The 115343-nt window shown below is 36.1% G+C and carries 101 protein-coding genes, 1 tRNA gene and 1 CRISPR repeat array (2 of these 103 cut by a window edge); of the genes, 58 read left to right on the top strand and 44 right to left on the bottom strand.

Annotated features, from left to right (window positions below; translation table 11 throughout):
• The 3 genes in view from LC418_RS18095 to folK are tightly spaced (at most 59 nt apart) and all read right to left on the bottom strand, a layout consistent with a single transcriptional unit that may run on beyond the window.
• A protein-coding gene (locus tag LC418_RS18095) for an OmpA family protein (RefSeq protein ID WP_111960533.1) crosses the window boundary here: on the bottom strand, positions 1–601 show its 5' end (the start). 836 nt of this gene lie to the left of the window's left edge; only the first 601 of its 1437 coding nucleotides appear in the window; its start codon is at positions 599–601; its stop codon lies off the left edge, out of view.
• A gap of 59 nt (positions 602–660) precedes the next feature.
• A complete protein-coding gene (locus tag LC418_RS18090) occupies positions 661–1770 on the bottom strand; it encodes an OmpA family protein (protein WP_223560159.1) in 1110 nt (369 codons plus the stop codon).
• A 21-nt stretch (positions 1771–1791) separates the two neighbouring features.
• The gene (gene folK / locus LC418_RS18085; RefSeq protein WP_111960537.1) at positions 1792–2208 is read right to left on the bottom strand and encodes a 2-amino-4-hydroxy-6-hydroxymethyldihydropteridine diphosphokinase; all 417 of its coding nucleotides are present in this window, start codon (positions 2206–2208) and stop codon (positions 1792–1794) included.
• A 21-nt stretch (positions 2209–2229) separates the two neighbouring features.
• Here folK and sppA point away from each other — a divergent pair, with 21 nt between their 5' ends.
• A complete protein-coding gene (gene sppA, locus LC418_RS18080) occupies positions 2230–3984 on the top strand; it encodes a signal peptide peptidase SppA (protein WP_223560204.1) in 1755 nt (584 codons plus the stop codon).
• 72 nt (positions 3985–4056) lie between these two features.
• Here sppA and LC418_RS18075 read toward each other — a convergent pair whose 3' ends face one another.
• The 6 genes from LC418_RS18075 to rpmB all read right to left on the bottom strand — a co-directional run bounded on the left by LC418_RS18075 (position 4057) and on the right by rpmB (position 6510).
• A complete protein-coding gene (locus LC418_RS18075) occupies positions 4057–4311 on the bottom strand; it encodes a GlsB/YeaQ/YmgE family stress response membrane protein (RefSeq protein ID WP_111960539.1) in 255 nt (84 codons plus the stop codon).
• Positions 4312–4379: 68 nt separating this feature from the next.
• Positions 4380–5333: a signal recognition particle-docking protein FtsY gene (gene ftsY, locus LC418_RS18070; protein ID WP_223560158.1), complete on the bottom strand. Its 954-nt coding sequence runs from the start codon at positions 5331–5333 to the stop codon at positions 4380–4382.
• Positions 5330–5809 (bottom strand): RidA family protein, encoded by a 480-nt coding sequence (locus LC418_RS18065; protein ID WP_111960543.1) that lies wholly within the window; start codon positions 5807–5809, stop codon positions 5330–5332. Before LC418_RS18065 ends, ftsY begins: the two co-directional genes overlap by 4 nt.
• A 97-nt stretch (positions 5810–5906) precedes the next feature.
• The gene (locus LC418_RS18060; protein WP_002976755.1) at positions 5907–6059 is read right to left on the bottom strand and encodes a DUF4295 domain-containing protein; all 153 of its coding nucleotides are present in this window, start codon (positions 6057–6059) and stop codon (positions 5907–5909) included.
• A 19-nt stretch (positions 6060–6078) separates the two neighbouring features.
• On the bottom strand, positions 6079–6261 hold the full coding sequence (rpmG, locus tag LC418_RS18055; RefSeq protein ID WP_007841812.1) for a 50S ribosomal protein L33: 183 nt from the start codon (positions 6259–6261) through the stop codon (positions 6079–6081).
• 6 nt (positions 6262–6267) lie between these two features.
• Entirely contained in the window at positions 6268–6510 is a 243-nt protein-coding gene (rpmB, locus tag LC418_RS18050) for a 50S ribosomal protein L28 (protein WP_002976757.1), read from the bottom strand.
• Between the two features lie 240 nt (positions 6511–6750).
• On the opposite strand from rpmB, the gene LC418_RS18045 reads away from it, so the two are divergent.
• Positions 6751–8463 (top strand): T9SS type A sorting domain-containing protein, encoded by a 1713-nt coding sequence (locus tag LC418_RS18045; protein WP_223560157.1) that lies wholly within the window; start codon positions 6751–6753, stop codon positions 8461–8463.
• Positions 8464–8730: 267 nt separating this feature from the next.
• On the opposite strand, the gene lnt is transcribed toward LC418_RS18045, so the two are convergent.
• Positions 8731–10365: an apolipoprotein N-acyltransferase gene (lnt, locus tag LC418_RS18040; RefSeq protein WP_223560156.1), complete on the bottom strand. Its 1635-nt coding sequence runs from the start codon at positions 10363–10365 to the stop codon at positions 8731–8733.
• A gap of 55 nt (positions 10366–10420) precedes the next feature.
• Here lnt and LC418_RS18035 point away from each other — a divergent pair, with 55 nt between their 5' ends.
• The gene (locus LC418_RS18035) at positions 10421–10843 is read left to right on the top strand and encodes a VanZ family protein (RefSeq protein ID WP_223560155.1); all 423 of its coding nucleotides are present in this window, start codon (positions 10421–10423) and stop codon (positions 10841–10843) included.
• Here LC418_RS18035 and proC read toward each other — a convergent pair.
• The 4 genes from proC to LC418_RS18015 all read right to left on the bottom strand — a co-directional run bounded on the left by proC (position 10824) and on the right by LC418_RS18015 (position 14452).
• The gene (gene proC / locus LC418_RS18030) at positions 10824–11627 is read right to left on the bottom strand and encodes a pyrroline-5-carboxylate reductase (protein ID WP_111960551.1); all 804 of its coding nucleotides are present in this window, start codon (positions 11625–11627) and stop codon (positions 10824–10826) included. The genes LC418_RS18035 and proC overlap by 20 nt on opposite strands.
• Before the next feature lie 102 nt (positions 11628–11729).
• On the bottom strand, positions 11730–12743 hold the full coding sequence (gene murB / locus LC418_RS18025) for a UDP-N-acetylmuramate dehydrogenase (RefSeq protein WP_223560154.1): 1014 nt from the start codon (positions 12741–12743) through the stop codon (positions 11730–11732).
• 4 nt (positions 12744–12747) lie between these two features.
• Complete coding sequence (locus LC418_RS18020; protein ID WP_223560153.1) at positions 12748–13236, bottom strand: hypothetical protein; 489 nt, start codon at positions 13234–13236, stop codon at positions 12748–12750.
• 10 nt (positions 13237–13246) lie between these two features.
• Positions 13247–14452: a pyridoxal phosphate-dependent aminotransferase gene (locus tag LC418_RS18015; RefSeq protein ID WP_111960557.1), complete on the bottom strand. Its 1206-nt coding sequence runs from the start codon at positions 14450–14452 to the stop codon at positions 13247–13249.
• A gap of 401 nt (positions 14453–14853) precedes the next feature.
• On the opposite strand from LC418_RS18015, the gene LC418_RS18010 reads away from it, so the two are divergent.
• The 6 genes from LC418_RS18010 (at position 14854) to LC418_RS17985 (ending at position 21136) form a co-directional block, all read left to right on the top strand.
• Entirely contained in the window at positions 14854–16650 is a 1797-nt protein-coding gene (locus LC418_RS18010; RefSeq protein WP_223560152.1) for a T9SS type A sorting domain-containing protein, read from the top strand.
• Between the two features lie 125 nt (positions 16651–16775).
• On the top strand, positions 16776–17258 hold the full coding sequence (locus LC418_RS18005; RefSeq protein WP_223560151.1) for a DUF1801 domain-containing protein: 483 nt from the start codon (positions 16776–16778) through the stop codon (positions 17256–17258).
• A 46-nt stretch (positions 17259–17304) separates the two neighbouring features.
• A complete protein-coding gene (locus LC418_RS18000; protein WP_223560150.1) occupies positions 17305–17976 on the top strand; it encodes a YiiX/YebB-like N1pC/P60 family cysteine hydrolase in 672 nt (223 codons plus the stop codon).
• Positions 17977–18199: 223 nt separating this feature from the next.
• Positions 18200–18511: an NIL domain-containing protein gene (locus LC418_RS17995; RefSeq protein WP_223560149.1), complete on the top strand. Its 312-nt coding sequence runs from the start codon at positions 18200–18202 to the stop codon at positions 18509–18511.
• Positions 18512–18655: 144 nt separating this feature from the next.
• Positions 18656–19207 (top strand): LemA family protein, encoded by a 552-nt coding sequence (locus LC418_RS17990; RefSeq protein ID WP_223560148.1) that lies wholly within the window; start codon positions 18656–18658, stop codon positions 19205–19207.
• Positions 19208–19210: 3 nt separating this feature from the next.
• Positions 19211–21136, top strand: coding sequence for a DUF2207 domain-containing protein (locus LC418_RS17985; RefSeq protein ID WP_223560147.1), 1926 nt, complete (start codon positions 19211–19213; stop codon positions 21134–21136).
• A gap of 67 nt (positions 21137–21203) precedes the next feature.
• On the opposite strand, the gene murA is transcribed toward LC418_RS17985, so the two are convergent.
• Positions 21204–22511 (bottom strand): UDP-N-acetylglucosamine 1-carboxyvinyltransferase, encoded by a 1308-nt coding sequence (murA, locus tag LC418_RS17980; protein WP_111961038.1) that lies wholly within the window; start codon positions 22509–22511, stop codon positions 21204–21206.
• Complete coding sequence (locus LC418_RS17975) at positions 22511–23185, bottom strand: DUF4290 domain-containing protein (protein ID WP_111961037.1); 675 nt, start codon at positions 23183–23185, stop codon at positions 22511–22513. Before LC418_RS17975 ends, murA begins: the two co-directional genes overlap by 1 nt.
• A 188-nt stretch (positions 23186–23373) precedes the next feature.
• On the opposite strand from LC418_RS17975, the gene LC418_RS17970 reads away from it, so the two are divergent.
• Complete coding sequence (locus LC418_RS17970) at positions 23374–24807, top strand: alpha-amylase (protein WP_223560146.1); 1434 nt, start codon at positions 23374–23376, stop codon at positions 24805–24807.
• A gap of 107 nt (positions 24808–24914) precedes the next feature.
• Here the strand turns inward: LC418_RS17970 and LC418_RS17965 are convergent, their stop codons facing one another.
• Together LC418_RS17965 and LC418_RS17960 are read right to left on the bottom strand one after the other, a co-directional pair.
• On the bottom strand, positions 24915–25328 hold the full coding sequence (locus LC418_RS17965) for a thiol-disulfide oxidoreductase DCC family protein (protein ID WP_223560145.1): 414 nt from the start codon (positions 25326–25328) through the stop codon (positions 24915–24917).
• Positions 25329–25339: 11 nt separating this feature from the next.
• Positions 25340–25801, bottom strand: a complete 462-nt coding sequence (locus tag LC418_RS17960; RefSeq protein ID WP_111961034.1) for a heme-binding domain-containing protein — start codon at positions 25799–25801, stop codon at positions 25340–25342.
• Between the two features lie 324 nt (positions 25802–26125).
• On the opposite strand from LC418_RS17960, the gene katG reads away from it, so the two are divergent.
• From katG to LC418_RS17905, 11 genes are all read left to right on the top strand, one after another.
• Positions 26126–28405 carry a catalase/peroxidase HPI gene (gene katG / locus LC418_RS17955; RefSeq protein WP_223560144.1) on the top strand — a complete coding sequence of 760 codons (2280 nt, stop codon included), beginning with the start codon at positions 26126–26128 and terminating at the stop codon, positions 28403–28405.
• Between the two features lie 133 nt (positions 28406–28538).
• Positions 28539–29771 carry an autotransporter outer membrane beta-barrel domain-containing protein gene (locus tag LC418_RS17950; RefSeq protein ID WP_223560143.1) on the top strand — a complete coding sequence of 411 codons (1233 nt, stop codon included), beginning with the start codon at positions 28539–28541 and terminating at the stop codon, positions 29769–29771.
• Positions 29772–30279: 508 nt separating this feature from the next.
• Positions 30280–34566, top strand: a complete 4287-nt coding sequence (gene cas9, locus LC418_RS17945) for a type II CRISPR RNA-guided endonuclease Cas9 (RefSeq protein ID WP_223560142.1) — start codon at positions 30280–30282, stop codon at positions 34564–34566.
• Between the two features lie 3 nt (positions 34567–34569).
• Positions 34570–35463: a type II CRISPR-associated endonuclease Cas1 gene (gene cas1 / locus LC418_RS17940; RefSeq protein WP_223560141.1), complete on the top strand. Its 894-nt coding sequence runs from the start codon at positions 34570–34572 to the stop codon at positions 35461–35463.
• Positions 35460–35798: a CRISPR-associated endonuclease Cas2 gene (cas2, locus tag LC418_RS17935; protein WP_223560140.1), complete on the top strand. Its 339-nt coding sequence runs from the start codon at positions 35460–35462 to the stop codon at positions 35796–35798. Before cas1 ends, cas2 begins: the two co-directional genes overlap by 4 nt.
• A gap of 57 nt (positions 35799–35855) precedes the next feature.
• Positions 35856–38212: a CRISPR direct-repeat array (repeat unit 47 nt; unit sequence GCTGTGACTAATCACTAAGATAATAATTTTTGAAAGCAATTCACAAC).
• A 315-nt stretch (positions 38213–38527) separates the two neighbouring features.
• Complete coding sequence (locus LC418_RS17930) at positions 38528–39991, top strand: tyrosine-type recombinase/integrase (RefSeq protein WP_223560139.1); 1464 nt, start codon at positions 38528–38530, stop codon at positions 39989–39991.
• Positions 39991–40494 (top strand): hypothetical protein, encoded by a 504-nt coding sequence (locus LC418_RS17925; protein ID WP_223560138.1) that lies wholly within the window; start codon positions 39991–39993, stop codon positions 40492–40494. The genes LC418_RS17930 and LC418_RS17925 overlap by 1 nt, the downstream gene beginning before the upstream one ends.
• Before the next feature lie 270 nt (positions 40495–40764).
• Positions 40765–40944, top strand: a complete 180-nt coding sequence (locus LC418_RS17920; protein ID WP_223560137.1) for a helix-turn-helix domain-containing protein — start codon at positions 40765–40767, stop codon at positions 40942–40944.
• Between the two features lie 162 nt (positions 40945–41106).
• Positions 41107–42609 (top strand): hypothetical protein, encoded by a 1503-nt coding sequence (locus LC418_RS17915; RefSeq protein WP_223560136.1) that lies wholly within the window; start codon positions 41107–41109, stop codon positions 42607–42609.
• A gap of 178 nt (positions 42610–42787) precedes the next feature.
• Positions 42788–43696 carry a ParB/RepB/Spo0J family partition protein gene (locus LC418_RS17910; RefSeq protein ID WP_223560135.1) on the top strand — a complete coding sequence of 303 codons (909 nt, stop codon included), beginning with the start codon at positions 42788–42790 and terminating at the stop codon, positions 43694–43696.
• 3 nt (positions 43697–43699) lie between these two features.
• A complete protein-coding gene (locus LC418_RS17905; RefSeq protein ID WP_223560134.1) occupies positions 43700–45106 on the top strand; it encodes a recombinase family protein in 1407 nt (468 codons plus the stop codon).
• 136 nt (positions 45107–45242) lie between these two features.
• Here the strand turns inward: LC418_RS17905 and LC418_RS17900 are convergent, their stop codons facing one another.
• From LC418_RS17900 to LC418_RS17840, 13 genes are all read right to left on the bottom strand, one after another.
• Complete coding sequence (locus tag LC418_RS17900; protein ID WP_223560133.1) at positions 45243–45458, bottom strand: hypothetical protein; 216 nt, start codon at positions 45456–45458, stop codon at positions 45243–45245.
• Between the two features lie 4 nt (positions 45459–45462).
• Positions 45463–46137 (bottom strand): hypothetical protein, encoded by a 675-nt coding sequence (locus LC418_RS17895; protein ID WP_223560132.1) that lies wholly within the window; start codon positions 46135–46137, stop codon positions 45463–45465.
• Positions 46131–47057 (bottom strand): MvdC/MvdD family ATP grasp protein, encoded by a 927-nt coding sequence (locus tag LC418_RS17890; protein WP_223560131.1) that lies wholly within the window; start codon positions 47055–47057, stop codon positions 46131–46133. Before LC418_RS17890 ends, LC418_RS17895 begins: the two co-directional genes overlap by 7 nt.
• On the bottom strand, positions 47047–47391 hold the full coding sequence (locus LC418_RS17885) for a hypothetical protein (protein WP_223560130.1): 345 nt from the start codon (positions 47389–47391) through the stop codon (positions 47047–47049). Before LC418_RS17885 ends, LC418_RS17890 begins: the two co-directional genes overlap by 11 nt.
• A gap of 20 nt (positions 47392–47411) precedes the next feature.
• Positions 47412–48191, bottom strand: coding sequence for a hypothetical protein (locus LC418_RS17880; protein WP_223560129.1), 780 nt, complete (start codon positions 48189–48191; stop codon positions 47412–47414).
• Complete coding sequence (locus LC418_RS17875) at positions 48191–48886, bottom strand: competence protein CoiA family protein (protein ID WP_223560128.1); 696 nt, start codon at positions 48884–48886, stop codon at positions 48191–48193. Before LC418_RS17875 ends, LC418_RS17880 begins: the two co-directional genes overlap by 1 nt.
• Positions 48887–49024: 138 nt before the next feature.
• Positions 49025–50362 carry a beta-barrel domain-containing protein gene (locus LC418_RS17870; RefSeq protein WP_223560127.1) on the bottom strand — a complete coding sequence of 446 codons (1338 nt, stop codon included), beginning with the start codon at positions 50360–50362 and terminating at the stop codon, positions 49025–49027.
• On the bottom strand, positions 50355–52550 hold the full coding sequence (locus tag LC418_RS17865) for a peptidase domain-containing ABC transporter (RefSeq protein WP_223560126.1): 2196 nt from the start codon (positions 52548–52550) through the stop codon (positions 50355–50357). Before LC418_RS17865 ends, LC418_RS17870 begins: the two co-directional genes overlap by 8 nt.
• Entirely contained in the window at positions 52534–53970 is a 1437-nt protein-coding gene (locus LC418_RS17860) for a nucleotidyltransferase domain-containing protein (RefSeq protein ID WP_223560125.1), read from the bottom strand. Before LC418_RS17860 ends, LC418_RS17865 begins: the two co-directional genes overlap by 17 nt.
• Positions 53971–54037: 67 nt before the next feature.
• On the bottom strand, positions 54038–54586 hold the full coding sequence (locus LC418_RS17855) for a hypothetical protein (RefSeq protein WP_223560124.1): 549 nt from the start codon (positions 54584–54586) through the stop codon (positions 54038–54040).
• 2 nt (positions 54587–54588) lie between these two features.
• Positions 54589–55215, bottom strand: a complete 627-nt coding sequence (locus LC418_RS17850) for a DUF6973 domain-containing protein (RefSeq protein ID WP_223560123.1) — start codon at positions 55213–55215, stop codon at positions 54589–54591.
• Positions 55216–55221: 6 nt separating this feature from the next.
• Positions 55222–56631 carry a TolC family protein gene (locus tag LC418_RS17845; protein ID WP_223560122.1) on the bottom strand — a complete coding sequence of 470 codons (1410 nt, stop codon included), beginning with the start codon at positions 56629–56631 and terminating at the stop codon, positions 55222–55224.
• Between the two features lie 298 nt (positions 56632–56929).
• Entirely contained in the window at positions 56930–58108 is a 1179-nt protein-coding gene (locus tag LC418_RS17840; protein ID WP_223560121.1) for a T9SS type A sorting domain-containing protein, read from the bottom strand.
• Positions 58109–58208: 100 nt separating this feature from the next.
• Here LC418_RS17840 and LC418_RS17835 point away from each other — a divergent pair, with 100 nt between their 5' ends.
• The gene (locus LC418_RS17835) at positions 58209–58586 is read left to right on the top strand and encodes a helix-turn-helix domain-containing protein (RefSeq protein WP_079243031.1); all 378 of its coding nucleotides are present in this window, start codon (positions 58209–58211) and stop codon (positions 58584–58586) included.
• A 1426-nt stretch (positions 58587–60012) separates the two neighbouring features.
• Positions 60013–60537, top strand: a complete 525-nt coding sequence (locus LC418_RS17830; protein ID WP_223560120.1) for an antirestriction protein ArdA — start codon at positions 60013–60015, stop codon at positions 60535–60537.
• Between the two features lie 147 nt (positions 60538–60684).
• Here LC418_RS17830 and LC418_RS17825 read toward each other — a convergent pair.
• Positions 60685–60755: transfer RNA gene (locus LC418_RS17825), tRNA-Gln, on the bottom strand.
• A gap of 258 nt (positions 60756–61013) precedes the next feature.
• Between LC418_RS17825 and der the strand changes: the two genes are divergently transcribed.
• Together der and upp are read left to right on the top strand one after the other, a co-directional pair.
• The gene (gene der, locus LC418_RS17820; RefSeq protein WP_111961019.1) at positions 61014–62324 is read left to right on the top strand and encodes a ribosome biogenesis GTPase Der; all 1311 of its coding nucleotides are present in this window, start codon (positions 61014–61016) and stop codon (positions 62322–62324) included.
• Between the two features lie 81 nt (positions 62325–62405).
• Entirely contained in the window at positions 62406–63059 is a 654-nt protein-coding gene (upp, locus tag LC418_RS17815; RefSeq protein WP_223560119.1) for a uracil phosphoribosyltransferase, read from the top strand.
• Between the two features lie 3 nt (positions 63060–63062).
• Here the strand turns inward: upp and LC418_RS17810 are convergent, their stop codons facing one another.
• The 3 genes from LC418_RS17810 to LC418_RS17800 all read right to left on the bottom strand — a co-directional run bounded on the left by LC418_RS17810 (position 63063) and on the right by LC418_RS17800 (position 66214).
• Positions 63063–63752: an alpha/beta fold hydrolase gene (locus LC418_RS17810; protein WP_223560118.1), complete on the bottom strand. Its 690-nt coding sequence runs from the start codon at positions 63750–63752 to the stop codon at positions 63063–63065.
• 205 nt (positions 63753–63957) lie between these two features.
• Complete coding sequence (locus tag LC418_RS17805) at positions 63958–64611, bottom strand: ComF family protein (protein ID WP_223560117.1); 654 nt, start codon at positions 64609–64611, stop codon at positions 63958–63960.
• Between the two features lie 118 nt (positions 64612–64729).
• Entirely contained in the window at positions 64730–66214 is a 1485-nt protein-coding gene (locus tag LC418_RS17800; RefSeq protein ID WP_223560116.1) for a helix-turn-helix domain-containing protein, read from the bottom strand.
• A gap of 125 nt (positions 66215–66339) precedes the next feature.
• Between LC418_RS17800 and aceB the strand changes: the two genes are divergently transcribed.
• The 12 genes from aceB (at position 66340) to LC418_RS17740 (ending at position 82519) form a co-directional block, all read left to right on the top strand.
• Positions 66340–67917, top strand: coding sequence for a malate synthase A (gene aceB / locus LC418_RS17795; protein WP_223560115.1), 1578 nt, complete (start codon positions 66340–66342; stop codon positions 67915–67917).
• A 216-nt stretch (positions 67918–68133) separates the two neighbouring features.
• Positions 68134–69414, top strand: a complete 1281-nt coding sequence (gene aceA, locus LC418_RS17790; protein WP_223560114.1) for an isocitrate lyase — start codon at positions 68134–68136, stop codon at positions 69412–69414.
• Positions 69415–69537: 123 nt separating this feature from the next.
• Positions 69538–69924 (top strand): acyl-CoA thioesterase, encoded by a 387-nt coding sequence (locus LC418_RS17785; protein WP_223560113.1) that lies wholly within the window; start codon positions 69538–69540, stop codon positions 69922–69924.
• A 245-nt stretch (positions 69925–70169) separates the two neighbouring features.
• Entirely contained in the window at positions 70170–71738 is a 1569-nt protein-coding gene (locus LC418_RS17780; RefSeq protein WP_223560112.1) for a T9SS type A sorting domain-containing protein, read from the top strand.
• 5 nt (positions 71739–71743) lie between these two features.
• Complete coding sequence (locus tag LC418_RS17775; protein WP_223560111.1) at positions 71744–74578, top strand: RHS repeat domain-containing protein; 2835 nt, start codon at positions 71744–71746, stop codon at positions 74576–74578.
• A 4-nt stretch (positions 74579–74582) separates the two neighbouring features.
• Complete coding sequence (locus LC418_RS17770; RefSeq protein ID WP_223560110.1) at positions 74583–78164, top strand: DUF6443 domain-containing protein; 3582 nt, start codon at positions 74583–74585, stop codon at positions 78162–78164.
• Positions 78161–78601, top strand: coding sequence for a hypothetical protein (locus tag LC418_RS17765; RefSeq protein WP_223560109.1), 441 nt, complete (start codon positions 78161–78163; stop codon positions 78599–78601). Before LC418_RS17770 ends, LC418_RS17765 begins: the two co-directional genes overlap by 4 nt.
• A 392-nt stretch (positions 78602–78993) precedes the next feature.
• A complete protein-coding gene (locus LC418_RS17760) occupies positions 78994–79440 on the top strand; it encodes a 6-pyruvoyl trahydropterin synthase family protein (protein WP_111956308.1) in 447 nt (148 codons plus the stop codon).
• 29 nt (positions 79441–79469) lie between these two features.
• Complete coding sequence (locus tag LC418_RS17755; protein WP_223560108.1) at positions 79470–80261, top strand: UDP-2,3-diacylglucosamine diphosphatase; 792 nt, start codon at positions 79470–79472, stop codon at positions 80259–80261.
• A 178-nt stretch (positions 80262–80439) separates the two neighbouring features.
• Positions 80440–81423 carry a LuxE/PaaK family acyltransferase gene (locus LC418_RS17750; RefSeq protein WP_223560107.1) on the top strand — a complete coding sequence of 328 codons (984 nt, stop codon included), beginning with the start codon at positions 80440–80442 and terminating at the stop codon, positions 81421–81423.
• Between the two features lie 32 nt (positions 81424–81455).
• Positions 81456–81956, top strand: a complete 501-nt coding sequence (locus tag LC418_RS17745) for a phosphate ABC transporter permease (RefSeq protein ID WP_223560106.1) — start codon at positions 81456–81458, stop codon at positions 81954–81956.
• A gap of 20 nt (positions 81957–81976) precedes the next feature.
• Entirely contained in the window at positions 81977–82519 is a 543-nt protein-coding gene (locus tag LC418_RS17740; RefSeq protein ID WP_223560105.1) for a hypothetical protein, read from the top strand.
• Positions 82520–82573: 54 nt separating this feature from the next.
• Here LC418_RS17740 and LC418_RS17735 read toward each other — a convergent pair whose 3' ends face one another.
• A complete protein-coding gene (locus LC418_RS17735) occupies positions 82574–83305 on the bottom strand; it encodes a copper resistance protein CopC (protein WP_223560104.1) in 732 nt (243 codons plus the stop codon).
• A gap of 354 nt (positions 83306–83659) precedes the next feature.
• The gene (aqpZ, locus tag LC418_RS17730; protein WP_111956886.1) at positions 83660–84376 is read right to left on the bottom strand and encodes an aquaporin Z; all 717 of its coding nucleotides are present in this window, start codon (positions 84374–84376) and stop codon (positions 83660–83662) included.
• Positions 84377–84593: 217 nt separating this feature from the next.
• Here aqpZ and LC418_RS17725 point away from each other — a divergent pair, with 217 nt between their 5' ends.
• The 13 genes from LC418_RS17725 to LC418_RS17665 all read left to right on the top strand — a co-directional run bounded on the left by LC418_RS17725 (position 84594) and on the right by LC418_RS17665 (position 101122).
• Positions 84594–85214 (top strand): DUF5715 family protein, encoded by a 621-nt coding sequence (locus tag LC418_RS17725; RefSeq protein ID WP_111956318.1) that lies wholly within the window; start codon positions 84594–84596, stop codon positions 85212–85214.
• Positions 85215–85363: 149 nt separating this feature from the next.
• Entirely contained in the window at positions 85364–86101 is a 738-nt protein-coding gene (locus tag LC418_RS17720) for a hypothetical protein (RefSeq protein ID WP_223560103.1), read from the top strand.
• A gap of 18 nt (positions 86102–86119) precedes the next feature.
• The gene (locus LC418_RS17715; protein ID WP_223560102.1) at positions 86120–86743 is read left to right on the top strand and encodes a hypothetical protein; all 624 of its coding nucleotides are present in this window, start codon (positions 86120–86122) and stop codon (positions 86741–86743) included.
• A gap of 149 nt (positions 86744–86892) precedes the next feature.
• Positions 86893–87522, top strand: a complete 630-nt coding sequence (locus LC418_RS17710; protein ID WP_223560101.1) for a sensor histidine kinase — start codon at positions 86893–86895, stop codon at positions 87520–87522.
• Positions 87491–88168: a response regulator transcription factor gene (locus tag LC418_RS17705; protein WP_111956326.1), complete on the top strand. Its 678-nt coding sequence runs from the start codon at positions 87491–87493 to the stop codon at positions 88166–88168. The genes LC418_RS17710 and LC418_RS17705 overlap by 32 nt, the downstream gene beginning before the upstream one ends.
• A gap of 158 nt (positions 88169–88326) precedes the next feature.
• Positions 88327–89667 (top strand): T6SS phospholipase effector Tle1-like catalytic domain-containing protein, encoded by a 1341-nt coding sequence (locus LC418_RS17700; RefSeq protein WP_223560100.1) that lies wholly within the window; start codon positions 88327–88329, stop codon positions 89665–89667.
• A gap of 166 nt (positions 89668–89833) precedes the next feature.
• Positions 89834–91762 (top strand): ABC-F family ATP-binding cassette domain-containing protein, encoded by a 1929-nt coding sequence (locus LC418_RS17695; RefSeq protein ID WP_223560099.1) that lies wholly within the window; start codon positions 89834–89836, stop codon positions 91760–91762.
• Positions 91763–92003: 241 nt separating this feature from the next.
• Positions 92004–92360 (top strand): hypothetical protein, encoded by a 357-nt coding sequence (locus LC418_RS17690; RefSeq protein ID WP_111956332.1) that lies wholly within the window; start codon positions 92004–92006, stop codon positions 92358–92360.
• A gap of 311 nt (positions 92361–92671) precedes the next feature.
• Complete coding sequence (locus LC418_RS17685) at positions 92672–95065, top strand: TonB-dependent receptor (protein WP_223560098.1); 2394 nt, start codon at positions 92672–92674, stop codon at positions 95063–95065.
• A gap of 17 nt (positions 95066–95082) precedes the next feature.
• Positions 95083–95673 (top strand): hypothetical protein, encoded by a 591-nt coding sequence (locus tag LC418_RS17680; protein WP_223560097.1) that lies wholly within the window; start codon positions 95083–95085, stop codon positions 95671–95673.
• Between the two features lie 138 nt (positions 95674–95811).
• Positions 95812–97146 carry a trigger factor gene (locus LC418_RS17675; RefSeq protein ID WP_111956340.1) on the top strand — a complete coding sequence of 445 codons (1335 nt, stop codon included), beginning with the start codon at positions 95812–95814 and terminating at the stop codon, positions 97144–97146.
• Positions 97147–97425: 279 nt separating this feature from the next.
• On the top strand, positions 97426–98112 hold the full coding sequence (locus LC418_RS17670; RefSeq protein ID WP_223560096.1) for a hypothetical protein: 687 nt from the start codon (positions 97426–97428) through the stop codon (positions 98110–98112).
• A gap of 151 nt (positions 98113–98263) precedes the next feature.
• On the top strand, positions 98264–101122 hold the full coding sequence (locus tag LC418_RS17665; protein ID WP_223560095.1) for a M16 family metallopeptidase: 2859 nt from the start codon (positions 98264–98266) through the stop codon (positions 101120–101122).
• A gap of 56 nt (positions 101123–101178) precedes the next feature.
• Here the strand turns inward: LC418_RS17665 and LC418_RS17660 are convergent, their stop codons facing one another.
• On the bottom strand, positions 101179–101763 hold the full coding sequence (locus LC418_RS17660) for a DUF3109 family protein (protein WP_111956346.1): 585 nt from the start codon (positions 101761–101763) through the stop codon (positions 101179–101181).
• A 5-nt stretch (positions 101764–101768) separates the two neighbouring features.
• The gene (locus LC418_RS17655) at positions 101769–102674 is read right to left on the bottom strand and encodes a DUF6427 family protein (RefSeq protein ID WP_223560094.1); all 906 of its coding nucleotides are present in this window, start codon (positions 102672–102674) and stop codon (positions 101769–101771) included.
• A 42-nt stretch (positions 102675–102716) separates the two neighbouring features.
• Here LC418_RS17655 and LC418_RS17650 point away from each other — a divergent pair, with 42 nt between their 5' ends.
• Entirely contained in the window at positions 102717–102950 is a 234-nt protein-coding gene (locus LC418_RS17650; protein WP_111956350.1) for a DUF6341 family protein, read from the top strand.
• A 79-nt stretch (positions 102951–103029) separates the two neighbouring features.
• Here LC418_RS17650 and LC418_RS17645 read toward each other — a convergent pair whose 3' ends face one another.
• The 5 genes from LC418_RS17645 to LC418_RS17625 all read right to left on the bottom strand — a co-directional run bounded on the left by LC418_RS17645 (position 103030) and on the right by LC418_RS17625 (position 106192).
• Positions 103030–103467, bottom strand: coding sequence for a universal stress protein (locus tag LC418_RS17645; RefSeq protein ID WP_111956352.1), 438 nt, complete (start codon positions 103465–103467; stop codon positions 103030–103032).
• A 58-nt stretch (positions 103468–103525) separates the two neighbouring features.
• Positions 103526–104131 (bottom strand): fumarylacetoacetate hydrolase family protein, encoded by a 606-nt coding sequence (locus LC418_RS17640; protein ID WP_111956354.1) that lies wholly within the window; start codon positions 104129–104131, stop codon positions 103526–103528.
• A gap of 89 nt (positions 104132–104220) precedes the next feature.
• Entirely contained in the window at positions 104221–104619 is a 399-nt protein-coding gene (locus LC418_RS17635) for a putative signal transducing protein (protein ID WP_111956356.1), read from the bottom strand.
• A 3-nt stretch (positions 104620–104622) separates the two neighbouring features.
• A complete protein-coding gene (locus LC418_RS17630; protein WP_111956358.1) occupies positions 104623–105387 on the bottom strand; it encodes a 3'-5' exonuclease in 765 nt (254 codons plus the stop codon).
• Positions 105388–105478: 91 nt separating this feature from the next.
• The gene (locus tag LC418_RS17625) at positions 105479–106192 is read right to left on the bottom strand and encodes a CDP-alcohol phosphatidyltransferase family protein (RefSeq protein ID WP_111956360.1); all 714 of its coding nucleotides are present in this window, start codon (positions 106190–106192) and stop codon (positions 105479–105481) included.
• Positions 106193–106281: 89 nt separating this feature from the next.
• On the opposite strand from LC418_RS17625, the gene LC418_RS17620 reads away from it, so the two are divergent.
• From LC418_RS17620 to LC418_RS17590, 7 genes are all read left to right on the top strand, one after another.
• Positions 106282–108210 (top strand): LTA synthase family protein, encoded by a 1929-nt coding sequence (locus LC418_RS17620; RefSeq protein WP_223560093.1) that lies wholly within the window; start codon positions 106282–106284, stop codon positions 108208–108210.
• A gap of 300 nt (positions 108211–108510) precedes the next feature.
• Positions 108511–108930 (top strand): DUF2147 domain-containing protein, encoded by a 420-nt coding sequence (locus LC418_RS17615; RefSeq protein ID WP_111956364.1) that lies wholly within the window; start codon positions 108511–108513, stop codon positions 108928–108930.
• Positions 108931–109152: 222 nt separating this feature from the next.
• Positions 109153–110133, top strand: a complete 981-nt coding sequence (locus LC418_RS17610) for a pyruvate dehydrogenase complex E1 component subunit beta (protein WP_034709939.1) — start codon at positions 109153–109155, stop codon at positions 110131–110133.
• A 117-nt stretch (positions 110134–110250) separates the two neighbouring features.
• On the top strand, positions 110251–112242 hold the full coding sequence (locus tag LC418_RS17605) for a KUP/HAK/KT family potassium transporter (protein ID WP_223560092.1): 1992 nt from the start codon (positions 110251–110253) through the stop codon (positions 112240–112242).
• 68 nt (positions 112243–112310) lie between these two features.
• Positions 112311–112784, top strand: a complete 474-nt coding sequence (locus tag LC418_RS17600) for a Fur family transcriptional regulator (protein WP_034706517.1) — start codon at positions 112311–112313, stop codon at positions 112782–112784.
• Between the two features lie 3 nt (positions 112785–112787).
• The gene (locus LC418_RS17595; RefSeq protein ID WP_223560091.1) at positions 112788–114521 is read left to right on the top strand and encodes an OstA-like protein; all 1734 of its coding nucleotides are present in this window, start codon (positions 112788–112790) and stop codon (positions 114519–114521) included.
• Between the two features lie 260 nt (positions 114522–114781).
• Positions 114782–115343 carry the 5' portion of a hypothetical protein gene (locus tag LC418_RS17590; protein ID WP_223560090.1) on the top strand. 362 nt of this gene lie beyond the right edge of the window, so only the first 562 of its 924 coding nucleotides appear in the window; its start codon is at positions 114782–114784; its stop codon lies off the right edge, out of view.

Below are 115343 nucleotides of genomic sequence, written 5' to 3'. Positions count from 1 at the left end.
CAGCCTGCATGAACATTGAACCTAATTTGAAAGGTTTAACTTCAGTAGCAAGTCTTTGCCCGTTAATATCTTTCTGATAAGCTCTGTAAGCAATAGTACCTATACCTGCATACCCGTGAAGCGCCCATCTGAAAGGTGAATGATTATCAACTCTTCTCAATAGATTAGAGAAGTTGATGTCTCCCAATAAAGAGATCGCATCATACTGAGTTCTTGCACCTACAGCTGTTGCATCTGGAGCAGCATCTTTAGTGTTGAACCATCCTTGTCTTGTTTCACCTCTGTCATATTGTAATTTTAAACCGAACGCATGAGTGATCGCTTTATCAATACTTACATAAGCAGAGTAACCAAAAAGGTTTTTACCGTTACCATTCTTGATAGATGTTAAATCACCTGACTGTAACAGGGGTACACCTGCACCGGCTGAAATAGACCAGTCATTGAATCTTTTTGACTGATTGGTAAACGGAGAAACATTCGCAGAACCAGAAGAAAATGTGTTTGGATATTCTCCATTTGAAACTGCTGTTGAGTCTTGCGCATAGCTAGCGGCTGGAATTGCCATTGCTAATGCTACAATTGCTAAACTTAATTTCATAGTGTATTTTTTTATTTTAGTTAATTAAATGATTTTATTGTAATAAAAACAGTTGTTTCTTATTTTGTAGGACAACCGTTGTTTTCAACAGGGCCGGGAACTGTTACGCATTTATCATACAGATCAATCACTCCGTCAAGATCCATATCCAAAGCTACACCAGCGCCATCTACTCTTGCTCCTGCAGGAGTATCAAGCTGTCTGTCCCAGTCATCACATACACCGTCATTATCCGCGTCTCCTTTTTCGCATACTACAAGTTCTGTAGCTGCATTTTCTAAAACGCTTGTTCTGTAGTATGCTTCCTGAAGTGGGTCATGCCATGCCAAGTGTGATAATTTGTTTCCTAACTTGAAAGAAACTCCTAAAGTCACAGTCCAGGCATTATCAGATCTTGAATCACTGATCATATTATACTTTGAACCTGGAGTTGCCGGATCGTAGTCGTTGGGATCAGCCCATCCGCCTCCGTCGAATTCATCATCACCACTTACGATATACATTGTTCTTGCTTCAATGTCGATAAGTTTAGATACTTTGTATTTTAATCCTGCTCCAAACTGATAGTATAAAGAGTTAATGTCGAACTCCTTATTAATAAATAGAGGAATTCTCTTTGGATTTTCGCTCCATCTGAATTCATTCCCGTCATGCAAAGAAGTGTTGTAACCTTGGAACCCTATTCCTGCATAACCGTGTAGTGCCCATCTGTAAGGAGAATGATTATCAACTCTTCTCAATAAATTGGAAAAATTAACATCTCCCATTAAAGCAACCTGATCAAACTTGGTAGTTGCCGTACCTACTCCGGCTGCAACACCTGCTGAACCCGGTAACATTGCTTTCTGCTTTGTTTCACCTCTCTGATAGATAAGGCTTAATCCAAAAACATGAGTGATCTGCTTATCAATACTTACGTAAGCATTATACCCCCAGTTTACCTTTTTGTCATAAAAAGATCTAAGATCAGAATGCGCCATGAATGCAGCACCTCCACCAACGGAAATAGACCAGTCGTTGAAACGTCTGGCTTTGTTGTCAAAACGCTGTACATTAGCGGAACCTGAAGAGAAGGTATTAGGATACTCACTAGATGAGTTTACTGTGGTACTATCCTGGGCATAAGCCGCGATAGGTAGTGTGGCCAATAATAATAAACCTAATTTCATATATGTTTTTTATGTTTTATTTTAGATAAAATCTTTCAATAATATTTTAGAAAATTCCCTTTCATATAAATGCTTTTGATGGGGTATCTCTAATTTCTCTGATCTGAATTTCAGATCGTTATATTTAATGATATCAATATCTATTATTCTATCGCTATAACCGCCAGATGCAGATGAATCTTTAGTTCTTCCCATCTCAACTTCTATATTTTTAATAAAATCAAGCAGTTGTATTGGCGAGAAAGACGTGAATATTTCTGATGCAATATTACAAAAAATATTGGAACTAACAAATTCTACAGGTTCGGTTATTAAAAATTCGCTTGTTTGTGAAATGTAATTACCGCCCTCACTGATTTTTTTTAAAGCCAGTTCTAAATTTTTTTTTTGATCTCCCAGGTTACTTCCTAGTAACAAAACTACCTTATGCTGCGACATATTGGAAAATTGATTGATTTTATGAGAAGTTTCTTTAAAAACGTATTGGCAAATATAGTGGCTATTGTCCTATTATGTGCCTTATTTTTCGTCTTTTTCATTATGATGCTTGTGTTCAGTTCTATGGGGAATGACAAATCTGTTGTAGTGAAAAATAATTCTGTTCTTACGATTAATTTAAAGACTAATATAATAGACAGCCCTACTGAAGAGGAAATGGGCCTCTTCAATATCAGTGACAAAAGCAAGAGTGTAATGCTTTATGATGTGCTGGAAGCTATTAAAAAAGCTAAGACAGATGATCATATTAAAGGGATAAGTATTGAAGCTGATAACTTTCATGCAGGCATGACCCAGATTGATGATATAAGAAATGCTATTGAAGACTTTAAAAAGAGCGGAAAATTTGTATATGCCTATGGAAATGCTGTTTCCCAGGCCTCTTATTATTTAGGTTCTGTTGCCGACAAGTATTATCTTAACCCATCAGGAATGATAGAACTGAAAGGGCTGGCTACTGAGGTGACATTCTTTAAAGACTTTGCTGATAAATATGGAATTGGTATAGAGGTGATAAGACATGGGAAATTTAAATCAGCGGTTGAACCTTTTTTAAGAAATGATATTTCTCCTGAAAATAAAGAACAGCTGGGTACTCTTTTAAATGATATCTGGAAAAATACATCCACTAAAATGGCAGTTTCAAGAAAAATTGATACTGCACAGTTTAAAATGGTTGTCGACAGCTTATACGGGATGATCCCTGAGTTAGGATTAAAGTACAAGCTTGCCGACAAACTGATCCAGAAAACAGAGTATGATCAGATGATAAAATCAAAACTTAGCCTTAAAGAAAAGGAAAAGCTGAATAAAGTATCATTAGCGGGCTATATCAATTCTTATGCAGATGAAGATAAGTCCGGAGAGAAAGTAGCTGTATTGTATGCGTCAGGAGGAATTAACAATGGTGACGGTTATAACGAGATCTATTCTGAAAAATATATAAAATACATCAAAGATCTTCAGAATGATGATAAAGTAAAAGCGGTTGTTTTCAGAATTAATTCTCCGGGGGGAAGTGCTAATGCTTCAGATGAAATTTTATTTGAATTACAGCAGCTTAAAAAGAAAAAGCCATTGGTAGTTTCTTTTGGAGACTATGCAGCTTCAGGAGGATATTATATTGCGATGGCTGCAGATAAAATTTATTCAGAGCCTAATACGCTGACAGGGTCTATCGGAGTTTTCGGAGTGATACCTTATTATAAGGATATTGCAAACAAAAACGGTATCCGTTCTGATATTGTTGCTACCAATGCCAATTCTCAATATTATTCACCTTTGAACGGCGTTACCCCTTACGGAGTAAACCTGATCACCAGAAGTGTGGAAGGAACCTATAAAAGGTTTGTGCATTTCGTAACGCAGAACAGAAAGCAGACTTTCGAGCAGATTGACAATGTTGGTGGAGGAAGAGTATGGAGTGGGGTACGTGCTAAGGAGATCGGTCTTGTCGATGAGCTTGGAACTCTGAATGATGCGGTAAAGTTTGCAGCACAGAAAGCAGGATTGAAATCTTATCATGTGTCTTCTTATCCTAAAAGAATGTCTCCATTTGAGCAATTTTTCAAAGATCTGAATGAGGAAGATATTTCTGCAAGAATCATTAAAAATAAAATAGGTAAAGCCAACTATGAAATTCTTCAGCAGATTACAGATCAAAAACTGCAGTCTGAGGTGAAAATGGAAATGCCTTACCAGATCAAGATCAACTAAACTAAATTATATTGTACAAAAAATCCCGGGACTGAAATTCAGTCCCGGGATTTTATTTTTTATCTACTCGTATTAGCCTTTCCTAGTAGCCATTCCGTAAATCCAGAGAACGATAAGTGCTCCTCCTACGGCTAAAAGCATACTTCTGAAATCGAAACTGTCTGTAGTTCCCCATCCCAAAAGGCTGCCTATAAATCCTCCTACGAAAGCTCCAACAATTCCTAAAATAATCGTCATCAGCCAACCGCCACCTTGTGTTCCAGGCATAATAAGTTTTGCAATTGCACCTGCGATAAGACCAAATATGATCCAAGTTAAAATTCCCATAGTTCTAAATTTTTAATTGTTAATGTATAAAATTTGATATCTAAGTTAAAGATAAAATATGATAAATATCATCTTTTCTTAAAAAAAGAGTCTACAAATTCTGTACCATTAAACAATTGAAGGTCCTGCATCTTCTCGCCTACCCCTATATATTTTACCGGAATCTGGAACTGATCTGATATCCCTATAACAACACCGCCTTTAGCTGTGCCGTCAAGCTTTGTTACGGCCAATGCATTCACTTCTGTGGCTGCGGTAAACTGTTTTGCCTGTTCAAATGCATTCTGTCCTGTAGACCCGTCAAGAACCAGAAGGATCTCATGAGGAGCATCTGGAATTACTTTCTGCATGACTCTTTTGATCTTCGAAAGTTCATTCATCAGGTTGATTTTATTATGAAGTCTTCCCGCAGTATCAATAATCACTACATCTGCACGCTGTGCAACAGCGCTCTGTACCGTGTCAAAAGCCACAGAAGCCGGATCTGATCCCATATCCTGTTTTACGATAGGAACTCCCACTCTTTCGCTCCAGATGGTCAGCTGATCTACCGCTGCCGCCCTGAAGGTATCTGCGGCACCAAGGACAACCTTTTTTCCTTCAGACTTAAACTGGTGAGCAAGTTTTCCGATTGTAGTGGTTTTCCCAACTCCGTTCACACCAACTACCATGATGACGTACGGTTTTTTTGAACTGTCTATATTTCCTGTTCCTGCATGAGGGTTTTCAAGAAGCAGCCCGGAGATTTCTTCACGGAGAATATTGTCAAGTTCGCCTACACCCACATATTTATCGCGGGCAACGCGTTCTTCAATTCTTTCTATGATTTTGATGGTTGTAGATGCGCCTACGTCAGATGCAATCAGTATTTCCTCCAGGTTATCCAGTACTTCATCATCTACTTTGCTTTTACCGACTACGGCTTTCGTCATTTTTTCAAAGAAACCCTGGCTGGATTTTTCCAGACCTTTATCTAAAGTTTCTTTTTCTTCTTTTTTGAAAATATTTTTAAACCAACTCATAGTTCATTCTTATTTGTTTTTATAACTGCCGTAGCCTCTACTTCTATAAGGACGTCATCTCTGAAAAGACGGCTCACTTCCACAAGGCTGCTTACGGGAGGATTTTGAAGGTTGATATATAAGTCACGGATTTTTCTAAAGTCTGGTGTTTTGGAAATATCAGTAATGAAGATTCCCAGTTTTACAATATCCTTTCCTGTAGCTCCATATTCTTTCAGGATGAATTCGATGTTTTTAAAAACCTGTTGGGTCTGCTTCTCAACATCGTTTCCTACAAGATTACCCGAAGCATCCAGCGGTACCTGTCCTGAAAGTAAAATCATTGTAGAAGTTCCACAGTCTATACTTACCGATTGTGAAAGCCCTTTAATGGTAAAAACCTCCGGGGAGCCTTTGTATTCTACATTGTTCATTTTTTCCTGACCGAATGAAAATAGAAAAATTTCTGTGAAAACCAGAATGAAAATCTTTTTCATATGGATATATTTAATTGATTAATCATCTGGTGAACAAAGATAACAAAAAAACTACCCAAAATATGAGTAGTTTTTTATATTGTAAATAAAGTGGAGATTATTTCTTCAAATAACCATCTACTTCGTCTGCATTCATTACTTTTTCTTCGAAAACGTAAGCACCTGACTTAGATGACTTAACCATTTTCACAACTTTAGTCATTTTCTTTGACTGACCGCTTTGTAGGGTTGCTACTACTTTCTTTGCCATGGTAAATTATATTTATAAATTACTTGATTTCTTTGTGAACTGTAACTTTCTTAAGAACAGGATTGTACTTTTTCAATTCCAGTCTCTCAGTAGTGTTCTTTTTATTTTTAGTAGAAATGTATCTTGACATTCCCGCCATACCACTTTCTTTGTGCTCTGTACATTCAAGGATTACCTGAACTCTATTTCCTTTTTTTGCCATGATTTATTAATTCTTTTTAATCAATCCGTTTCTAGTAGCTCTTTCAATAGCTTCCTCGATTCCAATCTTGTTAATCACTCTCAATCCATGAGCTGATACTTTCAGTGTTACGTGCTTATCTTGCTCCGGAAGGTAAAACTTCTTCTCCAATAAGTTAATTTCAAAACGACGCTTCGTTTTGTTATTAGCGTGAGAAACGTTGTTACCAACCATTGCACGCTTTCCTGTTATTTGGCAAATTCTTGACATATCTCGATGTTCTTATTTGTATAATATTTGAGGTTGCAAAATAACGAAGAATTTTTTAGATAGACAAATCTTTTGAAAAATATTTACAAATAACTGACTGATTAATAATCATGAATTTTAAAATAAAATAATTCCCGAGGCACGCTGAGCCAAGTGACTGATATATTTCATGTAAACTTTCCGGGAAATGCAAATCCGAATGTTTTATCTTTGTTTTTAATTAATCTAAATAAAAATAGAATGAAGAAAATTTGTATTCTTTTATCTATGCTTCCCGTTGGACTTATGGCTCAGGATTATGCAGAGATCCAGACCGGTATGAAAAATTTTTATTACGGATCGGCTGCTACAGATGATATGGATGGTGATGGAAAGCAGGATGTAGTGATTAATGGAGCAATTGACAGTGATCAGGATGGTAATGTTGACACATCTTTTAACGAAGTATATAGGAATAACGGAACTTCGCTGGTGCCTTACGCCAGTCTGGGAGTAGATGCAACGCATCTGGGAGATATAAAATTCATGGATTTTAATAATGATGGTCTTCTGGATATTATTTCCACAGGATTAAGCTATAATGATGTTGTTAATTATAAGCATTACAGATTCCGGAACTCAGGAGCGGGCTTTATTAATGAAGCTGTGCTCGACGGAAAAATCTACGGATCTTTAGAGGCTTTTGATTTTAATAATGACGGTAAGGTAGATTATGCCATTAACGGAACGCAATATGTTGAAGGGGCGGGTTTTCTGAATAACCTCGATTTTTATAAGAATACCGGGACTGATTTCGAGATCTTTAAAGGCTGGCAGCCGGGAACACAGAATGGAAGCTTTAAGTTTGTAGATCTCAATAATGATAATCTTCTCGACCTTGTTATCCTGGGAATGGAGCAGGGTGACCAACCGGTCTGTAAAGTGTATCTGAATCAGGCAGGAATGCTGACGGCATCACAGGATCTTACTGCCCTGACGGGTGGAAAAATGGATTTCGCAGACTTCAATGCAGACGGCTATCAGGATATTGTTATTACAGGTCAGGATGACAGTTATTCCGGATTTCTTGCCGTACTGATGAATGATGGAACCGGGCATCTGAACACGAAGCAGATAAGCGTTGCTGAGATCTCGGATTCATCTGTAGCTACAGGTGATCTGAATAATGACGGGTACTATGACTTTATTGTTTCGGGAAATGATGAAAATAACAATGCTATAGTAAAAACTTTTCTATACAATCCTTCCACTCAAAGTTTTACTGAAAATATACCTACAGGACTGCATACTTTAGGAGGCCCGGGTTTTGTGAATTTATTTGACTTAGACAACAACAATCGTCTGGATATTTTATTGGCCGGATTTGATTGGGCAGATCCGGGTATGCCTTCACTGACTAAAATGTTCAAAAATACTTCTACGGAAATTAACCTGAAACCTTTACCTCCTTCAGTTCTTAATGTAACAAAGACCGGGAACCGCTTTAATTTCTCATGGAGTGGTGCATCTGATGATAAAACCCCAGCGAATGCCCTCCGTTATGAGATTAAAGTTGGATCTTCACCCGGAGCCGCTGATATTGCGAAATATATAGTAACAACACCATCCTGGTTCCTGGATCTGGATCACTCTGTTCAGAATGTGTACTGGAGCATAAGATCAATAGATGCTTCAAAGGTCTTTTCTAATGCTTCAATACAAGGTGCATTGGGAACACGCGATGTAATAATTAACAGCAAGGTTTCGGTATATCCGAATCCGGCATCAGAGAAAGTATTTATTAAGGGAGAAAAAGTTTCGGATGTTGAAATGTACTCTATGGACGGAAGAAAGCAGAATATTGTTTTGAATGATGATCAGTCGATCAACGTCTCACATCTCACGAAAGGAGCTTACCTGTTAAAACTGACAACTAAAAACGAGATAACCACTCAAAAACTTATGATTAAATAAAACTGAAGAGTTCTATTAGTAAGAAAAGCCAGTCGTCCAGCTGGCTTTTCTGTTTTTATAATGAAGATTGTAATTATAAAAAGAACTTTATCCACCGGATAAAGTTCTTTTTTATTTTGGTTGTATTGTTGTGAACCACCCATCAAAATAAATTGTATAAGTAGTGGATAAATCTTTAGATTAAAAAAAAACTTAAGTGTACTTTTTTATACACAAAATTTAAATTAAAAACTAAATGTTTATCTTTTGTAACTTTTGTGGTCGATATTACGCTTTCTTGGTCCTGTTTCTAAACTTTTCAATCAAAAAGTAAAACAGTAAAAAGCCCAGTGCAAAAATGGAAAATCTTGATAGCAGGTCTCCGGCTCTTGTATAGAAGGTCATCGTTTCATAAAGATTCACTTTGGCGAATAATGTTGTTTTATCCCCATAGAAAGTATCGGCTTCCACTTCTCCTTTTGCATTGATATGGGCGGATATACCACTGTTAGCAGCACGCGCAATTTCTCTTCGGGTTTCTATAGCTCTTAGCTTTGCATACGAAAGAAGCTGTTTGTGTCCTTCTGTAACCCCCCACCAGGAATCATTGGTCATGATGCCTAAGAAGTTGGCTCCTTTTTTTACGTAATCCGTTGTAAATTCTCCGTAGATGCTTTCGTAGCAAATGATAGGCGCTAATCTGCCTTTATTGTAGGGGTTTGAAAAAGATTTTCTTTCCTCATCTATTCCTAAAGAAGCTACGGTTCCGCCCAGATTAAGCATTGCATCACCTAACAGGGGCTTCAACACACTCATGTACGGGAAAATTTCCACGCCGGGAACAAGCTTTCCTTTGTGATACACCTGAACCTTCTCTTGTGGTGCAATCTGAATAGCGGTATTATAGCTTTCCACCCAAAGCTCCGGATTAACCTGATAAGCTTCCTTCGGGATGTTCTCCTGGCTTTTATAAAAACGGTGTGAAGAAATTCCGGTTGCAAAAACAGCTCCCGGATGTTTGGATAAAAATCCTTTCACATTGTTTAAAAGCAGACTTTTCTCAAAAGCAGTTTCGGAAATTGAGCCTCTTCCGGGAAGAGCTGTTTCAGGGGCGATATAATAATCAATCTTTCCTTTTGAATTGTTTTCTGCCAAAGTTAAAAGATCATTTTCAATGGTCAGGCTGTCTTTTGAATACTTTTCAGCATAAGGATCAAGATCCGGCTGCAGCATCAGCACATTAACCTGTCCTGATGGTTTTTCGTCGAAATTATTGTATTTGATCAATGAGATAATCATCGGAAGAATGATTAAAGCAGCAACAATTAAGGTATTTTTGATCAGGTCTTTTCTTTTTCTTCCCGCTTCCCAGGTTCTTAAAGTATAAAAAATCAAAACATTGATGGCTAAGATCCAGAAACTTCCTCCGGTTGCTCCCAGGGTGTCATACCACTGTATTAATTTAGGATAATCTGAAAATACATTTCCTAAATTCAGCCATGGCCAGGTGAGTTCCCAGTTCAGATGGAATTTTTCAAAACTCATCCATATGGCAATCAAAAATCCTAATCCCCAATACGTTCCCTGTGCATTTTTGTACCAGTGGTAGCACTGGAAAACAAGAGAATAAAGGAAAGAGTTAACCAAAACGGGAAATACAACCGCCATCATGGAATGGCTTCCATCAGGGTTCTTTGAGCCATATAGCCATCCGGTCGTTACAATATTCCAGATCACAAAACAAAGATAAGAAAGGCCGAAGACCATCCAGCTTTTTCTTTTGTACGATGAAAATTTTGAGATTCCGTGTTCCATCATCAAAAGAGGAACAAGAGCAAAAAATATAAAGAAAGGAACTCCGTAAGTAGGCCACGAAACAGACAGCAGCATTGCTGAAATGAGCGTAAGTAAAATGTATTTCATTAAATTAATTTAACACACAAATTTAATGTTTTTGAAATGAATAAATTTGCACTTCATGTTAAAGAAGTTTTACAAAATTATTATTGTTCCTTATACATTGTTTTTGCTGTATCTCATGTTCTGGGGAATGGGCAGGTTTCAGTATGCGGATAATCAGATCACCGTGGAACCCATTTTTTCAACCATAGAGTTTATCCACAATACGATTGAGTGGAAGTATATTGGCATCATTGTTTTAGGGAATATCATTATGTTTATTCCTTTTGGATTTCTTGGCTGGATATTTCCCAGGTTTAGAGATCTTAAAGCATTGATCTATACCTTCATTTCTTCTATCATTATCATTGAGGCACTTCAGTATTTTACCAGAATGGGGATATTTGAGGTAGATGATATCATTCTTAATACTTTCGGTGTATATCTCGGATGGCTGCTCTGCCGGTTGGTAGAAAAAAGGTTTAGCCGTTTAGTTCTTTAGCACGCTTTTCGGCATTTAAAATTCCGTTTTTTAAAATTTCTTTAAAATTGTGGTCTTCAAATGTTTTTAATGCAGCTTCAGTGGTTCCGCCTTTCGAAGCTACATCTTTGATAAGTTCTTCCAGATTCTTTTCGGAATTGTTGATCAGGTGATAAGCGCCCAGCATGGTTTGCTGTACAAACAGTTTGGAAAGATTTTCATCGATTCCCATTTCTACGCCGGCTTTTATCATGGCATCTACAATGTAATAAAAATAGGCCGGCCCGCTTCCTGAAAGTGCTGTAACGCCATCCAGAAGGTCTTCATTTTCCAGATAAACCGATCTGCCGGTGCTGTTCAGTAGTCTCTCAATATTGATCAGCTGGCTGAAAGAAATGCCTCCTGCAGCAGTATAGCCTGTAATACCCATTCCCAGAAGAGTAGGAGAGTTGGGCATAGCTCTTACAACGAGAGGATGGTTTAGTAATTTTTGAATCTTTTCAATCTTAATTCCGGCCATGATAGAAAGGACCATCTGGTTTTCTTTTAATGTAAACTGGAAATTTTCAGTAACATGCAGAAAGTCCTGCGGCTTTACAGCTATAATAATAAGATCGGCATCCAGTTCTTGAGTCTCTTCGAAAGTGGAGATCTGTGATTTTGGAAATTCTTCGGCTATTTTAGAGATTTTGGATTGACCCCGGGTGATCAGATGGAGATTTTCCGGTTTGATCAATTCATATTTTAAAAATGACTTTGAAAAGGAAAGGCCCATTTTGCCGGCTCCGAGGATCGCTATTTTCATGTTTGTGCTCTTTTTCAGCTAAAATAATATTTTTATTCCTTTACAAGGTATTTAATTCAGAAAAAAGCTGTTTTCACAATTTTAAAAAAACAGTCTCTTGTATCAAATAATATTTACTTCCCGTTCCAGCTCTATTCCAAACTTCTCTTTGACAGAATGAATGATTTCTGTAGAAAAATCAAAAATTTCTTTTCCGGTGGCATTTCCGGTGGCATTCACGATAACCAGTGCCTGAAGTTGATGTGATGCAGTATTTCCAATCTGTTTCCCTTTCCATCCACACTGTTCGATTAGCCATCCGGCAGGTACTTTTACCACATTTCCGTTTGGGTAGCCTGGAATGTTTTCAAATTTTAGCTTTAAATCTTCAAATTGGGTGAGAGGAATAGTTGGATTTTTGAAAAAACTTCCGGCATTGCCCATTATTTTAGGATCCGGGAGTTTACTCTGCCTGATATTGATGACCGCTTTGGAAACATTCTGAATCGTAGGATGGGTGATCCCTAAGTTTTCCAGCTCCGTTTTTATTGCACCATATTCTGTTTTGATGTGGTGATTTTTCCTGGTTAATTTAAAACTAACTTCCAAAATTACATACCTTCCCTTTCCTTCCTGTTTGAAAATAGAATCCCTGTATCCGAAATGGCAGTCTTCAAGGTTAAATGTTTTAACCTCAAAATTTTCAAGGTCTAAAACGGTACAGTTGACGAAAGTGTCCTTTATTTCGGTTCCGTAAGCCCCGATATTCTGCATCGGCGATGTTCCTACATTACCAGGAATCAATGACAGGTTTTCCAGTCCGCCGTAGTTTTTTTCAAGGCTGTACATCACAAATTTGTGCCAGTTTTCTCCGGCTTTTGCTGTTACAAGCACTTCGTTTTCATTAAGCTCTTGTTCGGAAATTCCTTTCAAGCTGAGCTTAATGGCAAGGCCGTCAAAATCTTTCGTCAGAAGGATATTGCTTCCGCCGCCTAAAAATAAAACCTGAAGATGGTGGTCTTTAGAATAATTGATTGCATCCTTGAGGTGCTCAAGGTTTTGTACTTCAATAAAATATTTTGCTTTGGCGTCAACACCAAATGTATTGTAAGACTTTAAGGAAAAATTTTCTTGCATGTTTTTATTGGTATTCTGTGGGAAGAATGAGGTTGAGCTGTTCTTTAAACTGTTTCAGCTGCCTGTAATGCAGCGTGTCAGCATAAGAATTGACATAAATATGTGACTTTTTCGGAGTTCTGATCTGAAAAGTTTCGTCGATGCCATCTACAGACTGTTGACTTGGAGAACTTTGTATTACATCAAGATCTTTAATTTTGATCGGAGAGATAAGGTTATTCCAGGTCTGTATGCTGATAGCTGAATCCCATTCTTTATGGATTTGGCGGGCTGTGATGCCCTTTTCCGCGTGTATGGAGTCTTTTGTGACTTTGATGATCTTATAATCGCCCTGGTCGCCACCGATATTGGATACACTAATGAAAGTTATCTCATTCGGGTTTTTAGGAATGGCCGAAGTTAGTTCTTTCTTTTTGTCACAGGAAAAAAATGCCGGCAGCAAAAACAATAAAAACAAGAGTTTCAGGTAAGTATTTTTTATTGCCGGCATCATAAATTATATTTTAGAGGCTGAATTCTTCTCTGTATTTCTTCAAAGCATTTTTAAGGATCTCAACGCTTCTCTTAAGATCTTCCTCTTTCAAGACGTAAGCGATTCTTACCTGCTTTTTTCCCAATTCAGGATCACTGTAGAAACCTCCTGCAGGAGCTACCATAATCGTTTCCTTATTAAGAGCGTATTTTTCTAAAAGCCACTGTGCGAATTTTTCGGTATCATCTACCGGAAGCTCTGCTACACAATAGAAAGCTCCTCTCGGCTTAGGACAGATTACTCCTGGAATGGCATTAAGAAGATCTACCAGGATATTTCTTCTGTGTGTATATTCTTCTCTTACTGCTCTGATGTATGCACCGTCGTTCTGATGCGCTGCTGTTGCTGCGATCTGGCCTAAAAGAACCGGGCTCAGTCTTGCCTGTGCAAAAAGCATTGCCGCATCATGGATCTTTTTAGAACGTGTTACCATACACCCGATTCTTACTCCGCACATAGAATAACGCTTGGATTCTGAATCAATGATGATGCAGTTATCGCTCAGTTCAGGGAAATCCAGCATAGAGATCTGCTGTTTCCCGTCATATACGTATTCTCTGTATACTTCGTCGGAGATAATAACGATGTCATATTTTAAAGCAATTTCTGCCAGCTGCTGAAGCTCTTCACGGGTGTAAAGATATCCTGTAGGGTTACCCGGGTTGCAGATAACAATTGCTCTTGTTTTTTCTGTGATTTTTTTCTCAAATTCTTCGATCGGAGGAAGGGCAAAACCTGTATCAATAGTAGATGGAACGGCTACAACATTTACGTTGAATGTGCTGGTAAACCCATTATAATTAGCATAATAAGGTTCAGGAATGATGACCTCATCACCATCATCACATAAAGTGGAAATGGCAAAGTTTAATGCTTCAGATCCTCCATTAGTCACAATGAAATTATCAGGTGTCAGATCCGAGAAACCTAAGGTATGATAATACTCCGTAAGAGCTTTTCTGTATTCTATATTACCTTCAGAAAGTGCATATTCCAATACTTTAAGGTCGATATTCTTTAAAGCATTTAAAGCTGTTTCCGGTGTTTCAATATCAGGCTGTCCGATATTGAGGTGATACACTTTTATTCCCTGCTGTTTTGCTTTTAAAGCATAAGGAACTAGTTTTCTTACCGGCGATGGCGGCATATGCTGTGCTCTGTTTGAAATATTTGGCATTGTTCAAAAATTTGTATGGCAAAAATAAGATTTAATTTCTCAATAATAAAATAACGTGTTGCCCATTTTGACTGCTTTTCAATTGTTTTGAAAATCAGTGAGTTAAAATTGATTATTATCTGTTCTTTTGATGTCTATGGGAATCTTTCTGATTATGCTTGATACTGATCGGCAGTTTTCTTAAAGTGCTGACTATTGGAAATTGATTATACATTAGAATGAATTGAAATTGTTAAAATAATATATTAAAATGCGAATAAAGCATTTGGTTAGAAAATAATGTTTTCATATAAGTTAAATGTGTATAATTTAAAGTTATTGATTAATTATTAGTTATTTAATAAAAATTTAAGCTTTGTTTTGATTTTTTTATTAAATTTAAGCGATAATAAAAAATAATTATGAAAACAAATTTACCAGTTAGAGCTTTATCTGTTATGGCTCTTTTTGCGGCAGCAATGATGAGTGCCCAAAACTTTCAGACGATGCCTGTCCAATCCGGGTATACGGCAGATGTAATCGCCAACGGTGTAGGTTCAGCAATGACATCCACTACAGAAGACGTTGACGGAGTATCTTTTGCATTTGTAGCAAGAGATTTTCAACTTACATCCAGCAGCACACCAATTACTTATGGTCTTCCGGTTAATGGGATCATTAATTCTGCAGTAGCTTCTACACCAGGGCTGAGCTTCAAGCTTGGAGATCTGTCTGGGAGCAACTCTTTAAAAATTTCAAGCAATGCTGCCGGCAGCAATAGTGGAACACTTTCATTTGTAAGCCCGGTTGCAGCTTTTAAGGTGTATATGCTTTCAACTGGCGGAAGTGGGGCATGTACAGTGAATGTAACAGTCAATTTTACAGATAATACTTCCCAGACATTTTCGGGTGTAGCGATCTCTGACTGGTATGGCGGGTCAAATTATGCCATACAAGGAATCGGACGAATCAACAGAAGCAATAATGTTTTAGAGCCTAATTCTACCAATCCGAGACTGTATCAGTCGGCCTTAACCATCGATGCAGCCAATCAGACCAAACCTATTCAAAGTGTTACCGTAACGAAAGTCAGTGGTACAGGCATAGCGAATGTATTTGCTTTTTCTGCTGATGCGTATACAGATTGTGTTGCTCCTACACTTCAGCCTGTAGGCACACTGACTTCTAATTCTGCTCAAGTTTCATGGACGATACCGGCCAGTGTTCAGGCGGTAAGCTATGATGTTTATTACAGCACCAGTAATACAGCGCCTACAGCTGCAACGGTACCTAACCATCCTGGAGTTACGGGAACTTCTTTTACCATTCCTTCTTTATTACCAAGTACGGTTTATTATTATTGGGTAAGAAGCAATTGCAGTACGGCAACGTCTCAGAGTGGTTGGTCATTATCCGGAACATTTACCACCTTGTGTGGGGCTGTGGTCCCGTCATATACGAATGATTTCAGCAGCTTTCCGGGAACATGCTGGGCTGGAGCTCTTTCCGGAGGCACACCTGCTACAGGTCCTACAGGGACATCGTCTTATTGGACATCGGGTGGATTCTTAGGCACAGGTTCCGGAGGATCAGCGACGATCAATTTATATTCAACAGGCAGAACGGGCTGGCTAAAAACAGTACCTTTCAATCTTTCTGCGGGATCATATAAAGTTAAATTTGATTATGGTGTAGCGGCTTATCTCAGTACCAGTGCTTCGCCAATGGGATCTGACGATGTTATTCAGTTCTTGGTATCCAATGATGGCGGTACGACATGGACTGTTTTGGAAACATGGAATCAGGCTAACGCCCCGACCAATACCTCAACTCAATATGTTTATACTCTAGCAGCGTATAACAGTGCTAATACCGTATTTGCATTTTACGGAACAGACGGAACAGTGAACGATGATCCTGACTATAATTTTTATGTAGATAATTTTACTGTTGAGAATGCGCAGCTGGGTACTTCAGAAGTAAAAGACGGTATTAAGAAAGTATCGGTTCATCCAAATCCGTTTAAAGACATCCTTTATATTTCCGATAATAGAGAAGTGAAATCTGTAACGGTAGGAGATTCTTCCGGAAGAGCTGTAAAAACAATTACAGGAGCTGTAAGAGAGCTTGACTTGAGTACACTGAATACAGGTCTGTATTTTGTTACTATCTATTTCAAAGACGGATCACAGTCTACGGTGAAGGCTATAAAAAAATAATTTTTTTTAATGTCAATAAAGTTGAGCGGCAGTGCATTGATGTACTGCCGCTTTTTGTTTGATTAAATTTCGATCGTGGTATTCATAAATTTTGTTATTTTGAGAAAAATTAAAACATATTGAAAATGCAAATTCCAGCGGATTCTATAACTGATTATATTTCAAAAATTCCTGAAGAAAGACAGGAAGTATTCAAAAAGCTATTTGATACCATAAACGATAACCTACCAAAAGGCTTCCGGGAAAATATCAGCTATGGCATGGTTGGCTGGGGCGTTCCTCTAGAAACTTATCCGGCTGGCTATCATTGTGCACCGGGTACGCCATTGCCGTTTATGAGCCTGGCCTCCCAGAAAAATTTTATTGCATTTTATCACATGGGTATTTATGCAGATCCAGAACTGTTAAATTGGTTTGTAACTGAATATCCCAAACATTCAAAAAGAAAGCTAGATATGGGGAAATCCTGTGTGAGGTTCAAAAAAATGGATGATATTCCTTTTGAGCTCATTGCTGAGGTCAGTAAAAAAATGACGGTTGAAGACTGGATTAATACCTATGAAACACAGTTTAAGAAAAGTAAAGAATCTGTTTCAAAAGAAAAATAGCTTAATAATTTGTAAATCCTGATTGTGCCCGGCAATAAAAAATATTATGATTAAATGTAAAGAAGATCTGTTTCAAAAAATTCCTCAAGCTCTAGCCTATATCATTTTCCTCGCTGGGGTTTTGTTATTGCAGCAATGTACCACTCTGGCTCAATCCGGGAAGCTGAAGAACGGGGATCTGCTTTTTGTGACTGCAAAAGAAACCGGGTTATCAGGAGCGATTAATAATGTGACACAAAAACAGAAAGAGGCATCATTTGATCATATTGGAATTGTAGAAAAAGAAAATAATCACTGGTATGTACTGCATGCAGCTCCCAAAGGTGGTTCCCAAAAGCAGGATCTGAAATTTTTTCTTAAAGATCAGGCTGATGACGGCCAGAAAGTAATAATTTACCGCCTGAAGCCGGAATATCAGAACGCTGTTCCGGCTGCTCTTAAAAAAGCAGAATCTATGATAGGAAAACCTTATAATTTCAATTATATTCTGGACGAAAATTCTTTTTACTGTTCAGATTATATTGAAAGAGCGTTCAGGGAAGATCATATATTCAAGCTGGAACCAATGACATTTATTGATCCCAAAACAGGTAAAACCAATGAATTCTGGGCAGAATTTTACAAAAAGAAGAATCTGAAAGTTCCGGAAAGTGAGCCGGGATGCAATCCTAATGGACTGGCCGCTTCAGATAAACTGGAAAGAGTAGGAGAATTATAAATAACATTACCCTTAAAGATGTAGTAATCTTTAGGGGTATTTTTTTAGTTTAAAAGTTTGATGTAATAATCCTTGAATATTAAATTAAGAAAAAAATTTAGTTAAAATTTAAAATTATTAGTCCACTAATTTGGTGGACTAATAATTTTTTATACTTTTGTCAAAGATTTAACGCAAAAGCAACCATGATCTAGAAAATGTTTAACCAAAAAATTGTTTAGTGATGATTACACCTAATCCTACGTTGCAGGTTCTACCCAACACAATTAGCCTGCCTAAAAAAGAACTGATACTGGAAATAGAATTAAATGGTAAAATGAAATTTGAGCATTTAATGAATACCATCTATAATCAGTTCGGGATCTGTCACAGAGTGCTGTCTGCTAATGTAGAATATGTCAATGGAAACAGTTTTGGTTCAGTACAGTTATATATTAATGTCAATTCAGAAGATTACCAGCAGCTGGAGTTTTATCTGAATAAAAATAAACTTTTAAATACCATGGTGGAATATAACTGCCGTAAGTATTTTTAGGGGAGATTCATATAGTTTTAATTACAAGAAAGCATCCGGTTTTTTATCGGATGCTTTTTTATTGCAGTTCTTCTAATGGTTAAAGATGAATTTTATTCCAATTCAAAAAAACAGTATTTTTAATGAATACAAAACATAAAAATTATGACCATAGTTATTATCATTGCTTTAATTGCAGTATTCCTCATTTTCGGAGTATCAATCTACAACCGTCTGGTAAAATTGAAAAATCTAGTTCAGGAAGCTTGGAGTAGCATTGACGTGATGCTTAAAAAACGCCACGATCTTATTCCTAACCTTGTGGAAACTGTAAAAGGCTATGCAACCCATGAGCGGGAAACGCTTGACAGTGTGATAAGAGCCAGAACACAGGCTGTAGGTGCAGATTCGGTACAGGCGAAGGAAGCTGCGGAAAAAAATCTGAATCAGGCCATGATGAATCTGTTTGCCGTAGCGGAACAGTATCCTGATCTGAAAGCCAATACCAACTTTCAGCAGTTGCAGAGCGAGCTTACCTCTATCGAGAATGATGTGGAAAAATCCAGAAGATATTATAACGGAACTGTCCGTGAAAACAATACGTTGGTTGAATCTTTCCCAAGCAACATCATTGCCAATATGTACAAGTTTGAGAAATCACCTTTCTTTGAGCTTGAAAATATTGCAGAAAGAGAAGTTCCATCCGTAAAATTCTAAGAAATGAAAAAATTACTGCAGCTTTTCCTCCTTCAGTTTTTTTTCATAGCCTTTGCCCAAGATGAATTAGCGCGGACGGATCAGCTGTCCATTATCGGATCAGAAAAAATTATCTCCTTCCATTCGGATATTGATGTGGATAAAAATTCGGGGATTACCGTTACTGAAAATATTAAAGTATACAGTCTTGGAAATAATATAAAAAGGGGAATTTTTCGCGCACTTCCTTTATCCAGAAATCTGAACAATAAAACCCAGAAAGTAAGATACTATATTATTTCAGTGAAAAAAAACGGAGAGGAGGAAGATTATCATGAAGAAAAAGAAGATGGCTACCTAAAAATATATGCCGGAAATAAAGATGTTATTCTCGATCCCGGAACCTACGACTATGAAATAAAATATAAAACAGAGAACCAGATTGGTTTCTTTCCAAAGTATGACGAATTTTACTGGAATGTAAACGGAACCTACTGGGATTTCGATATAGATACTATTTCAGCAAAAGTAAATCTTCCTGCCGGAGCCGGGATTATTCAGAACTCCTGCTATACCGGAGCATATGGCAGCAACAGCCAGAACTGTACAGTCAAAGTACTGTCCAATGAGTCTATAGAATGGGGTGCTTCAGGTCTTCATGCCAATGAAGGTCTTACCATTGCAGTAGGTTTCAAAAAAGGAATTATGGTTCCGCCACCGCCGCCAACTTTCCTGGAAAAGTACGGGGTCTTGATTGGCGGATGTATCGTATTCCTGATACTGCTTCTGTATCTTTATTCAACCTGGATGAAATACGGGATAGATCCGGAAACCCCTACTGTTTATCCACAGTTCAATGTTCCTGAAAATCTTTCGCCGGCCTCCCTGGGATACATCAACTCCGAAAGTTTTAAAAACAAATACCTGACGGCAGCTATTGTCAGCCTTGCTGTAAAAGGATATGTAAAAATTATAGAAGGAGAAGATTCCGGTCTGCTGGGGTTTTTCAATACCAAAACCTTTACATTGAAGAAATTGAAAGCTGCAGATGAAATGCTTCCGAAAGAAGAAATCAACCTGATGAATAGTCTTTTTTCAGAATTTGAAGATTCCGTCAAGTTTGATGGAAAATATAATCCGAAAATAGAAACCGCTGTTCAGAACTTCAAAGGAACGCTGGGCTTTCAGCATGACGATTTTTTGAATGAAGGAAATAATAAGAAAAAGTTAGTGCTTCCATGGCTTGTTATTAGTCTGGTGTATGGCTTCGGTTTATTCTTAAGTTATAATATATTGCCGGAACCTGAAAGAGTATTTGCCGGAGTAATTTTATACATTATTATTTTTATTGCCTTTGCTTTAATAACATTTTTAGCGAAGAAATTATCATGGAAACTTTTATTTTTTATTCCTATTCCTCTCAGTATTGCTTTAGGAATAGGAGGAGTAATTTCTCAGGAAGGAACAGAGGTCGGGAGCATTAACTTTAGTGTCTGCTATATTTTTCTTGTGCTGGCATTTTCAGTAATGGTACTTTATCAATATTTAATAAAACAGCCATCAAAAGAAAAGCTGAGAAAACAATCCCTGATAGACGGCTTCAAAATGTATATGGGAGCAGCAGAGAACGAACAGCTGAAATTTCACAATCCTCCTCAGATGACTCCTCAGGTTTTCGAAACCCTTCTGCCTTTTGCTATGGTCATAGGAGTCGATCAGATCTGGGGACAGAAATTTGATGAATTACTGAAGAAAACAGCAGCAGAATATCAAAATACCTGGTATTACGGCGGCGTAATGAATCATTATGCTTTTGCCAATACCCTGAACTCCAGTCTTACCCAATCCATACAATCTGCATCTACCAAACCGTCCAGCTCAAGCAGCGGTTCCGGTGGTGGAGGATTCTCCGGCGGTGGAGGCGGAGGTGGTGGAGGCGGTGGCTGGTAACCAAAAGCTATTAAAATAAAAGCGTTCAAATTAATTTGAACGCTTTTATATTATAATAAATATTTTCCTAAATTCGCTCAATATCCGCCCCAATGGCTTTCAGCCTTCCGTCGATATTTTCATACCCTCTGTCGATCTGTTCGATATTGTGGATGATGGATTTTCCTTCTGCGGAAAGTGCTGCGATAAGTAGGGCATTCCCAGCTCTGATATCTGGGGAAACCATGGTAGTTCCTCTCAACGGAGCTTCCTGATTCAATCCGATTACCGTAGCTCTGTGCGGATCACATAAAATGATCTGTGCCCCCATATCGATCAGTTTATCCACAAAGAATAATCTGGATTCAAACATTTTCTGGTGAACCAAAAGACTTCCTTTTGCCTGAGTGGCTACTACCAGAATAATTGATAATAAATCCGGTGTAAATCCAGGCCATGGAGCATCTGAAATGGTAAGAATAGAACCGTCAATAAACTTCTGAATCTTATAGTTTTCCTGGGCAGGAATAAATATATCGTCATTGCTCTGCTCAAGTTCGATGCCTAACTTTCTGAATGTGTTGGGAATAACACCAAGCTGGCTCCAGTTGACATTTTTAATAGTGATCTCAGATTTAGTCATGGCAGCAAGGCCTATCCATGATCCGATTTCTACCATATCCGGAAGCATTGTGTGTTCCGTACCATGAAGGTATTCAACCCCTTCAATCGTTACCAGGTTAGACCCGATTCCGGAGATGTTTGCCCCCATTCTGTTCAGCATTTTGCAGAGTTGCTGAAGATAAGGTTCGCAGGCAGCATTATAAATTCTTGTTTTTCCTTTGGCAAGAGCTGCGGCCATCACGATATTGGCTGTTCCGGTTACAGAAGCTTCTTCCAGGAGAATAAACTTTCCTCTCAGCTCCTTAGCTTTTAATGAATAAAAATATTCATCTTCATCATAATTAAATTCAGCGCCAAGTTCTACAAGTCCCTGGAAATGAGTGTCTAATCTTCTTCTTCCTATCTTATCACCTCCCGGGGTCGGCATATACGCTTCACCATAACGGGCAAGCATTGGACCCATCAGCATGATAGAACCTCTTAGTTTAGCACCGTCTTTTTTAAATTCATCAGATTTGATATAATCGAAATTGACCTTATCGGCTTTAAATGTGAAATCACCCTGCCCATTTTTTGTTACCTTAACCCCAAAATCACCCAGAATTTCAATAAGTCTGTTTACATCATGAATATCCGGAATATTTTTAATTCTTACCTCCTCATCTGTTAACAGGACAGCACATAAAATTTGAAGAGCTTCATTTTTTGCCCCTTGTGGAGTGATTTCACCATGCAGTCTTTTCCCTCCTCTTATCTGAAATGTTCCACTCATTATTTTCTGTTTTTATGGTTGTTGTTATGCCTTCTCTTATTGGTCTGGTTCTTATTATTGTTGTTATTACTGTTGCTGCTTCTGCCGCTGTTATTGTTGTTCCTGCTGTTGTTGTTATTGCTGGTATAGTAGATCTTGCTCTTCTCCAGGGATTCTATTCCTGTAAGGTCCAGTCTGTTTTCAGAAAGCTCCTTCAGGTGACGGAAAATAACATCATCCGTTACATGTTCCTTATTATATACATTATAAGACTTCTTCATGTTGTTGGCAATCACTTCGATCAGGGCTTCCTTCTCATCACCAGGTTCCAGTTCGATAGCTTTTTCTATCAGTTGAAGAATACTTTTCCCGTAGAATTTAAAATCTCCCTGAAGTTTAGGGTATTCCATTCTTTTAGGCTTTTCTGCAAGCTGTTCTCTGGTAGGAAAAGGGTATGGGGAATCTACATCAAGATCATATTCTGCTAAAATAAAAAGATGATCCCAAAGTTTATGCTTATAATTTTCTTCGTCACGGAGCTGAGGGTTTCTCTGACCCATAAAATCGATAATGGCCATAGCCATTTCACTCCTTTCCTCTTTGGTAGGGAGCTCTTTGCAGCGTTCAACCAGCTGTTGTATAATTCTGCCATATTCCGGCATATGAAGCTGAGTTTTTTGGGTATTGTATTCCATAGTATGCAAATATATGGATTAAAAGAAAAATTGCTTTGAAATTATTAAAAGTTTATGATTTTTTAATGAATTTTTTATACAGCCATTGTCTGGAATCTTTTATTGAAAATGAAAAATTTTTGAGTTTTATATATTTTGTTTCAATAAAATTGTAATTTAGTTAATAGATTAATAATTAAAATACACGTATGAAAAAAACACATTTCTTAATTTCGATGCTGTCTTTAGCATTTTTAAGTTCCTGTCAGAGCGGTGATGAAAACGATAATGAAAGTCTTCAGAAAGAAGAAGTTCATGCTAAAACCGTAAATGTTACCAACCATGACGGACGGCCCTTTAGTACAGGAAGCGGATCTTTGACCGGGAAATATGTATCCGGTCCTGGAGGCGGTGTCCTGATGCAGGGGTTTTACTGGGATGTTCCCGAAGGTGGAAATTGGTGGAACACTGTGAAAGACAAACTGACTGCCTGGTCAGACTCCGGAATTAGTGCAGTATGGCTTCCACCTGCTTCAAAAGCTCAGAACGGAGCTTACTCTATGGGATATGACCCGACAGATTACTATGATTTTGGAAATTTTAACCAGAACGGAAGTGTAGAAACCCGTTTTGGATCCCGGACCGAGCTGGAAGCATTGATAACAAAAGCTCATGCAGAAAATATGCAGGTGTATGCAGATATTGTTATCAATCATAACAGTGGCGGGCAGTCTCAGGCCAATCCTTTCACCGGAACAAATACCTGGACAGACTTTTCAGGAGTTGCTTCCGGGAAATTTCAACGAAGTTATAATGATTTTTACAAAAATTCGTACGGGAATAATGATGAAGGTGCTTTCGGAGGGTTTCCCGACCTGTGTCATGCTAATCCTTATGTCCAGGACTGGCTCTGGGGAAGAGATGATTCTGTAGGGAAATATTATAAGAATGTTATGAAATTTGACGGATGGAGATTTGATTATGTCAAAGGCTTCGGGCCTTGGGTTGTCAATAACTGGAATTCCAACGTTGGTGGATTTTCTGTTGGTGAACTTTGGGATTCCAATGTAAATACCTTAGAATGGTGGGCTAATAATGCTAACAGTTCTGTATTTGATTTTGCGGCATACTATAAAATGGATGAAGCTTTTGACAACGGAAATTTAAATGTTCTGAATGACGACATGATGTGGAAAAGAAACCCATATAAAGCAGTGACTTTTGTGGCCAATCATGATACCGATATTATTAACAATAAGATGCCGGCTTATGCTTACATTCTTACTCATGAAGGTTATCCTACCATTTTTTACCGTGACTACGAAGAGTGGTTAAACAAAGAAAGGCTTAATAATCTGATTTGGATCCATAATAATAAGGCTACAGGAACAACTTCCATATTATATACGGATAATGATGAATATATTGCAAGGCGTAACGGCTATAACGGGAATCCTGGCCTGGTGGTTTATATCAATAATTCATCGAGCTGGCAGGAAAGATGGGTAGAAACCAACTGGAGCAGTAAGCAGATAAAAGATTTTACAGGTCATTCCGGATGGTATCCAACAACACAGGGAGATAAATGGGTGAAAATTCAGGCTCCGCCAAACAGTTATTCAATATGGTCATTAAACCAATAAAATTTAAGAAGAGCAAGGATGAATTTCATCTTTGCTTTTTTATTATTTACATCCTGGAAAATATAGATTAACAGAAGCGGATTTAGTCTACAAATTCAGGATTTAAATTAGATTTCAATAAATTTTTTATTTTGCTCACGATCAGGAAGAAAACATTTCTGATTGGCCAGTTTCATTCTGTTTCTTGAAATAAGATCATACACCTGATCACTCAAAAATGCAGGCAATACTTTTCCGGCAGCCGACAGTTTATAAACCCCACCCAATATAGTGGCGATCTGCAGTACAGCACGTGATTTGGTGAAATAATACTGTCCAGGTTTCCAGAGGTATAGCGTGTTGAATACTTGAGTTTGAAGACCTCTCTCAGACAGGAACTTCTGTCCGAAATCAGACTGCAGGGATGCAAACATAAATCGGTCATTCTTATCCCGTTCAAGGACCCACTGTACCCAGAAATTACAGACGCCACAGTCGCCGTCAAAAAATACAATATGTTTGTCTTCCCAGCTCTCCTTCATGATATAGATATTTAAAATAACATTTTCCTTTCCGTATCTTCTTTTACTTTTTTGAAGTATTTCACCAGTTCCTTACGCTGTTCCGCAGTCAGCTTTGCATCCTGATGTCCTACATAATAAGACTCCAGGGGCATTTCTTCTTTTTCTGTCATTTCTATACATTCTCCAAGTTTATGGGCCTGCCTTTTAGGTTCGTATACTGCAAAAGTAGAGAAATTAAGATGCTTTCTGCCTTCCTCTATATGATTTTTAACAAACCATGAAGCTGGTGAAATGCTGGCATACCACGGATATTCAGTTTCATTGGAATGGCAGTCATAGCAGGATGTTCTGATGATTTTTGCAATAGGTTCCGGCGTGTTTTTGATCTTCAGGAAATCCATACCCGGCGTTGGGGCCGGATTAGTCCTGTCGATCGGGAAAAACTGTATAATAATAAACGCAACAAGTAGAACAACCAGGATTTTTTTCATATCAATTATATTCTTGAACTATAAAAATAATCAAATTTTATTAAATCGAATGAATTGATTATCAAAACATACAATGCTCATTTGAATCATTCTAAATATGGCAACTTAGACTTGCTTTTTTCATATCTGCTTTTGAATTTTAACTAACTTAATTGCATTATTATAACTTTTAATATCCTGCTTTAAAATGATTTATAAAGCTTGACTAGTTATAGTTTTTGACTATCGTTTAGATAATAATTAATAGATTGTATTTATATATAAGACTTTGTAAGTTTGTTATGTTTAAAAAAACTGGATTAATCAACATAAAAATAAACGACAATGGAAAATGATTTGAATGACATCAGTAAATGTCCGTTCCATAACGGAACAATGAAAAAAGAAGCTGTAGCTGGAGGAGGAACCAAAAATCTTGATTGGTGGCCTGATCAGCTTAGGGTTGATATCCTGCGCCAGCACTCATCTCTTTCAGATCCTATGGATAAAGATTTTGACTATGCGGAAGCATTCAAAAGTCTCGACCTTGAAGCTGTAAAAAGAGATCTGCATGCATTGATGACAGATTCTCAGGACTGGTGGCCTGCCGATTTTGGCCATTACGGTCCCTTGTTTATCCGAATGGCATGGCACAGCGCCGGTACCTACCGTGTTGGTGATGGAAGAGGAGGAGCTGGTGCGGGACAGCAGCGTTTTGCTCCACTGAACAGTTGGCCGGATAACGTGAGTCTGGATAAAGCCAGAAGATTGCTGTGGCCTATCAAGCAGAAATATGGAAATAAAATCTCATGGGCAGATCTTTTGGTCCTTACCGGGAATATTGCTTTAGAGTCTATGGGATTTAAAACATTCGGATTTGCAGGAGGGCGTGAAGATGTATGGGAACCGGATATGGATGTTTACTGGGGTTCGGAAAAAACATGGCTTGGAGGTGACTTGCGGTATGCGCACGGTTCAGAAGGTGTAGCCGAAAAGCACGGAGTACTTCCAACTGATGATGATGCAGATGGTGATGTTCATTCCAGAAACCTTGAAAAGCCTCTTGCTGCTGTACAAATGGGGCTTATTTATGTAAACCCTGAAGGCCCGGACGGAAATCCTGATCCGATAGCTGCTGCCAAAGATATCCGTGATACATTCGGACGTATGGCGATGAATGATGAAGAAACGGTAGCTTTAATTGCCGGTGGACATACTTTTGGAAAAACTCATGGCGCAGGGCCTGCGGATAACGTTGGAAAAGAGCCGGAAGCAGCGGGAATTGAACTTCAGGGACTAGGATGGAGCAGTACTTATAAATCAGGAAAAGGAACAGATGCCATTTCCAGCGGTCTGGAAGTAACATGGACAGAGACTCCGACACAGTGGAGCAATTATTTCTTAAAAAATTTATTTGAAAATGAATGGGAACTGACCAAAAGCCCTGCCGGAGCCCACCAATGGGTCGCCAAAAACGGAGCTGAGATCATTCCTGATGCTTTTGATCCTGCAAAAAAGCACAGACCTACGATGTTGACTACAGACCTTTCCTTAAGACTGGATCCTGTGTATGAAAAAATATCAAGACATTTCTATGAAAATCCGGATGCATTTGCAGATGCCTTCTCCAGAGCATGGTTTAAGCTTACCCACAGAGATATGGGGCCTAAAGCAAGATATCTGGGACCGGACGTTCCTCAGGAAGAACTGATCTGGCAGGATCCTATTCCTCAGGTTGATCATGAACTGATCAATGATGCAGATATTAACACCTTAAAAGAAAAAATATTAAATTCAGGATTAAGTATTTCAGAGTTAGTATCTACTGCATGGGCTTCCGCATCCACATTCAGGGGAAGTGATAAGCGCGGCGGGGCCAACGGAGCAAGAATCAGGCTGGCTCCTCAAAAAGATTGGGAGGTAAACAACCCTGTTCAGCTTCAGAAAGTTTTAGGGGTTTTGGAAAATATTCAAAAAGAATTCAACAACACTCAAGTTGTCAATAAAAAAGTATCATTGGCGGATGTAATTGTTCTTGCAGGAAGTGCGGGAGTTGAAAAAGCTGCAAAAGAATCAGGGCATGATATCAAAGTTCCTTTTGCACCCGGAAGAATGGATGCTTCACAGGAACAGACCGATGTAGAATCCATGAGCTATCTGGAGCCTGCAGCAGATGGATTCCGTAACTATCTGAAAAAGAAATTCAGTGTATCTACAGAATCCTTACTGATTGATAAGGCACAGCTTTTAACCCTAACAGCACCTGAACTTACCGTACTTATAGGCGGAATGCGTGCACTGGACACGAATTTTGACGGATCAAAACATGGTGTATTTACCAACCGTCCGGGAGTACTTACCAATGACTTTTTTGTTAATCTTCTCGACATGGGAACGCAATGGAAAGCTATTTCGGAAGATCAGGAACTGTATATGGGAACCGATCGGTCAACAGGACAGCCAAAATGGACAGCTACCCGTGCAGACCTTGTTTTTGGCTCTAATTCTGAATTGAGAGCGATTGCAGAAGTGTATGCCAGTTCCGATGCCCAGAGAAAATTTGTAAATGATTTTGTTTCCGCCTGGGTTAAAGTGATGAATTCTGACAGATTTGATTTAAAGTAATTGTAAACTTAACATAATATTATGAAGACAGCTGTAAAAGCTGTCTTTTTTTATAGATATTTTTATAAATTAATTTATTAAATAATATAATGTTCAAATTAATTATATATTTGTTGATAAAAAACAAATAAATATGTTAAGAAAATTATTTCCTGCCCTATTATTGGTAGGGTCATTTAGTTTTGCCCAGGTGGGAGTGAATACAGATCTTCCAAATGCTACGCTGGATGTAGCGGGCAATCCGACCGATACTTCAAAATTTGACGGAATTATTGCACCCAGAATTACAGGTGATCAATTGAATCTCAAAACTTATACACCTTTACAAACAGGAGCATTGGTATATGTAACCACTGCCGGGGCTTTAAGTGGACAAACCGCTGATGTAAGCACCGCCGGATATTACTATTTTAACGGGGATTTGAATAAATGGGTAAAGCTAAATACTGGAATTTCCGCATCTCCATGGAATTTACAAAATACAGCCAATCCTGCGACCTCTAATAATCAAAACATTTATCAGAATGGAAAGGTAGGGATTGGATTTACTTCTGCTGATGCTGTATCTGACAGACAGTTTGAAGTGAAAGGTGATATGAAAGCTCAATATGGAACCGGAAGCAATTACTTTGGTGTAGATACTAATCTTTTAGGTGCAGGCAGTGGTCTCTATTATTCGGATAATAATGATCTGTCTGCTGCTACAAGTTTAGGTGTGGTTATGGCAAGACCGGGTTTAACCACCTTACAATCCAATTATGGAGACAGTGGGGGCAGCATAGCCACCTTTTCACAGTCTACGGGCGGATCCTTTGGTCTGGTAGCTGTTAATCAGGATCAAAGTGTAAATGCTTCTATATGGGGAATAAGTAATGGAACTAGTAATAGCTTAATTCTGAGTCACGATGGAGGAACAACGGGGGTAACCAATGTTACTCTTGAAAAAAGTAAAGGAGTTACCTTTTCCTATATAGATACATCCGGGAATCCTCAGGGGGCATATACTTTTCCGAGAACAAATGGCCAGTCCGGCCAGGTTTTAGTAACAGACGGGGCGGGAGTATTGTCCTGGAAAGATGCTTCATCTTTAAATGCAAAAATAAAAACTTTGTCTACGGGAACTATTGCTGCCGATGATTATACGGTTCTTGTAACAGGAAATATTTCTCTTCCGGCTGCAACTGCAGCCAATCAAGGAAAAGTTTATAATTTGGTCAATGATACAGCTGGAAATGTTACTATTAATGGAAGTTTTAGGATTAACGGAGGCAATTTTACCAATTATGGTTTGAATAACAGTGATTGGGGAAGAGCAATTGTAGTACAAAGTACCGGCTCAGCCTGGGTGGTGATTTCGAGATATTAACCGTTATTAATTAAGTGAGCCATTCTAAAAGAGTGGACTTCATGTCGTTGAAAAAGTCTTTAAAATAATAGTTTTAAAGACTTTTTTGCATTAATGATGGCAAGATAATGAAGAAATACATAAAAAGCATTTTAATAAATATTATAAAGGTAAGTCTACGAAAAAATATTTATAACTCATAAAAAGACTAAATTCCAGAAAGGATATACATTTTGAAGATATTAAAAGGTTTTGCTGGTGTAAAATAGTATAAATACTTTAGAAGTTTAGAATTCCTGAAAAACTATTATCTTAAGGAAATAATAGATATGAAATTATAAAAATGCCCCGAAGATAGTCGAGGCGCTAAATGTTTTCACAACGGAATAATCCTTATTGTGAATTGCTTTTCAAAATTATTAATACAAATATAAATTAAAAATTGATTAGTTGATTTACGGAAACCCATAATTTGAATAACTTTTTTCTTTCTATTTTTATAAGACTATGAAAACTAATTGATAATTATATGAAAAATATACTCGGATTAGACTTAGGGACAAATTCAATCGGTTGGGCTTTGGTTCAACAAGATTTTGAAACTAAGCAAGGAAAAATTCTTGGAATGGGAAGCCGGATTATTCCGATGTCTCAGGATATTTTAGGAGAATTTGGAAAAGGAAATTCTGTTTCCCAAACGGCGGAACGTACAGGCTATAGAGGGGTAAGAAGGCTGCGTGAAAGATTTCTATTACGCAGAGAAAGACTTCATCGGGTTTTAAATGTCTTAGGATTTTTGCCGGAACATTATGCTTCTCAAATAGATTTTGAAAATAGATTTGGGAAATTCAAGGAAGAATCCGAACCCAAACTGGTTTATGATGGCAGTAGATTTATTTTTGAGAATTCTTTTGAAGAAATGCTGTCAGATTTCAAAAAACATCAGCCTCATATCTTAGAAAATAACAGGAAAATTCCTTATGACTGGACAATTTATTATCTCCGTAAGAAAGCACTTACTCAAAAAATAGAGAAGGAAGAACTGGCCTGGATTCTTTTGAATTTTAATCAAAAGCGTGGTTATTACCAATTGAGAGGCGAAGAGGAAGAAGAGAACCCTAATAAATTGGTGGAATTTTATTCTTTAAAAATTGTGGATGTTTTGGCCGATGAACCTCAAAGAGGAAAATCAGACATTTGGTATTCATTGATTTTAGAGAACGGATGGATCTATAGACGTTCGAGCAAAATCCCTTTATTTGATTGGAAAGATAAGACAAGAGATTTTATTGTAACGACTGATGTAAATGATGATGGAAGTGTCAAAACTGATAAGGAAGGAAATGAGAAAAGGAGTTTTCGTGCACCAAGTGAAAATGACTGGACGCTTGTAAAAAAGAAAACGGAACAGGAAATCGATAAATCTCATAAAACTGTCGGAACATATATTTATGATGCTCTGCTTCAAAATCCCAGACAAAAAATTAATGGAAAACTCGTTCGCACCATTGAAAGAAAATTCTATAAAGCTGAACTAAAACAAATTCTGGAAAAACAGAAAGAATTTCATGCGGAATTGCAAAATACTGATTTATATAATGACTGTATAAGAGAATTATACCGCAATAATGAGGCTCATCAGCTTACATTGAGCAAAAAAGATTTTGTTCACCTGTTTTTGGATGACATTATTTTCTACCAAAGACCTTTGAGAAGCCAGAAATCCTCTGTTTCCAACTGTACTTTAGAGTTCAGAAAATATAAAGATGAAAATGGAGTGGAACAGATACAATATTTGAAAACGATTCCAAAATCAAATCCTTATTATCAGGAATTCCGTATCTGGCAGTGGATGTTTAATTTGAATATTTACAAAAAAGATGATGATACTAATGTTACACAAGAGTTTCTGAGTAATACCAAAGACTATGAAGTTCTGTTTAATTTTTTAAATAACAGGAAGGAAGTTGATCAGAAAGCATTGCTGAAACATTTTAATTCAAATGAAAAAACACATCGTTGGAATTATGTAGAAGACAAAAAATATCCCTGCAATGAAACCAAAACAATGATTTCGACAAGGCTTGAAAAAGTTGAAAATTGTTCAGTTGATTTTCTGACAAGGGAAATAGAACAAAGTATATGGCACATTATCTATTCCGTCAATGATAAAACAGAATACGAAAAAGCATTAAGATCATTTGCTCGTAAGAAGAACTTGGATGAAAACTCATTTTTTGAAACTTTTAAAAAATTTCCTCCTTTTAAAAGTGAATATGGCTCTTTTTCAGAAAAAGCCATCAAAAAACTCTTGCCCTTGATACGTTTGGGGAAATATTGGAATTGGGAAAGTATTGATGGAGAATCTCAGGAAAGAATTGGAAAAATAATCACAGGCGAATTTGATGAAAATATCAAAGATAAAGTCAGGGAAAAAGCATTACATCTTACGCAAGAAAATCATTTTCAGGGTTTGCCACTATGGCTGTCCCAATATGCAGTTTACGGTCGTCATTCAGAAGCCTCTGTTTTAGGAAAATGGAATTCTGCAGATGATTTGGAAGGGTTTTTAAAAGAATTCAGACAACATTCACTTCGTAATCCAATTGTAGAACAGGTGATTATAGAGACTCTTCGTGTCGTGAAAGATATTTGGCTTAAATATGGGAACGGTACAAAAGACTTCTTTAGTGAAATTCATATCGAATTAGGCAGAGAGATGAAGCTTCCGGCAGAAGAAAGAGATAAAATGACACGGAAAATTTCAGAGAACGAAAATACCAATCTCCGTATCAAAGCCTTGTTAGCCGAAATGATGAATGATAATGATGTGGAAAATGTCCGTCCTTTTTCACCGATGCAACAGGAAATTCTTAAAATTTATGAGGAAGGTGTTTTAAATTCTGAAATTGAAATTGAAGATGAATATTTAAAAATCAGTAAAACAGCACAGCCGTCTTCTTCAGATTTAAAAAGGTATAAGCTTTGGCTTGAGCAGAAATATCGTTCGCCCTACACCGGAGAAATTATTCCATTGAATAAATTATTTACACCGGAATATGAAATTGAGCATATTATCCCCCAAAGCCGTTATTTCGATGATAGCTTTAACAATAAAATTATCTGCGAATCTGCGGTTAATAAATTAAAAGATAACTATATCGGACTAGGTTTTATCAAGCAATTTCATGGAGCTACAGTAGAATGTGGCTTTGGAAAAATTGTGCGGATATTTGAAATCGAAGCTTATGAAGATTTTGTAAAGAAGCATTATGCTAAAAACCGGAGTAAGAGAACTAAGCTTCTTTTAGAGGAAATTCCTGAAAAAATGATTGAGCGTCAATTAAATGACACACGACACATCAGTAAATATATTTCAGGAGTACTTTCCAATATTGTTCGGGTAGAAGACGGAACTGATGAAGGCGTAAATTCTAAAAATATTATTCCGGGAAATGGAAAGGTCACAGCACAACTGAAACAAGATTGGGGCTTGAATGATATTTGGAATGAATTAATACTTCCTCGTTTTGAAAGGATGAATCAATTGACCAATTCAAATGATTTTACAGTATGGAACGAAAATCATCAGAAGTTCCTACCTACTGTTCCTATTGAGCTTTCAAAGGGTTTCTCCAAGAAAAGGATAGATCATCGCCATCATGCCATGGATGCTTTGGTCATTGCATGTGCAACCAAAAACCATATTAACCTGCTTAATAATCAATCAGCAAAATCTGATATAAAAAGATATGATTTAAAAAGAAAGCTGATGAAGTTTGAAAAGGTAGTTTATAAACATCCTCAAACCGGCAAAAAAATGGAGAAAGAAGTTCCTAAACAGTTTTTGAAACCCTGGGATAGTTTTACTGTTGATGCTAAAAATAAATTAGAGACGATAATTGTCAGCTTTAAGCAAAATCTGCGTGTAATCAATAAAGCGACTAACCATTATGAAAAATGGGTTGAAAAGGATGGTGTTAAAACAAAAGAATCCGTAAAGCAGAAAGGGACTAACTGGGCCATACGTAAGCCGATGCATAAAGAAACTGTTTCAGGGAAAGTAGATTTACCTTGGGTTAAAGTTCCGAAAGGGAAAGTATTAACAGCTACAAGAAAGAGTTTGGATGCTTCATTTGATGTGAAAACAATCAATTCAATTACAGATACTGGAATTCAGAAGATTCTAAAGAATTATTTAGAATTTAAAGGAAGCCCTGAAGTAGCATTCTCTCCGGAAGGAATTGAAGATTTGAATAAGAATATTGAAAATTTCAATGACGGTAAACTACATCAACCCATTAATAAAATTAGAATTTTTGAATTGGGAAGTAAATTCCCTGTGGGTCAAACAGGACATAAAAAGGATAAATATGTAGAGGCAGCCAAAGGGACAAATCTTTTTTTTGCTGTATATACAGATGATAGAGGAAAAAGAAGCTATGAAACCATTCCACTAAATGAAGTTATTGAAAGACAGAAACAAGGGTTGGGTCCTGTTTCATTTAAGAATAAAGAAGATTTTTTACTTTCTCCGAATGATCTGGTCTATATCCCTTCGGGAGATGAGCTTGAAAATATGCATAGTATCGATTTTAAGAATTTAGTAAAAGAGAAGCAGAGGAACATTTACAAAGTAGTCAGTTTCTCAGGAAGTCAGATATTTTTTATTAGACAAGATGTTGCCACATCTATTGCTAACAAGACAGAATTTTCAACTTTAAATAAAATGGAACGTGCAATTGACGGATCAATGATTAAAGAGAATTGTATTAAGCTGAAAATAGATCGTCTCGGTAATATCTCAAAAGCATAATAAATGATTACCCGCTCAATCTATATAGGAAATCCGGCATATCTGAAACTCAAAGATGAGCAGATGAAAATTCTTTGTCCTGAGACGAAATCGGAAAAGGGAAGTGTTCCTGTAGAAGATTTAGGATTATTGATGTTAGATCATTTTCAAATTACAATTTCGCATAATCTAATTCAGAAAATGATGGGAAATAATGTTGTAATAATAAGTTGTGACGCCCATCATTTACCACACGGAATTATGCTGCCACTTTATGGACATACAGAACATTCAGATCGGGTAAAAGATCAATTGGATGCAAGTGAGCCACTTAAAAAACAGCTGTGGAAACAAACTATTGAATGCAAAATTGAAAATCAGAAAAATGTTTTGATGAGGTTGGGGAATTATTACGAACCAATGATTGATTATCAAAATAACGTAAAAAGTGGTGATATTACCAATATGGAAGGGATTGCAGCACAACATTACTGGAAATATCTTATTAGTCTGGATTTTTTAAGGCAGCGTTTTGGAGATTCACCGAATCAGTTTTTTAATTTCGGATATTCAGTTTTGCGAAGTATTGTTGCCAGAGCAATTGTAGAAACAGGATTGCTTCCTGTTTTAGGAATTTTTCATAAAAACAAATATAATCCTTACTGTCTTGCTGATGATCTGATGGAGCCTTATCGTCAGTTTATTGATGTGCTGGTTATGGATTGGTTAACAAAAAATTCAAATTCTGATGAGCTGACAAAAGAGTTTAAAGCTCATATATTGCAGATTGCCACAAAAGATGTAAGGATTGATAATAAAACCAGGCCATTATTGGTAGCTGTAAAAACAACAGTTACTTCACTTTATAAATGTTATACGGGAGAAAAGCGCTTAATCTCTTATCCCGAATTGATATGAATACCGAAAGGTTTAATGCGTACCGAATTATGTGGGTTTTAGTACTATATGATCTGCCAACTGAGACCAAGGCTAATATGAAGGATGCTAACCGTTTCCGGAAAGCGTTGATTGATGATGGATTTACATTATTTCAATTTTCAATGTACGTGCGCCATTGTCCGAGTCGGGAAAATGCTGAAGTTCATATCAAAAGAGTAAAATTTATGCTTCCTAAAGCCGGGAAAGTAGCCATTATGTGTATTACAGATAAACAATTTGGTGACATTGAAATTTTTTTTGCCAGAAATAAAGAAGAGCCACCACCAACCTTCCAGCAGCTGGAATTATTCTAATTTTTAAATCCTAAATATTAAATAAACCCACTGGCTAACAGTGGGTTAAATTTTGAGGCTGTGACTAATCACTAAGATAATAATTTTTGAAAGCAATTCACAACTTGATAGCTTCTGCGTAATCCAGGTTTTTAGCTGTGACTAATCACTAAGATAATAATTTTTGAAAGCAATTCACAACAGAGTCAAAAACATATCAAATTATGACAAAGCTGTGACTAATCACTAAGATAATAATTTTTGAAAGCAATTCACAACAACGTACCATTTTGCATTGAAAACTGCTTTGCTGTGACTAATCACTAAGATAATAATTTTTGAAAGCAATTCACAACGTTTGAGCCCACGTGGTGCCGCTAGTATCGGCTGTGACTAATCACTAAGATAATAATTTTTGAAAGCAATTCACAACACAGCGCTTTTTAACGACGGTGCTACCGTAGCTGTGACTAATCACTAAGATAATAATTTTTGAAAGCAATTCACAACGGACAATGGTTGATGTTCTGTATGTTTACAGCTGTGACTAATCACTAAGATAATAATTTTTGAAAGCAATTCACAACATTAAGAAAGATAAGCAGCTTAGATCCATTGCTGTGACTAATCACTAAGATAATAATTTTTGAAAGCAATTCACAACTCCGTGCATCTTATTGATTTCACGGACAAAGCTGTGACTAATCACTAAGATAATAATTTTTGAAAGCAATTCACAACAAGATTCCTTTTACCACACCTAAAACGGTGGCTGTGACTAATCACTAAGATAATAATTTTTGAAAGCAATTCACAACATTTGTTCTGCATACGCCGTTAGCCGAAGCGCTGTGACTAATCACTAAGATAATAATTTTTGAAAGCAATTCACAACTATTCGGTGGCCATACCTTGGTGCTTTACCGCTGTGACTAATCACTAAGATAATAATTTTTGAAAGCAATTCACAACCGCCCTACCAATATAGCAACCTCGACGGCTGCTGTGACTAATCACTAAGATAATAATTTTTGAAAGCAATTCACAACATTGTAGAACATGGTACTAAGGTACTGGATGCTGTGACTAATCACTAAGATAATAATTTTTGAAAGCAATTCACAACGTTAATACTCTCATCATGTTGAGAGAATCAGCTGTGACTAATCACTAAGATAATAATTTTTGAAAGCAATTCACAACTTAGCTAGGTTTGTGAATAATTCGGATTCAGCTGTGACTAATCACTAAGATAATAATTTTTGAAAGCAATTCACAACTAAAGTTGATGTTTTATGAAGTTTGGCCAAGCTGTGACTAATCACTAAGATAATAATTTTTGAAAGCAATTCACAACCGAAAGGACATAAAAAAACCACTCTTAGTTGCTGTGACTAATCACTAAGATAATAATTTTTGAAAGCAATTCACAACTTGGTGGGAGTGGACTATTAAGCCATACTAGCTGTGACTAATCACTAAGATAATAATTTTTGAAAGCAATTCACAACAGTAGTACAATGTTATCAAAATTAATTACCGCTGTGACTAATCACTAAGATAATAATTTTTGAAAGCAATTCACAACATTGTCAAGGTTTATCACTTTTTTTGTTTTGCTGTGACTAATCACTAAGATAATAATTTTTGAAAGCAATTCACAACAATCAATAGTACTATCGGCGGTGTTTGAAAGCTGTGACTAATCACTAAGATAATAATTTTTGAAAGCAATTCACAACTATATGAAATGGGTGTTGCTGCAGGAGAAAGCTGTGACTAATCACTAAGATAATAATTTTTGAAAGCAATTCACAACCATCTTCCCATCCGTAGTCATAGGCTATGCGCTGTGACTAATCACTAAGATAATAATTTTTGAAAGCAATTCACAACTGAAATAAGTATTTCCGTAGAAAATTATACGCTGTGACTAATCACTAAGATAATAATTTTTGAAAGCAATTCACAACAGCCTTACAAACCATATAAAGATGCTACCAGCTGTGACTAATCACTAAGATAATAATTTTTGAAAGCAATTCACAACAGGGGTGGAAGACAAGAATATAAGGGACATGCTGTGACTAATCACTAAGATAATAATTTTTGAAAGCAATTCACAACAAGATTTCGGAGTATACGTTTCGGAGTCATGCTGTGACTAATCACTAAGATAATAATTTTTGAAAGCAATTCACAACAATAAGCAATCCCTATCAAACAGCGTATGCGCTGTGACTAATCACTAAGATAATAATTTTTGAAAGCAATTCACAACAACGCATTAAGTGAGCAATTATGTGAGGACGCTGTGACTAATCACTAAGATAATAATTTTTGAAAGCAATTCACAACTGGCAGCTGTATTTCATAGCCCAGAGCACCGCTGTGACTAATCACTAAGATAATAATTTTTGAAATAATATATAATTAGAGGAAAATTTTGATTGGACACTTAGACAATTTCACGGAAAAATACTAGAATTGCTTTTGAAAAATAAACTTATTGACTAGTAGTTAACTAAGAAAATAAAAACCACTTGATAATCAAGTGGTTAATTAATAAATTGTAGACCCACAGGGTATAACATGTTGTACTTGTTTATACTTTATTATATTTTGTTGTTGTTTAATAACATTGATAAATAAACAATTGTGTTTTGTTGAATTCAAATGAATTTAAATATGTTTAAAAATTAGGGTGACCAAAAAGGTGACTGATTTTAAAATTTTAAGTATATTTGTATATGGCAAAAGTAAAAAGATACAGCAACGAAACAGGGAGTGTAAATTTCAGATTGAAAGAACCTACAAAAGAAATCTCCCGAATAATGGGTAGATATTCATTCAAGGATTTGAAAGTTGATTTTTCAACAGGTCTGAAAGTTGTTTCTAGCAGTTGGGATACAGATACTAAAACTGTTACTTCTGGCGGTGATAAAAGAGAAATTAACCAAAAACTCAGCAAGTTCAAAACGTCCATAGTAGATGCTCACAAAAATTTCAATGAGCATTACAACCGTATGCCTACAAAGGACGAGCTAAAAACCATTGTAGATAATGCAATGGCAGGTAAGGAGCTTACAACTGTACAGAAAAGCAAAAAATCTTTTGATGATGTTTTCCAAGAGTTCATGAAGGTAACAGAACTTAAAATCCAACGTGCATTTGCTTCGGGTCAAAAACCCATGCATAGAAGCTATGTTTCATCTTTCGGTGTAATGTATCAGGATTTAAATGACTTTGCCAATGAAAACAGTATCTTTCTGGATATTGATAAATTTGACGAATTGCAATGTCTAGAGTTTCAAAACTGGCTACTTGATACAGAAAGGGTCAAGTCATTAAATACGCTCAAAACTCGAATCAAAAGATTGTCACAGGTACAGAAACGTGCATTTGAAAGAGGTTATACGGATAACAGAAGTTATATGCAAGATGAGTATAAAGTAAAAGTTCCGCCAACGTTCCACACTGTGTTAACCGAACCCGAAATCAAAATATTGTACGAACATGATTTTTCCAATGCTCCGAGATTGGAGAGAGTGCGGGATATGTTTGTTTTAGCCTGTCATACCTCGCTCAGATTCGGGGATATTACACGTATTGAGGGTGGACATATCGACCATAACAGTAAAATGGTCAACATCCTGTTAAAAAAAGGTTCGGGAGTAGATAACTATAAGACAGTTCGTTTTTCATTTTTTGGCTATGCAGGTGACATCCTGAGTAAATACAATGATGATATAAAAAGCATTGCCATATCCAACCAAAATACCAATGAGTATTTGAAAGAACTTTTTAAAGCAATACCGTATTTCAAAGAAAAAATAATTACTCGTGAACGCCCTACGAATGACGGAGTGGAGTTTGAAACGATAAACTTTGCAGACAAAATAGCATTTCACGATTCACGTAGGAGTTTTTGTACAAACCGTTATATGGAAGGTTGGGACTTATTGGAAATCTGGCAGTATACAGGACATACGGATGAATCTGTTTTCAAAACCTATTTCAAACCGACCTTTGAACACGAACAAATAAGACAGGAAAGTATCAAAGCAAGAAACGAAAAATTACAAAGAGTTGATTTACAGGCTAAACAGATTCAAGAATTACACGAAAGAATGCAGAAAATAAAAGAACTCATTGAGAGTGGAAACACGGAACAGTTGGCAGAAATTATCAATATTAACAGAAATGTTTCTTAATGCTGAATCTACCTACTGAAAGTGAGTGCGCTGAACGCCTTAAAGAGCTTGTTTTAGAGCGTGGTTTGAGGTGTGAATGCAATGACACGAGAGGTTTCTATTGGTTGCGAAAAAAAGCCTGTTTTGAGTGTAAAAACAGAGGTTGTAAAGCAACTTTATATCTTAAAGGATTAACCAAAATGAGAGGGAGTAAGCTCCCTTTTCGTATTTGGTTAGGTGCTATATATCTGTATGTGATTGACCAAAACGTAACTGCTACCGAAATGCAGGAAAAATTAGGTCATGATACATACAGCTCAATGTGGGAGCTGTTAGAAAAAATCAAGACACTGGATGCTGGAATATCCGAACTTAGGGATAAATACAAGGCAGAAAATGATAACACGAATGTTATTCCTGACCGTTTGATGCATTTATGGTGGCTTGGCTTTCATCAGGCTTTCATTGTTAGAGAGCCTTCGGAGGTTCAAAACGGTATTTGGAATTGGCTGATTGATTTTTAGGTGTTGTTCCGATATTTTTCGATTTTAAGAAATTTTAACTTTTCTCTAAAACTCCCTGATAGATTCAAATTCGATTTTTCATTAAAAATAAGGCTAAGAAAGGATTAAAACGATTTTAATGCTTTTGTGTTTGTTTTATGTAGTTCATAATTTTGTTTTATTAAATGATATATAGAAACAAACAATATGGATTATTTTAAAGAATTTTTCAAAAAAATCGAGAATTTAATTGATGATAAATTAAATCAATTTGAGTGTAAACTGGCAGAAATGTATAAGCCAGAGGGTAAAGAAATAATGACGAGAGTAGAAACAGCAGAGTACTTCGGAGTTTCGCTCGGAACATTAAACAATTGGGCAAAAAGCGGGATTTTAGTTCCTATCGACTTCGGTGGTAGAGTGTACTATACCCGCAATGAAATTCAAACAAAATTAGGATTGGCTTCTTAACAATCTTTTCCGTTGTGCAGGTGCGGTTTGATTGCGCATAAAAACCCACTGTACACAAACATTCTTTTTATCTCCAAAAAATTAACGATTGAGGTATTAGCCGTAGTAAAGGAACTATGGAGAGCTATTGCTATGCCTAATTTTCAATAAAAACAAACAAATATGCAACAATATAAAAGCAAAAAATCAAACCGTAAAATCAATGCATCAGCCTTTTATCACGAGGATTATCAATGGAAAGTAGTGCTACCCACAATCATAGTTAATTATCTTCAGGAAAAAGTTCGGGAACAACAACCGTTTAAAGAGTTCAAAATGAATAATGCCCTGTACTTCCTGAGTTTAGTTATCAGTATTCCTGCGTACCAAAAAGACAAAACATATCTCTGGGGTTATATACCTATGGATTCCCAACGATTAAAGAAAAAAGATTCCAATTACAGTAAGTATTTTGAGTATTTTTTACAGATTGGTCTTTTGCAGGGTAAAGGTCATTCAAAAGGTCGTACCTGTAAACGCTACCGATACAACTATGAAAACATCAATCTTGAGGGTGTTGAATGCTTGGATTTTTCAATATTTGAAATGACTGATAAATTTTTGACTAAAAATCTTTTAAAAGAAGTTGTTGATAATGATACAATTTTATCCTGCTCACACTTGTCTAAATGGTTTGATAATGGGCTGTTCTTTGATTTTGACCGCTTGAATAATGATTTATCGTCTGAGTTCTGCTACAATAAGTACAGTTTAAGTTATGCCAGACTAAATCCAGTAATTGCTAAAGCATACAAATACTGGCACTCTGCATTAATGCTGAAAGAGCAATGTTTCCGTATCTCTCGTAATTCGGATTCAGATAACAGACTACATACGAACCTAACCAATATGCCGTCTAAATTCCGCCCATATCTGACATATTACGGTGAAAACATTCAAAGTCTCGATATTAAAAACTCACAACCTTATTTTATGGTTTTGGTATTGGAAAGTTTAAATAATAGTAAGATTTTAGAGATAATGAGTAGAGTGTTTGGAAATGATAATATAGGTAATATCCAGCAGAAATTACAACAAATCACGTCCAGTAAGGCGTTTCAAGAAGAATTTGCTCCGCTCAAAAAAGCTGTGTTGACAGGGCAATTTTATGAATTTTTGATGCCACTTTTTACAGATATTCATCCTGATTATGACGGAGTGTTTAGAAAATCTTTTTACAATTCGGACACTGGCAAAGCAGAAGTTTATGAGTTCCCGACTAAACGAGATTTGATGAAAAAACTTACATTGCAGATTTTGTATACTCCGCTCAAAAGACCGTCAAAAGAATATCTGATATTCAAACAACATTTTCCTTTGCTGTGTGAGTGTATCGAGATTTTTAAAACCACCTCTGATGAAAAAGATTCATTCAAACTGTTTCCGAGACTTCTGCAACAGGTTGAATCTGATTGTGTGATTGATACTATTACAAAACAGATTGCAGAAATAAATCCTGATATGCCACTTTGGACGATACATGATTCTTTTTGTACTACACAAAGTTGGTTTCCTATTCTGGAATTTATGGTACAGGAGCTGTTTTTAAGCTATTCTCAGGGTGTTTTACCGAGTTTTAAACCTGAGTTATGGTGTAATACTGATGAGTGCCTGAAAGTGGCTTAAAATCAAAATGATTGATTTTATTTGTCTGGAATAGAGTTGTTTTTTGGAAAATATATTCAGATTGGTTATGACTTCATGTTGTTGTAATGTTTTATTAAAAGAAAAATAATATTAGGGTTCACATAATTGAGAGTAAATTTAATAATTGATTTTATCAAAAATAATTAAATATAAAATTATGAGTGAAAATGATATAAAAAGTCTCATAGACTCATTTAGACCAAGACCTGCTGTGTTTATGGAATTATCAGTTGATGTTATCGAAGGAGACCCTAATCAACCCCGTAAGGCATTTGGTTTAGGTGTTGGTGGAGATTATAACCGCCTTATGAAATCAATTTCGCATTACGGCATTGAAGACCCAATCAAAGTGAGCGAAATTGAAAAAGACCGTTTTTTAATAATGGATGGACATAGAAGATTTGCGTGTGCAAAAGAATTAGAACTTAAAACTGTTCCTTGTCGTGTATACCCTAAAATGAGTGATGGCGAATTTGAAGCTCGCAGATTTGAGATGCAAAACAATCGTAGGAGTTGGAAACCAATGGAAAAAGCAAATGCTATTCATAAAATTAAAATAGAATATAAGGATGCTACAAAAAAGGAAATAGCTGATTTGTTGGGAATATCACAAGTGCATCTGTTTCATTTTACTGAATTGAGAGATATGAGAATGGAATATTTAGAGCTAATGTCTGAATATAATATGAAAGAATATCAACGAATTGCTTTTATGCAAATGCTTCCTAAACTACGAAAAATTAAGCAATATGAAATTGATGATATTGTGAAAATTTTGTTCAAAAAAATCAGTGACAATATAATGTATAGAGCTTCTGAATTTAAAGACCTTGCTAAAATATTTTCAAATGCAACCCTTCACGAAGAAGAGATTTTATCATTTCTGACGGAGCCATTGTTAACCGTCACTGAACTATCTGAAAGGTCTCAATTATCAGGATTTTCAAGTCAAATTAAAATTTTAATAAAGGAATTAAGTACAAAGAAGAATCTAAATGTCCAACTGACAGAAAAAGAAAGTGGCTTGCTTGGCGACCTGGATAAACTTTTGGAAGCCTTTACATAATCCATGTTCAATATTACTCAACAGATTTCTAAAAAGGCGGTTGCTTACTATCGGCATTCTGCTGAAGATAAACAGGAAAATTCAGTAGCAATTCAACGTAATCATGTTGAAAGGTTTGCACTTGAACATAATATTGCAATAATACATGAAGAGATTGATGAGGGGGTAAGTGGGCTACTTGCAAATCGTCCTGGATTTGAAAGGCTTTTTGATAATTGGATTAAAAATTTCAACGCTCCATATTTTGAGTATGTTTTAGTTTATGATGTTTCACGTTGGGGACGATTTCAAGACCAGGACCAAGCAGGGCATTATGTTTATTTATGTAAGAAACATGGTAAGGAGGTAGTTTATGTTTCGAGAGGATTTGTTGATGTAAGCAATCAGTTATTTTCAAGTTTGGAAATCTCTATTCAACGTTACATGGCGGCAGAATATAGTCGTCAGCTGAGTGAAAAAGTATTTTATGGTTGCGCAAAGGTTTCACAACAGGGCTATTCAGCAGGTGGTATGGCAGTTTACGGAATGGCTAGACAGTTACTTGATGTAAATAAAAAACCTATTCGTATCCTTAGTACAGGTGAACATAAACAGATTGCTAATGAACGAGTTTCCTTTGCACCTAAAAATGACGATACAACGGAAACTGTCAGAAAAATATTTGATTTATTTGTAAACAATAGATTGACTATATCAGAAATTGCATCATATCTAAATCAAAGAAGAATATTTTCATCAAATAACAAACAGTGGGACAAATCAAAAATTATAAAGATACTGACCAATGAAACTTATATTGGTACTCGTATATATAATAAAACATGGGGACGATTAAAACAAAAATCATACAAAAATCCACGTTCAGAATGGGTAATTGTACCCGATGCTTTTGAATCAACTATAGATAAAGATATTTTTAAAAAAGCACAAGAAAAGATTTATTGGATGTTTCCCAGCAATTGGCGAAAAGGGATTAATGCTATTAAAAAAGTAAGGAAAATTATTTATAATGATATACGAAAATGGCTTTTAAGTAAGGGAGCAACTGAATTTGAAGCTGATGAGATAATACTTAGGCTACCTATAATTTTCAGTATCAAACTTGAAAACCAGATTACTTCATATTGGTGCTTTTTGATTTCGGAAAAAATACGGAATTTTGATAATGTATTAGGGGTAAGTGTATTTAAAGATTCAAAAAAAATGATAAATGAGTTTTTTATTTTTTCAACCTACGATTTTACTTCCTCCAATTTTCTTATTTTATCAGAAAATAGCCCACTATACAACGAAGCTAAAATTGAGACTCAAAATTTAGAAGAAACTGTTGAAAGTCTAATCAAACAATTCAAAAAATCTAAGCAGTGGTATAAAGATAGGTATAAATTTATTGATTGTTTGGGAGTTTAAGCATTGATATGCCCACATTGGGCAATACATGATTCTTTGTATATAACTCAGGGTTGTTTTCCTGTTATGGCATCTATGGTGCTGAAACTGTTTTTAAGCTATTTTCAAAGTATTTTACTAAGTTTTAAACCTAGAGTTATTGTGCAATAGTGAAGAGTGCCTGAAAGTGGCTTAAAATTAAAGATAATTGGTTTGCCATAATTATAATTGTAAGCCAATTATTTAATTCATTTAGTAATTTAATATCAATTGCTTCGTATTTACGAATTAATCCATTTATCAGTTCAATATTATTAATAGTAGATTGTAATTTTTCGTGTGTTCTCTGTTTAAGTGAGTCAGTTTTGTTCATGCTATTATTTTATCAATTTTACTGGTGTTTCAATTTTAACTCGACTGATTTTTTCTTTTTGAGTTGTAAACAAAACTAAAGAACAGATAACAATAATTATAACTCCTGTAAAATAATTCGCAATCTTAAAAGACTTGTATGCATGTAATAAATTTGTGCCTTTAATATTGTTTATTAAAACGGTCTTTTTGATACAATACAAATAATCTCTTATGAGTTCAGAATTAAATTCTTCAACAGTCTTATCCTTCAATGTAATAACATTTTCAGGATTTGCGTAAGGATATTTGAATTTTTTAATATTCAGATTTTTCAGAGCGTTTCTTATTGATATTAAATACATAAAAAAACCTATCATTAATAATAAGATTAACGTAAGTTTAATGAAGAAAGAAACACCATCAAATTTGTCAATTACAATAGGAATTATAAGTCCTACTAAAGAAAATATTATACTTGTTTGAGAAATGATTTGTGTTGTTTTATTTTCAACAAAACTTAACCTATTATTTTCTTCTTGTAATACCGATAGCAAAAAATCTTTATGAAGCTGTATTTTATCTTTTTCTTCTTCTCCAGATAAATCATAATCATTGATATTGTAATCAAATGGTTGTTGGTGTTCCCTAATAGGAATCAATCCAATACTTTTCAAAAATTTTTGTAGTATTTTTAGCATAGTAATTCGTCAATTAAGGCATTTGATATATCTAATCCTGTTTCATTTTCTATCCAAACCCACTGACCATTTGGATTTATTTCTATAAAAATATAGTTTCCATTTTTATCTTTTATCATGTCGATAGCGCCAAATTTTATATTGAGTTCCTTAACTAATTCTAAACACATCTTCTCAACGTTTTTAGGAATAGTAGTTGTATGAAATTTTAAGTGACCTTTTCTCCAATCAACTTTACTCATTTCGTCTGTTTGCGAATAAACACCAGCGATAAAAATATTTTCTCCAATTACGGTGATTCTTAATTCAACTTCTTTTTCAATGTATTGTTGAAAAATACAAGGTGTTAAATCGAAATTATTAAGATTTTCTATGTGTTCTTCATTGACCAAATTGGTAAAAATATGCTCTAAAGAATTATTTTCATTATTAATTATAGATTGTGATAAAGGTTTTACTATCAGCTTGTTTGAATTTTGATAAAAAAAATTAACAATATCCAATTTAGAATTAGTAACCAAAGTGTTAGGTGTCTGGAACCCAATTTTTTTAGCTAACTTCAGTTGATATAATTTGTTTTCAGCTTTATAAATATTATAAGGTTCACTAATCCATTTTGCATCAATTAAAACAAATAAATTTTTTAAAAGAGTATCAAACTCATTATATAAATAATTTTTTTCATAAAGAGAAGTATTAGGGAGTTCAGGAAGTTTGGTTCTTCTAAACCATACAGATTTAAATTTTCTCTTACCATCTATTTTAGGAAATAAGTCACTTTCAATGGTAAAATCTTTTTTAAAAACATCTTCACAATTCAATCTATAATAGCATATACCTCTTTGATTCAATATGTTAACAACATAATCAGCAGTGTAATCTTCTTTATGTGTTATAATGAGAATAGTTTCATCTGTCATCACTGTCCGAAGCTTCTTGAGATACTAAAGTTAAGGTAGAAGTAGCCATCATTGATTTTACGGAATTGTACTGGCTATCGTCATCGGTTCCTTCGACCTGATATGATGTTTTAGTTAGAGTACCCATCATTATATTACTAAAGTTATCATCAGAATCAGAAGTTTCATTATATACCTTTGTAAAAGTACTTGTGGACAATTTCAAAAATGATATTGCAGGAAGACCTGTTTGAGTATCGACAGATAGATTTAATTTGTCACAATATTTTATTTTAGAAAAGTCAAATGCTTTTTCCAAAGAGCTTTCTTTAAAAGCCAATATAAATGGTTTCATAATATTTATTTAAATTTTATTTATTGATTAAATTGAAATTCTTCATCTCCTAATGTCATTGTTGTTTTACTACCATCATTAATAAGCGCCATTGCTAAATTAAATGGTATTTGTATTTCTTCTGGTTTGAAGCCGACATATACCTCTGCTGTTCCATAAAATACCATTTTCAAAGAAATAAGCCCATATTCATCAGGTTCGTTAAATTGGTAGTAAAAAACGGCTGGATTTTCACCTTGAAATTCTCCGTTGAGTACAGTTTCTAATTCAAATCTGCGTTTTAAAAATTTTTTTAACGTTTGCCGATTTGAATCTTTATAGTCAATGAATCCATTTATCATACCTATATCTCCAACGAATCTTTTTCCGAATTTGTGATAATATAAGCCATAAGCAATATGCTCGAAGCATTTAGTTAGTCTTTCCACATCAGGATAACCAACAGAAATCAATTTATCTTCATCATTGATTTTAACAATTCCATATTTGTGGTTTCTTAAAACCTGTTTATTGATAAAATCTTTATTTTTTCTTCTTATTGCTCTGTTAACCTTTGTGTGAAAATGAAATTGTCCCACATTATTGTTATTGACTAATCCTGTTAATGAAAACAATAAAAATTCATCATCATCAGATTTTTTTGAATTATGAATATCACATGAAGGTACTTTGATTAGATTTTTTCTAAAATTGATTCCTTTTGTGTCCTTAATTTCAGGAAATAAACAGACAGGCGGAACATGTTCCATCGAAACAACCTCATTATCGCACATATAGCATGTTTTCTTTTCTTCCGTCATTATGCTTTATAGTTTTTCCAGATTTCTAAAATTTTTGCAGGATTTTCTCTAAACTCATCTTTTGAATTTTCATGTAGGTATCTTTTAAAAAAATCCTCTTTGGTTATAAATGAGCCTTTCAGGGTTTTGTCATGAATCCACATCTGTAATAGCTTATCCGATTTTGTATTGAAGTCTAAAAATAAATTAGAAATTGTCAGACTTGCTAATTCTACGACCCACCGTCGGGGATTCGTCCATGTAATTGGATAATTTCTGCCATCTCTTTTGTCAAAATCAACTTTTAATCTGCTGTTCCAAAAATCATGGGCATCAACTAACCAAATTACTCGTTTATTTGAAAATTTTCGATAGAAAAATGTACGGTCTCTTGCGATTCTAATATCAATTGGGCTTTTCTGAATTTCAATTACAGTATCTTTATTTCCGATTAAATCTGCTCGGTGTTCATTATTTTCTCCACAAATTACCTCACAATAATTATCTAAAACAGGAAATTTCCAATTGTAGTGCCATTCAGATTCGTTCTCATATCCTTCTGGTAGTTGTGGCGCACCACCAATATATGCCCAATACTGCCTTATTTCACCTACTTTGGCTTTAACTTCTCTACCTGTCCACGGACATAATCCGATAGTTCCTGAACCCGCTTCTTCTGCTCGTAATCTTTTTCCATTTACATTTGCTATTACCATAATTGTGTCTTTGATGTTTGAATATGCAATATAAAAAATAACCTTGACTAAATTGTCAAGGCTATTTATTTGAAAATGAATTTATAATTTTTCTGGTACATCAGTCACAAATTGCAAGAATTTGAATTTAATACAGTATTATTTAGCTGATTGTGTCTTTTCAGATTTAGCCTTTTCTTTTTCTTTGTTAAAGTAGTTATCATCTTTTTCAAATAAATTTGTGATTTTAGAAAATAATTTGGATAACAAACTTCTCTTATTCGTTATGATTTCTGCTTGACCTATCATATTTTTTGATAGGATAAGGATATTACCTGTATCACTTTTCAACCCACTGGGTAATTCAACAAGGATTAAATAATAATTTTGTGTAGGGATTAAGGAAATGGATTGTATTTTACCTTCTAATTTACCATATTCTTGGTATGGAAATGAAGCTAGTTTTATTGAAACAGTTTGACCTGTTTTGATTTTTCCTGCTCCCATTGGAGGAACAAATAATTGTGCGACATATTTATTATTGTCAGGAAGGACGCTAAATATAGGTTCGCCCTGCTTAATAAACTGATTAGACGAAATAAATTGCATCATATCAACAGTTCCATCAATAGGCATCTTTATAACATGTCTGGATTCCCAAAGATTAATATTTTGAAGTAGTTGGTTATATGTATTTATAAGTTTAAATTCTAAATCAGATACATTGATGTTTTTTTGAGTATTAAGCACATTAATATTTCCATTATTATCAGAAATACTAAGACTATTCTCTACATCTCTAGCCTCATAATTTTTAAGATTTTCATTTTCTTTTAGATAATTTCTTTTAGAGTTTTCATATTCAATCTTGGTAATTAATCCTTTCGTCATTAATAAAGAATCATCTCTATATCTGCTTTTTAATAAAGCAATCTCATTCCTTTTAACATTTTTGATTTCATTTCTTTTAGAAATCATTTCAAGATACTTGAAATTTTGTTTATTTAACACTTCCTTTCTTGCATCATTCTCATTGTACCCCTTTTCTCTTTCAATGCTGTATAAAGTATTCAGTAAACTAAAAAAAGGTTCTTCCAATTCTCCTAAATCATAATTTGAAGCAAAAGATAAAGCAGAGGATTTCAGAGAATATAAATTATCAGCATATTTTAACAATACTTTTTTTAATTCCAAAATATCATCTTCATTGGATGGGTTTTCCATGATAGCAAGATAATCTCCTTTCTTCAAAAATTTATGTGGATAAAACTTTTTGAATATAATTTTACCTGAATTTTGCGACAATATTTCTATTGGTGGCTTTTCTGCTGTTACTCGTGCTTCTCCTATTACAATTTCGGGAGATTTTATTAGTTGTAATAAGATTATTGCTGTAGCTATAATTGCAACTAATGAGTAAAATAAAATTGAATTGAATTTTGGGAATTTAGAAATGGCATCATCAAATTCTTCTGAATAAATAGTTTTCTTATTCATGGTTTTCTAAAATCATTTGGTTTTTAAATAGCTTATAATAATACCCTTTTTTATTGAGCAATTGTTCCTCATTTCCCATCTCTACAATGCTCCCGTTATTCATAACAATTATACTATCTGCTTTTTTAATAGTTGCAAGTCTATGGGCAATAAGTATTACTGTTTTTCCTTCGAAGGATTTATTAAGATTATCCACTAAAATATTTTCATTAATGGAATCTAAAGAATTGGTTGCTTCATCTAAAAATAGAAATTCAGGGTTTTTGTATAATGCCCTCGCAATCATTAGTCTTTGTTTTTGTCCTTCACTTAAACCTCGTCCATTTTCTCCCATCATTGTATTTAGTCCAGAAGGCAATGTATTTATTTCATTTAATAGATTTACTTGTTGTAGTACTTCGTTCAGTTTATTCTGATTATAATCACTTCCCAAAACAATATTATCCTTTATTGATTCTTTGAATGCTTCTGCTCCCTGATTTACTACTCCAATATTCTTCCTCCATTCGTTAATATCAATAGAGTTCATATTGATATTTCCAATAAAATAATCTCCTTGAGTAGGGGTATACAATCGTGTTAAAATTTTTAATAATGTTGTTTTGCCACTTCCACTTGCCCCAACAATAGCTGTAACTTTTCCCTCAGGAATAACCAAAGAAATGTTATTCAGTATATAATTTGCAGCATTGTTATATTTGAAATAAATATTTTTTAAAAAGATTGTTTTATTTGTGGGCAATTCTCTTGCTGTAACATCCTCTTCAACCTGCTCCTCAGGGGTATTACTGGAATCATTCATTCTGGTAAAACTTATGTATGCCATTTGATAGGATGAAATAAATTTTGTTATTTCTAATAGAGGGCTTCTCAGCTGCCCTAATATGTATTGAATTGCTATTAGCATACCAATGGTAATTTCTCCTTCTATTACATAATAAACAGAGACAAATGTTAAAACAACATCAGATATTGTATTGATAAGGTTTGCGCCAAGAGTATCTATTTGGTTAATTCTCAATACTTTTATTCCTAAATAGTATAACTTTACCTGAACTTTTTCCCATGACCACCTTTTTCCCTGCTCATAATTGTTATTCTTAATTTCCTGGATATGAGTTAAAAGTTCCATCCAGTGTGTATTATTCTTTGCTTTTAATGCAAAATAATTCATATCTAATTTTTTGCGGACATTCCAAAAAAATAGATTCCAGCACACATATAGTAACCCTCCAAAAAAGAAAATAAAAAGTATGATTGGTTGGTATATAAAAAGTATTGTCCCAAAGACAAGAATATTTAAGATTGCTAATATGATGCTAAAAGCAGAGTTCATAATGAAATTCTCCATTCTGTCATAATCCAATGCTCTTTGAAAAATATCTCCTGATGATTTATTTTCAAAATAATTAACAGGAAGTTTTAACAACTTAATGATAAAGTTGGATAAAATAGAAATTTTTATTCTTGATGAGATATGAATATTAATAGATTGCCTAATCCAACTACCAATACTGACACTTATAACTAAGACAATATTTGCTATCAAAAGCATTGAAATAAAGCCATAATCTTTAGAGGATATTCCTGTATCGACTATTGATTGAGTGATAAAAGGTATTGCAGACTGAACTAATGTCAGAATAACCATCGTAGCCAATAATTGATAAACCTGTATCTTATAAGGGGACAGGTGGCTTATGAAATAGTTAAATGCATAGACATTGGTAGGATTTAACGAAGGCTTTATTTCATTAAACTTATCCGTAGGCTCTAATAATAATAAAATCCCTTTTTTTGTCTCGTCCTTTTCGTAATTAAGCCATCCTTCCAAAAATTCTTTATGAGAATATTTTACAAGACCGACTTTAGGGTCTGAGATGTAAACATCCTTATTTGTAATTTTATATATAACAACATAATGATTATTTCTCCAATGTGCAACACACGGTAGAGGGATGTTTTCTGTTAGTTTTTCAAATTGAACTTTTACAGGTAGGGACTTTAGCCCTAATCTTTCAGAAGTAAGTCCTAACTCATATAATGAAAGCCCTTCTTTTGATACTGATGATAAATCTCTAATGTCCTGAATAGAAAAGAATTTACCATAGTATTTAGAAATAATCTGAAGACATGAAATCCCGCAATCTTTGCTATCTAATTGTCTGTAATTAGGAAACTTTTTCATTAAATTTGTGTTTTAAAACATATATGTAGTAGAATTTTTCATAATCTTTACTTAAAAAGATACTTAATATTCTGTCTAAAATCTGCAAATGTACTAATTGAGGAATTTTTTGTATTGGTTCAAAATCAAGTATTCTTTCTGAAATCAATTCAAATCTTTGAATCAAAGTATTTTCAATATTTTTATTGAATTTTATAAACTTGTTCTCGACTTTTTGATTATTGTTATTTAAAAAGTTTGACATTTTAGCTTTTGCGTCTAACCTTATCAAATAGAAATTATATAAATCATCAATGGTAATTGTCGAATAACCAAAGAAATCTTTTACCATTCTGAAAATTATTTTTTCTTTGCCTAATTCTTTATGTGATTGTATCTTATTAATTAAAGAAAACATAAGCTCATTTACAATTAATTCATTATCAACACCCATAAATTTTATTTCAGGATAACAAAAAATATTATTATAGGGAAATGTAAAATTATAATCTTTGAAAATGTTTTGAAAAAATATTATCCATTCTTTCTTTTCTCTTTCTATGCTTAGATTTGTATTATCAATTACTATGTAACATCCTTCTTTTTCCTGATTTTCTTCATCAATTTGATAAATAAAAAATTTCAAATCTATATTTTGCGTTTTAATTTTTTCAATAATATTTGATATTTCATTAAACTTAAATGTATTTTCAATATAGCATACTAGCAATTTTTGAGTATAATCATCTAAAATAAAATTATTTGAATATTTTCCATTTGTTGAAATTGAATACTCAAAAATCAATTCTGCAATAATTTTTTCAAAATTTATTTTGTCCCCATTTTGTAAGTACTCAATTAGTTTTGAAATATTTGACGCTTCATTAGGAAAGTTTTGGAAAAAATATTTATTCTTACTTTTTTCTGTTTTTAGATACACTCCTCTGTCTAAAAGAAAAAAATCAACAAATAATGAAATGAGTTTTGAGGCTTGTAAAAAATTTTCTGTTGTAAAGTTAGAAGACTGTTTAATTGGTTCTAAATAATCTTTGATTTTAAACTTAACTTCGCTTAAATCAAAACTAATTACATCTGCAGAAGCGGTAGGTATATTTCCAATTATATAGTTTCTTATTTGTAAAAGCTCTTTGGTTTTATCTCTTATTATAATTCCTGTTTTAAAGGCGTGAGCAAGGAAGTTGCCCTGTTTAAATTGTTTTGCTGTAATATTTAATATTTCTAAAGGATTGATTTTTATTGTATTAAAAGCAAAATTATTATGAACAAAGCTCTCTGTTGATGAAAATGAAAATTTATTACTAATCAGCAATAAATCAATATCATTTGCCTTTTCTTTCTTTTCTGCATAGCTACCAAATAATATGCATCCTTCAATATTGGGAAAATGTTTATCTAGAAAATCGTTTAATTTTTTATACATTTGTGTGAATATCAAAAAGCTACTCATAATATTTTACAAGTAGCTTTTCAAAGTTTTATTTATTATTTTAGTTTTGTTTAACCTTTACAGCAAGTCCATACTTTGGATTACTTTTCTCTATCCCATTTTCATGATAAACAATAGGATATGTCTGAAAAATTGTTTTATCCTTTGGAATTTTTGCAAAGCTACCATTACCATAATTATTAAGTAAGTAAATGAAACGATATGATTTTATATTTTTTGCATTATCGAAAGTTTTTTTATCTACTCCCGCCTCCTGAAGAATATAATGTATAACAGTATCATTTTTCACAAATAATAGTCTAGCAACACTTTCATGTTGAAATAAATCATTTGTGTAATCAAAAGGAATTTTGACGCCTAAGGTTCTCTCTGCCGTTTCCTTATTGACCATAGCCATTTGTACTATTAAAGTATCCCACTCAAAACAATTAACTTCTTCTTTTATATTGATAATTTCCCCTACTTCATTTTCCTCATTTACCTTTGGGGATAATTTTTCTTCCAATTTTACCAAACAATCGGGATTCGTTTGTCCTTTGCAGGAGAAAATAATAAAAAGTGGCAGTAGTAATATACTATACTTAAACATTTTTATGGATGTGTTTGTATTGCACCACTCATAACTGCGTTATTAAAATCAACTTCGAACTTTCCCATGTTATTTTCTGGGTCACCATTTTGCTGAAACCATGCATAGCCCCACTCATTATTATGTAAATCCATTGCATTATCAGGACCTGGATGCTCTGTTTCATGTAAAGTATGAAATTGTTTAGCTAAATCTACTCCAATATCTGCTGCATCTGCTGCTGCCCAGAGAGCATGTCTCAACGCATCACCTTCATTATCAATACCTACTCCCTTTTCTACAGCAAGATTGTAATTATGATACATTTTTGGAAGAGCTAATGCAGGAACCTGCCATGCAAGAAATGACCTTTCGGCAAGTGTTAAGTCATACCCATTACCAAAGGCATCAGCAGCAACACTATTTCCGCCACCGCCGCCACCGCCGCCAGTATCACCATAATCACCACCACCATGAGTTGGGTCGTAGTAACCACCCCATGGGTCGCCCCCGCCACCGCCGCCATCCCAAGGGATAACTACTTCTCCAATATTAGTGTAATCATACCAGTTTCCACCAATAATTTTTTTTGTTTCAATAGGATTTAGAACCTCTAAATCCAAATCACCTAATTGTGTTTTTGTTTTCATAAGTGTTTAATGTTTTAAATTAAGTTCGTCTATTTTTAATTTTAGCAAATATAAATTATTTTTCAATTTTTCACATTCAATTGATAAATTAATATTTTCATAAATTTGATTTTTATATTCAGATACAGTTTTCCTACCTAGTAATAGCAGTTCCTTATAGTTGTCTGTGAGTTTATTAGATAATATTATCTGTTGTTTCAATGATTGTATTTGAGATTTTAAAGTCCAATAATAATTTATTAATTCTTCTATTGCCTGTATCTTTCTATTTCTTTCTTCTTCTATTTTATATTTTAAATTCTCCTTTTCTACAAATGCTATATTAGTCTTATCCTTTGACGCTCCCCAATCTAATATTGGGACTTTAACCCCTAAAGTAACAAATTGAGTCTGGCGAGGAGTATTAAATAATTGTGAAATTTCATTTGCAGAAGAATTAAGTCCCAATCCAAGCTGAAGATTTAATGACATACTACCTTCTTTTTTTATTCTATCTAGATTTGCTTCTGCTTCCAACTCCTTTATTTTCCATTCTATATTATATCCATTCTCTTCCATAATTTTAATTAGTTCGTCCTTATTGATGGTAAATTCTATTTCTCCGATACCTTCTAATAAGATGGAATCTTGAATTTCAATGTTGGCTGTTCTTTTTAATTGGTTTAACGAATTTTGATGTTCTATTTTATTAGCTTCTAAATAGCCTTTTAACTGTTCTAGTGTTAATTCTGTTTGTTCTACATCTGTTTTAATGGCTCGACCATGTTTATACTTTTCATTTATTTCATTTAGCATAAACTTTACCTTATTCATATTTTCTTGTAATAAATGAGATTTCAATTGCGATGTTTCAGCATCAATATAAGATTTGGCTATATCATATTTCAATCGAATTACATTCTGATAATACTCAATTGAATCTTTCTTTTTTGTGAGAGTATTTATTTTTTTTTCCCATTTATAATCATTGTACCCATTAATAGATTGCTGATATGAAAGATTTACCCAATTACTAGAAAAGTTACTGTAATTGTTATTAAAATCTCTTGAATAATTTATTGAGTTTGATAAACTAATTGTACCTCCTGTAAATGGTAGAAACTGAGTTGTATTAAGTCCTATGTTTGGATTCAAATAATTACGCTCAATAAATTTTATTGTTCCATCAGGTTGTGTCACATCAGAAATAGCTCTTTGATAGGGTATGGAGGATGTTAATGTTACTTTAGGTAATAAGGATTTACGAAAAAGACCATTTTGTATTTTTTTTATTTTATAATCATTTGCATTAATCTTATATGAATAAGAGTTACCAATATTATTAAGGAAAAAATCTATATCAACTGTGTTTTGACAATATAAATTTAAGGTGTTTACTATTAAAATAAACATTATTATTTTTCTAAATTTCATCATTTTTGTTTGAGCTTTTCAAAAAGCCTTGCAAATTTAAAATTTTAGCATAAAAAAAATAAAAAATATATTATATATATTGCATAGGATAATCACTTGCAATATTGATAGAACGAAAAAGCACTTTTTTTCCTATTAGGTTGGTTAAATAGGTTTGAGAGTAATATGATAATATTTGATATAAATATGTAGTGTATTGGTACTATGTAGCAGATTCTTTGTTAACTTGTCTATACATCAGTGTTTTCAGAGATTAAAACATAAGCCTCAACTCATAAGGTCAAGGCTGAAATTTTGATAATCAGTTTTTAAAAATCTTCTTTACAACATAATCTGTTCCGCTAAATAATTTCAAAAAATAAATACCGTTAATCAATAATGAAGTATCAATTTTAGATTGCTGTAAATTGCCTGATTGAATAATTCTGCCTTCTGAATTGATAATTTCATACTTTGTAAAAACTGAATCGGAAACTATATTGAGTGAATTTTTGACAGGATTAGGATAAACACTAAACTGTTTTTTAGTTGTTGTTTCTGCGGTTGCTAGTACTGAATTACATTCAGCAGTATTTTCAACATAAGTAGCAGTGTAAGGTTTTATCCAAAAATTTGTCAAAGTAGAACTGTCTTTCCAATCTACAAAAATACATCTTAGCAAAGGTGATTGTGTTACATTTCCAAATAATACACTTAACATATTACTATTATTACCGTTGCGAACATCAACACTAGTTAAATTACTCCCTTGTGTATATAATTCCTGTAAGTTTGTATTTTGAGCTACATTTAAAGTTGTTAGATTAGAACTAGTAGTAAGTTTTTTAAGATTAGTATTAGAATTAAGATTAATACTTGAAATCGGGGTTACAGAAAAATTGAGTTCCTCTAAATTAATATTAGAACCTAAAGAAAGACTTGTTATAGGGTTGTTTTCTACTCTCAATACTTTTAAACCGCTATTATTAGACGTGTTCAATGTTGAAATTTGATTGTTAGTGCAATATAATTTCTGAAAAGAATTTGAATTTGGTAGATTAATAGTTGATAAACTATTCCATGAGCATGACAAATATTCTAAAAGTGAATTTTGATTTACAATAAGACTTGTAAGACTATTATTATCACAAAATACTGTTTTTAATTGACTGTTTTGGCTTAAATCAAGGTTTGATAGATTATTACTACCAACCTCTAATACTTTCAAATTTGAAAAATGTTGAATACCATTCAGGGATGAGATATTAGAATCTAATAGCCATAATTCGGCTACTTGTTGCGCTTCACTGACTTGTATTTCCATGTCATTATTAGTATCAACTTTAATCCAATTTCCCGCAGAATTTTTTGCGATATGTGTTGAAGGAGTTGAAAATACAAGTTTAGATTTGAATGTATTGTCTGTAAAATTTACAATAGCTTGGGAAAAGATATTCGCAGTAAGGGCGACAGTAAATACAAGAGATAATTTTGTTCTCATTTTTTTAAATTTTTGAAAACAAAAATGCGGACTTATATCTTATTTATTATATTTGTATCATTGTATAATATAACCAAAATGGTTATAATTCATAACCGTCATGATAGGAAACAAGATAAAAAATATACGGGAGTTAAAGAATTTTACTCAGGAATATATGGCTGAAAAATTAGATATTTCTCAGGCTGCCTATAGTAAGTTAGAAAAAGGAGATATAAAGGTTTCATCTGATAAGCTTTCTCAAATTGCTAAAATATTGGATGTTAATCCAGAAGATATAACATCTTTTGACAGTCAAAAATATTTTAACAGCTTCAATAATGTTAAAGGAAGTAATAACGGAAGCATTATCATTGGAGCAGATGAGACTGAATTGATAAAGAAATTGTATGAAGATAAGATTTCTTTACTCGAAAAATTATTAAGTAATACTGAGAAAGAGTTGAAAAACTATAAAACAAAATATGGAGAGCTTTAATGGCTCTTTTTTTATTTTTAAAAGGTATGGTAAACAGTTTCTATGGTTTTGTGTAGGGATATATTATGTGACAGTTTAGTCTTTTATCTCCGTTAAATATATTGAAAATATCAAATGCACTTGGAGATACAAAGGTGAATGTAGGAATGTGTAATTATACTGTCTGTTTAAATCCCAGAATCAAAATGATTCCTTTTAAGAGGAATTTGTGTAAATTTTGTACCAAAGTTTGGGATGTGTAGTTAATACTGAGGTAAAACGCTCTCTTATACCGTCATATATGCTTGAATTTCGACTATCTTTTTATTTTGAGGCCATCCCTTTATTTAGCTTAAAAATAGTTTAAAGTTACTTATCTTACATTGGTGAATGTGTTGGTGTTTGAGATGTCTCCGTACGATAACATAAAGGTATTGAATTTTGACTTTGTTATTGTTTTGGTGTGGTTAATGGTTGTTTTGTTTTAAATATAGATTAAAAGAGCTTATTTTGAGTTTGTAGGTAGGTGTGAATAGTTTGTAGAATCTTTTTATGATAGGCGGTCCCTAAAAAAACTGTGTTAAAGATAATTATACTGTAACGGGTGGTTGTAGGTCATATATATAGTTTGTGTGAGCGTGCTGGAAAATAGATTTTTTGTGGACGTGATTTTGTTAATATATTATCTGCCGATTTACCCCAAAACAAAAAGTTCTCCGAGTTTAGTTGAGGGACTTTTAAAGCATAGGTGATGAAAAAATATTTCATACGACTTATGTATCACTTTTGCTGGTGATTCCTGTCTTTTTGGCAATCATTGTAAATGTCGATTAATACAGCTATTCACAAAGAATCTGCTACATAGTACCTATATATACTCAATTATTTTTACTAATACATCATACCTTAACACATCTCTAATCCCTCTAAATCAACAATTCGGGTAACTGTGGTAAACAGATTGTGGTATTTTAGGTGTGGGGTGGTTTTGATTGTGGGCTTCTGGGAGAAACTGTCTAATACTTGGGATACTATTTACACCACCCGCCAAATTTTACTTTAAAAATATACCCCCTATGCCAAATCTCAAATTTTTTATATAGGCATCGGGACACTACCTACCATAAGCTTACCCCGTACGGGTCGAGAGCTTTTTTTACCTGCCCCCTGTCAATGGTTTTTTGATTTTTGAAACTGTCTTTGTTTTTTTAGGTCTTGGGCTTATTAAAAAGTTTTTAACTCCGCTCAAAAATGTTGATATTTTGAGTAAAAAGAGCTTGAAAAGCTTGTGTTTATGCGCTTTTTGTTGTATATTTATACATCTTTACAAGTTACTTTTAGCCTTGTTTCTTTGGGGACAAGGTTCAATATAGAAACAAAAATGCCTAGCTGTCTCGAACACAACTAGGCTCATCAATAAATTTTAACTACTCTAAAACTTATCGACATGACAAAGTTAACAAATTGTCTTGATACTGCTAGTATCTATTGTGGCACGTATGCCAAGTATAACAACGGCTCATTATTTGGGAAATGGCTTGATTTAGCCGATTACTCAGACTATGACGAACTAATTACCGCAATGTGTGAACTTCATTCTGATGAATCCGACCCAGAATTTATGTTCCAAGATTATGAATGTCCGATTCTGGAAAAGCTGGGATTATTGAGTGAATGCCATATATCAAAAGATATTTACCACGTACTTGAACAAATCAATGATTCTGGACATGATGTTGAAATTTACGAAGCGTGTTTGGATAATCTAGGTAAAATGGATTTTCAAAGCTTGTATGAATATGTAAACAATTTTTATTACGGTGAATTTTCCAGTGATGAAGATTTTGTACAGTATTTATATGAAGATGATACGTTTAATATTCCTAATTGGGTTGTCATTGATTGGAGCGCAACTGCACGGAGTATAATGTTTGATTATTTCGAGTCTAACGGACATTATTTCCGTAGCTAAAATACAACCAGATTCAAATAGATTCAATAGAGTTCACTCCGAGCGTTTTTTATCAAAAGTATGACTAAAAAGGTGACCAAACGCCAAAAAGTGACCAAAAATAAAATGCAACTTGCTGTAATTTAGCTAGTTGCATTTTTTAGATTGTAGACCCACAGGGATTCGAACCCCGACTGACGGTACCAAAAACCGGAGTGCTACCGTTACACTATAGGTCTGTTTTATTTTGGTGGCGCAAAACTATAAAAAATTATTTAACTGGAAAAATATTTTTTTAAAGGTTAATAATAAGAAAAGGCAGTGTTTATTTATAATTGTATGATTTTTAATGGAATAGATAGATGATGGTTGGGTAAGAAATTATTTCAGGAATTGTAGTTTTTCAGCAGCTAAATAATAAAATCTTATCTTTGCAAAAAAATTGGGCTCCAAAAGTTGGAGATACCCATTAATAATTTCATTTATTAAACATTTTTATGTCAAATATTGTCGCAATCGTTGGGCGTCCCAACGTAGGAAAATCCACACTTTTTAACCGTTTACTAGAAAGAAGAGAAGCCATCGTAGATTCTACGGCGGGTGTTACCAGAGACCGTCATTATGGGAAATCCGACTGGAACGGGGTAGATTTTACAGTTATAGATACCGGCGGATATGATGTAGGAACGGATGATATTTTTGAAGAAGAGATCCGCAAGCAGGTTCAGCTGGCAATAGACGAAGCTACATCCATTATCTTTATGATGAATGTGGAAGAAGGTCTTACTGATACCGATTACGAAATTCACGAACTTCTTAGAAGATCAAACAAACCCGTTTATATCGTTATCAATAAAGTAGATTCTGCCAAGGAGGAAATAAATGCTACTGAATTCTATCAGTTAGGAATTGAAAAGTATTACACTTTATCTTCAGCTACAGGTTCCGGAACAGGAGAAGTTCTGGATGATATCGTGAAAGATTTCCCTACAACAGATTACAAAGATCCTTTCGAGGGATTGCCGAAAATTACGATCGCAGGCCGTCCCAATGTTGGTAAATCTACCTTAACAAATGCTTTGCTTGATGTAGAAAGAAACATTGTAACTGATGTTGCAGGGACTACAAGAGACAGTATCCAGACCCTTTATAATAAATTCGGATACGAATTTGTTTTAGTGGATACTGCCGGAATGAGAAGAAAATCTAAAGTAAATGAAGATTTGGAATTCTATTCCGTAATGAGATCTATCCGTTCTATTGAATTTTCAGATGTTGTGATCATTATGGTGGATGCAACGCTGGGCTGGGAATCTCAGGATATGAATATTTTCGGTTTAGCACAAAAGAACAGAAAAGGAATTGTGATTGTTGTGAATAAGTGGGATCTTATTGAAGATAAGAAAACCAACACCGTTAGGGATTTTGAAAACTCAATTAAAGAGAAGATCGGTCAGTTCAGTGATATTCCAATTCTTTTTGTTTCAGCATTAACGAAGCAGAGAATATTGAAAGCTGTGGAAATGGCCATGGTTGTATACGAAGACCGTAAGAAAAAGATCAAAACTTCAAAATTAAACGAAGTAATGCTTCCTATTTTTGAACAGACTCCGCCACCGGCCAACAAAGGGAAATATATTAAAATCAAATACTGTGTACAGCTTCCTACGCCGTCACCGCAGTTTGTGTTTTTCTGCAACCTCCCTCAGTATGTAAAAGAACCTTACAAAAGATTTACAGAAAACCAATTGAGAAAACAATTCGGATTTACCGGAGTTCCTATTGAAGTGTATTTCAGACAGAAATAAAAATAATCCCTTTTAGATTTTTCTAAGAGGGATTTTATTCATATTAAATTTAATATTTTTAATAAAAGCTTTTTCAAAACAATGAATACAATTGTATTGTCAAAACAATTTTCTTTAATAAACTCCTGGATCAATGAGCTTAGGAATATAGACATCCAGCATGACAGAATGAGGTTCCGTAGAAATATGGAACGTATCGGTGAAATTGCAGCTTTTGAGATCAGCAAAGAACTGGAATATAAAGAAGTAGAAATTCAAACGCCTTTAGATAAGATTAAAGTTCAGGAAATAGCTGTTCAGCCGGTAATCACCACTATTTTGAGAGCTGGGGTTCCTTTGTTTGAGGGAATCCTGAGTTATCTTGACAGGGCAGACTGCGGTTTTGTGGCTGCTTACAGAAAGCACGATGCTAATGATTACTTCTCCATTAAACAGGATTATCTTACCTGCCCCAATATTGAAGGAAGACCATTGATTGTAGCGGATCCGATGCTGGCAACAGGAGCCTCATTAATTGAGGCTATCAAAGACCTTCTGACCAACGGAACTCCGACCCAGCTGCATATTGTTGCTGCAATAGCCTCCAGACAGGGAGTGGAAACTATCGAAAAAGCCTATCCTGATGCGAAAATATGGGTAGGAGCCATCGATGAAGGGTTGACTTCAAAAGGGTACATCACACCAGGACTTGGTGACGCCGGAGATTTGAGCTACGGTGAAAAACTTCAACGATAGATATTAAGAAAGGTTCCAGAAATCTTTCATCAGATCAAATAATAAATTGGGCCGTACTTTTTCCATAGGATGCTTGGTATCCGGAAGTATGGCCAATTTTGCATTAGGAATACTGCGGTAAGCACTGATGCTTTCTTCTATACTTACCATATTATCCTTATCCCCGGTCATGATCTGTACAGGAATACTAATTGCCCAAAGGCTGGTTTCATTCAGAGGAGGATTTTTACCTAGTGCAACCATCAGCTGTGCAATGGCAGGCAGCAGCTGTTTCCATTGTGCACCGTGCTGATTTTCCAGCTGCTCAGCATATTTTGGGACTTTCAAAAGAATAGCTTCCGGGTCAAGCATTTTACTCTCCTTTAAAGCCTGCTCTTCGGTCCAGTCGAATTTTGTACCCAAAGTCATGATGGAATTGATTCTTTCAGGATATCTTAGCGCACAGCAAAGCGCTGCATAACCTCCCATACTGTGTCCAAAAATACAGACATCCCTTAAATTTTCTTTTTCTAAATAATCCTTTATTTCCTCAGTATACTTTTCAATACTGATAGCATTTTCCGGTAGTTCTGTATTTCCGTGTCCGGAAAATAAAAGTGTATGAATATTGAAATACTTTGACAGCTCCTTTTCGTAAGGCTTAAAAATATCAATGTGTCCCAGCGCTCCGTGCAGTAAAAGCAGATTTTTCATGATCAATAGTTTACCGGAAAATTAAGAAAAAGAATCGGAGGAGAAAAGTATTGAGTGGGAGAGTTATAGAGTTTTAGGGTTTGGAGGGTAAGAGTGCTGGTTTTAATAACCACGTCAATCACGGACATCCCCACCTGGAATCCCTAAACTGTATTTTCCTTCCTTTAAGACTCTAAAACAAACCCTAAACCCCTCAAACCCCTTATTACGCGTCCACTGCCATCACCAAAACACTCACTTTGTTATCTCCCGCATTTAAAATCTCCCAGGCAATGGATGATACGGTGTTTCCGGTAGTGAAAACGTCATCAATTAAAAGAACGTGTTTTCCGGAAATCAGTTTCGAAAGAGAAAAAGGATTTACTGCTTCCAGGCGGTGTTTCTTATCTTTTAAAGCCTGTGCTTTTGAATAGTGATTTCTTTCAATCAATTCATGGTCGAATGGGATCTGATAAAATCCGGACAAAGTCTCAGTAAATAAATGCAGCTGGTTGTAGCCTCTTTCCCTTAATTTTTTGGGATGAAGTGGGACAGGTACTAAAATATCAGGTTTTTCATCTTTGAAGTCCAGACGTTCCACAGTCCATTCGGCAAGAGTTTTACCAGCATTTTCCCTGCTTTTATATTTCAGCTCATGGATGAGTTTGCGGCTCAGTCCATTTTCCTCAAACTTCATCAGTCCATAAGTATTTTCAACTGGAAACAGGAGCCTGCATTTTTCTTTGATGATATTTTCACTGAAATAATCAAAATGAGTAAAATGAATTTGCTCAAAACATAAGCTGCAGACTAAAAGATCCGCATCTATGATCCGGCTGCACTCAATACATCGGTTAGGAAAAAATAAATCTAATATCATTTGTGTGTTATTTTAAAATAAGAAGTTAGAAACTAGAGATTAGAATTTAGATTTCAAAGTTTTAATTTTGCAACTATCAACTATCAACTATCAACTATCAACTATCAACTATCAACTATCAACTATCAACTATCAACTGTTTCCTGATCTTCTCAATTGCATTCTTCATACTCAGGTTAAAGTGCTCCTTTTCCAGCCGGACCGGCGGTGCCTGCCTCACTTCACAATCCGGAATACTGCAGGATTCGCAGGTAACGCCTACATTGATTGTTTTTAAAGTCGGAGATTTTATAAAACCGATCTTTTTTATAGTCTGTGTATTTAATAAAATTCCCAGGCAGTAGCTTCTGTTGCTTCCGTCTGAAAAAGGATTTTTCTGTGACGTTGAAATAACAAGATAACTGACCCCCTGATCTTTGTAATGCGAGATCTGGGCATCCGTAAGCGTTTCATTTTCCTTCAAATGATGCAGATTTTTTACAGCGATCCATCTTCGGCAGTAATGTTCATTCGTAGCATTGGCATGAGGAGCCTGCTGGTGGTTGAGGTGAAGTTCCTTTAAGATCTGGATCTTGTCCGAATCTTTTTTCTTGACCAGGCACAGATAAAACAAATCCTTAATACCCAACTCAGAAGAAAGCAGATTGGTAAGCCTGTAATAAAAAGTTTCAGGAGAATCTGTAAAGCTTTCGATCAGTTCCTCAAAACTTGTCGGTTCCCAGGTATGCTGAAGAAGAAATTCGGTGGTTTTTCCAATAGTCTGCTCTTTAGGAATCAATAAAGCTCCGGCGAAATATGAAGCGTAAAAATTGTTCAGAATTTCCTCAAAACTTCCGAAATCCAACCATGAATAAGTGTTTGGACGGATTTTTAATTCCAGGACATTGAATCCTATTTCCTTAGCCAGAATAAATGTTCTTTGATCTTTCTCTAGTTTCCGGTTCAAAAGAAGAAGCTTTTGTTCAGGGATAAAAAGAGAACGCAGGTTATCCAGAGTGCCGAACTGTTCAAAATCTTCAGACCTTATGTTGTAATTAAACTTTTCAGTAAGAATGCTTTCCAAAACAGAAGATCTCAGGTCTTTACTGATATCCAGTCCGTTTTTCATGATGAATTCCATCGCTTTTTCCTCAATTTCCGGGAAATAATTATCGTAAAGTTCCTGGAAAGACCTGAGGACGGCAAAATAAAAACGCTCCTTGCCCAAATTATAATTCTGGGAGATCTCAATCAATGCATTGATAAAAGCAGTAACTTTTTTGGGAGCATCGCTGATAATGCTGATCAGGTTGTTTTTACTGATGCCAAAAAGGTCCAGTGGTACTTCCTTGAAAAAATCAGATTGAAGGATCTCATTAAAAGGAGCCAAGCTTTTATCCAGCTTGGTAGAAACGAGTTCATCAAAAGTAGATCCCAATGATTCTGAAAGCTGGATGATTTTATCGTGCTTCGGATACTTCTTTCCGTTTTCAATTTCGTTTAAATAAGATTTAGACAGTCCTGTCTTTACAGCAAGATCCTGCAGAGACCAGTTTTTCTTTTGTCTCAGCTGCTTCAGCTTCAATCCGAACACGGTTTTGATAAAATCACTTTCTGAATTCATAATCAAATATAGAAAAATGAATGCGATTATTCGCATAATAATTTTTTAAAATAATTAGCGAACGTTCGCTGATTGTGAATATTTTTATTTATGTTTGTAATATCAAATCACAAAATCAACAGGTTATGGAAACAGAAACTCAATTAAAAATAAAAGCCCAGAAGCAGTTTGGGGAAATTTTCACTCCGGAATTGACGGATTTTATGGTAGCTCTACATCAGAATTTTAACCCAAAAAGATTGACGCTTTTAGAAGAAAGAAAAAAAACACAGCAGTTTTTTGATTTGCGAAATCTTCCCGCATTTTTACCTGAAACTGAAGAAATCAGAAACGGTAACTGGAGCTGTGCGCCACTTCCAGCCGATCTCTTGGACAGAAGAGTAGAGATCACAGGACCTGTAGACCGGAAAATGATCATCAATGCATTAAATTCCGGTGCATCAACTTTTATGGCTGACTTTGAAGACAGCAATTCGCCAACCTGGGAAAACTGCATTCAGGGACAGATTAATCTTTCGGATGCAGTGCAGCGGAAGATAGATTTTACTGCTGAAAATGGAAAGTCTTATCAGCTTAATGAAAAAACAGCTGTTCTTCAGGTGCGGCCAAGAGGACTGCATCTTCCGGAAAAACATATCGAGATCAATGGCGAAGAAGCATCCGGCTCACTGACAGATTTTGGCATTTACTTTTTTTCTAACGCTGAACACTTGTTGAAAAACGGAAGTGGTCCCTATTTCTACCTTCCGAAATTAGAACATTACAAAGAAGCCCGATGGTGGAATGAAGTTTTTGTTTTTGCCCAAAATTACATGGGAATTCCCGAAGGAACTATTAAAGCTACCGTTTTGATAGAAACAATAACAGCTTCCTTTCAGATCGATGAAATTTTATTTGAATTAAAGGAACACAGCGCAGGACTGAACTGCGGAAGATGGGATTATATTTTTTCATTCATCAAAAAATTCAGAAACCTTCCCGAATTTATGGTTCCGGACAGAGATCAGGTAACAATGGCTTCTCCGTTTATGAGTGCTTATTCAAAAAGAGTGATCGAGATTTGCCATAAAAGAAACGTTCATGCTATCGGAGGAATGGCTGCACAGATTCCTGTAAAAGATAATTATGAAGCCAACAGTATTGCTTTTGAAAAAGTGCGGAATGACAAAAAACGTGAGGTGAAAAACGGTCATGATGGAACCTGGGTGGCACATCCGGCTTTAGTATCTGTTGCAAAAGATGTTTTTGACCAGTATATGCCGGAAGAAAATCAGATTGATAAAAAATTTGAATATCATATCAAAGAAACGGATCTGCTGGAAGTTCCACAAGGTGAAATTACCGAAAAAGGGGTACGAAAAAATATCAATGTAGGCATTCTTTACCTTGAAAGCTGGCTGATGGGCACCGGTGCAGCTGCCATTTACAATCTGATGGAAGATGCTGCCACTGCTGAGATCTCAAGGACACAAATCTGGCAATGGCTGAAAAACGAAGCCAAGCTGAACAACGGTCTTGCCCTGACCCGTGAAATGATCCTTCAATGGGAGGCTGAAGAAATAGAACATATCGAAAAATATGTAGGCGAACAGCGTTTCAAAAACGGAAAATTCAATTTAGCCAAAGAACTTTTCAATGAACTGATATTCTCAGAACAATTTGAAGAATTCCTGACTCTGAAAGCATACCCGTTTATTGAGTGAAAGGAGTTTTGCGTGGGAGAGTCTTAGAGTAGGAGTGTGGGAGAGTTTTGGGTGTAAGAGAATTGAAATGTGAAAAACTGAAAGATTCTATTGCACTGAAATAATCTACTCATATCCATATCTCATAAACTTATAACCCAACCTACTCTAAAACTCTCCAACTCTCAAACGCCCTCACCCTCAAACTTAAATCTATAAACAATAAATCCAAATATTATGAAAACAAAACAAGAACAAATCCAGGCTCTAGAACAGGACTGGCTGAGCAATCCCCGCTGGAACGGTGTAAAAAGAACCTATACGGCTGAAGAAGTACTGAAGCTTCGCGGCTCTTATACCATTGAGTATACCATTGCGACAGAAATGTCCAAAAAATTCTGGGAGAAACTGAATAACCAGGATTATGTAGCCGGGTTGGGTGCCCTAACAGGAAATCAGGCGGTTCAGGAAGTTGATGCAGGGCTGGAAGCGATATACCTTTCGGGCTGGCAGGTGGCTGCAGATGCGAATCTTTCTGGGGAAATGTATCCCGACCAGTCATTGTATCCTGCTAATTCGGTGCCTTCTGTGGTTAAGAAGATTAATAATGCTTTATTAAGAGCAGATCAGATACAGTCGGTAAGCGGGAACGGAGATAAAGAATATTTAGTTCCAATTATTGCAGATGCAGAAGCAGGATTCGGTGGAAATCTGAATGCTTTTGAGCTGATGAAGCAGATGATAGAGGCAGGAGCAGCAGCAGTTCATTTTGAAGACCAGCTCTCTTCGGCAAAGAAATGCGGACATTTGGGAGGCAAGGTTCTGGTTCCTACCCAGGAAGCCATTAATAAATTGGTAGCGGCCCGTTTGGCTTCGGATGTTTTGGGCGTACCAAGTATTATTATCGCAAGAACGGATGCAGATGCAGCAGATCTTCTGACTTCGGATATTGATGACAGAGATAAAAAATTTGTAACCGGAGAAAGAACTTCCGAAGGCTTCTATGTGGTAAACAATGGAGTAGAGCAGGGAATCGACCGTGGCCTTTCTTATGCACCTTATGCTGACCTGATCTGGATGGAAACCTCTAATCCTGATCTGGAACAGGCAAGAAAATTCGCAGAAGGAATCCATGCTCAGTTTCCGGGAAAAATGCTGGCGTACAACTGTTCGCCGTCATTCAACTGGGCTGCAAGGCTTAGTGTGGAAGAAATGGCCAATTTCCGTGAGGAGCTTGCCAAAATGGGCTATAAATTCCAGTTCATCACGCTGGCAGGTTTCCATGCGTTGAATACTGCAATGTTTGAGCTTGCTTTGGCTTATAAAGAAAGAGGAATGGCAGGTTATTCCGAACTTCAGGAGCGGGAGTTTGCTCTTCAGCAGAAAGGATTCCGAGCGGTAAAACACCAGTCATTTGTAGGAACCGGTTATTTTGATGAGGTTCAGAATGTGGTAACTAATGGTTCTTCGGCAACAGTAGCCATGAAAGACTCTACGGAAACAGCACAGTTCCATTGATCATTTCCATATTAAAATAAATTTTTCAGAGGTGAAACCTTCTCAGTTTTGAGAAGGTTTTCGTTTCATTAAGAATAAAAAACTTAAAGTCCATATATTTGATTATTAATGAAGCCGAAAAAAATGAATTTAATATACCAAAAACAGATTCAGGTAACGGAAGAACATATAGACCGGAATAATCATGTCAACAATGTGCAGTATGTGCACTGGGTAGAAGAAATAGCTGGTGAACACTGGGAAAAAGTAAAGGAAAAGACAGAGTATCCGGAAGATATATGGATGCTCGTTGATCATCATATCCAATACAAAAAGCAGGTTTACCTGGGAGATGTGATCACCGTTAAAACCTATCCGAAAGCTCCGGAAGGAATCCGACAGCCCAGAAAAGTCGAATTCTACTGCAAAGATCAGCTTGTCGTTGATTCAAGTACCCTTTGGGTCCTGATTGATTCGAAAACTCAAAAGATTAAAAGACTGGAAATCGACTGGCTGGATAAGCTTCGGTAAACGCTTGTCCTTAGGGCTCATTACATTATATTTTTCTTTCAGTTTAGTACAACTATAATTTTTTGTAAAATTTATAATACGACATGCTTTGTCGCTTTGGAGAAATACCTTTGTTTTTATAAGACTAGCATTATAAAAAACACAGATAAGTGATATGAGCTATATTAAATCTCAGCAATGAGATTTGTATATGTGTTAAAAAATGTTAAATTTGCAAAATTATACAAACTAATATACACAAATAGATGAGAAAACTCTACATGAGTGCATTTACGATGTGCACAATCTTGGGTCTGTCGGCCCAGGAAGTATTATGGCAAAAAGACATCAAATCCTCTACGCAGGATTTTCTAAGCCAGGTTACCACAACAATAGATCAACAGTATCTGATCACGGGAAGCTCAATTCAATCCAGCCCTTCAATAAGCTCAGGAACCTCAAGTCAAAAGCAAAATAATGGCTACGATTTCCATCTGGTAAAGCTTAACCAGCAAGGAGATGAAGTTTGGGAAAAATACATTTCAGGAAATAACCACGACTATCTTTCCGCAACCGTTTCTACACAAGACGGAGGTTTTTTGATTTCAGGCACCACTTTTTCCTCAAAAGGTCTTGATAAAAAAGAAGACTCCAAAGGTGGATCCGATATTTGGCTGGTCAGATTGAATGAATTTGGAGACGAACTCTGGCAGAAAACTTTAGGATCAGCCTCAGATGAAGAAGCGAGATCAGTTATTCAGACCACAGATTTAGGATTCTTTGTAGCTGGTAACGTTCAGAATTCAGCTAAAGGTTATGGTTCAAAAGATGTTTTGATTGTAAAACTTGATAAGGACGGAAAAGAACTATCTCAATCAGTTTTAGGAGGAAAAGGTCTTGATGAAGTAGAGAAAATGATTCCAACGAAAGATGGTGGTGCCTTGCTAGGAATCTATTCCAGAAGTGCTACAGGTGGCTCAAAGAAAACCGAAAACTTTGGTGAAGGAGATTATTGGGTGATCAAGCTTGATAAAACCGGGAAAACAGAATGGGAAAAGAGTTTTGGAGGAAAAGCAGATGATCATTTGAGAACCTTGGCTCTAACATCTACTGGCTATCTGATAGGTGGCGAATCCAGATCTGAAAGATCAGGAAATAAAACAGTTGGAATAGAAGAAGGCACCGATCTATGGCTAATTTCTTTAAACGAAAGAGGTGAAGAAATCTGGCAGAAGTCTTACAATTTCGGAAACAGGGATATTCTAATGGGAACGAGTGTAATCCAGAGTCAGGATCGGGGAGCCAAGAACCAAGATGTCACAAAAGGAATTCTTTTGGGAGGTTACACTCAGGCAGAAGGAAGGATTGAAGCCGATGATGAAACCTTCTGGATGCTGTACCTGGATCGGGATGGCAATGAACAATGGAGAAAACATGTAAAAGGCGAATCCAGAAAACGTGAGGAAAGATTGTCAGATATAAAACTGAACAGAGATGGCTCCATTATTCTGGCTGGAACCAGCGCAGAAGAACTTGGAAAAGAGAACTGGAAGATTGTGAAGCTGGGAGATAAACAGCTTGATCAGTTGATTGAAAATCAGGATATTAAAATCTATCCTAATCCTGTATCTGATTATGCTTATATAGAAATTGGCTTTGATTTCAAAGAAGCAGATATAATGCTGTATGATATGGGTGGAAGACAGCTTCAGAGCTTAAAAACTAAGAATAAGGTAACTAAGATTAATACTCAGAATTTGATTCAGGGGGCATATCTGGTGACTATAAAAACGGATATGAATAAAACGGCGAATGCTAAATTAATCAAGAAATAAACACCATGAGAAAAAAAGTCATATTAATATCTCTATTATGTGCGATGGTACAAAAGGGATATTCTCAGCAAAACGTGGGAGATGTTGTAACAACTCCTGTTGCATCACCATCCATGGCGGCCATGTCCCGATATTCTGATGTACCTATATCATTATCTTCTGGACTTCCTGAAATTGATTTACCTCTTCTGAATGCTCCGCTTTCAGATGATACGGCATGGCCAATCAGCTTAAGTTATAATACACAAAATAGTGGTACCCCTGATACAGCCAGTGATGTGGGAGCAGGATGGTCTTTCTTCGGGGCAGCGATGATCTATAAAAAAGTCATTAATGGATTAGATGAATGCTATGACAATGAGAGTTCCTCTAATTATCAAAAAAACGAATTTGATGATATCTACTACTATAATCTTCCGGGATTATCCGGAAAATTCAGAATAAAAAGAGATACTGTAAATAATACATTTACCCTGATCAATCTTACCCCGAACCATGTAAAAATTGATTTTATAAGAAACAGTAATACTGCAACCTTTAAGGCTGACAGTTTTACCATTACTGCAGATAACGGATATCAATATATCTTTACAGATTATGATGCAGCGAGATATGGCTGTGGAGAGTTTTTTATGGGAAATGAATACAAAACAGCTTATTACCTTACCCGCATTCTGAATCCTATCGGGGTAGAAACAGTAGCGGTAACCTATGACAAAAAAACAAAGTATAAAGGTACTAACAATCAATACCTCATATTCCAGCAGAATAAAATAAAAACCATCACCAGCCGCAAAGGACAGGTGGCATTTGACTATGTATATGATGAAACTCTGGAAAACCAGGACGCTTATGCAGAGGCTGTCAGTGATCCCTATAGTTTGCAGAAAATATACCTGAAAAATCCTGCCGGAGAAACATTATATTCCTATGCCTTTAATTATACCATGCTTTCTGTGGGAACTGCTGTGGCACAGAAGAAAAGGATACTGAATTCTGTTGTCAAAAATGATAAAAACAATACTCTTATCGAAAAGAATACTTTCGTATATACATATCCTTCAGGTGATGGAGCATTAAAAAAGATAGTATCTCCTACAGGCGGGGTGGCAGAATATAACTATGAACAGGGAGAACTGTATTTTAATTTCAATGATCCTGCATTTCTTGCTGGACTTTCAGGAGCCAGTGATATCAATTATCCCAATATTCAGTATTCTTCTGCTATGGCCAGTGGTTCTATCAATACAACCCAATCCCTGATTTATAATTTCAATATACCGGGAGATCAGCAGGTAAAGAAAAATTTCAAATTTATACTCAATATTACAGATTATGAGCGTCCTGATCCACCTCCGCCTCCATTAAAGCCTAAAGAGCATAATTTAAAGATTACCCTAAAAAGAGGCACAGAGGTAATTATTCCTTCTTTTACCATTACGGACAATCTCTATGATCAAAGATATAACCTAAACGCTTATCCAGGAAATTATACTCTGGAAATTGTCCGCACGGGAGAAGCAAAAGCCAATGGGACTTTCAGCAGTTCAGAGATAAAGGTATACCCGGGACCTTTCAGAAATGCGAGTAAGTCAGGGCATATGAGAATAAAAAACATTAAGTATTATAAAGATATCAATAACACGGCTCCACAGAGAACGGTTAATTATTCCTACGATTCTTTTGATCTGTCTGACAGTGCGAGCGGATATTTATTTGAAAATGAAAAAGACAGTGATGATGATATATGGGCTACCTATACCCTGTATAAAAATGTAAAAGTGTCAGAAGCAGGAAAAGGTTCTATACGCTATTCATTTAAAAATCCTGATGATTATCCGAAACAGCAGACGGGGGGCGGCGCTTTTCCGGAATACTTCTGGCCTTATTACAATATAACCAAAGCAGGGCTCCTTTTTAAAAAAGAAAATTATGATGAGCAAAATATCCTGCTGACAACGGAATCGTATGATTATGAGCTGGATAATTTCTCCAATAATGAATACAGCTTCACAGCAGGTTCTAAAATAACTTCCAAACCCGCCTATATAAAGAAAAGTATAGTTTCTAATAAAGCTTATTTTGCAGGGGGAGGGTTATTGGAAACAGGCTCTGAAACCTGGATGAGTCCTGCAAATCTTAAGCCTTACTATACCAAAAGCATTGCGGATGGGGATACCTCAGAACAATTTATGACGTATGTGGAAGGACTTGCGGGATATAGCCATCTTGAGGCAGCTAACATGACCGGGGTTCCTGTAATTACCGAAGAGAAAAAGAATGGAAAAACCCTGTCCAAATCAGTAACCAAGTATGATAACCCTTCACTGTTGCTTCCTACCTCTGCCTTTGCAGCCAATATCAGTGATGGAAGCATGAAGCAGGTGATGACGGCAGATGCATATGATGATAAAGGAAATCTGGTCCAGCTTACTTCTGTCGTGGGACTTTCTACATCATTTATTTATGGATACAACAAGACGCAGATCATTGCAAAAATAGAAGGGGCTAAATATGACGATATAAAAAACAGCCCGCTTGTAATAGCTGCTGTTAATGCTTCCAATGATGATCTTGTGAACCCTGCATCAGAAAATGCTTTAGTGATGGCATTGGATAATCTCCGAAAAGACAGCTCTATGACGGGATATCAGATTACTGCGTATACTTACAACCCGTTAATCGGGCTTACTACAACGACAACCCCGAACGGACAGCGTGAGACTTACGAATACGACAGCAGTGGAAGACTGAAGACTGTCAGGAAAATGGAGAAAGACGCTTCAGGAAATGCGGTTTACAAAACAGTAAAAGAATACAAATACAACTACAAACAGTAAAAAGATGAAAAGAATTTTAAGCATATTCAGCGTGCTGTTTGTAACAGTTCTTTCAGCGCAGAACAGCCTTACAAACACAGAAAATTATATATACAGCAAAAGCTGCCTCAATGATGACTGTACCAAAGCTTCCGAAAGCGTACAGTATTTTGACAGCTTCGGCAGACCTTACCAGTCGATCAGTATAAAATCTTCCCCTACCGGGAAAGATATGGTACAGCACATTCCTTATGACAGCTACGGAAAATCCGTTGACAGCTGGTTTCCTGTTCCAATGACCAGTACGGATGGTGCCGTACAGGACAGTGCATCGGTGAAGAGCAATGCCATTATGGTATATGGTGACAACCGCCCGTTCTCACATACAGTGCTGGAAAAATCACCTTTAAGCCGCGTGCAGAGCCAGATTTCACCGGGAGAAGCGTGGCAGGCCCATCCTGTTACCGTGGGAAATAATACCAACATCAGTAATGAGGTAAAAAAATATACCGTTTCCACTACCTGGATAGAAGGGAGAACAGAATCTGTGCTTTCTCTTTCAGGATATTATCCGGCCAATACGTTCATGAAAAGCACGGTAACGGATCCGGACGGAAATATTTCTGTTGAGTTTAAAAATAAAGAAGGACAGGTCGTTCTGGTAAGAAAAGGAGTGGGTACTTCCGATGTTACGGATACCTACTATATCTACAATGAATACGGACATCTTGCTTATGTGATCCCGCCACTGGCCGCTGCCGGAACGCTTTCAGGGACTGTTTTAGATGATCTCTGCTATCAGTACCGGTATGACGGTCTGAACCGAATGGTTGAGAAAAAGCTTCCCGGAAAAGGTTGGGAATACATGGTATATGATAAGGCTGACCGTTTGGTTGCCACTCAGGATAGTGTTTTAAAAGGAAAGGGGCAATGGCTGTACACAAAGTATGACCAGTTTGGAAGAGTTGCCATCACGGGAATAGGAACAGGATACCAAAGAAGCGTGGAGCAGAGTATGGTTGATGGCCTGGGATTGAATAATGTAAACAGAGTAACTACTGCAGCTTTCAATAGACAGGGAGTTGATGTGTATTATAATAATCAGGATATTACTTACCCTAATTCTACCAAGTGGGTAACCTTATTATCATTAAATTATTATGATACGTATCCTGCATACGGCTTCAATCCGCCAGTACCTGCAACTATATTTGGAAGTCAAATCCTAACGGATAATATGACGGCAGATATGAATACCAAAGGGGTTTCCATAATGAGCCTGGTTAAAAATATCGAAGATGATAACTGGACCAAAAACTATAACTGGTATGATACCAAAGGAAGACTTGTAGGAACATATACGATCAATCATTTGGGAGGGTATACCAAAACAGAATCTGAATTTGATTTTGCCGGATTGACAAAACAGACGAAAGTCTATCACAAAAGACTCAGTACAGACACCGAAAGGGTCATCTCTCAAAGCTTTGAGTATGACGGTCAGGGCAGGGTTAAAAAACATTATCATCAGGTTGACAGTCAGCCACAGGAAGTATTGGCAGAAAATACCTATAACGAGCTATCTCAGCTTTCCAATAAAAAAGTAGGGGGTAGTTTACAGAGTATAGATTACACGTACAATATCCGTGGAGCACTTACAAAGATCAATGATCCGGCTGTTTTGGGAACTAAGCTTTTTGGTTATGAATTAAAATATCATAATCCCCAGTCTTCAGGGATAGCCCCAGGAAAATATAATGGAAATATTACGGAAGTAATGTGGAAAACGACTTCCGATCAGGTTTCAAGACAATACAATTACCAGTATGATGCGTTGAACAGGCTTAAAAAAGGAATTTATTCTGAACCGGCGGCTTCTGTTCCGCAGAATGGATTCTTTGATGAAACCTTAGCCTATGATCTGAACGGAAATATCACCTCCCTGCAGAGAAATGGAAAAAGCAGCTCAGGAACAGCGCAGCTTATTGATGATCTTACCTATAATTATACAGGGAATAAGCTCAATACCGTTACCGATACTTCGGGAAACTACAGTGGCTACCCTGATACATCCGGGACTATCATTTCCTATGATGATAACGGGAATATGAAGGATCATAAAGATAAGGGGGTTTTACAGATTGATTATAATTTTTTGAACTTGCCGGGCTTTATTGTTTTTGATCAGCAATACTATACAAGAGGCGAATGGCAGAATACAAATACCAAACTCTTCTACAGGGCAGACGGAACAAAAATAAGAAAAGAGCATCGATACAATGAAAATTCTTCTTACAGAAGAAAAGTGACTGAATATTTCGATGGTTTTCAGTACGAAATTATTGCTAATTCTGGTGATCCTTTACTTAAATTTGTCCCTACCCCGGAAGGCTATTACAATTTTGAAAATAATAAGTATATTTACAGCTATACAGACCATTTGGGGAATGTACGCTTAAGCTACTCTAAAAACTCAACTGGCGGCGCAGAAGTTCTTGAAGAAAACAACTATTACGCATTTGGCTTAAAGCACGAAGGATATAATGCTTTAGCGGGAAACCCTTCTTACAATTACCAATATAATGGAAAAGAATTGCAGAAAGAAACCGGCTGGAGTGATTACGGAGCCAGAATGTACATGTCGGATCTGGGAAGATGGGGCGTAATAGATCCGTTAGCAGAAAATTCGAGAAGATGGAGCCCGTACGCTTATGCCTATGATAATCCTGTAATGTTTATAGATCCCGATGGAAGGCAGAATGTATCTGCTTTAAGTTGGAAATTTGATCAGAACAGTACTATTCTTGGACGCAGTTGGTTTGATAGTTCTTATGAAAGTGCAGGATTTGGAGGGAATTTCAAAACCATGTGGAATGGCGGAGATCATGGAGGAAGTGGAGGGACTACTTTTGGACAGACGCAGGCGTATGCAGATTTAATGAATGCAGCATATAATGGAGGCACTGGAGGATTGATAAATAAAGGCGGAACACTTAGATGGTGGACAGATTATGAGGATCCGGACCCAAATGTTACTGGAGTGGGACAATTGAACATGCTGAAATTAAGGCGTGAAAATTTTCCTTCTAATAAAGAAATAACTCCTTGGCAATTAGGTGTAGAATGGCTTTCAGGATCAGGCCCAAGACATCGAGATTTTACTAATGGAGACTTAATGACAGAAATGCTAAGACAACATAGTCATGTACAAGCCACTAGAGATATTATCCTATCTAAAATGGCTTTAAGACAAAGTAGTTTAGAGGGTTCAAATTCTTATAAACTAGGTGGTATTAAAGGAGTTGGGCTTTATCTTAAAGATTATTCAACGTTGTTAACAGGTGGGTTAACAGGGAATTTAGCAGTAACATATTTAGGGTCTTATAATTTAGAATACACAGCAGCAGCATACAATAAGAGTGTAGTTGTTTCATTTAATGTTGAAAATTCCTCTACAATGCAATCTGCATCCCGCCCTCCTGTGCTTGGATATCTTCCAATTTGGCAACAGACAGCGGGAAAACTTATTAATGAAAAATTTAAAACAGGTTGGGGATCTAAAACTACTCAATCATTTCACTGGACAGAAGTATTATATCTAAAATGAAAACAAAATTAAAATATTTATTAATCACACTGTTAACAATTATGTTATATAGTTGTGGGGAAACTAAGCCAAAACAATCTGATTTTATAGGTACTTGGAAATCTTCTGATAATGCATCTATCAAACTAAATAAAAATGGAACTTGTATTTTGAAAGGGGTTGATCATTATAAAATCAGTAGCTTTCCAAAAAATAAAAATAAGGAATTAAATGCTGAAGGAACTTGGCAGTTTACAGAAAATATAGAAAGTGGTATTGTTGATAATATAAACAATGGAATTACTATAACATATAATTTACCTGAGGGAACAAAAGGAGAAATTGTATTTTATATCTCGGGACAAGGTATCAATGGGAATAACCCACCTTGGAATATTTTTATATGGGAAGGTGATCCTGATGAAATGCTGAAATATGAGTTTATAAAAAATAAATGAACAATAAAACCACCACGGTAATGTCCCAGATGTGTTGGTATTCAATATTGGAGTTACCCTATTTAGGACAAAAAGTTTATACTTCTCATATAGAGAAAATTTATAAACAATTAGGGTATTGAAATCAGTACCCTAATTTTAATAAGTTTGCTAAAGACAGCGCAGAACTTCTTGAAGAAAACAATTAAGGCATTGTGCGGGAATGGTCCCAGCAACAAATGCAGCTTATAATTACCAATATATTAGACCTCAATCCTTGTAAAGACTGCCGTGAAATATTTTTAGACTATTATTGCTGCGATACTTTAATTTGTATGTTAATTTACACTTTCCATTAAATTCTGTTTTCCCCGTACGCAACTTATCATTATGTTTTGTCATATCTTTGCACTATGATACGTATTACAAAAATTTTCACATTCGAGACAGCCCATGTGTTGTATAACTATGATGGGAAATGTAAAAATATGCATGGACACTCCTATAAGCTCTTTGTAACGGTAAAAGGAAGACCGGTTAATGATTTGGAAAATCCCAAAAACGGGATGGTGGTGGATTTTGGAGATATTAAAAGTATCGTAAAATCTGAGATTGTGGATCTTTGGGATCATGCAGTTCTTGTTAACGCATTGTCTCCCCATAAAGAACTGGGTGAAGACCTTGAAAATAAAGGTCACAAAGTGATCTACTGCAGCTTTCAGCCTACCTGTGAGAATATGCTGTATGCCATTGCTGCCAAAATAAAATCCAGGCTTCCGGCTGAGGTTTCTCTGGCCTATCTTAAACTTCACGAAACAGAAAACTCCTACGGAGAATGGTTTGCAGAAGACAATAAGTAAACAGTATTGACCAATAAAAATTCAGACTGGTGTTAAAAACGATTATTAATTTAGAACCTGGAAAAAAAGTATATTTCGCTTCAGATCAGCATTTTGGTGCTCCTACACCGAAAGAAAGCAAAGTGCGTGAAGAGAAATTTATCCGCTGGATGGATGAGATTAAGGAAGATGCCCAGGTTTTGTTTCTAATGGGTGATCTCTTTGATTTCTGGCACGAGTGGAAACATGTTATTCCTAAGGGATATGTACGTGTTCTCGGAAAAATTGCCGAACTGAAAGACCAGGGAATTCATATCTATTTCTTTGTAGGAAACCACGATCTGTGGATGAAAGACTATCTTGAAGAAGAAATAGGATGCACCGTTTTTTACAAAAAGCAGTATTTTGAAATGGGTGGAAAACAATTTCTGCTGGCTCATGGAGACGGTCTCGGACCTGGTGATAAAGGGTATAAAAGAATGAAAAAGCTGTTCACAAACCCCGTGGCACAATGGTTTTTCAAATGGCTTCATCCCGATATTGCCATGAAAATGGCACTGTATCTTTCCCAGAAAAATAAAATGATCTCCGGAGAAGAGGATAAAGCGTTTTTAGGAGAAGATAAAGAGTTTCTCGTCATCTATTCAAAAGAAAAGCTGAAGACTCAGGAAATTGATTATTTTATTTATGGTCATCGTCACCTTCCGATGGTGCTGGATCTTGAGCCCAAAGCAAAATATATTAATCTGGGTGATTGGATTTCCTACTTTACCTATGGAGTCTTTGAGAAAGAATTTGAACTCAAAACCTTTGCGGGCGGAACAAAAAAAAATTACCCCTGAGAGAGGTAATCTCCGAATGAACCAAGGTCCATTCTTGTTTTTAATCCATATTCCGACTTTATAATTGCAAGAAGTTTACCAAAGTGTAAATATCCGGTTAAAAAAATATTAAAAAACATGCTTTTTACGTAATTGGCTCATTATGAGATGGTAATAAGCTTAAAATAGTCTTCATAAATTGGAAAATATATTCAGCATACAGACAGAACAGAATTTCCTGGATGCATCATTGACAGCTTTTCGTTATCAGTATGAAAATGTTGAGATATATAGAAAGTTCGTGGATTTTCTGAAAATAAATCCGGATGAGGTTCACAGTCTGGAAAAAATTCCCTTCCTGCCGATAGAAATGTTTAAAAACCATCAGATTTTAGACAAAAACACATCGGCTGACCTTTTTTTTCAGAGTTCAGGGACTACACAGATGAATCTTTCAAAACATTTTATTGCAGATCCGGCAGTCTATGAAGAAAGCATCTATAAGAGCTTTGAACAGTTTATAGGAAAACCGGAAGATTTTATTTTTCTGGGCCTGCTTCCAAGCTATCTGGAAAAGCAAAACTCCTCTTTGATCTATATGGTGGATTATCTCATGAAAAAATCCGCAAAACCCGAAAACGGATATTTTCTTTACAACCATTCCGAATTGTTTCAGCTTTTAAACACTTTGAAAGATAAAAAGGTCATTCTTTTCGGAGTATCTTTTGCATTGCTGGACTTCCTGGATTCTGTTGAATCTCAGAATCTTTCAGTTTCCAGATCTCAAAACCTGACGATTATTGAAACCGGAGGTATGAAGGGAAGAAAAGAAGAAATGACCAAAGACGAGCTGTTGAGAATTCTGCAGAATGGTTTTAAAACAGAAAAGATTTACTCAGAATATTCAATGACGGAACTGCTTTCGCAAGCCTATTCTCTTGGAAACAATGAATATAAATGTCCTAATTGGATGAAAATATTGGTCCGGAATGCAGAAGACCCCTTTTCTTACGAAAAAGAGGGAAGAACCGGAGCCATAAACATTATAGATCTTGCCAATATCCACTCATGCTGTTTTATAGCAACGCAGGACTTGGGGAAAACCCTCCCGGAAGATAAATTCCAGGTGCTCGGAAGAATAGATCACTCCGATATCCGTGGATGCAGCTTATTGGTCTCTTGATATCAAAAATAAAAAAATAAAGACTTCTTACTATGGACTGGAAGAAAAGCTTCTTTTTACTGCTCATAAGTTTATCCGGCCTTTTGTCAGCACAAAAAAAGTCCGAAAAGGATATCTGGTCCGGAACTTACCTGGTAAATGAAATCAATAATGGAGCTTCCAGAGTTACGGATACTTTAGTGATTGCGAGAATTAAAGATGCTGATCCGAATGAAATCCCTGCTAAAGAAAAATCCGACTTAGTTCGATGGTTTATGACCTCAAAAAGAGATGGAGGCAAAGATGAGATTACGGTTAAGCGATTCCTGTTTGATGCGAAAAATAACCGGGATGCCTATAAAGAATTCGGCTGGACAGATCTGCACAAAGCCGGGAAAATGAACTGTATAGATGGTGGACATTTTTTTATTTGCCAGACACAGCCCGGTACTTCCGTTACATTTGGAAAGGATGAAAAGTACTTTACCAAAACAGGTGTCTTTGGAATATGGCTACACTATGGGATAGTAGAGCTTGAAAAAAGTAAAACTTAATCAAAAAACTTTAATTGTAAATGCTGAAAATAGAAGAGCTTGTTCACGCATATATCCATTCCCACTGCGATTTCGAAAAAGAAATTGTGCTGACGAATTATTTCCAGGCCGACTGGGAAGCGGATATGCTGTTCATAGATTCTGAAGGGCTTAGCCATGAAATTGAAATTAAGCTTTCAAAAAGTGATTTTAAAAACGATTTCAAAAAATCGTACCTCAATAAAGATACCGGCGAAAAATTCCTGAAACATGATAAAATCTCATGTGGCGACTATATCTGCAATGCCTTCAGCTTTCTACTTCCCATGGGAATGATAGAGCATAATTTAATTCCGGAGCACTGCGGGATTATTGAATTTTACCACAATGCAGATACCTGGGAAACGGAATTCTACCTCATACGCAAACCTAAAAGAGTCCATGAAGATCCTTATTGGAAACTGACTGACAAAGATCTTTTTATCCGGAAAATGGCCCTGAATTTACTGCAGCGTAAAATGGAAATCAAGGGCAGACAGGAAGAACTTATTTTCAAAAATCCTTTTGATATCAGGAAAAAATAAATATAAAAACTCCTGCATTTTTACAGGAGTTGAATATAAAGATATTAAACACGGTTATTTGTTTTTCACCATTTTTAAAGTGCCGTTTGCGCCGGTGCTGGAACTCCATTTAACAAGATAAGTACCTCCCGGATGATTCTGGAGATCAATCGGCAGTTTATTTTGTCCGGCTCCTATATCCGTAGTATATGCTCTCACTGTTTTACCGTTAAGGTCAATAACACGTATTGAAACAGTTTCTCTGCCTGCGGCTGTATAGTAAAGCTCGCTGATTCCCATGTTTTGATTGGACACTATAGCTGTTTTAGGCTGTGATGCTGTCTGTTTTGATACCGTGCCACCACCGGGAACGCATATATAACATTCAAACCTGGTAACACCTATGAGATATTGATTGGGACCTGTGCAGGTAATGTCTACGCCATATCCAAACTGACCCGGATAATAGATCATAGTAGGATCTGAAGGAATTGTAGTGTGGTCTCCAATTGCAGTTGGAAGTGGGTAATATCCGCTATATAATGTAGAGGGATTGCTAAAGCTTACTTTGCCGTATCTGATTGGGGGAGTTCCTCCGGGAAGTGTGAAAGTTACAGGAAAGTTATAAGTTCTGAATGTACTGATATCTGGAGGGAAAGGTGTAGCGACCCGTTCATTGGACCCGATTTTAATGTCAAATTTAACATCCGTATGGGCATGGCCGGGGACATTTTCGGCAAAAATATCATTTCTGGTAACAGTAATGTTATAGGTAGGTGCGGGAGCTGTATTTTTTTGTGCGTCCAATTGATTTTGGCAAATTGATACAAAGAATAGTAAAAAGAGAATTTTTTTCATTTTAGTTAAATTTTTAGATTATTATTTTATTTATTTCGATTAACCTTAACTAAAATTGAAGCTTATTATCCGACTGCCAAAAGAGTAATTAGCAAATGTGAAAGATTATCCAATAACTGTTTCTGTTCTTTTCATAAATGTAAAACGGCAACAGTCTCGTAAAAAGGAAAGAATTACTAAAATTGTTTGCAAACATATGATTCTATTCAGTAAACTTTATAATGAGTATTGCATTATTGAAGTATTTTAACACAAAAAAATCCTGCCAGACGACAGGATTTTATATTTAATGTTATGATTTTTTTAATCAGTAACTTCAACAGTGTCTCTCTGAAGCAGGAACTTGTAGATCAATCCTCCTACAATCCCTCCTAAAATAGGTGCTGCCCAGAACAGCCAAAGCTGGGACATCGCAAGCCCGCCCGTAAAAACAGCCTGTGAAAGCGATCTTGCCGGGTTTACCGAAGTGTTGGTAATAGGAATGGAAATAAGGTGAATCAGGGTAAGAGCTAAACCAATAGCAATACCTGCAAATTTTCCGTTAGCCCACTTATCTGTAGCTCCCATAATAACAATCAGGAAGAAAGCTGTTAATAAAAACTCAGCAAGAAATGCTGCTCCCATACTGAATGCTTTTCCGTTGTAAACTGCTTCTCCATAGAAATTGGTAGCAAATGCCCCCGGTTTCGAAAAGTCTACAGCTCCTGAGCCGTTAAGAATTACATACAGGCATCCTGCAGCAAGAAGAGCTCCAAGACACTGTGCTACAACATAAGGGATAAGATCTTTAGCTGAGAATCTCCCTCCTGCTAGAAGTCCGAAAGATACTGCCGGATTAAAATGTCCGCCAGAAATATGTCCGACAGCATAAGCCATCGTAAGAACAGTAAGACCAAAGGCTAAAGAAACCCCTAAAAGACCAATACCTATGTCGGGAACTCCGGCAGCAAAAACTGCACTTCCGCAGCCACCGAAAACAAGCCAAAATGTGCCGAAAAATTCAGCAAAAAGTTTTTTTATCATATGTTTATTATTAAATGTATCTCAAATGTAAAATTTAAATTTTAAAATCAAAAGATAAAACTTAAAAATCTTTTAAGATTTCTTAATATAAAATTACATATTTAGTAATTTGGTTTAATGTTTGTTGGGAATTTTTTCATAATGATATTATCGGTAAACTGAATAGTATATCATAAATGTTTATCTTTCGTTTAGTAATTTAAAAGTGTGGTTAATGAGAAAGTATTTTTGTGTAGCCTTCGTGCCTTTTATGTATAGCTTTTATTACCCGCAGGCAGCAAAAAAAGCACTTCCCTGCTATGATTTGACTTCGGTTCTGAAAGTAGAACCTACCGCTCTGTATAAGCCACATCTGGATGCTTCAAAAAGTTTTAATGTAAAACTGCTGAAAGATTCCAAAACAGTGCAAAAATATATAGGTAATGGAAAGTTTCATAAAATAAAAAAAAGCGGAAAAGGCTATCGGGTTCAGAAACTTGATTACAGCAGGCCTTATATGGTTTCTAAAGCAAAAACTACTTTGGAAAACATGGCATCCAGGTTCAGTAAAGAAACAAAAGGGCATACTTTTACCGTTTCATCCATTACAAGAACACTTGAAGATCAGTGCAGACTGAGAAGAGTGAATTCCAATGCATCTTTAGGGATAAGCTCCCATAATTACGGTAATTCATTTGATATTTCCTATATCAGGTTCAATGATGTACTGAAATATAATCCTAAAATGGAGACAGCACTGGAAAAAGTTTTAAAGTATTATGCCAATGCCGGCAGGATTTATTACATCAGGGAAAGGCAGCAGAGCTGTTATCACATCACGGTGAGGAATTATTAGCACGGTCAGCTGATCACAAACTGCTTTGTAATCTGAAACTTTTACGGGTTAAAATTAAATTTATTTTACGGATAATAAATTTATGATACGATTATTTGTACAGGATGTTTAGTTTGTATAATTTTATACAACTAAATAACTATGAAATTATGAATGAGAACGATTACAGGCTGGCCGCTGCCGAATGGGGCAATTGCGTGTCAGATTATTCCAGAATCACAAATTTAATTCCTACCAATTACATTTTCGAACTTTCTTCACAGCAGATCGATAAAATCAAACAACAAAACAAATATGTGGATGTGCGCGCAGAAGTAGGCGTATTCAACGGCAGTCTTGTCTTGATTTTTCTTCCGCTGGATGCACAGGGACATGTGGATAAAAGCATTACTGAATATCAGTATACTCCCCTGGGACCTCTTAAATATGATCTGAAACTGCAGGAAACTAAAGAATTTACGGTGACCAAAAATGCAGTTCTTTCCAGCAACCTTACCAAGATAGATGGCAATACCAATACCTCCGTTCCGGTAACCGAACAGCCGGTTCTGGACCAGGACATTGCTGTAGATGCTATTGAACGCTGGAGAGATGAAGGAATGGAATGGTTTTTCCGTGAGTGTAATGAGTTCGGTGGAGAAAGAGTTTTCAGAAGATTCTATATTTCTATGGAAGACCTGACTCACCCGAGCCCGGAGGTTTTAGGCATCAAATGCTCTTTTGGACTTAGATATAATGACATTTACCAGAGAATGCTGGTAACACTGATCTTTATTTCTTTCCATGAGATGTTGCAGGAAGGAAGCAACGTGGCCACTATTTCAAATACGTATGACTGGGCAAAACCATGTCCGCCTGTCTGCCGTATTCCTGAACTTGGATCTTAATATGTAGTATCAATAGGAATGACAGATTTTTTTAAAGCCATTTTATTCCTAAACTATGGACTGCTTCTGTCCGTTATATTTTTGGGAGCAGCAAAATACCGTATACTGAATACCAAAGAAAAGCAATATTTTCACTGTATTGCTTTTCTTTTTTTTATCGAATTATTAAATTTGGCCCTGCCTTATCTCTTCAATCTTAATGATACCTCTTTCCTGTATCCCTTGTATATCGCCGGCGAATTTTTCCTGGTCACTGCTTTATTTATCAGAAAATTGGAGCTTCCAAAATACCTTTTAGGCATTACAGCGCTTCTCGCCACTGGATTTATGATCTCGAAATATGGATTTAATGATCCCTTTAACAGTGATATTGTAAAAGTAATATCCAATATCATTATCATCTGCCTTTCAGGATTTACCCTGATCCGGGAGATCAGAGGCGCTTCTGCAGAGAACCGTTTTCTTCTTGTGGATGCCTGTATTTTTTTCTACTATTCAGTTTCAGTATTTATTTTTATTATCCAGCATCAGATCGCAGATCTTTCAGAAAATGATTACTTAATTATTCTCAGTGTGAATAATATTCTGTCAAGCATTTTATACTGTTCATTTTTATATACCTTCATCAAATTAAAGAAGTAACCTTAAATATTAGCCTGCTCATCCTTATAATTGTTACCATAACAGTTATAGTATCCTTTATTCTCTTAGCCTATAGGTCTTTTATCAGCCGGATTATCAAAGAAAAGAATGTTCAGCATGAAGCTGAGGTTCTTCATCAGAAAAAACTTGTGCTTGAAAATATCAAAGCCCAGGAAGAAGAAAGAAAGAGAATAGCCGTAATGATCCATGACGATATTGGAAACAGGCTCAATATCCTTTCCTTGTGGCTCAACAACCTTGATACAAAGGGAGATGAAGTCATCAAGAAAAAGATCTACAGCCAAATGTCGTCTCTCATTGATGCCGCCCGGAGTATTTCCCATTCCCTGTATCCCGTTAACCTCGAATCGGTAGGATTTGTACTCTATGTAGAAGAAATGATTGCCAACCTTTCCCATAAGATCAATATTTCTATGCGGGTAATGCCTGGACACGAGAAAAAAGATATTTTTATAGAAGTGCAGCTGTACAGGATCATCCAGGAATTTACGACCAATGTGATCAAACATTCTACGGCTACAGACTTATGGATCTACATTAAAGATTATCCCCGGCATATGGCCGTCATTATTTCTGACAACGGACAGGGATTTGATTATGATCTGGTGAAAAAAGGGATGGGCATTAAAAACATAGAATCCAGGATAAAATCCATGAATGCCGTCCATAAATGGAAAAATACCCCGAATAAAGGAAGCTGTTTAATCATTTTAATTCCAAACAATCATGAACTCCCAAATCAAAATAGCCTTAATTGATGACGAACAGCTGATCCTGGAAGGGGTAAAAATGCTGCTTTCGAATGAAAAAAATATATCCGTATGTCTTACCTCCAATAACGGCCCGGATTTTATTGAAAAGCTGGGAAGCCTTTCCGAAGATGATTTTCCCCACATAGCTCTTGTCGATGTACAGATGCAGCCTATGAACGGTTTTGAACTTGTAGAAATTCTTAAAGAAAAATATCCCGATCTAAGGATCATTATTCTTTCCTCCCATTACAAAACTTCCATTTTGGGCTATATGGTTAAATTGGGGGTTTCGGCTTTTCTTCCTAAAAATTCAGACCGGAAAACATTTATCGATGCCATTACCATGGTTTACAAAAATGGAGTTTTCTTTACAGCAGAAGACCATCAGATGTTGTTTACCTATATGAACAGTTCCACAAAAAAGAAATCTCTTTTTGAAATGGAAGATGAGCTTTCCGAACGGGAAAAAGATGTTGTGAAGCTGATCTGTCAGGAATACACCAATAATGAGATCGGGGAGAAGCTCTTCATCAGTCCCAGAACAGTAGAAAGCCACCGCCAGCGGATCCTGGAAAAGATTGGGGCCAAAAATACCGTAGGCATTGTTATTTATGCCGTTGTGAACAACATATATTCTCTTGATAAAATATAATTCCGTAGAAATACGGAATTTTTTATTTGGTATTTTTCACGCTAGTATTGCTTTCCCTTCTTCCGTTAATTTGAAAAATAAGTTTTACAGATTTCAAAGCAGAACCAGATTCAAGACGCTGTACTGAAAACTTTCAACCACTAAAGCAAAACACAGCGATGGAAAACAATACAGTATTGCCTGTCGGAATTTTTTTTGACGGAACCGGAAATAACGGGATCAATGCAGGCTCCCCCGATATGCCTTCGGTAAACAATGAAAGTTATAAAGGAGCACCGACCAATGTTTATAAACTCTTCAATTTATTCAGTCAAAACAGTAAACTATATGTCGAAGGAATAGGAACGGTTACTGGCGGAGAAGACAGCAATTTTGCGATGGGTACCTGCGCCAACCCTCCGGATGCACAGGGATATTCTTCCGATGACAAGCTGCAGAAAGCCAATACTTTTGTACAGAATATAATCAATGACAAAAATATTGACTATCATTTTTACGTCTACGGATTCAGTAGAGGAAGCATGCTGGCAAGAGAATTCTGCAACCGGCTGGTTGTAGATTATCCCACAGCAAATGTTACTATAAAATTTTTGGGAGTTTTTGATACCGTGGAATCCAAACCATTTAACACATACGATATGAACCTGCCTCAGGAAGTGGAAAATGCCCTTCATCTGTGTGCAGTTAATGAATGTAGGTTCTTTTTCCCGCTCACCGGATTTTTTGAAAATTCAAAAAATATGCAGGACACCAAAACAGAGACAGCCGGTTCCGTTTGGAAAGAAGTTTTCGTTCCCGGAGCTCATGCCGATGTGGGTGGTGGCTATCTTCAGGCTCCCCAGTCAGTTTATATTTCTACAGATTTTATGAATGTCAGTGATTTGCGGGCCTATGTTTCAGAGGTGAGAAATTCAAAAACCGATGCTGAAGGAAACAAGATCTGGAATTCACTGCTGTCAGATTTTCAGATCGAGAAAGGGATTGTTCTCACCCAGGCTTACGTTTCAAGAAACTTGGTCCTTAATACCCTTCCGTTTGTATATGGCAGGATAATGCTGGATGAAACCAATAATGCCGTGTCCGGAATTTTCAGTACAGATCTTGCCAATTCAGGTCTTGAGATTAAGGATGATACTTTTCTCGAAGACTTTTATACAGATCTTGCAGCATATGTTAAAGACTTTTCACCTGCTATGAAACCCCATTATGATTATGCAGATTTTGCAGCGTATACCCATATTTCAGCTAATTTCGGACTCTATCATGATGATGCATTACAAAAATCAGCTGATGAGATAGAAGCAGAACTGATCAATATTGGCCTGAATGTACCCAGCAGTACATCTGTAGACCAGGAGATCCATACCAATCTTCTTACCGAGCTGCATCTTCCCGAAGACAGCTTTACTGCAGACTTTATGTATGGGACCAATGTTCCCAATAATAATATCTGGAGCCGCACAATAGAGTTAAGATCCTTTGTTGCAGGACAGAATTAAATGTACTTTTCAGTTTTAAATTTAGGTTGCGAGGGGATGTCTGTCAGGGCATCCCTTTTTACTGTATTCCAGAGCTGGCAGTTTTTATTTCTGGGCTATTCATTTCTTTTTCCGTACTTTTGCACCCGAAAATTCATTATTCATCATTTAATTTTTATTTAATAAAATGCTTTCGGTTCAAGGTTTAGGATTACATCATTCAGGAAACTATCTGTTTCAAAATACAAATTTCACCATTAAAAAGGATGATAAAGTAGGTCTCGTTGGAAAAAACGGAGCCGGAAAATCTACTTTACTGAAAATGCTTTCCGGAGAAATTAACTTCTACGAAGGAAGCGTTGTACCCGAAGGAAATGTTACCATCGGTTTCCTGAAGCAGGATCTAGATTTTGTAAAAGGAAGAACTGTTTGGAATGAAACAATGCAGGCTTTTGAACAGATCAATGCCTGGAAAGATGAACTGGAACAAGTTAATCACCAACTGGCAACAAGAACCGATTACGAAAGTGATGCCTATACAGATCTGATCAACAAAATGACAGAACTGAATGATCTTCTGATGAACCATGATGCCTACAACCTGGAAGGTGACATGGAGAAAATATTATTCGGTTTAGGTTTTAAGGCAGATGATTTCCACAAAATTACAGATGAATTTTCCGGAGGATGGAGAATGAGAATTGAGCTGGCAAAACTTCTTCTTCAGAAGAACGACATTATGCTCCTCGATGAGCCTACCAACCACCTCGATATGGAATCCATTATCTGGCTGGAAAACTTCCTGAAAGATTATCCCGGAGCCATTGTTCTGGTAAGTCACGATAAGCAGTTTATGACGGCTGTCTGCAACAGGACTTTTGATATCAATAATAGAAAAGTTGACGACTATAAAGCCAATTATTCCAAATATCTGGTGATGCGTGAAGAGCGCCGTGAAAAACTGATTCAGGCTAAGAAAAATCAGGATGCGGAGATTAAGCAGATGGAGGACAACATCAATAAGTTCCGTGCCAGTGCTACCAAAGCATCTTTCGCCCAGTCGCTTATTAAGAAATTAGATAAAATTGAACGTATTGAGGTAGATAATGAAGACGTTTCAAAATTCAATATCCGTTTCGTACAGTCTATGGTTCCCGGAAAAGTTATTTTTGAGGCCAATCATTTAGGGAAAGCTTACGGGAAAAAACAAATTTTCGATGATGTAGACTTTATTGTTCAGAGAGGAGACAGAATTGCCCTTTTGGGACAGAACGGACAGGGAAAAACAACTTTAGCTAAAATTCTTGCCGGAGACATCAAAGATTATACAGGGACATGGAATCTGGGGCACAACGTAAACATCGGATACTTTGCCCAAAACCAGGAAGAAGTGCTGACTCCCAATAAAACAGTTCTGGAAGAAGCTGAGGATGCAGCTACAGAGGAAACCAGACCTAGGGTAAGAGATCTTTTAGGATCTTTCCTTTTCCAGGGTGAAGCGGTAACCAAGAAAACAAAAGTGCTTTCCGGAGGAGAAAGAAACCGTCTGGCTCTTTGTAAACTGTTGCTTCGTCCCTTCAATACGTTGATTATGGATGAGCCTACCAACCACCTGGACATCCAGTCTAAGGAGATCATTAAACTGGCTTTACAGAATTTCGAAGGGACATTAATCGTGATTTCTCACGACAGGGAATTCCTGGATGGACTTTGTGATAAGATTTATGAATTTCGTGACGGAAGAATGAAAGAATTCCTGGGAAGTGTTGGTGAATACCTTGAATACAGACAAAAAGAGACCCTTCGGGAAATATCTGCTGAAAAGGCAAAACTACACAGCGATGATGTGAAAGTTGAGGTAAAACCAGCTCCGAAAGAAGTGAAGGTGGAAGAGAAATCATCAACCATTGTAAGCAAAGAACAAAAAAATATTCAGAATAAACTAAAGAAAGTAGAAGAGAAAATTTCTGAGCTTGAATCTGAAATTGAAACATTGGAAGCTTCATTCACTAAGGAAAATCCCTCTGAAGAAACTTTAGAGAAGTATAATAAAACTAAAGAAGAATTAGAAGTTGCTTTACAGGAATGGGAGCATTTAGGTTCTCAATTGGTTTAGTTTTTTTGAATTAAAATATACAGATCCTTCGACTCCGCTCAGGATGACATTGCTAATACTTAATCTAATACGAACAGTATTATTTTTTAACAGTGTCATCCTGAGCGGAGTCGAAGGATTTTAGTATAAAAACGCATTCGACCGGGAATAAGTTTGTAACAAAAGCATACTTACACCAACGTATTGAATAGTTTTACGAAAACTTAATTTAAAACTTAAATTATTTTTATAATTTTACAGGATGATTTTTAAGGAAAGCAGAAATCTGAAGAGCTTTATCTCCAAACTTTTGTTTGGGATCTACTTCATTGCGCTGTTTTCCCAAAGTTTTCACCATCATGATGCTGTCGATAATTTTAAGATCTTCAATCTTAAAAAGACAGAAAACACCATGGCTAAAAATTCAGCCAAAGAAAAGCCGGGCGACTGTCTGGCGTGTCATTTCTTAGCTACAGGACATACACTGGTTCCTGAAGAGTTCAGCTTTTCCTTCGAACATTTTACGCACGAAGTAAAACAGGTTATTGCTGTTCAGGAAAAAGTATGGTCTCAGACCAAATTCACTTTTCAGCTCCGGGGGCCTCCCGCAATTGCATAATCACGATTTTAATTGGCTTTAATTATATTTAAAGTTCAATATTTTGGGTTTAAATCTATTGGTTGATAGCTGTTAGATGTCGTTTCAGGATTCCGGATTTTTTGATTCGGGGGATTGAGAGTTTTAGGATTTGAGAATATAGAGGCAGAATTAACTGTCTGATATCTCAAGTCTGATATCTGAAACTTCATATCTGACATCTGGTTCATCAGTCATTAATATTTTTTACATTTTACAATTAAAATAAACCCATCCAACAAATTTTTACGAAAAAATGTACCTGTAAAAGGTACGCAATCAATCTATAGACAATGAAATTGATATATAGTCTGATGTTAGTTTTTTGTGGACTGGCATCGATAAGTGCACAAAAATCGTATTCGATAGAAGGAACCGTTCAGGATTTTCACGATAAAACTATGCTGGAAAATGCGGTAGTGAAAATTGGGGGATTCACGGCTACAACGGATAGTAAAGGTAAGTTTACATTTAATAAAATTCCTTCGGGAAAATATATACTCATTGCCAAACATCCTGATTGTAATGATTATACTGAAAATATAGGAGTTGATCGGGATTTACATTTGGTAATCACCCTCGAGCATCATAGCCATGATATTGAGACGGTGACCGTTCATGGAAGTCATAAAAATAATGGAAGCATAGTAATGAAAACACTGGATAAATCTGTGCTTTCTAGAAATGTTACCGAGAATCTGGGAAATTTACTTACCAATATTTCGGGAGTCAATGTTCTTAAAACGGGGAATAATATTGCTAAACCCATCATCCACGGACTGTATGGAAGCAGGGTTTCCATCCTGAATGACGGTGTAAAACTGGCTGAACAGGAATGGGGTGTAGAACATGCTCCGAATGTAGATGTAAATAATTTTGAACATATTGATGTTGTAAAAGGAGCATCAGCCCTGAAATACGGAAATGGTGCCGTAGGTGGGGTCGTGGTTTTACAACCTCAGGTGTTACCCAAAAAAGATACCCTTATGGGATCTGTTTCTCTATCCGGTATTTCAAACGGGCGCGGAGCAGATGTAAATGTAAAGCTGGCAAAAACCTGGGAAAGTGGCTGGGCCGTTAAAACCAACGGAAGCTTTAGGAAATTGGGTGATCTTACAGCTCCTGACTATGGGTTGATGAATACAGGGATTCAGAATTCCGGTTTTAATTTTGGGGTTCAAAAAATGACTTTTAATTCAGGGTTTTCTTTTGATTATTATTTAACGAATAATTCAATAGGCATTTTGAGGAGTTCACATGTAGGATCTGCTGAAGATTTATATGAGGCATTGTCAAGTCAGGAACCTATTTTTAAAAGGGATTTCAGTTATGATATCGATAATCCAAGACAGGAGATCGAGCATCATATTGCTAAACTTTCGGGATATTATAGATTTGAAAACTTTGGAAAGCTTACGGCTACCTACAGTTTTCAGTATAATCACAGAAAAGAATATGACATCCGCCGGAGTGAAGAGCTTAGCAAGAAACCGGGACTGGATCTGGAACTGATTACGAATGATTTAAATATCAACCATCTTATTGAAAGACCAAAATGGAGTCTTGAAACAGGAATTAATGGTGGATATCAGAATAATTACTCCAACCCGGAAACAGAAGCGAGACGTCTGGTACCTAACTATGACCGTTTTTATGCCGGAGTTTATTCTGTCTATAAATATAAACTTCTGCCTTCGCTGGATCTGGAGGCTGGAGCACGTTATGATTTTGACCGCTATGAAGTGACCAAATGGTATGATCTTAGTGACTGGAATAGATTATATGCCAAGGATTATTCAGATTTTGTAGTAAGGATTAATCAGAATAGAATCCTTACCAAGCCTGAATTAAACTATAATAATTTTTCAGGTAATGCCGGTATCAGCTACCATCCGTCAAATAATTTTAATCTGAAGCTAAACTATGCGAGGGTTTCAAGATCTCCCAATGTCGCTGAACTTTTTGCCGACGGACTTCACCATTCTGCAGCCATTATAGAAGAAGGAGATATGGGGATTAAAAGTGAAACCGGAAATCAGTTTAATTTAATTGCTGATGCCAAATTAAATGTTCTGGGTGGCCTGGATATCTCTGTAAACCCATATTTCTTTTATACCAAGAACTTTATCAATGAGGTTCCTATAGGGTACCGAAATACCCAGTGGGGTGGCGACTTTGTAGTGTATGGTTATCAGCAGATCGATGTGAAAATGTATGGAGCAGATGTGGATCTGGCCCTTAAAATTAATGATAATCTGGCCTACAAGGGAAATCTGTCTTATGTATACGGACAGGACCTTACCCATGATGTTCCACTGATCATGATGATGCCTACTAATTTCAACAATTCACTGGAATTCAGTAAAAAAGAGTGGAAGAACTTTTATGTGAACGTAAGTAACAAAACAGTTCTTGCCCAAACAAGATTCCCAATTTATAATGTTTTTATCAAAAGATATGATTCGGAGGGAAATTCTTACAGTCAGGAAGTAGATATTTCTACTCCTCCCAAAGCGTATTCGCTTTGGAACCTTCAGGCAGGGGTGAATCTGTCAAAAAATTTCGGAGTTGATTTCTCTGTAAAAAATGTTTTCAACACTTCTTACAGAGATTATCTGAACAGGTTACGATACTTCTCCAGCGAAATGGGGAGAAATTTTATTGTAACTCTTAAATATCAATTTTAATTCTTTAAATCAAAAAAATGAAAAATATTTTTAAAAATACAACACTTATTGTAAGTCTATTGATGATTGCTTTTTCTTTAAGCTTAACTTCTTGTAATCGTGGAGACGATGATGAAAAAGATGACCTTCCACAGGAGGAACTTTCTGATGTCCTGCTGAAAGTAACGGATGAGGCTACGGGAACAGCGGTAATTTATGATTATCAGGTAAACAGCACCAGTAACCCTAACGTTAAATTAGTAAACGGACATACCTACAATGTGGAAGTTATTTTCAAAAATGGGGACGAAGATGCCAACGAAGAAATAGAAACGGCAAAAGACGAACACTTTTTAGTATACAACTTTCCTAATTCTGATATTGTAATGACCCGTACTGACGGTGCTGCTTCTACAAGAGCAGACGGTAAGCGTGTAGGACTTAAAACGAAGTGGGTAGTCAATACAGCCGTTAAAAATGCTTCTGCCCCAAGTCAGCTTGTTCTGACGCTGTACCATGAGCCGGTTTCTGTTTCTGAAGCTTCTGCTGTAAGTGGAAATGGAGTAGTATACGGTGTGCAGTCAGGCGGGGAAACTGATGCTCAGGCAACCTATAACCTGATCAATTAAAAAGATAAACCTAATGGTAAAACCGCTGAGATTTTCAGCGGTTTTTTATTTATAAACATTTGAATACTAAGAATTGATTATAAGTAGGTAATTCTCATAAAAATTTCATATTTTTGCAACCTAAAATTTTAATCAATAATGAAGGTTACCGCACAAAACCATGATGACGTAAGTGCATTACTTACAGTGACATTGGAAAAATCTGACTACAAAGAAAAAGTAGACAAGCAGTTGATTAATTATGCTAAAAATGCGCAAGTTCCTGGTTTCAGAAAAGGGAAAGTGCCTTTGAGTATGGTTAAAAAACAATATGAAGCAGGTATTGCATTCGAAGAAATCAACAAACAGGTTTCTGACGCATTGAATAACTATGTTAACGAAAACAAGTTAAGATTAGTTGGTCAGCCTGTTCCTCAGCCAGTAAACCAATTGGATTACAATGCTGAAAAAATTGAAGTTGCTTTCGAAGTAGGATATGAGCCTGAATTCACTATAGATTTAGCTAAATATGAAGCTCCTCATTATAAAGTAGAAGCTTCTGACAAAGAAATCACGAAGAGTATTGAGAACATGCAGAAGCGTTTTGCAGAGCAGGTTCCTCAGGATAAAATCACTAAAGATTCTTATGTAGCTTTAGAAATTTCTCAGGTTGTAGAAGAAGATGCTGAAGGAGAGCACCACCACCACCCAAAGAACGTTACCATTACTGCTGAAAACAAAGAAGCTTTCAAATTGGTAAAAGCTTTAAAAATGGACGGTTCTGTAAAAGTATCTAAAGAAACTCTTGCAGGTGATGAAGAATTGGCTAAAGAATTAGGATTCAGCAAAGAAGAAGTTGAGCATTTACACCACGCTGAAGTAGAGGTTAAAGTAAAAGACTTCTATTCATTGAACCTTGCTGAACTTAATCAGGAGCTATTCGACAAAGTTTACGGAGAAGGAACAATCAAGTCTGAAGAAGAACTTAAAGAAAAAGTAAAATCTGAGTTGGATGAGTACTTCCAGCAGAATGCTGATGTTCACTATGTGAATAAAGTATTGGAGCAGGTTACTGAAAAAGAAGAAGTAAAACTTCCTGAAGATTTCCTTGTAAAATGGTTATTATTCTCTAACCAGAATATCCAGTCTGAAGAGCAGGCTAAAGGAATTCTTGAAGCAGAGAAAAGCCAGTTAAGATACCAGATCATTGAAGGTAAATTAATGACGGATAACGACATCCAGTTAGATTATGCTGATGTATTGGCACAGGCTGAGCAGTTGGTGAGAAACCAATTGGCGATCTACGGAATCCACCACTTAGGTGATGAGGAAATCCAAAAGTATGCTGTTGAAATGTTGAAAGATCAGGAGCAGGTAAGACAGATTTCTTCTGAAGTGGCTATGGCTAAACTGAAAGATGTAATTCTTGAAAAAGCATCTAAAAAAGAAACTAAAATCTCTCACGACGAGTTTTTAGAAGAGCTTAAAAAATAATGTATTCCGATATAAATATTTCAAAACCTCCGAGAAATCGGAGGTTTTTTATTTGCAGGGCTAAAATTTATATTTCTTTTAATATATTTCTCATTTTTATTACCCGAAATCGCTACTATAAGTCCATATCATAAAGATAATTTTATCATTTAATTTCGAATATTCTTAAAAAACCTTAATATATTCGGGCAGGAATTCTTCCGTATTCCTCATAAATATCCTGTGTTTATTTTCTTCTGGTCAATATTCATATATTTACACCCTAAACTTATTATAGATATGAAAAAGATCATCATTCCGTTTTTCTGTGCCGTACTCTTTGCAGTACCGGCAGCAGCTCAAAAGACCAGTGCAGCTCCCGCGAATACGGAAGTCGTGAAATCTAAGCTGACCCCAAAAGAAGTTATTGATAATTACTTTAAAGCCTTGGGTGGTAAAAGCAAATTAGAAGCAGTAAAATCTACGGTTATTGATAATACACTGAATGTTCAGGGAATGGATATCACCATGAGCACTACAAAAATGGGCAATAAATTCAAATCTGTACAGACTGCAATGGGACAGACGGTAAGCCAGGTTTTTGACGGTGAAAAAGGATATATAGAAAGAGCCGGACAGAAAACCGATTTCCCTGCTGATAATATTGCCGAACTGAAGAAAGGAACAACTATTGAGGCGCTGGCTTTTGATCCCTCAAAGTTCAAAGATGTTACTGTGGAAAAGCTGAATGCTAAAGATTATAATGTATTGTCTTCAGATAAAGGAAAATTTTACTTTGATGCCGCTACCGGACTTTTATACCAATCTTCTGTAGGAGAAGGAAGTGTTACCGTGAAAAACTATATGACCGTGGAAGGCATAAAATTCCCTTCTGAAGTAGATATTGACGGGAAAGGGCAAAAGGTAACCATAAAAACAACTAAAGTGGTTTTAAATACCGCTACATCTGATGCGGATTTTAAATAAAAACTGATATTTTACAATACAAAAGCCGGAGAATATCCGGCTTTTTTGTTGTCTTTTTAATTTTAACTCAAATTTAACTATAATGTCAATTGTAAGATTTCTTCAGGTGGTGAATAATTGATACTTTTAGTCCCAAAATAAAATTAATAATATGAAGAAAGTTTTATCCTCATTTGCGGTCATCTTCCTGATGTCTTCAAATGTTTTCGGGCAGAATATCCCTTTGGATTCTTCCGTGAGAATCGGTACCCTTCCCAACGGAATGAAGTACTACATTAAAAAAAATACATTACCTGAAAAGAAAGTAGATTTCCGTCTGGCTATCAATGCCGGGTCTATTCTTGAAGATGAAAACCAGAGAGGTTTGGCGCACTTTATGGAGCACATGAACTTCAATGGAACAAAGAATTACCCGGACAATAAGCTGGTGGATTTTCTACAGTCTATCGGGGTGAAATTCGGACAGCACCTTAATGCCTATACAAGCTTTGACGAAACTGTATATATGCTTCCTGTTCCATTGGATAAGCCAGGAAACCTGGATGCAGGATTAAAAGTAATGGAAGACTGGGCTTTTAATGCAACGCTCTCCGATGCACAGATCAATAAAGAAAGAGGGGTTGTTCTGGAAGAGTTGAGACTGGGTCTTGGCGCAGACAAAAGAATGGCAGACAAATATCTTCCTAAATTATTATACAAATCTCAATACGCAGACAGACTTCCGATCGGTAAAAAAGATGTGTTGGAAAATTTTAAGCCGGATGTGATAAGAAAATTCCACCAGGATTGGTACAGACCGGATCTTATGGCAATTGTAGTCGTGGGAGATATCAACGTAGATGAGGTGGAAAAAAAGATTAAAGACAATTTCAGCAAATACAAAAACCCTTCAAAACCAAGGGAGAGAAAGGTATTCGATTTGCCCAACCATAAAGAAACTTTAGTAGCTATAGAAACTGATCCGGATGCTACAAACTCAATGGTTCAGTTCATTATGAAAGATGCTGAGGCTTATCAGCCAGATGTAACAATTGAGCAGTACAACCAAAGCATTGTGGAAGGTCTTTCCACCACGATGCTGAACAATAGATTAAAAGAACTGATCAATTCAAATAATCCGCCTTTTACCTTCGGGTCGGTTTATCATGGAGGAACCTATGCAAGAAGCAAAGAAGCCTTCCAGGGATTTGCCATGGTAAAAGAAGGAAATCAGTTAAACGCTCTGAAAGTTCTTTTGGAAGAAGTGGAAAGAGCGAAAAGATTCGGGTTTACACAGACTGAACTTGACAGAGCAAAAGCACAAATGCTGTCCAACCTTGAAAGATCTTACAACAACCGCGACAAGACTGAAAGTGATATGCTGGTAGATGAGTATGTAAGAAACTTCCTGGAGCAGGAACCGATGCCGGGAATTGCCTGGGAATATGAAGATACAAAGACCTTACTTCCTAAAGTTACTTTGGCCCAAACCAATGAAGTGATCAAGAAAATGGTGAAGGATGACAGCAGAGTGATCGTCATTACAGGACCTAAAAAAGATAACATTACAATGCCTACAGAAGCAATGGTTCTGAATACCTTTGAATCTGTAAAGATGGCGGATCTTAAGCCTTACGAAGAAAAAGCAGCGATCAAAAACTTAGTGAAGCCTTTCAAATCAGAAGGTAAAATTGCTAAAACAGAAACGGATGCCAAACTGGGAACAACAACCTGGACATTAAGCAACGGTGCAAAAGTAACTTTCAAAAAAACCGATTTCAAAGATGACGAAATTGTATTTTCAGCAAGAAGTTTAGGCGGAAATTCCCTAATCTCTGATGCAGACTTTATCAAAACTCAGTTCGCCTTTGCAGCATTATCTGAAGCAGGAGTCGGGGGATTGTCAAAAGCGGATCTTACCAACTACCTTGCAGGAAAGCAGGTAAGTGTAAATCCAATGGTTGGACCTTATTATGAGGGAATTTCAGGAAGAACTTCCCAGAAAGATTTAGGAACGGCTATGGAGCTTACGTACGCTTATTTTACAGGATTAAATTACAACCCTGCCGCATTCAATGCTTACAAAGAAAAGCAGTCTGCCATGCTGGATAACCTTTTGTCTAACCCCCAGGCTTACTTCTCCAACGAACATGCAAAATTCATGAACCAGAAGAACCCAAGATTCATCGGACTGTTCCCGATGGAAAAAGACTGGGCTAATACAGATTACAAAAAAGCATACGACATCTATAAAGAGAAATTTGCCAATGCAGGAAACTTCCAGTTCTATTTTGTAGGAAATATTGACGAGGCTGTATTTAAAGAGCAGGTGCTTCAATATATCGGTAGTCTTCCTTCATCAGGAAAAATGTCAACATTCAAAGATACAGGCTACAGACAGTTAACCGGAGATCATTCCAAAGTCTACAAAAAAGGAAAAGATCCTAAGAGTCTGGTGACAATCTCTTACAGCGGGGAAACACCTTACAATGAGAAAGAAGCTTTGGCTCTTTCAGCGCTTGGAGAAGTAGCTACCATCAAAGTTATTGAAAAGCTTAGAGAAGACGAAAGCGGAATTTACGGTGGTGGAGCAAGAGGAAGCATGAATAAAATCCCTTACAGTGCTTACAATTTCAGCATCAGTTTCCCTTGCGGACCTGAAAATGCAGAAAAGCTGACGAAAAGTGCTGTTACCGAGCTTCAGAAGCTGATTGATAAAGGTCCTGAGCAGAAAGATCTTGACAAATATAAAGAAGGAGAATATAACGATAACAAAACAGAACTTAAGGACAATATGTTCTGGCTGAATGCTCTTGCTAAAAATCAGTTGGATGGAAGTGATAAATACGACATCCTGAACTACCAGGAAAAAGTAAAAGCACTTACCGTGAAAGACCTTCAGGATGTAGCTAAAAAGTACCTGGTAAAAGGAAAAATTACAGCAACACTGATGCCGGAAGACGGATGGGAAAACGCTAAAAAAGAAGAGGCAAAACCAGCAGCAGTAGGAGCAACAGTAGTTAAACAGTAATTTATTTTAAAATAATTGATAAAGAAAAACCGCAGATCAGTCTGCGGTTTTTTTATTTATGAGCCATATGCTTTTTTCCATTCATCGGCTGCTTCACTTAAAACATTGTAAAACTCTTCACCATATTTTCTGGTCAGTGGAGTTTTCAGGAACTTATAAACAGGAACCTGCAGTTCTTTTCCAAGCGTGCAGGCATCGCTGCATACATTCCATTCATGGTAGTTCAGGGCAGTAAAAGTAGAATATTCCGTAACACGGATCGGGTAGAGGTGGCAGGAAATTGGTTTTTGCCAGTCTACAGCACCATCCTCATATGCTTTTTCAATACCACATTTAGTAATTCCTCTTTCATCGAAGGTTACATAAGCACATTCGCGGTCTTCTACCATAGGTGTAACATACATTCCGTCCTCCGGATCGGTTGTCCATGTTCCCTGTTCCTCAAGGGCTTTGATGCCTTCCTGGGTAAGATAAGGCTTTATTTTATCAAGAATACTGTCTAAAATCTCAAGTTCATCCTTATCTAGCGGAGCACCTACATCTCCTTCCACACAGCATGCACCTTTACATTTCGTAAGGTTGCAAACAAATTCTTCGGAAAAAATATCCTCTGAAATCAATTTATCGTCTATCTGAATCATAATCTTTAAAATAAATTAAAATACGTACCTGCTTTAAAAGCAATCAAACTTATAATGATAAGCCATAAGCTCACCTCCTGCATCCAGTATTTAGGCAAAAATCTCATCATCCTGCTCAGGATAATGCTCGACGGGAATGCCAGAAGCAGTAAATATTCATAGTTTTTATTCATATACAAAATAATAGTCACCAGCTGGGCCAGTGAGAATACAAGCAAAAACGTGTACTTATATCTGCTTATCGGGCTTTTCTTATTATAGTTTTTAAAATGGTCGTATACAGCATAAATAAGCATCAGGAGAATAGGAATTAAAGGTATCAGATCAATATAATCTGTCATAAGCCTCATTTTTCCAAAAGGGAAATAATCAATATTCCATGTAGTGAACCGGAAAAAGAACATGATCGAAAAATAACTGAAAGCAATCAATATGGTTCCTAAAAGAAATCTGAACAGATTTAAACTTATTTTCTGGGAAGTTGCGATTACGTGAACGATCACAAAAAGAGCCATAGGCCATGTGGTAGGAAGGAAAATAAAATTCAGCGCAACAATGGCGCCTACCAGAACATAAGATTTCTTTCTGATATCTTCATCCGCACTGGTTAAAAGCAACAGCAGAAAAGAATTGGTGAGCAGTGAAACGGCAATTCCTATATCCAGATTCCCGGGATAAAGTCCAAAAATAAAAAAGGTATATAAAAATAGCGGCAGATGCGTTTGGTAATTAAGGGCAATACTGTGAAAACAAAAATATCCCAAAGCAATCCCCAGGAAAGTTATTCCTGCGATGATTGCTTCATAAGTGTTGAAATTCAGTATGTTAAATATTATGACTACTAAAAGAAGAAAACCAATATAAACAGGAATTGAAAAAATATTGCTTTCTTTTGAAAGTAATTTAAACATTTTTTATAAATTTGTACAAAGTTAATTTAAAAAAGGAAAATAATGACGTCTTTCTGGTTATTCTTAAGTAAAGTTTTCAAATGGGCCTTCGGTTTTTTTGATGCGTTTGGAAATGTTCTAAACTGGATTTTATTTATCGTTTGCTGCGTATTGTTTACTTACTGGTGCTATGTACTGGTTGTAAAACTAGGTGGTGATAAAGATAAAGACTATTATTCTCCAACTGAGGGTAAGAACCCTTACTACGATCCTAAGATCTATAAAAAAGAAGGTTAATTAATTGGTTATATAGTAAAAAACCGATCGGACTTTAGTCTGATCGGTTTTTTTATTAACGATTAAAATTTATTTTTTTCTAGTCGTGGATAGGAAGTACCAGTACCGGAACATGAGAATCTTTGGTAAGTCCTTTCGTTAAACTTCCTACAAAAACATCATATATTCCGCTTCTTCCGTGTGATCCCATTACGATATAATCAGCATTTTTGGCTTTCGCATATTCCAGGATGGTATCTTTTGCAATACCCTGCTTCAATAAATGCTCACAGTCTATATCATGAGCAATAATCCTTTGCTCAATCTTATTCAGCTGTATAAGCTCCTCTCTGATCTCATTGGCTTCTACTTCAGGAAAATATTGATATCCCATATCACCGATAGCAAAACCAATATCCGAAGGTGCAACGTGAATCAGAAAAATTCTGCCGTTCAGCTGTTTTGCAAATTTTACAGCTCCATCTACAAGCTGTTCTGTTTTGTCCCCAAAATCTACGGGTAGTACAATATTTATCATGACCTTTAATTTTGTTATTTAAAGATAAGAAAAATTGCCCAGTTTTTATGTTAAATACTTATAATATTCGAATATCAAGAATTTTATCATCTTTCAGATAAGCTTCAAGAATATCATTTTCATTTACCTTTCCTACTCCTTTTGGAGTTCCGGTAAAAATAAGATCTCCCACCCTTAATGTAAAATACTGAGAGGCGAAAGCGATGATATCATCAAAACTGAAAATCATATCTTTTGTATTGCCGTCCTGAACCTCTTCCTTATTTTTCAGTAACGAAAACTGCAGTCCCTGAAGATCGTAATCTTCCTTTTTGAAGAAATTCCCTACTACTGCAGAACCGTCAAAACCTTTGGCAAGTTCCCATGGAAGGCCTTTGGATTTAAGTTCGCTCTGAAGATCCCTTGCCGTAAAATCTATTCCTAAGCTGATTTCTTCATAATGTTTGTGAGCTACCTCTTTCTGAATGTATTTTCCTCCCTTTGAAATCTTTACAACAACTTCCAGCTCATAGTGAATGTCGTTGGAAAATTCAGGAATATAGAAATCATTTCCTTTCAAAACCGCCGTGTCGGGTTTCATAAAAATAACCGGTTTTTCAGGAATTTCATTTCCTAATTCTTTTGCATGTTCACTGTAGTTTCTTCCTATACAAATGATTTTCATAACTCTTAATTATTTATTTTAACAGACTTGTAGGCCTGTGAATACAATTCAGCCACAAAGAAGTATCCTTTATTTATTTTTAAATGATATTAATGCGTAAATTCATTCCCACAATAATAACATACAAAATTCTGGCTTGACAAAATGGAAATTCCAAAAAAGCTCGTCGCCCTATCGTCCCTGTAAATATGGTTTGAACCACATTTCGGGCATACAAAATCAAATGCCGGATCCTTGATCGTATGTTCCACTTCCAAAGAATAGGCTTCATTGTCATTATAATCCTGCAGGATTTGTTTCGCTTTTTCCAGATCATCTTCAAAAACCTGAAGCTGAATACCACCCACAGCCTGTGAAAGCAGCCAGTCAGACTGGATGAGCTGCTCATTGGCAATGAAACCATTTACTCCGTTTTCGGCAAGGATCTGCTTGTCCCTGTTGGCTTCAAGGGCTGTTTCATAAAATTTAAAACGGACCAGGTTTGACATTATTTAAAATTTGCTTGATAGTTGAATTTTTGTGAAGATTTTCTTCGTATAAAGCGGGAAATCGGCATTCTGAAGCCATCCGTAATATCCCAGATCCTTCTGGAAAACAGCTTTCACGACCTGTCCTTTATATTTTCCGAAATTGAAAACAGGTTCTGATTTTTCATTGTATCCGATAAATCCGGCAAGATCAGCATTCTTATTATGGAAACTGAATTCACTTAAAGGAGCGATTTCATTTGGGATATCATCATATTTTCCGACCTGCGCATCCAGTACTTCAAAAGTGGCCATCACATCAGCTTCTGCAGAGTGGGCGTTTTCCAAAACTTTTCCACAGTAAAACTGATAGGCAGCCCCTAAATTTCTCGGTTCTTTTTTGTGGAAAATAGTCTGCGCATCTACCAGTTTGAATTTGCTCAGATCAAAATCTATCTCCACTCTTAAAAGCTCTTCTGCCAGAAGCGGAACATCAAAACGGTTGGAATTAAAGCCTCCCAAATCACTTCCTGAAAGCATTTCCATGATTTTTGGAGCAATTTCTCTGAATGTCGGAGCATCTTTTACATCTTCGTCATAAATTCCGTGGATCTCACTGCATTCTTTCGGAATAGATATTTCCGGATTTACGCGCCAGGTTTTACTTTCTCTGGAGGCATCCGGATTTACTTTTAAAATACAGATTTCTACGATTTTATCTTTTCCGATATTGGTTCCTGTGGTTTCAAGGTCAAAAATGCAGAGAGGTTTATGGAGTTTTAAATTCATGTCTATAATTGATAATGTGTTAATTTGAAAATAAGCTGTCTCTAAATTTGTAGCTTTTAGAGTCTAAAATCTGATGTCTCACATCTGATAGCTACTTCAGCTGTTTCTGGAAAACCAGTGATACTATCATATAATAAATAACAAGCATCGGAATGCCAACAATCTGAAACAGGGCCAGAATGGCAATTCCACCACCCAGTAAAATAATTTTCGGGTAGTTGTCCTGGAGTTTTTTAGATTTGAATTTCATAGCCATCATCTTAATTGGACTGATCAGAAGCCATGATGTGATTATGGTCAATAAGATCAAAAACAAAGAATTTTCAAATAAAAATCCGAAAGTTCCTGTTTCTTTGAAGGCATAATATAATCCGAATAGCAGAACAGTATTGGTAGGTGTATTCAGTCCTTTAAAATAATAACGCTGTTCTTCATCAAGGTTAAAGATCGCCAGTCTGAGACAAGAGAAAACAGTCACCAGAAGGCCGGCATAACTTACATCGAAAGGAAGATGCAGCCCTAATATTTCATTTCCGAAAGGCTCCAATGCTTTATACATTGTAAGGCCAGGAACCAGCCCAAAGCTTACCATATCCGCCAGCGAATCCAGCTGCAGCCCCAAATTAGAGTTCGATTTTAGAGCCCGGGCCACAAACCCGTCAAAAAAATCAAAAATAGCAGAAAGAATGAGACAGATGGCCGTAGTTTGGTAATCTCCTAAAATAAGATGTATCGCACCTACACAGCCTGCAAATAAATTGGCAAGCGTCAATAAATTGGCAAGATTATTTTTTATGAAATTCATGTCAACAAAAGTACAGTTTTTCCAAATTTTAACCCGAAATATTATGAAGGAAAAAATACATTAATAGGTTTTTGATGTAAATTTGCCGAATGAAATTTTTTAAAGAATTTAGAAAACAAGAAGTTCTGGTCCTTTTTTACCGGATTTTCTTAGCATATGTTTTTTATCAGATTGCCCGGCTTTTATTTTGGTACTTCAATAAAGAGCTCATCAAAGTAGATTCCGTTTCAGATTATCTCAACCTGGCATTTCATGGAATAGCCTTTGATACCACGGCGATCTTATATGTCAACGCTTTATTTATTCTCTTAAGCCTGGTCCCGATTGTTATCAATACAAAAAAAGGATACCAAACCGTTTTGTTCTGGCTGTACTTTATAACCAACGGAATTGCCTATGCCATGAATTTCGGGGATTTTGTCTATTATAAATTTTCGCAGGCAAGATTAACATCCACGGCATTAGAAGTTGCAAAACATGAAACCAACATTTTTAAAGTATTCACGGTTTCATTGGGACAGCATCCGTTTGTTCTCATATGGTTCATTATTTTAATGGCACTTTGGGTTTTCCTTTATAAAAAGGTGAAGATTACAGAACAGAAACCTATAAAACTTATTCCATACTTTATCTGGTCAGTGCTTGTGCTTTGTGGCACGGCAGTTTTGGTTGTTGGAGGAATCCGCGGTGATTTCAAGCACAGTACTAGACCCATTAACCTAGTGGATGCCAACCGTTTTGTAGTGAATCCGCTTCAGGGCAATATAGTGTTGAACAGTACGTTTTCATTTTTCAGAACTTTAGGAACCAATAACTTTAAAGAAGTTCATTTTGTAGACGAAAAATATATTGCCGACCATGTTCAGCCTTATAAAATATATGATAGGAAAGTGGAGAACCGCCCCAATATTGTCATTTTTATTGTTGAATCTTTCGGCAGGGAATATTCAGGTGCTTTTAATAAAGACAAAAATATCAACGGCTATGTTTCCTATACACCATTTATAGACAGTCTTGCAGGCCAGAGCCTGATTTTCCCTAATATGTTTGCCAATGGAAGACAGTCCATTCATGGAATGAGCAGTGTGCTGGCTGGAATTCCAAGCCTTACCGATGCTTTTACCAGCTCGCCTTATTCTAATCAGAAAATCCAGTCTATTGTTTCAGTGTGTAATGATCTGGGGTATGATACTTCTTTTTATCATGGGGCTCCCAACGGATCAATGGGCTTCCTTGGGTTTGGAAATATATTGGGTTTTAAACATTATTTCGGGAAAAATGAATTCAACCATGATGAAGATTTCGACGGAATGTGGGCGATATGGGATGAACCGTTTCTTCAGTATTTTGCAAAAAATACAGGAAAGACACAGCCATTTATGACTACAGTATTTACTGCTTCATCACATCATCCGTTTAAAATCCCTGAAAAATACAAAGGGAAATTTAAAAAAGGAACCATAGAAATGCATGAACCGATCCAATATACGGATTATGCGATCAAAAAATATTTTGAAACTGCTAAAAAACAGCCTTGGTTCAATAATACCATCTTCGTTTTCACGGGAGATCATACCAACCAGATCGCTTATGGTGAATATGAAAAAGCTATGAACCGTTTTGCTGTTCCTCTGATATTGTATTCCCCAAATCCGAAATATAACCTTAAAGGCGTGAATCCTGAAACGGCACAGCAAATAGATATTTATCCTACACTTGCAGATCTTATCGGATACAATAAACAGATCAGAAGCTGGGGAAGAAGCCTTGTAAGCGATAAAAAATATCCGTCTATTGTAGTGAATTCAGATGGAAGTTCAGAACAGTTTATCATTGGAGATCATATGTACCGTTTTGACGGCAAGGAAATTACAGGAATATATGAGAAGAATGACCTCGGATTTGCAAACAATTTAATAGGAAAATTAAAGACCCCTGAAATAGAACAGGAAATGAAGACTGCAAAAGCTTGGTATCAGGATTATATGGACAGGGTAATTAATAGAAAACTTAAATAATCTGAATTCAGATTTGGGAATCGGAGGGCTCAGAGAGTTTTAGGGGCTAGTTGATGGTTGATAGTTGCCGGTCAGAAACCCGCATCCTTAAGCTTTATGAGTTACTAAAATCTACGGTCAAAAGTCTCATATCTTGTGTCTGAAATCTGAAATCATCATAACTGTTCATTTAACCTTTTACACTTTGGCCTATCATATGCTTTGTATAGCAAAAGTTTTTGTCTGTTTAAAATTTAATTTATACATTTAGCAATAGATACATAACAAAAAACGTATATCAGAATTAAAACTATAAGAAATATGAAAAAATTATTATTAACATTCGTGCTTTCCCTGTTTGGCGTATTATCGTTTGCACAGATTGAAGGTAAATGGAAGACTATAGATGACGAAACAAAACAGGCTAAATCCATTGTTGAGATCTATAAAAAATCAGATGGGAAGTATTATGGAAAAGTTTCCCAGCTGCTTATAAAACCTGCAAATCCAAATTGTACAGGATGTAAGGATGACAGAAAAGGGAAGCCAATTTTAGGAATGGAGATCATCAGAGGTCTTAAAAAAGAAGGAGATGAATTTACAGGAGGAACTATTACTGACCCTAAAACAGGTAAAACTTATAAATGTACCATTACAAAAAGCGGTGATAAACTGAATGTAAGAGGATATATGGGGGTTTCTGTATTTGGAAGGACTCAGGTTTGGGACAAAGTGAATTAATCAGTTTTTATATAAACTTTAGGACGGTATTTCAGAAATGAGATACCGTTTTTATTTTTATAAAATTATATTCAGTCATATAAAACCTATGAATAAACAGATAGATAATAAGAAAAGCCTCTCTGATTAAATAATTAAGGTTTCTCATTCAATGAGATGCCTTTTTTGTTATGTTAGTAATAAAAAAACACTATTTTTGTAGTCTAAATTTTTCAAATAAATATGGCAGAATATACTTTTCGTGAGGTAATTGCACAAGCAATGAGCGAGGAAATGCGTAAAGACGAATCCATTTTTTTAATGGGGGAGGAAGTTGCAGAATACAATGGTGCGTATAAAGCTTCAAAAGGAATGTTGGATGAATTTGGTCCTAAAAGAGTAATCGATACACCCATTGCTGAGCTTGGTTTTACAGGGATTGCTGTAGGAGCTGCGATGAATGGTAACAGACCAATTGTAGAGTATATGACGTTCAATTTCTCATTGGTAGGTATTGATCAGATTATTAATAATGCGGCGAAGATTCGTCAGATGAGTGGTGGTCAGTGGAACTGTCCTATCGTTTTCAGAGGACCTACTGCTTCGGCAGGACAATTAGGAGCTACACACTCCCAGGCGTTTGAAAACTGGTTTGCGAATGTTCCGGGACTTAAAGTAGTGGTTCCTTCAAATCCTTACGATGCGAAAGGATTGTTGAAAACTGCTATCCAGGATAATGATCCGGTTATTTTCATGGAATCTGAGCAGATGTATGGCGACAAAATGGAAATTCCTGAAGAAGAATATTATTTGCCAATAGGTAAAGCAGATATCAAGAGAGAAGGTACAGACGTTACTTTGGTTTCTTTCGGTAAAATCATGAAGCTGGCTATTCAGGCTGCTGAAGATATGGCTAAAGAAGGAATCTCTGTAGAAGTGATCGATCTTAGAACCGTTCGTCCTCTTGATTTTGATACTGTTTTAGCTTCCGTTAAAAAAACAAACAGACTGGTGATCTTGGAAGAAGCCTGGCCATTCGCTTCGATATCTTCTGAAATTACATATATGGTACAGCAGAAAGCATTCGACTATCTGGATGCGCCAATCAAGAGAATTACTACTCCTGATGCGCCTGCGCCTTACTCCGCTGCATTATTTGCAGAATGGTTCCCTAAACTTGAAAAAGTAAAAGAGGAGATCAAAAAAGCGATGTACGTAAAATAACTATTATAGAGAAAAACTTCCGAAAGGAAGTTTTTTCATTTATTCTATTCATGAAGAATAGTTCTCGACGTCATAAAATTAGTATAAATTTGCGCGTTTAAAAATAAATTGGCTGATATGGCAGAAGTTACAGAGGGTGGTCATCACTTTGACCTTAAAAAGCTCTCATTCGTAGGCGTTATAGTTTCTCTTGGGATTGTTTTCGGAGATATCGGTACGTCGCCCCTTTACGTAATGAAGGCGATTGTTAACGCGAGAAAAGACGGATCCAGTATGCCGTTCGATGAATATATTGAAGGGGCGTTATCCTGTATCATCTGGACTCTGACGCTTCAGACTACCCTGAAATATGTAATCATTGCTTTAAGAGCAGATAACAAAGGTGAAGGAGGTATTCTTGCTCTTTATTCATTAGTAAAAAAACTCAAGAAAAAATGGCTCTATGTGGTTGCCATTATCGGCGCCTCCACACTCGTGGCAGACAGTGTGATCACCCCTTCCTTAACAGTGATGTCTGCGATTGAAGGGCTAAAAATATACAATCCTGAAACACCTGTAGTCATTATCACCATCGTTATTTTATTTGTGGTCTTTGTCGTACAGCAATTTGGTACAGCTTCCATAGGTAAATTCTTCGGACCGATTATGGTCACATGGTTTCTTGTTTTAGGAATTTTCGGTTCAGTTCATCTCGTTGATCATATTGAAATCCTGAGAGCTTTTAACCCTATATATGCCTATAATCTGATCACACACTCTTCCAGTGCTATTGTGATTATGGGGGCTGTTTTTCTCTGTACCACAGGAGCGGAAGCTTTATATTCAGACTTAGGACACTGTGGGGCAAAAAACATCAGGATAAGCTGGATTTTCGTTAAACTAATGCTTATTCTAAACTATCTGGGACAAGGAGCATGGCTTCTTGACAACTATCACCAGGTATTCAATGGGGTGAACCCTTTCTTTGGAATTATGCCTCAATGGGCTGTTCTTCCGGGGGTAATTCTGGCCACAGCTGCGGCAATTATTGCCAGCCAGGCTGTAATTACAGGTTCATTCACCATGTTCTCAGAAGCAATGTCTATTTCTTTCTGGCCCAATCAGCATATTGAATATCCTTCAGGGATCAAAGGGCAGATGTACATTCCAAGAATCAACTGGGGGCTAATGGCTTTCTGTTTTGTAGTCGTGATATTTTTCCAGAAATCAGAACGTATGGAAGCCGCTTATGGTCTTACGATTACCATTACCATGCTGATGACAACCATTCTGTTACTATTTTGGCTGAGCCGTACAAGAGTCAATAAAGTCTTCATTATAGGATTTGCTATAGTCTATCTCTTCCTGGAATCAGGATTCTTCTATGCCAACGTGATCAAATTTGTTGACGGAGGATGGCTGACAATGGTACTGGGAGGATTTATAGCAGTTTGCATGTATGCGTGGTACAATGGAAGACTGATCAAAGCTAATTTTATCCAATATGTAAAAATAGAGAAATATGTTTCTATCATAAAAGATATGAAACTGGATGAAAGCATTCCCAAATATGCAACCAATCTTGCTTACCTGAGCAGAGCCAAAAGGAATGATGAAGTAGAATCGAAAATTATCTATTCCATCATCAAGAAGCAGCCCAAAAGAGCGGATCATTATTTCATATTAAGTATTGTTAATCAGGAAGATCCATATACTTTCAAATATACGGTAGACGAAATTCTGCCGGGAACCGTATACAAAGTCAATTTCCTTCTAGGATTTAAAGTAGACCGTAGAATCAATGATTATTTTAATATGGTACTGAAAGATCTTATGGCAGACGGAACCATTCCATCAAGAAGCAGTCATCCGTCCCTGAGAGCGCACAACATTCCGCCGGATCTTAAATATGTAATTATTGATAATACATATATCAACGATATACTTTTAACTGTTAAACAGAAGATTACACTCAATATCTACAATTTTGTGAAGTACATCGGAAGTGATGATTTCAAAGCTTGGGGAGTATCTTCTCACAACGTAGAAGTGGAGTCTGCCCCGATTACAGAACTTACGGTTTACGATAACAAGATTGAGCAATCCGGCTTCTTCCGTCATAATTCCTAAAAACAAGGGGTAAGAAACCATATCGCCTATTTAAATAAAAATCAATAAATTTGTAGATAATTTTTTTGATGGATACAGTACAAAAAGAAAAAAATATTGCTTTGATTAAGGATGTTCTCCGAAACTACCTTTTAGAAAAGGGTTTCAGAAACACACCTGAACGATATACGATATTAGAAGAGATTTATAGTATGGATCATCACTTCAATGTGGATGATCTGTATCTTCTTATGATGCAGAAGAAATATCATGTTTCAAAAGCAACGATTTACAACACTATTGAAATTTTCCTCGATGCAGGTTTAATCCGTAAGCATCAGTTTGGAGAAAAAACATTGACCTCTTCATCTTATGAGAAGTCTTATTTTGATAAACAGCATGACCATTTGGTAATCTACAAAAAAGGCTCTGATAAGGAAATTGAAGAAATTATCGAATTCTGTGATCCGAGAATACAGGGAATTAAAGAAGCAATTGAAGAAGCATTTGGCGTAAATATTGATTCGCATTCGCTGTATTTCTATGGTACTAAGAATGATTAATCAATGAGAATAATCCTTTTTCTGTTAATTTTTATTTCTGCGTTCAGCTCCGCACAGGACAATAAAACCACGCAGATGGACCCTTATATCCAAAATAAAGCGAAACCTACACCTGCAGTAAGACCAGAAGATAAGGTGAAAATCATCCATTCCGATGAATTTAAAAAAGACACCAAGTACGAAGGAAACCAGTACATGGTGGGTCATGTTCAGATAGAGCACCAGGGATCTATTCTGTATGCTGATGAAGTTATTCTGTACAATGATCAAAGCCTTGTAAAAGCTATTGGCAATGCAAAGCTTCAAAATGCAGACGGCTCAGTGATTACTGCCCATGAAATGGAGTACAATGGGGTTACGCAGAAAGGAGTTGCTAAAAAAGATGTCGTTCTTACCGATCCGAAACAGACCATTAAAACCGACATTCTGTATTATGACAGGCTTGCCAACCAGGCGTACTTCAATACCGGAGGAACTATTTCCGATGCGCAGAATGTTATGTATACCAAATCTGCAACCTACTTTCTTGACACCAAAATGATCGACTTTGTTGGGAACGTTAAAATTGACAGTCCGGATTATATCATAGAAGGTCCCAATATCAAACAAAATCAAAATACAAAGGTTGCTGAGTTTTTTGGCCCTACAACAATTACCAACCGCGCCAATCCCAAAAACAGGATTTACACCGAAAGAGGAACCTATAGGATGGAAACTAAGGAGGCTTTCCTTAATAAAAATTCCAAAATTTTTTATAATGACAAGATCCTTACAGGAGATGATATGTATTTTAACAATATCACCGGGTTCGGTAAGGCAACCGGAAATGTTACACTCGATGATCCTATAGAAAAAAGATATATCAAAGGCGGTTACGGAGAAGTTTTTCAGAAAAAAGATTCTGCTATGATGACGAAGAGTCCCTATGCTGTTAAAATCATGGAAAAAGACTCTATTTATTTTGCTGCAGAAAAAATCCTTTCCTACCAGAGACCCGATTCAGCAGATATTACAATAAAGAAAAGCTTTTTAAGAGCTTACAAAAAAGCACGTATCTTCAAATCAAATGCCCAGGGGAGAGCAGATTCTATCGCATTCAATGAAACAGACGGCATTATGCATATGTATACCAATCCTATTCTTTGGAGTGGTGAAAAACAGGTAACAGGAGATAAGGTTGAAGCTTATTTTAATACCAAAACTGAAAATATAGACTCGCTTAAAGTAATTGGAAATGCTTTTGCGATCAGCAAAGTAGATTCATTAAACCTTAAAGATGAATTTAATCAGGTAAAAGGTAAATTTATGACCGTTTACTATGAAAATAATGATATTAAGGAAGCCAGAGTAGTAGGAAATGCACAGTCAATTGTTTATGTAGACGATGTAGATCAGGAAACTAAGCAGCCTCAGAGAATAGGAATTACCCTTTCTACCTGTGGGATCATTGGAGCTTTGTTTGAAGAAAGAACCTTACAGATCATATCATGCAGTATAGGGGCCAATTCAGATACCTACCCAATGAGTAAAATAGAACCTGAAAAGAGAAAGTTCCCCGATTTTAACTGGAATACCAAAGACCGCATCAGAAAATGGCAGGATATCCTTGTAGACAGCCCTAATTATGAAGAAATAAAGTATTCCGCGGATAATGAACTGTTTAATCAGGCTCAGGAAGCAATAGACAAGGAAAGAGCTAAAGAAGAAGCCAAAAAGCCTAAACGGGTACGGAAATAGACTCAATATTTTTCAACAAAGAATAAAAAATCACCATTTTAAATCAAAAAATGGTGATTTTCTTTATGATGAAATGTGAAAATAGGGTTGAAATGCAGTAAAATAATTGTTTTTTTCAATCATTACAATAGATTATTTAGTTCTCGAATGCCGCTTTAAATCTATGTTTTGTTTTTTTCATTTTTTATTTAACATTTTTTTTTATGATTTAAGCTGTAATATTTTATAAATTTAAAGGAAGAATGATAAAAAAATTTAAAATGAAAATCGACTATTTCCTCTTAGTCCTTATTTGTTGCTTTATAAGGATTAACGCACAGGTTGGGATTTCGAAAGTTCCAGGTTTCCAACCCGACACAAGATCACTTTTACATGTAAAACAGGATGATAACGCAGCCAGATTGCCAAGGACTAACACTGCTTCAGTACTGCCGGCATCTGCTACTGGTACCACAGGAAACGGAACTCAGGGTTCTATTATCTTCAACAAAGAAACAGGAAGTATTGTTCAGAATGACGGTACGGTATGGAAAATCTCAGATCCTATTGTAACGGCCTTAAAGAACAATAAAATGGCCCGTTTTATAAGAAGCGCTGCCATAACGGCAGATTGCGGAACGTGTGGATTGGGATGTGGAGGGGAAAATAGACTTTGCCCGCAAACAGGGGGAGCAATGGATGTTCCGTTTACAAGTGCCAGCCCAAGTTATAATGATATTTCAGCAGATGTTTCTCTTGCGTCGGCTACAAGTAATATTATTAATATCAAGACAAGAGGTTTGTATAAAATTTCTTTCAAAAGTGGGGCTATAGATGTTAAGA

The sequence above is a fragment of the Chryseobacterium lathyri genome, assembly GCF_019970085.1.
Lineage (GTDB): Bacteria > Bacteroidota > Bacteroidia > Flavobacteriales > Weeksellaceae > Chryseobacterium > Chryseobacterium lathyri.
Note: the sequence above shows the minus strand (reverse complement) of the source record. Positions and strands in the feature narration are given on the sequence as shown.

Excerpts from the sequence above, each read along its gene's own strand:
- LC418_RS18090 (WP_223560159.1), bottom strand. The coding sequence starts at position 1,770 with ATGAAATTAGGTTTATTATTATTGGCCACACTACCTATCGCGGCTTAT.
- folK (WP_111960537.1), bottom strand. The coding sequence starts at position 2,208 with ATGTCGCAGCATAAGGTAGTTTTGTTACTAGGAAGTAACCTGGGAGAT.
- sppA (WP_223560204.1), top strand. The coding sequence starts at position 2,230 with ATGAGAAGTTTCTTTAAAAACGTATTGGCAAATATAGTGGCTATTGTC.
- LC418_RS18075 (WP_111960539.1), bottom strand. The coding sequence starts at position 4,311 with ATGGGAATTTTAACTTGGATCATATTTGGTCTTATCGCAGGTGCAATT.
- ftsY (WP_223560158.1), bottom strand. The coding sequence starts at position 5,333 with ATGAGTTGGTTTAAAAATATTTTCAAAAAAGAAGAAAAAGAAACTTTA.
- LC418_RS18065 (WP_111960543.1), bottom strand. The coding sequence starts at position 5,809 with ATGAAAAAGATTTTCATTCTGGTTTTCACAGAAATTTTTCTATTTTCA.
- LC418_RS18060 (WP_002976755.1), bottom strand. The coding sequence starts at position 6,059 with ATGGCAAAGAAAGTAGTAGCAACCCTACAAAGCGGTCAGTCAAAGAAA.
- rpmG (WP_007841812.1), bottom strand. The coding sequence starts at position 6,261 with ATGGCAAAAAAAGGAAATAGAGTTCAGGTAATCCTTGAATGTACAGAG.
- rpmB (WP_002976757.1), bottom strand. The coding sequence starts at position 6,510 with ATGTCAAGAATTTGCCAAATAACAGGAAAGCGTGCAATGGTTGGTAAC.
- LC418_RS18045 (WP_223560157.1), top strand. The coding sequence starts at position 6,751 with ATGAAGAAAATTTGTATTCTTTTATCTATGCTTCCCGTTGGACTTATG.
- lnt (WP_223560156.1), bottom strand. The coding sequence starts at position 10,365 with ATGAAATACATTTTACTTACGCTCATTTCAGCAATGCTGCTGTCTGTT.
- LC418_RS18035 (WP_223560155.1), top strand. The coding sequence starts at position 10,421 with ATGTTAAAGAAGTTTTACAAAATTATTATTGTTCCTTATACATTGTTT.
- proC (WP_111960551.1), bottom strand. The coding sequence starts at position 11,627 with ATGAAAATAGCGATCCTCGGAGCCGGCAAAATGGGCCTTTCCTTTTCA.
- murB (WP_223560154.1), bottom strand. The coding sequence starts at position 12,743 with ATGCAAGAAAATTTTTCCTTAAAGTCTTACAATACATTTGGTGTTGAC.
- LC418_RS18020 (WP_223560153.1), bottom strand. The coding sequence starts at position 13,236 with ATGATGCCGGCAATAAAAAATACTTACCTGAAACTCTTGTTTTTATTG.
- LC418_RS18015 (WP_111960557.1), bottom strand. The coding sequence starts at position 14,452 with ATGCCAAATATTTCAAACAGAGCACAGCATATGCCGCCATCGCCGGTA.
- LC418_RS18010 (WP_223560152.1), top strand. The coding sequence starts at position 14,854 with ATGAAAACAAATTTACCAGTTAGAGCTTTATCTGTTATGGCTCTTTTT.
- LC418_RS18005 (WP_223560151.1), top strand. The coding sequence starts at position 16,776 with ATGCAAATTCCAGCGGATTCTATAACTGATTATATTTCAAAAATTCCT.
- LC418_RS18000 (WP_223560150.1), top strand. The coding sequence starts at position 17,305 with ATGATTAAATGTAAAGAAGATCTGTTTCAAAAAATTCCTCAAGCTCTA.
- LC418_RS17995 (WP_223560149.1), top strand. The coding sequence starts at position 18,200 with ATGATTACACCTAATCCTACGTTGCAGGTTCTACCCAACACAATTAGC.
- LC418_RS17990 (WP_223560148.1), top strand. The coding sequence starts at position 18,656 with ATGACCATAGTTATTATCATTGCTTTAATTGCAGTATTCCTCATTTTC.
- LC418_RS17985 (WP_223560147.1), top strand. The coding sequence starts at position 19,211 with ATGAAAAAATTACTGCAGCTTTTCCTCCTTCAGTTTTTTTTCATAGCC.
- murA (WP_111961038.1), bottom strand. The coding sequence starts at position 22,511 with ATGAGTGGAACATTTCAGATAAGAGGAGGGAAAAGACTGCATGGTGAA.
- LC418_RS17975 (WP_111961037.1), bottom strand. The coding sequence starts at position 23,185 with ATGGAATACAATACCCAAAAAACTCAGCTTCATATGCCGGAATATGGC.
- LC418_RS17970 (WP_223560146.1), top strand. The coding sequence starts at position 23,374 with ATGAAAAAAACACATTTCTTAATTTCGATGCTGTCTTTAGCATTTTTA.
- LC418_RS17965 (WP_223560145.1), bottom strand. The coding sequence starts at position 25,328 with ATGAAGGAGAGCTGGGAAGACAAACATATTGTATTTTTTGACGGCGAC.
- LC418_RS17960 (WP_111961034.1), bottom strand. The coding sequence starts at position 25,801 with ATGAAAAAAATCCTGGTTGTTCTACTTGTTGCGTTTATTATTATACAG.
- katG (WP_223560144.1), top strand. The coding sequence starts at position 26,126 with ATGGAAAATGATTTGAATGACATCAGTAAATGTCCGTTCCATAACGGA.
- LC418_RS17950 (WP_223560143.1), top strand. The coding sequence starts at position 28,539 with ATGTTAAGAAAATTATTTCCTGCCCTATTATTGGTAGGGTCATTTAGT.
- cas9 (WP_223560142.1), top strand. The coding sequence starts at position 30,280 with ATGAAAAATATACTCGGATTAGACTTAGGGACAAATTCAATCGGTTGG.
- cas1 (WP_223560141.1), top strand. The coding sequence starts at position 34,570 with ATGATTACCCGCTCAATCTATATAGGAAATCCGGCATATCTGAAACTC.
- cas2 (WP_223560140.1), top strand. The coding sequence starts at position 35,460 with ATGAATACCGAAAGGTTTAATGCGTACCGAATTATGTGGGTTTTAGTA.
- LC418_RS17930 (WP_223560139.1), top strand. The coding sequence starts at position 38,528 with ATGGCAAAAGTAAAAAGATACAGCAACGAAACAGGGAGTGTAAATTTC.
- LC418_RS17925 (WP_223560138.1), top strand. The coding sequence starts at position 39,991 with ATGCTGAATCTACCTACTGAAAGTGAGTGCGCTGAACGCCTTAAAGAG.
- LC418_RS17920 (WP_223560137.1), top strand. The coding sequence starts at position 40,765 with ATGTATAAGCCAGAGGGTAAAGAAATAATGACGAGAGTAGAAACAGCA.
- LC418_RS17915 (WP_223560136.1), top strand. The coding sequence starts at position 41,107 with ATGCAACAATATAAAAGCAAAAAATCAAACCGTAAAATCAATGCATCA.
- LC418_RS17910 (WP_223560135.1), top strand. The coding sequence starts at position 42,788 with ATGAGTGAAAATGATATAAAAAGTCTCATAGACTCATTTAGACCAAGA.
- LC418_RS17905 (WP_223560134.1), top strand. The coding sequence starts at position 43,700 with ATGTTCAATATTACTCAACAGATTTCTAAAAAGGCGGTTGCTTACTAT.
- LC418_RS17900 (WP_223560133.1), bottom strand. The coding sequence starts at position 45,458 with ATGAACAAAACTGACTCACTTAAACAGAGAACACACGAAAAATTACAA.
- LC418_RS17895 (WP_223560132.1), bottom strand. The coding sequence starts at position 46,137 with ATGCTAAAAATACTACAAAAATTTTTGAAAAGTATTGGATTGATTCCT.
- LC418_RS17890 (WP_223560131.1), bottom strand. The coding sequence starts at position 47,057 with ATGACAGATGAAACTATTCTCATTATAACACATAAAGAAGATTACACT.
- LC418_RS17885 (WP_223560130.1), bottom strand. The coding sequence starts at position 47,391 with ATGAAACCATTTATATTGGCTTTTAAAGAAAGCTCTTTGGAAAAAGCA.
- LC418_RS17880 (WP_223560129.1), bottom strand. The coding sequence starts at position 48,191 with ATGACGGAAGAAAAGAAAACATGCTATATGTGCGATAATGAGGTTGTT.
- LC418_RS17875 (WP_223560128.1), bottom strand. The coding sequence starts at position 48,886 with ATGGTAATAGCAAATGTAAATGGAAAAAGATTACGAGCAGAAGAAGCG.
- LC418_RS17870 (WP_223560127.1), bottom strand. The coding sequence starts at position 50,362 with ATGAATAAGAAAACTATTTATTCAGAAGAATTTGATGATGCCATTTCT.
- LC418_RS17865 (WP_223560126.1), bottom strand. The coding sequence starts at position 52,550 with ATGAAAAAGTTTCCTAATTACAGACAATTAGATAGCAAAGATTGCGGG.
- LC418_RS17860 (WP_223560125.1), bottom strand. The coding sequence starts at position 53,970 with ATGTATAAAAAATTAAACGATTTTCTAGATAAACATTTTCCCAATATT.
- LC418_RS17855 (WP_223560124.1), bottom strand. The coding sequence starts at position 54,586 with ATGTTTAAGTATAGTATATTACTACTGCCACTTTTTATTATTTTCTCC.
- LC418_RS17850 (WP_223560123.1), bottom strand. The coding sequence starts at position 55,215 with ATGAAAACAAAAACACAATTAGGTGATTTGGATTTAGAGGTTCTAAAT.
- LC418_RS17845 (WP_223560122.1), bottom strand. The coding sequence starts at position 56,631 with ATGATGAAATTTAGAAAAATAATAATGTTTATTTTAATAGTAAACACC.
- LC418_RS17840 (WP_223560121.1), bottom strand. The coding sequence starts at position 58,108 with ATGAGAACAAAATTATCTCTTGTATTTACTGTCGCCCTTACTGCGAAT.
- LC418_RS17835 (WP_079243031.1), top strand. The coding sequence starts at position 58,209 with ATGATAGGAAACAAGATAAAAAATATACGGGAGTTAAAGAATTTTACT.
- LC418_RS17830 (WP_223560120.1), top strand. The coding sequence starts at position 60,013 with ATGACAAAGTTAACAAATTGTCTTGATACTGCTAGTATCTATTGTGGC.
- der (WP_111961019.1), top strand. The coding sequence starts at position 61,014 with ATGTCAAATATTGTCGCAATCGTTGGGCGTCCCAACGTAGGAAAATCC.
- upp (WP_223560119.1), top strand. The coding sequence starts at position 62,406 with ATGAATACAATTGTATTGTCAAAACAATTTTCTTTAATAAACTCCTGG.
- LC418_RS17810 (WP_223560118.1), bottom strand. The coding sequence starts at position 63,752 with ATGAAAAATCTGCTTTTACTGCACGGAGCGCTGGGACACATTGATATT.
- LC418_RS17805 (WP_223560117.1), bottom strand. The coding sequence starts at position 64,611 with ATGATATTAGATTTATTTTTTCCTAACCGATGTATTGAGTGCAGCCGG.
- LC418_RS17800 (WP_223560116.1), bottom strand. The coding sequence starts at position 66,214 with ATGAATTCAGAAAGTGATTTTATCAAAACCGTGTTCGGATTGAAGCTG.
- aceB (WP_223560115.1), top strand. The coding sequence starts at position 66,340 with ATGGAAACAGAAACTCAATTAAAAATAAAAGCCCAGAAGCAGTTTGGG.
- aceA (WP_223560114.1), top strand. The coding sequence starts at position 68,134 with ATGAAAACAAAACAAGAACAAATCCAGGCTCTAGAACAGGACTGGCTG.
- LC418_RS17785 (WP_223560113.1), top strand. The coding sequence starts at position 69,538 with ATGAATTTAATATACCAAAAACAGATTCAGGTAACGGAAGAACATATA.
- LC418_RS17780 (WP_223560112.1), top strand. The coding sequence starts at position 70,170 with ATGAGAAAACTCTACATGAGTGCATTTACGATGTGCACAATCTTGGGT.
- LC418_RS17775 (WP_223560111.1), top strand. The coding sequence starts at position 71,744 with ATGAGAAAAAAAGTCATATTAATATCTCTATTATGTGCGATGGTACAA.
- LC418_RS17770 (WP_223560110.1), top strand. The coding sequence starts at position 74,583 with ATGAAAAGAATTTTAAGCATATTCAGCGTGCTGTTTGTAACAGTTCTT.
- LC418_RS17765 (WP_223560109.1), top strand. The coding sequence starts at position 78,161 with ATGAAAACAAAATTAAAATATTTATTAATCACACTGTTAACAATTATG.
- LC418_RS17760 (WP_111956308.1), top strand. The coding sequence starts at position 78,994 with ATGATACGTATTACAAAAATTTTCACATTCGAGACAGCCCATGTGTTG.
- LC418_RS17745 (WP_223560106.1), top strand. The coding sequence starts at position 81,456 with ATGGACTGGAAGAAAAGCTTCTTTTTACTGCTCATAAGTTTATCCGGC.
- LC418_RS17740 (WP_223560105.1), top strand. The coding sequence starts at position 81,977 with ATGCTGAAAATAGAAGAGCTTGTTCACGCATATATCCATTCCCACTGC.
- LC418_RS17725 (WP_111956318.1), top strand. The coding sequence starts at position 84,594 with ATGAGAAAGTATTTTTGTGTAGCCTTCGTGCCTTTTATGTATAGCTTT.
- LC418_RS17720 (WP_223560103.1), top strand. The coding sequence starts at position 85,364 with ATGAATGAGAACGATTACAGGCTGGCCGCTGCCGAATGGGGCAATTGC.
- LC418_RS17715 (WP_223560102.1), top strand. The coding sequence starts at position 86,120 with ATGACAGATTTTTTTAAAGCCATTTTATTCCTAAACTATGGACTGCTT.
- LC418_RS17705 (WP_111956326.1), top strand. The coding sequence starts at position 87,491 with ATGAACTCCCAAATCAAAATAGCCTTAATTGATGACGAACAGCTGATC.
- LC418_RS17700 (WP_223560100.1), top strand. The coding sequence starts at position 88,327 with ATGGAAAACAATACAGTATTGCCTGTCGGAATTTTTTTTGACGGAACC.
- LC418_RS17695 (WP_223560099.1), top strand. The coding sequence starts at position 89,834 with ATGCTTTCGGTTCAAGGTTTAGGATTACATCATTCAGGAAACTATCTG.
- LC418_RS17690 (WP_111956332.1), top strand. The coding sequence starts at position 92,004 with ATGATTTTTAAGGAAAGCAGAAATCTGAAGAGCTTTATCTCCAAACTT.
- LC418_RS17685 (WP_223560098.1), top strand. The coding sequence starts at position 92,672 with ATGAAATTGATATATAGTCTGATGTTAGTTTTTTGTGGACTGGCATCG.
- LC418_RS17680 (WP_223560097.1), top strand. The coding sequence starts at position 95,083 with ATGAAAAATATTTTTAAAAATACAACACTTATTGTAAGTCTATTGATG.
- LC418_RS17675 (WP_111956340.1), top strand. The coding sequence starts at position 95,812 with ATGAAGGTTACCGCACAAAACCATGATGACGTAAGTGCATTACTTACA.
- LC418_RS17670 (WP_223560096.1), top strand. The coding sequence starts at position 97,426 with ATGAAAAAGATCATCATTCCGTTTTTCTGTGCCGTACTCTTTGCAGTA.
- LC418_RS17665 (WP_223560095.1), top strand. The coding sequence starts at position 98,264 with ATGAAGAAAGTTTTATCCTCATTTGCGGTCATCTTCCTGATGTCTTCA.
- LC418_RS17660 (WP_111956346.1), bottom strand. The coding sequence starts at position 101,763 with ATGATTCAGATAGACGATAAATTGATTTCAGAGGATATTTTTTCCGAA.
- LC418_RS17655 (WP_223560094.1), bottom strand. The coding sequence starts at position 102,674 with ATGTTTAAATTACTTTCAAAAGAAAGCAATATTTTTTCAATTCCTGTT.
- LC418_RS17650 (WP_111956350.1), top strand. The coding sequence starts at position 102,717 with ATGACGTCTTTCTGGTTATTCTTAAGTAAAGTTTTCAAATGGGCCTTC.
- LC418_RS17645 (WP_111956352.1), bottom strand. The coding sequence starts at position 103,467 with ATGATAAATATTGTACTACCCGTAGATTTTGGGGACAAAACAGAACAG.
- LC418_RS17640 (WP_111956354.1), bottom strand. The coding sequence starts at position 104,131 with ATGAAAATCATTTGTATAGGAAGAAACTACAGTGAACATGCAAAAGAA.
- LC418_RS17635 (WP_111956356.1), bottom strand. The coding sequence starts at position 104,619 with ATGTCAAACCTGGTCCGTTTTAAATTTTATGAAACAGCCCTTGAAGCC.
- LC418_RS17630 (WP_111956358.1), bottom strand. The coding sequence starts at position 105,387 with ATGAATTTAAAACTCCATAAACCTCTCTGCATTTTTGACCTTGAAACC.
- LC418_RS17625 (WP_111956360.1), bottom strand. The coding sequence starts at position 106,192 with ATGAATTTCATAAAAAATAATCTTGCCAATTTATTGACGCTTGCCAAT.
- LC418_RS17620 (WP_223560093.1), top strand. The coding sequence starts at position 106,282 with ATGAAATTTTTTAAAGAATTTAGAAAACAAGAAGTTCTGGTCCTTTTT.
- LC418_RS17615 (WP_111956364.1), top strand. The coding sequence starts at position 108,511 with ATGAAAAAATTATTATTAACATTCGTGCTTTCCCTGTTTGGCGTATTA.
- LC418_RS17610 (WP_034709939.1), top strand. The coding sequence starts at position 109,153 with ATGGCAGAATATACTTTTCGTGAGGTAATTGCACAAGCAATGAGCGAG.
- LC418_RS17605 (WP_223560092.1), top strand. The coding sequence starts at position 110,251 with ATGGCAGAAGTTACAGAGGGTGGTCATCACTTTGACCTTAAAAAGCTC.
- LC418_RS17600 (WP_034706517.1), top strand. The coding sequence starts at position 112,311 with ATGGATACAGTACAAAAAGAAAAAAATATTGCTTTGATTAAGGATGTT.
- LC418_RS17595 (WP_223560091.1), top strand. The coding sequence starts at position 112,788 with ATGAGAATAATCCTTTTTCTGTTAATTTTTATTTCTGCGTTCAGCTCC.